At 45.5% G+C, this 115,343-nt stretch carries 93 protein-coding genes (2 of these 93 cut by a window edge); 60 read left to right on the top strand and 33 right to left on the bottom strand.

From position 1 onward, the window contains the following. A protein-coding gene (locus tag L2744_RS02295; protein WP_248990532.1) for a MarR family winged helix-turn-helix transcriptional regulator crosses the window boundary here: on the top strand, positions 1-298 show its 3' portion. Its footprint begins 266 nt before the window's first position; only the last 298 of its 564 coding nucleotides appear in the window; its start codon lies beyond the left edge, outside the window; its stop codon occupies positions 296-298. 126 nt (positions 299-424) lie between these two features. Next, positions 425-1,438, top strand: coding sequence for a succinylglutamate desuccinylase/aspartoacylase family protein (locus L2744_RS02300; RefSeq protein ID WP_248990533.1), 1,014 nt, complete (start codon positions 425-427; stop codon positions 1,436-1,438). 19 nt (positions 1,439-1,457) lie between these two features. Here the strand turns inward: L2744_RS02300 and L2744_RS02305 are convergent, their stop codons facing one another. Beyond that, on the bottom strand, positions 1,458-3,485 hold the full coding sequence (locus L2744_RS02305) for a methyl-accepting chemotaxis protein (protein WP_248990534.1): 2,028 nt from the start codon (positions 3,483-3,485) through the stop codon (positions 1,458-1,460). Between the two features lie 201 nt (positions 3,486-3,686). On the opposite strand from L2744_RS02305, the gene L2744_RS02310 reads away from it, so the two are divergent. After that, positions 3,687-4,313 (top strand): fumarylacetoacetate hydrolase family protein, encoded by a 627-nt coding sequence (locus L2744_RS02310; RefSeq protein ID WP_248990535.1) that lies wholly within the window; start codon positions 3,687-3,689, stop codon positions 4,311-4,313. A gap of 110 nt (positions 4,314-4,423) precedes the next feature. Here L2744_RS02310 and L2744_RS02315 read toward each other — a convergent pair whose 3' ends face one another. Continuing rightward, positions 4,424-4,666, bottom strand: coding sequence for a hypothetical protein (locus L2744_RS02315; protein WP_248990536.1), 243 nt, complete (start codon positions 4,664-4,666; stop codon positions 4,424-4,426). A 385-nt stretch (positions 4,667-5,051) separates the two neighbouring features. Between L2744_RS02315 and L2744_RS02320 the strand changes: the two genes are divergently transcribed. The 5 genes from L2744_RS02320 to L2744_RS02340 all read left to right on the top strand — a co-directional run bounded on the left by L2744_RS02320 (position 5,052) and on the right by L2744_RS02340 (position 9,394). Continuing rightward, the gene (locus L2744_RS02320) at positions 5,052-5,333 is read left to right on the top strand and encodes a DUF134 domain-containing protein (RefSeq protein ID WP_006085187.1); all 282 of its coding nucleotides are present in this window, start codon (positions 5,052-5,054) and stop codon (positions 5,331-5,333) included. 45 nt (positions 5,334-5,378) lie between these two features. Then, positions 5,379-5,810 carry a transcriptional repressor gene (locus L2744_RS02325; RefSeq protein ID WP_248990537.1) on the top strand — a complete coding sequence of 144 codons (432 nt, stop codon included), beginning with the start codon at positions 5,379-5,381 and terminating at the stop codon, positions 5,808-5,810. Positions 5,811-5,846: 36 nt separating this feature from the next. After that, a complete protein-coding gene (locus L2744_RS02330) occupies positions 5,847-7,556 on the top strand; it encodes an FAD-dependent oxidoreductase (RefSeq protein ID WP_248990538.1) in 1,710 nt (569 codons plus the stop codon). Between the two features lie 61 nt (positions 7,557-7,617). Further along, positions 7,618-8,043: a PaaI family thioesterase gene (locus tag L2744_RS02335; protein ID WP_248990539.1), complete on the top strand. Its 426-nt coding sequence runs from the start codon at positions 7,618-7,620 to the stop codon at positions 8,041-8,043. A gap of 562 nt (positions 8,044-8,605) precedes the next feature. Beyond that, positions 8,606-9,394 (top strand): hypothetical protein, encoded by a 789-nt coding sequence (locus L2744_RS02340; protein WP_248990540.1) that lies wholly within the window; start codon positions 8,606-8,608, stop codon positions 9,392-9,394. Positions 9,395-9,555: 161 nt separating this feature from the next. On the opposite strand, the gene L2744_RS02345 is transcribed toward L2744_RS02340, so the two are convergent. Both L2744_RS02345 and L2744_RS02350 read right to left on the bottom strand, forming a co-directional pair. Further along, a complete protein-coding gene (locus tag L2744_RS02345) occupies positions 9,556-10,101 on the bottom strand; it encodes a BON domain-containing protein (protein WP_248990541.1) in 546 nt (181 codons plus the stop codon). A gap of 213 nt (positions 10,102-10,314) precedes the next feature. Beyond that, the gene (locus L2744_RS02350) at positions 10,315-10,764 is read right to left on the bottom strand and encodes a hypothetical protein (RefSeq protein ID WP_248990542.1); all 450 of its coding nucleotides are present in this window, start codon (positions 10,762-10,764) and stop codon (positions 10,315-10,317) included. A 235-nt stretch (positions 10,765-10,999) separates the two neighbouring features. Here L2744_RS02350 and L2744_RS02355 point away from each other — a divergent pair, with 235 nt between their 5' ends. Continuing rightward, positions 11,000-12,373, top strand: a complete 1,374-nt coding sequence (locus tag L2744_RS02355; protein WP_248990543.1) for a sigma-54 interaction domain-containing protein — start codon at positions 11,000-11,002, stop codon at positions 12,371-12,373. 358 nt (positions 12,374-12,731) lie between these two features. Here L2744_RS02355 and L2744_RS02360 read toward each other — a convergent pair whose 3' ends face one another. From L2744_RS02360 to L2744_RS02395, 8 genes are all read right to left on the bottom strand, one after another. Further along, a complete protein-coding gene (locus tag L2744_RS02360; RefSeq protein ID WP_248990544.1) occupies positions 12,732-14,411 on the bottom strand; it encodes a diacylglycerol kinase family protein in 1,680 nt (559 codons plus the stop codon). A gap of 110 nt (positions 14,412-14,521) precedes the next feature. Beyond that, a complete protein-coding gene (locus tag L2744_RS02365) occupies positions 14,522-14,716 on the bottom strand; it encodes a hypothetical protein (protein ID WP_248990545.1) in 195 nt (64 codons plus the stop codon). A 22-nt stretch (positions 14,717-14,738) separates the two neighbouring features. Next, entirely contained in the window at positions 14,739-14,915 is a 177-nt protein-coding gene (locus tag L2744_RS02370; protein ID WP_248990546.1) for a DUF1328 domain-containing protein, read from the bottom strand. 314 nt (positions 14,916-15,229) lie between these two features. Next, positions 15,230-16,876 (bottom strand): eicosapentaenoate synthase subunit PfaD, encoded by a 1,647-nt coding sequence (gene pfaD, locus L2744_RS02375; RefSeq protein ID WP_248990547.1) that lies wholly within the window; start codon positions 16,874-16,876, stop codon positions 15,230-15,232. Positions 16,877-16,993: 117 nt separating this feature from the next. Next, complete coding sequence (locus tag L2744_RS02380; RefSeq protein WP_248990647.1) at positions 16,994-22,879, bottom strand: hotdog fold thioesterase; 5,886 nt, start codon at positions 22,877-22,879, stop codon at positions 16,994-16,996. Positions 22,880-22,920: 41 nt separating this feature from the next. Continuing rightward, the gene (locus L2744_RS02385) at positions 22,921-25,221 is read right to left on the bottom strand and encodes a PfaB family protein (RefSeq protein WP_248990548.1); all 2,301 of its coding nucleotides are present in this window, start codon (positions 25,219-25,221) and stop codon (positions 22,921-22,923) included. Then, complete coding sequence (locus tag L2744_RS02390; RefSeq protein ID WP_248990549.1) at positions 25,218-33,446, bottom strand: type I polyketide synthase; 8,229 nt, start codon at positions 33,444-33,446, stop codon at positions 25,218-25,220. Before L2744_RS02390 ends, L2744_RS02385 begins: the two co-directional genes overlap by 4 nt. Further along, positions 33,443-34,312 (bottom strand): transcriptional regulator, encoded by an 870-nt coding sequence (locus L2744_RS02395; RefSeq protein ID WP_248990550.1) that lies wholly within the window; start codon positions 34,310-34,312, stop codon positions 33,443-33,445. The genes L2744_RS02390 and L2744_RS02395 overlap by 4 nt, the downstream gene beginning before the upstream one ends. A 543-nt stretch (positions 34,313-34,855) precedes the next feature. Between L2744_RS02395 and L2744_RS02400 the strand changes: the two genes are divergently transcribed. Next, complete coding sequence (locus L2744_RS02400) at positions 34,856-35,785, top strand: 4'-phosphopantetheinyl transferase family protein (protein WP_283103862.1); 930 nt, start codon at positions 34,856-34,858, stop codon at positions 35,783-35,785. A 93-nt stretch (positions 35,786-35,878) separates the two neighbouring features. Here L2744_RS02400 and queF read toward each other — a convergent pair whose 3' ends face one another. Next, on the bottom strand, positions 35,879-36,736 hold the full coding sequence (gene queF / locus L2744_RS02405) for an NADPH-dependent 7-cyano-7-deazaguanine reductase QueF (RefSeq protein ID WP_248990551.1): 858 nt from the start codon (positions 36,734-36,736) through the stop codon (positions 35,879-35,881). A 59-nt stretch (positions 36,737-36,795) separates the two neighbouring features. Between queF and syd the strand changes: the two genes are divergently transcribed. Then, positions 36,796-37,446 carry a SecY-interacting protein gene (syd, locus tag L2744_RS02410; RefSeq protein ID WP_248990552.1) on the top strand — a complete coding sequence of 217 codons (651 nt, stop codon included), beginning with the start codon at positions 36,796-36,798 and terminating at the stop codon, positions 37,444-37,446. Positions 37,447-37,520: 74 nt separating this feature from the next. On the opposite strand, the gene L2744_RS02415 is transcribed toward syd, so the two are convergent. Further along, the gene (locus L2744_RS02415) at positions 37,521-38,294 is read right to left on the bottom strand and encodes a Zn-ribbon-containing protein (protein WP_248990553.1); all 774 of its coding nucleotides are present in this window, start codon (positions 38,292-38,294) and stop codon (positions 37,521-37,523) included. Further along, the gene (locus L2744_RS02420) at positions 38,294-38,677 is read right to left on the bottom strand and encodes a hypothetical protein (protein ID WP_248990554.1); all 384 of its coding nucleotides are present in this window, start codon (positions 38,675-38,677) and stop codon (positions 38,294-38,296) included. The genes L2744_RS02415 and L2744_RS02420 overlap by 1 nt, the downstream gene beginning before the upstream one ends. Before the next feature lie 145 nt (positions 38,678-38,822). Between L2744_RS02420 and L2744_RS02425 the strand changes: the two genes are divergently transcribed. Then, positions 38,823-39,218, top strand: a complete 396-nt coding sequence (locus tag L2744_RS02425) for a DUF3192 domain-containing protein (RefSeq protein WP_248990555.1) — start codon at positions 38,823-38,825, stop codon at positions 39,216-39,218. A gap of 30 nt (positions 39,219-39,248) precedes the next feature. On the opposite strand, the gene L2744_RS02430 is transcribed toward L2744_RS02425, so the two are convergent. Next, positions 39,249-39,482 (bottom strand): DUF2789 domain-containing protein, encoded by a 234-nt coding sequence (locus L2744_RS02430; RefSeq protein WP_248990556.1) that lies wholly within the window; start codon positions 39,480-39,482, stop codon positions 39,249-39,251. Positions 39,483-39,631: 149 nt separating this feature from the next. On the opposite strand from L2744_RS02430, the gene L2744_RS02435 reads away from it, so the two are divergent. Together L2744_RS02435 and L2744_RS02440 are read left to right on the top strand one after the other, a co-directional pair. Further along, positions 39,632-40,270, top strand: coding sequence for a GNAT family N-acetyltransferase (locus tag L2744_RS02435; protein WP_248990557.1), 639 nt, complete (start codon positions 39,632-39,634; stop codon positions 40,268-40,270). Beyond that, positions 40,263-40,574, top strand: a complete 312-nt coding sequence (locus L2744_RS02440; RefSeq protein WP_248990558.1) for an Mpo1-like protein — start codon at positions 40,263-40,265, stop codon at positions 40,572-40,574. The genes L2744_RS02435 and L2744_RS02440 overlap by 8 nt, the downstream gene beginning before the upstream one ends. Positions 40,575-42,080: 1,506 nt before the next feature. Here the strand turns inward: L2744_RS02440 and L2744_RS02445 are convergent. Both L2744_RS02445 and L2744_RS02450 read right to left on the bottom strand, forming a co-directional pair. After that, positions 42,081-42,467 carry a DUF3301 domain-containing protein gene (locus L2744_RS02445; protein ID WP_248990559.1) on the bottom strand — a complete coding sequence of 129 codons (387 nt, stop codon included), beginning with the start codon at positions 42,465-42,467 and terminating at the stop codon, positions 42,081-42,083. After that, entirely contained in the window at positions 42,464-43,477 is a 1,014-nt protein-coding gene (locus tag L2744_RS02450) for a DUF3549 family protein (protein ID WP_248990560.1), read from the bottom strand. The genes L2744_RS02445 and L2744_RS02450 overlap by 4 nt, the downstream gene beginning before the upstream one ends. A 149-nt stretch (positions 43,478-43,626) precedes the next feature. Between L2744_RS02450 and L2744_RS02455 the strand changes: the two genes are divergently transcribed. After that, positions 43,627-43,947, top strand: a complete 321-nt coding sequence (locus tag L2744_RS02455) for a YqcC family protein (RefSeq protein WP_248990561.1) — start codon at positions 43,627-43,629, stop codon at positions 43,945-43,947. Further along, positions 43,934-44,776: a tRNA pseudouridine(65) synthase TruC gene (gene truC, locus L2744_RS02460; protein ID WP_248990562.1), complete on the top strand. Its 843-nt coding sequence runs from the start codon at positions 43,934-43,936 to the stop codon at positions 44,774-44,776. The genes L2744_RS02455 and truC overlap by 14 nt, the downstream gene beginning before the upstream one ends. A 95-nt stretch (positions 44,777-44,871) precedes the next feature. On the opposite strand, the gene L2744_RS02465 is transcribed toward truC, so the two are convergent. Next, entirely contained in the window at positions 44,872-45,066 is a 195-nt protein-coding gene (locus L2744_RS02465; protein ID WP_248990563.1) for a hypothetical protein, read from the bottom strand. A gap of 124 nt (positions 45,067-45,190) precedes the next feature. Here L2744_RS02465 and L2744_RS02470 point away from each other — a divergent pair, with 124 nt between their 5' ends. From L2744_RS02470 to L2744_RS02485, 4 genes are all read left to right on the top strand, one after another. After that, complete coding sequence (locus tag L2744_RS02470; RefSeq protein ID WP_248990564.1) at positions 45,191-45,655, top strand: flavodoxin; 465 nt, start codon at positions 45,191-45,193, stop codon at positions 45,653-45,655. Then, positions 45,607-47,088, top strand: a complete 1,482-nt coding sequence (locus L2744_RS02475; RefSeq protein WP_248990565.1) for a PTS transporter subunit EIIC — start codon at positions 45,607-45,609, stop codon at positions 47,086-47,088. Before L2744_RS02470 ends, L2744_RS02475 begins: the two co-directional genes overlap by 49 nt. Before the next feature lie 122 nt (positions 47,089-47,210). After that, a complete protein-coding gene (gene purU, locus L2744_RS02480) occupies positions 47,211-48,152 on the top strand; it encodes a formyltetrahydrofolate deformylase (RefSeq protein ID WP_283103869.1) in 942 nt (313 codons plus the stop codon). Between the two features lie 181 nt (positions 48,153-48,333). Continuing rightward, positions 48,334-50,265, top strand: a complete 1,932-nt coding sequence (locus L2744_RS02485; RefSeq protein ID WP_248990566.1) for an HD domain-containing phosphohydrolase — start codon at positions 48,334-48,336, stop codon at positions 50,263-50,265. Positions 50,266-50,335: 70 nt separating this feature from the next. Here L2744_RS02485 and dapD read toward each other — a convergent pair whose 3' ends face one another. The 3 genes from dapD to map all read right to left on the bottom strand — a co-directional run bounded on the left by dapD (position 50,336) and on the right by map (position 54,640). After that, positions 50,336-51,160: a 2,3,4,5-tetrahydropyridine-2,6-dicarboxylate N-succinyltransferase gene (gene dapD, locus L2744_RS02490; RefSeq protein WP_248990567.1), complete on the bottom strand. Its 825-nt coding sequence runs from the start codon at positions 51,158-51,160 to the stop codon at positions 50,336-50,338. Positions 51,161-51,185: 25 nt separating this feature from the next. Beyond that, on the bottom strand, positions 51,186-53,768 hold the full coding sequence (gene glnD / locus L2744_RS02495; RefSeq protein WP_248990568.1) for a bifunctional uridylyltransferase/uridylyl-removing protein GlnD: 2,583 nt from the start codon (positions 53,766-53,768) through the stop codon (positions 51,186-51,188). A gap of 71 nt (positions 53,769-53,839) precedes the next feature. Further along, a complete protein-coding gene (gene map, locus L2744_RS02500; protein WP_248990569.1) occupies positions 53,840-54,640 on the bottom strand; it encodes a type I methionyl aminopeptidase in 801 nt (266 codons plus the stop codon). Between the two features lie 307 nt (positions 54,641-54,947). Here map and rpsB point away from each other — a divergent pair, with 307 nt between their 5' ends. From rpsB to tilS, 17 genes are all read left to right on the top strand, one after another. Then, positions 54,948-55,676: a 30S ribosomal protein S2 gene (gene rpsB / locus L2744_RS02505; protein WP_037458301.1), complete on the top strand. Its 729-nt coding sequence runs from the start codon at positions 54,948-54,950 to the stop codon at positions 55,674-55,676. Positions 55,677-55,796: 120 nt separating this feature from the next. Next, the gene (tsf, locus tag L2744_RS02510; RefSeq protein ID WP_248990570.1) at positions 55,797-56,648 is read left to right on the top strand and encodes a translation elongation factor Ts; all 852 of its coding nucleotides are present in this window, start codon (positions 55,797-55,799) and stop codon (positions 56,646-56,648) included. A gap of 68 nt (positions 56,649-56,716) precedes the next feature. After that, positions 56,717-57,454 carry a UMP kinase gene (gene pyrH / locus L2744_RS02515; RefSeq protein ID WP_248990571.1) on the top strand — a complete coding sequence of 246 codons (738 nt, stop codon included), beginning with the start codon at positions 56,717-56,719 and terminating at the stop codon, positions 57,452-57,454. 21 nt (positions 57,455-57,475) lie between these two features. Further along, on the top strand, positions 57,476-58,033 hold the full coding sequence (gene frr / locus L2744_RS02520) for a ribosome recycling factor (RefSeq protein WP_012088724.1): 558 nt from the start codon (positions 57,476-57,478) through the stop codon (positions 58,031-58,033). Between the two features lie 82 nt (positions 58,034-58,115). Further along, a complete protein-coding gene (uppS, locus tag L2744_RS02525) occupies positions 58,116-58,943 on the top strand; it encodes an undecaprenyl pyrophosphate synthase (RefSeq protein WP_248990572.1) in 828 nt (275 codons plus the stop codon). Positions 58,944-58,963: 20 nt separating this feature from the next. Further along, positions 58,964-59,821, top strand: a complete 858-nt coding sequence (locus tag L2744_RS02530) for a phosphatidate cytidylyltransferase (protein WP_248990573.1) — start codon at positions 58,964-58,966, stop codon at positions 59,819-59,821. 4 nt (positions 59,822-59,825) lie between these two features. Beyond that, on the top strand, positions 59,826-61,016 hold the full coding sequence (gene ispC / locus L2744_RS02535) for a 1-deoxy-D-xylulose-5-phosphate reductoisomerase (RefSeq protein WP_248990574.1): 1,191 nt from the start codon (positions 59,826-59,828) through the stop codon (positions 61,014-61,016). A gap of 42 nt (positions 61,017-61,058) precedes the next feature. After that, positions 61,059-62,429 carry a sigma E protease regulator RseP gene (rseP, locus tag L2744_RS02540; protein WP_248990575.1) on the top strand — a complete coding sequence of 457 codons (1,371 nt, stop codon included), beginning with the start codon at positions 61,059-61,061 and terminating at the stop codon, positions 62,427-62,429. A gap of 31 nt (positions 62,430-62,460) precedes the next feature. Then, positions 62,461-64,941, top strand: a complete 2,481-nt coding sequence (gene bamA, locus L2744_RS02545) for an outer membrane protein assembly factor BamA (protein ID WP_248990576.1) — start codon at positions 62,461-62,463, stop codon at positions 64,939-64,941. Positions 64,942-65,005: 64 nt separating this feature from the next. After that, a complete protein-coding gene (locus tag L2744_RS02550; protein WP_248990650.1) occupies positions 65,006-65,503 on the top strand; it encodes an OmpH/Skp family outer membrane protein in 498 nt (165 codons plus the stop codon). Between the two features lie 3 nt (positions 65,504-65,506). After that, positions 65,507-66,532 (top strand): UDP-3-O-(3-hydroxymyristoyl)glucosamine N-acyltransferase, encoded by a 1,026-nt coding sequence (lpxD, locus tag L2744_RS02555; protein ID WP_248990577.1) that lies wholly within the window; start codon positions 65,507-65,509, stop codon positions 66,530-66,532. Positions 66,533-66,561: 29 nt separating this feature from the next. Further along, positions 66,562-67,026 (top strand): 3-hydroxyacyl-ACP dehydratase FabZ, encoded by a 465-nt coding sequence (gene fabZ / locus L2744_RS02560; protein WP_248990578.1) that lies wholly within the window; start codon positions 66,562-66,564, stop codon positions 67,024-67,026. Beyond that, a complete protein-coding gene (lpxA, locus tag L2744_RS02565; RefSeq protein WP_248990579.1) occupies positions 67,023-67,793 on the top strand; it encodes an acyl-ACP--UDP-N-acetylglucosamine O-acyltransferase in 771 nt (256 codons plus the stop codon). Before fabZ ends, lpxA begins: the two co-directional genes overlap by 4 nt. A gap of 122 nt (positions 67,794-67,915) precedes the next feature. Next, positions 67,916-69,070 (top strand): lipid-A-disaccharide synthase, encoded by a 1,155-nt coding sequence (gene lpxB / locus L2744_RS02570; RefSeq protein WP_248990580.1) that lies wholly within the window; start codon positions 67,916-67,918, stop codon positions 69,068-69,070. 2 nt (positions 69,071-69,072) lie between these two features. Beyond that, positions 69,073-69,702: a ribonuclease HII gene (gene rnhB / locus L2744_RS02575; protein ID WP_248990581.1), complete on the top strand. Its 630-nt coding sequence runs from the start codon at positions 69,073-69,075 to the stop codon at positions 69,700-69,702. A 117-nt stretch (positions 69,703-69,819) separates the two neighbouring features. Then, entirely contained in the window at positions 69,820-73,293 is a 3,474-nt protein-coding gene (dnaE, locus tag L2744_RS02580; RefSeq protein WP_248990582.1) for a DNA polymerase III subunit alpha, read from the top strand. Between the two features lie 67 nt (positions 73,294-73,360). Then, the gene (gene tilS / locus L2744_RS02585; protein WP_248990583.1) at positions 73,361-74,758 is read left to right on the top strand and encodes a tRNA lysidine(34) synthetase TilS; all 1,398 of its coding nucleotides are present in this window, start codon (positions 73,361-73,363) and stop codon (positions 74,756-74,758) included. A gap of 65 nt (positions 74,759-74,823) precedes the next feature. On the opposite strand, the gene dgcS is transcribed toward tilS, so the two are convergent. Further along, complete coding sequence (dgcS, locus tag L2744_RS02590) at positions 74,824-75,699, bottom strand: diguanylate cyclase DgcS (protein WP_248990651.1); 876 nt, start codon at positions 75,697-75,699, stop codon at positions 74,824-74,826. Positions 75,700-75,869: 170 nt separating this feature from the next. Between dgcS and L2744_RS02595 the strand changes: the two genes are divergently transcribed. After that, positions 75,870-77,816, top strand: a complete 1,947-nt coding sequence (locus tag L2744_RS02595; RefSeq protein ID WP_248990584.1) for a monovalent cation:proton antiporter family protein — start codon at positions 75,870-75,872, stop codon at positions 77,814-77,816. A 114-nt stretch (positions 77,817-77,930) separates the two neighbouring features. On the opposite strand, the gene cspE is transcribed toward L2744_RS02595, so the two are convergent. Next, positions 77,931-78,140: a transcription antiterminator/RNA stability regulator CspE gene (gene cspE / locus L2744_RS02600; RefSeq protein WP_011790010.1), complete on the bottom strand. Its 210-nt coding sequence runs from the start codon at positions 78,138-78,140 to the stop codon at positions 77,931-77,933. Between the two features lie 555 nt (positions 78,141-78,695). On the opposite strand from cspE, the gene L2744_RS02605 reads away from it, so the two are divergent. The 8 genes from L2744_RS02605 to L2744_RS02640 all read left to right on the top strand — a co-directional run bounded on the left by L2744_RS02605 (position 78,696) and on the right by L2744_RS02640 (position 89,383). Next, positions 78,696-80,519, top strand: coding sequence for a DUF885 domain-containing protein (locus L2744_RS02605; RefSeq protein WP_248990585.1), 1,824 nt, complete (start codon positions 78,696-78,698; stop codon positions 80,517-80,519). A 228-nt stretch (positions 80,520-80,747) separates the two neighbouring features. Beyond that, complete coding sequence (locus L2744_RS02610; protein ID WP_248990586.1) at positions 80,748-83,990, top strand: DEAD/DEAH box helicase; 3,243 nt, start codon at positions 80,748-80,750, stop codon at positions 83,988-83,990. Between the two features lie 29 nt (positions 83,991-84,019). Further along, positions 84,020-84,775: a phosphatase gene (locus L2744_RS02615; protein WP_248990587.1), complete on the top strand. Its 756-nt coding sequence runs from the start codon at positions 84,020-84,022 to the stop codon at positions 84,773-84,775. Positions 84,776-84,820: 45 nt separating this feature from the next. Further along, positions 84,821-85,834 (top strand): dTDP-4-dehydrorhamnose reductase, encoded by a 1,014-nt coding sequence (gene rfbD / locus L2744_RS02620; protein ID WP_248990588.1) that lies wholly within the window; start codon positions 84,821-84,823, stop codon positions 85,832-85,834. Between the two features lie 215 nt (positions 85,835-86,049). Beyond that, on the top strand, positions 86,050-86,856 hold the full coding sequence (gene cysQ, locus L2744_RS02625; protein WP_248990652.1) for a 3'(2'),5'-bisphosphate nucleotidase CysQ: 807 nt from the start codon (positions 86,050-86,052) through the stop codon (positions 86,854-86,856). Positions 86,857-86,929: 73 nt separating this feature from the next. Beyond that, complete coding sequence (gene mak, locus L2744_RS02630; protein WP_248990589.1) at positions 86,930-87,847, top strand: fructokinase; 918 nt, start codon at positions 86,930-86,932, stop codon at positions 87,845-87,847. 159 nt (positions 87,848-88,006) lie between these two features. Further along, positions 88,007-88,705, top strand: coding sequence for a YdcF family protein (locus L2744_RS02635; RefSeq protein ID WP_248990653.1), 699 nt, complete (start codon positions 88,007-88,009; stop codon positions 88,703-88,705). A 3-nt stretch (positions 88,706-88,708) separates the two neighbouring features. Then, positions 88,709-89,383: a DUF2982 domain-containing protein gene (locus L2744_RS02640; RefSeq protein WP_248990590.1), complete on the top strand. Its 675-nt coding sequence runs from the start codon at positions 88,709-88,711 to the stop codon at positions 89,381-89,383. 143 nt (positions 89,384-89,526) lie between these two features. On the opposite strand, the gene L2744_RS02645 is transcribed toward L2744_RS02640, so the two are convergent. Then, a complete protein-coding gene (locus L2744_RS02645) occupies positions 89,527-89,703 on the bottom strand; it encodes a hypothetical protein (RefSeq protein WP_248990591.1) in 177 nt (58 codons plus the stop codon). A 116-nt stretch (positions 89,704-89,819) separates the two neighbouring features. Between L2744_RS02645 and L2744_RS02650 the strand changes: the two genes are divergently transcribed. Then, positions 89,820-90,824, top strand: coding sequence for a hypothetical protein (locus L2744_RS02650; RefSeq protein ID WP_248990592.1), 1,005 nt, complete (start codon positions 89,820-89,822; stop codon positions 90,822-90,824). Positions 90,825-91,580: 756 nt separating this feature from the next. Here the strand turns inward: L2744_RS02650 and L2744_RS02655 are convergent. From L2744_RS02655 to galU, 6 genes are all read right to left on the bottom strand, one after another. Further along, positions 91,581-93,878 carry an OmcA/MtrC family decaheme c-type cytochrome gene (locus L2744_RS02655; protein ID WP_248990593.1) on the bottom strand — a complete coding sequence of 766 codons (2,298 nt, stop codon included), beginning with the start codon at positions 93,876-93,878 and terminating at the stop codon, positions 91,581-91,583. A gap of 417 nt (positions 93,879-94,295) precedes the next feature. Continuing rightward, entirely contained in the window at positions 94,296-95,270 is a 975-nt protein-coding gene (locus tag L2744_RS02660; protein WP_248990594.1) for a LysR family transcriptional regulator, read from the bottom strand. A gap of 306 nt (positions 95,271-95,576) precedes the next feature. Then, positions 95,577-95,990: a bactofilin family protein gene (locus L2744_RS02665; RefSeq protein WP_248990595.1), complete on the bottom strand. Its 414-nt coding sequence runs from the start codon at positions 95,988-95,990 to the stop codon at positions 95,577-95,579. Between the two features lie 86 nt (positions 95,991-96,076). Next, complete coding sequence (gene napF / locus L2744_RS02670; protein ID WP_248990596.1) at positions 96,077-96,556, bottom strand: ferredoxin-type protein NapF; 480 nt, start codon at positions 96,554-96,556, stop codon at positions 96,077-96,079. A 94-nt stretch (positions 96,557-96,650) separates the two neighbouring features. Further along, complete coding sequence (gene galE, locus L2744_RS02675; RefSeq protein ID WP_248990597.1) at positions 96,651-97,664, bottom strand: UDP-glucose 4-epimerase GalE; 1,014 nt, start codon at positions 97,662-97,664, stop codon at positions 96,651-96,653. Further along, entirely contained in the window at positions 97,664-98,572 is a 909-nt protein-coding gene (galU, locus tag L2744_RS02680) for a UTP--glucose-1-phosphate uridylyltransferase GalU (RefSeq protein WP_248990598.1), read from the bottom strand. Before galU ends, galE begins: the two co-directional genes overlap by 1 nt. Before the next feature lie 313 nt (positions 98,573-98,885). Here galU and phhA point away from each other — a divergent pair, with 313 nt between their 5' ends. The 7 genes from phhA (at position 98,886) to ompW (ending at position 105,657) form a co-directional block, all read left to right on the top strand. Then, positions 98,886-99,686 carry a phenylalanine 4-monooxygenase gene (gene phhA / locus L2744_RS02685; RefSeq protein ID WP_248990599.1) on the top strand — a complete coding sequence of 267 codons (801 nt, stop codon included), beginning with the start codon at positions 98,886-98,888 and terminating at the stop codon, positions 99,684-99,686. A gap of 107 nt (positions 99,687-99,793) precedes the next feature. Then, positions 99,794-100,132: a 4a-hydroxytetrahydrobiopterin dehydratase gene (locus L2744_RS02690; protein WP_248990600.1), complete on the top strand. Its 339-nt coding sequence runs from the start codon at positions 99,794-99,796 to the stop codon at positions 100,130-100,132. A gap of 259 nt (positions 100,133-100,391) precedes the next feature. Continuing rightward, positions 100,392-101,930 (top strand): transcriptional regulator TyrR, encoded by a 1,539-nt coding sequence (tyrR, locus tag L2744_RS02695; RefSeq protein ID WP_248990601.1) that lies wholly within the window; start codon positions 100,392-100,394, stop codon positions 101,928-101,930. Between the two features lie 351 nt (positions 101,931-102,281). Next, entirely contained in the window at positions 102,282-103,268 is a 987-nt protein-coding gene (locus L2744_RS02700; RefSeq protein WP_248990602.1) for a fumarylacetoacetate hydrolase family protein, read from the top strand. 86 nt (positions 103,269-103,354) lie between these two features. Then, complete coding sequence (maiA, locus tag L2744_RS02705) at positions 103,355-104,005, top strand: maleylacetoacetate isomerase (RefSeq protein WP_248990603.1); 651 nt, start codon at positions 103,355-103,357, stop codon at positions 104,003-104,005. A gap of 2 nt (positions 104,006-104,007) precedes the next feature. After that, on the top strand, positions 104,008-104,640 hold the full coding sequence (locus tag L2744_RS02710; RefSeq protein WP_248990604.1) for a nucleotidyltransferase family protein: 633 nt from the start codon (positions 104,008-104,010) through the stop codon (positions 104,638-104,640). A 369-nt stretch (positions 104,641-105,009) separates the two neighbouring features. After that, complete coding sequence (gene ompW / locus L2744_RS02715) at positions 105,010-105,657, top strand: outer membrane protein OmpW (protein WP_248990605.1); 648 nt, start codon at positions 105,010-105,012, stop codon at positions 105,655-105,657. A gap of 84 nt (positions 105,658-105,741) precedes the next feature. Here ompW and L2744_RS02720 read toward each other — a convergent pair whose 3' ends face one another. Next, entirely contained in the window at positions 105,742-106,485 is a 744-nt protein-coding gene (locus tag L2744_RS02720) for an SDR family NAD(P)-dependent oxidoreductase (protein ID WP_248990606.1), read from the bottom strand. 117 nt (positions 106,486-106,602) lie between these two features. On the opposite strand from L2744_RS02720, the gene L2744_RS02725 reads away from it, so the two are divergent. Both L2744_RS02725 and metA read left to right on the top strand, forming a co-directional pair. Beyond that, a complete protein-coding gene (locus L2744_RS02725; RefSeq protein WP_248990607.1) occupies positions 106,603-107,037 on the top strand; it encodes a YbaY family lipoprotein in 435 nt (144 codons plus the stop codon). A 66-nt stretch (positions 107,038-107,103) separates the two neighbouring features. Next, positions 107,104-108,045 carry a homoserine O-acetyltransferase MetA gene (metA, locus tag L2744_RS02730; RefSeq protein ID WP_248990608.1) on the top strand — a complete coding sequence of 314 codons (942 nt, stop codon included), beginning with the start codon at positions 107,104-107,106 and terminating at the stop codon, positions 108,043-108,045. A 105-nt stretch (positions 108,046-108,150) separates the two neighbouring features. On the opposite strand, the gene L2744_RS02735 is transcribed toward metA, so the two are convergent. Further along, complete coding sequence (locus L2744_RS02735) at positions 108,151-109,797, bottom strand: methyl-accepting chemotaxis protein (RefSeq protein ID WP_248990609.1); 1,647 nt, start codon at positions 109,795-109,797, stop codon at positions 108,151-108,153. Between the two features lie 755 nt (positions 109,798-110,552). Between L2744_RS02735 and L2744_RS02740 the strand changes: the two genes are divergently transcribed. From L2744_RS02740 to L2744_RS02755, 4 genes are all read left to right on the top strand, one after another. Next, positions 110,553-111,743: a thiolase family protein gene (locus tag L2744_RS02740; RefSeq protein WP_248990610.1), complete on the top strand. Its 1,191-nt coding sequence runs from the start codon at positions 110,553-110,555 to the stop codon at positions 111,741-111,743. Between the two features lie 116 nt (positions 111,744-111,859). Further along, positions 111,860-113,359 carry a CoA-acylating methylmalonate-semialdehyde dehydrogenase gene (locus L2744_RS02745; RefSeq protein ID WP_248990611.1) on the top strand — a complete coding sequence of 500 codons (1,500 nt, stop codon included), beginning with the start codon at positions 111,860-111,862 and terminating at the stop codon, positions 113,357-113,359. Between the two features lie 88 nt (positions 113,360-113,447). Further along, entirely contained in the window at positions 113,448-114,605 is a 1,158-nt protein-coding gene (locus L2744_RS02750) for an acyl-CoA dehydrogenase family protein (RefSeq protein ID WP_248990612.1), read from the top strand. Positions 114,606-114,664: 59 nt separating this feature from the next. Next, on the top strand, positions 114,665-115,343 hold the 5' portion of the coding sequence (locus L2744_RS02755) for an enoyl-CoA hydratase (protein ID WP_248990613.1). The gene runs 95 nt beyond the window's last position; 679 of the gene's 774 nt are visible here — the first part of the coding sequence; it begins with the start codon at positions 114,665-114,667; its stop codon lies off the right edge, out of view.

Here is a 115,343-nt window from a genome sequence, read left to right on the forward strand (position 1 = left end):
TGAGCCGTTTATGCTTTCGCCCTCACAGCTTTATCAGAGCATGATGCTAAGCTCTGGCGCTATGACTAGCCGTTTAGACAGACTCGAAAATAAGGGGCTGATCGAACGCTCGCACAGTAAGGAAGATCGCCGTGCCGTCCATGTGTCATTAACTACTGAGGGTAAGGCACTCATCGATAAGGCATTACCGCAGCATATTCACTGTCAGAGTGCGCTGTTAGCGGGCGTGAGTGCCGAAGATAGACCCATGTTACTGCAGATTTTAAAATCTTGGCTGAACCAATTTGAGCCACAATAATTCGTTTAAAATCTCACTTTAATTTTTAAAGTAAGGCGGTACGCAATAGCCGAGCACTACTGGCAAAGATGTGGCAAACATAAGTTAACCGCACGGGACAACATTCGATAGTACAAGGGAGTTGCCATGGTAAAAAGACGTGAAGCATTTGAATTAGCAGGAAACCGAGTCACCGCGGGGACTCAACTGGGGATCAAGCTGCCCGCCGCTAAGTTGTATACCGATACGCAACTCGATATTCATGTGGAAGTATTTCACGGGACGAAACCCGGCCCGATTTTACTGGTTTGCGCCGCCATTCATGGGGATGAACTTAATGGTATCGAAATTTGTAGGCGTTTATTAGCCAGAGTCAATCCGAAGAATCTGACGGGGACTTTAATTGTTGTACCGATAGTGAATGTGTTTGGTTTTATTCAGCAATCCCGTTATCTGCCCGATCGCCGGGATTTAAACCGTTGCTTCCCAGGCTCCAGCAAAGGCGCGCTCGCGAGTCGGTTAGCCAACTTGTTTGCCACTCAGTTATTAGTTCATGCAACCCACGTAATTGATTTACACACAGGGGCAATCCACAGGGATAATTTGCCGCAAATTCGCTGTGATACCAGTGATGAGACTATGCTCTCGATGGCGAACGCCTTTGGTGCGCCACTGATCATGCATTCTAAAGCGCGCAGTGTTTCCATGCGAGGTTATGCTAATCAACAGGGCATTCCTTGCATTTTATATGAGGCGGGTGAGGCGTTACGTTTTAGCGAATTGTCGATAAAATCCGGCCTCAAAGGGGTGCTCAATGTGATGCGCAGTTTAGGCATGTTAAAAGGGCGGGTGAGTAACAAGGGATCGAGTGTCAGTGCAATCCGTAGTTACTGGGTACGCAGCGAATCCGATGGGCTAGTGAATATGAAGCTTAAACTCGGCCAGCGGGTCACTAAGGGCTATATCATTGCCCATATCGTCAGTCCCCACGGCGGCGACAGTGTAGCGATCCGCGCGCCAACCGACGGTATTATCATAGGGATCAGCAATATCCCCGTCACTAACGAAGGCGAGGGCATGTTCCATATCGCCCAGTTCGAAGGTGACGAGATTGAAATCGCTAACGAACAGCTCGATGAGTTTTTGATGGAATATGCCTAGAATCTAGATCCCATCATCTCTACAATTTAAAGCGTTCTACTGAACCAGTGAGCGAATGGGCAAGCAGTGTCACCTCTTTGCTGCGTTTAGCCATATCCATAGCTTCATTGGCATTTTCCTCTGCCGACTGGGCAGCTTCGTTCATACTTAACTCAATTTGCTGACTGTAATCGAGTTGCTCATGGGCCGCTTGGATGATTTGCTGACTCATGTGGTTAATCGAATGCAAGGAGGCTTCAATCTGGCCGATTGCATCATGTAGTGACTGACTTTGTTCAACACATTCATTCGCTTGGTGCTGGCCTGTAGTAATCGCCATAACTGCAGCGGTAGTTTCCTGTTGCAATGCCGTTATCATAGTTTGAATTTCAGCGGTTGAGGCCTGAGTTCGTGATGCCAATGAGCGTACTTCATCGGCGACCACAGCAAAACCTCGGCCGTGTTCTCCCGCCCTCGCGGCTTCTATTGCAGCATTTAATGCCAGTAAATTGGTTTGTTCTGCGATACTGCTGATGGTCGTTAGAATGCCGCCAATATTGTCACTATGGATACTTAAACGTGACATCACTTCTACCGAACGGCTTAAACGTGCACTCAGTTCGGTGATTTTTGTGCGGTTATCCTCGGCGATTTGCTGCACTTGATTACCATATTGTGAGGCCTGCGTGATTTGTTTGGCTGACTCACTGGCCTGCTCAGTGACGAGATTTGAACTGGTAAACATCTGTTCTGCTAGCGCTTTTGTGCTATCGACACGACTAATTTGAGCCGTTGCTGCATTTGCGATACGTTGTCCTTGCTCATTTGTCCGTGTGGCAGAGGTATCCAGAGAATGGGCATTATAGCTAATGTTAGTTAATAGCTTTGCGAGATCATCACATAAGGTATTCATATTATCGATAAGGGTACCAAATTCATCGTTATCGCGTTTTTGGATCCGTTTGGATAAATCCCCTTGGGCGATATTTGCTAAGGTGCTATTCACGACTGTCAGAGGATTAAGCATGGCCCTAGAGGTAAAAAAAGAAATAAAACTCACCATGATAATAAATACAAGAGAGAGCACAATCGCTAAGGTTTGGCCTTGTCGAATATCATCGCTGGCAATCGATTGTAAGCTGGTAAAACGGCTGTCGGCTAAGGTGATTAATTTATCTAAGGCAAGATTATTCGCATTAAAATCCCCGTCTGCATTTTGGTAATGTTGTTCGGCTTGTATTTGCGCCTCAACCACAGCTTTGTGTGCTTGATAGAGTTCAGCGGGCGCTGCGAGCAAGGTGCTAATAATCGCGAGTTGTTGTTCAAAGGTTGGTAGCAGATCTAGGGTATCTATACCCATAGTTTGTTGTTTTAAAAAGGTGAAATTGGTATTGAGATTACCTAGCAGTAAACCTACGTCCTGCTGGTGGGAATCAATAGTGTTTACCGTTTTAGCGTGTGTGAGTTCTCCCATCGTATTGCTTAAGGTGTAGAGCATATCGTCGATACGTGTACCCGTGCCAATAATTTCTTCGAGTAAGGATGGATTGTCCGGCAGGGCAATTGTCTCAAGATCGATCATGGCATTACTGGCTTGAGTTTTTGCCTTATCTAGACCGCTAAACAGTTGTTGATAATGCAGTTTTGCCTGTTCACTGGCGAGTTTAGCGTTAAACATGGCCTGACTTTGCTGTAAATAAGATTGGTATTTTGTCTGTGCTTCTTTCAATGGTGTTTGCATTTGGGGTTGATCCATGACCCTTTGCACTAATTCATTTTCAATATTTTGATATTTTCCCTGTAAGGCGGTAAAAGCTTGTTGGCTTTGGGTTAAAGCAGAGCTGTCCTGTTGGCTATAGGCTAACGTCGCAAGTCGTGACATTTTTAGTAACACTAACTGCAAACTATTACTCTGCTTTTGTACCGGAACGGCTAAGGTTTCGATATTTTGATAAGCGGTTTGCACTTGGGAGAGTGAATAATAAAAAAAGCCACTCCCGGCAATAAGTAGGGCACCTATAGCGCTAAAACTTAAGATAATTTTTTGCTTAATGCTGAGTGTTAACATAGGGCTGATTGTCTCTTGCTAGTGTTATTTTTAGGTGTGTTTTATTTAGCATCATGGATTATCAATTATTAGGATGCTGTTTTCATTGATATATTAAGCTAAGTGTAGCAGAGTTCTGCAGGAGTAAAGTTGCTCACTTTTTTCTGAGTCTAGTCGTGTTTGGGTTTTATTCTGAGTTTAATGGTCGTGAAAAGGATTGAAATGAAAACGGTAATGTTAGGTGAAGAGGCCATAGCGCCAACAAAAATCCTCTGTATTGGGCGTAATTATGTGGATCATATCCATGAGTTAGGCAACGAAATACCCGAGGATATGGTGGTATTTTTAAAGCCCAACTCGGCCATTTCGACCGTGCTCCATTCCGAGCATCAAGGGGAAACGCTGCATTATGAAACTGAGCTGTGTTTCATGTTTCAACAGGGACGTTTTACGCACGTCGCCGTAGGTTTAGACCTTACCAAGCGAGATCTTCAAAGTAAGTTAAAAGCCAAGGGATTGCCTTGGGAGCGGGCAAAAGCCTTCGATGGTGGCGCATTATTCAGCCCGTTCGTGGCGATTGATGATGCTGAGGCACCGCTGCATTTTAGCTTGAGTATCAACGATAAGTTGGTTCAAGAGGGCAATATTGATTTAATGATCTACAAACCCCAGACCATATTGTCCGAGCTACAGGCATTTATCAGTCTTGATGAGGGCGATATTGTGATGACAGGTACACCCAAGGGCGTGGGGAGCATTACTGCTAATAGCGTATTCAACGTCACGCTGAGCCGTGGCGTGCAAGCGAGTGCTGAACCCTTGCTCGAATATCAATGGCTGAGTGTTTAGCACCTGATAATATTATGTTGCATGAAGCCGAGTGACTCGCATATTTGAGTCATTCGCCACAACTCAAGGTGCTTAACAGCGCTTATCTCTGTGCGATTAATGTTGGATAATTAGAGTCCCGCGATGGCTTCCATATCGAGTTCGATATCTGTGCAGCCTTTAGCGCAGTAGATCCCCGCGGCTTGTTCTGCTTTTGCCTGCTCAGGCAATATCACCTTAAGCGTCTGTTTACAGCTAGGACATTGCACTGGCTTACCCTTAAATACCCGTTTAATCAGATTCTTCTGCTCATTGAACGAGGTTGCTGTGGTTTGATTCAACACGGCAAAGGGGCTAGTAGAAGCAGTTGTCATCGGCTGGAGAATCCTTAAGGACTAGGTGAATAAAGTGGCTTAAATAAGGGCAACTAGCGACGCTGCCATTGGCATTTGCCTTGTGATGTGGGGATTATAGCCTGAGTTCAGATATTATTGAAAAGCTCAAATGCAATCGCCGACATGGTACTTTAATGGCTTAGCTAGCTTTCATGGCTTAGTCAGCTTTTATAGCTTTGTCAGTGCAGTTAATTCCCACTGGTTCAATGACCCCTATGGCACTGACCTCATGCCTGTGAGCTTATGTCACTGGATGTAAATAATAACATCGTTATTTCAAGGTTCAGTTTATCTCTCAGTGTTAGAGGTTGCATGTGAGAACTAAACCGAATATAAATAGCATATGCCATAAACGAGGTATAACATGGTCAGACCAAAAATCCCCAGAACTATTTGTGGCCAAAGAGCCAATATCTGTTTTAAGCCAAATGGCATTCCGATGACACAGTTAGAGCAGGTCCCGCTGGCCGAAGACGAAATTGAGGCTATGCGCTTAGTTGATTTACTCGGAATGCAGCAACAAGAAGCGGCTAAGTCAATGGGAGTATCTCGTCAAACCCTGGCGAATTTAGTTAAAGGGGCTAGGTATAAGGTGGTTGATAGTTTAATCAACGGTAAAGCGTTGATGACAAACAATATCAACTGAGTTTTGAACACGGGTAACGCGTATTGGCGTGTTTAGGTAAGTGTAATGCAAGCAGTATTGAAAGACTCTGGCCTCAAAGTCACCACTCAAAGATGCAAGTTGCTTGAGTTTTTAATTCAAGTCGATGAGCAACATTTAACGGTAGAAAATATCTATCAGGGGTTAAATGCACAGGGCAAGAGCATTGGCCTCAATACTGTGTACCGAATTATGGCGCATTTTGAGCAAGCAGGCTTAGTGGTAAGGCGGCAATTTGAGTCCGAAAATGCGGTCTATGAGCTCAGCGGTAAACCGCGTCATGATCATCTAATTTGCTTAACCTGCGGCAAGTTAATTGAGTTTGCCGATCCCTTGATTGACCTACGTTTATGGCTAGCAGCTGAGCGTTACGGTATGAGCGTCGATCATCATAGCCTTAATATTTATGGTCACTGTTTTGATTGTAAGAAAAAGCTCGAGAGCAAATCAGGACGATAATCGCAACTTTACCCGTTAATTTTATTGGAGAACAGCATGACTAAAATAGTGATTGTAGGCGGTGTCGCTGGTGGCGCATCAGCAGCGGCAAGAGCAAGACGTGTATCAGAAACCGCTGAAATTATCATGTTAGAACGGGGCGAGTTTATTTCGTTTGCTAACTGTGGCTTGCCTTATCATATCAGCGGTGAGATTGAGTCTAGGGAAGCCTTGCTGTTGCAAACACCTGAAAGCTTTAAATCACGTTTTAATATTGAAGTTCGCGTGTTTAATGACGTGATTGCGATTAATCGACAAACCAAGCAGTTAAGCATACGTAACCTTATCACGAATGAAATCTATCAAGAGTCCTATGATAAGTTGTTGCTAAGTCCTGGTGCCTCGCCAATTAAACCGCCTATTCGCGGCATTAATAGCCATTTTGTGCATAGCCTGCGAAATATTCCCGATATGGATAAGGTGTTAGCGAACCTTCTGCTACACAAACCAAAGCATGCCACTATCGTCGGAGGTGGATTTATTGGTTTAGAGATGGCAGAAGCACTGCGTCATCGAGGATTAGAGGTGAGTTTATTGGAGCTTGCTGACCAAGTGATGGGGCCTGTTGATATTGAAATGGCAAATATACTGCATCGAAAGTTAGTCGATAATGGTGTGAATTTACGCTTAAAAACAGGCTTAACCGCAGTCAATGAGCGTCCTATTCAGCTTGCTGAAGCGGATATCACCGATGACTACGATACGCCAGTGGCCTCCGATTTCCATCTACAATTAGATTTGAGTGATAACAGCACCTTAGCTACAGATTTAGTGATCCTTGCCATAGGTGTTAAGCCTGAGACAAGCTTGGCATCGGAATGCGGCTTAGCATTAGGTAAGCTTGGTGGCATTCGCGTTGACGCCAGTATGTGCACTTCAGATCCTGACATCTATGCCGTGGGCGATGCGATTGAAACCGCAGATTTTGTCACAGGGGATCCCATCCTTATACCACTTGCAGGACCCGCCAATCGTCAAGGGCGATTAGCCGCAGATAATATGCTTGGCGGCAATAAGCAATATCGTGCCACCCAAGGCACTGCAATCTGTAAATTGTTTGATATGGCGATAGCTTCAACTGGGTTAAATGAGAAGAGTTTGCTAAGGCAAGCTATCCCGTTTGAAAAGATCTATGTGCACACAGCAAGTCATGCCAGTTATTACCCTGGAGCTCATCCTATTACCCTAAAGCTATTGTTCTGTCCTGATAATGGCCGCATTTTAGGGGCTCAGGCAGCAGGGCTTGATGGCGTCGACAAACGCATTGATGTATTAGCCGTGGCGCAGCGCGCGGGTATGACGGTTTATGACTTAGCCGATCTTGAACTCACCTATGCTCCGCCCTTTGGCTCGGCGCGCGATGTGGTCAATCAAGCTGGTATGGTGGCGGCAAACGTATTGCTCGGTGATGAAGCTATTTGTCACTCTCAGGCTCTAGATAACTTAACGGCTGAACAAGTCATTGTCGATGTGCGTAATCCTAGCGAGTTAACGGCTGCTGGTGCTATTGCGGGTGCGATTAATATTCCGTTACCAGAACTTAGAGACCGACTCAATGAACTCCACAAAGACAAAGAACTGCTGGTATTTTGCCAAGTGGGTCTGCGCGGGCATGTCGCTTATCGGATGCTAGTACAACAGGGTTTTAAGGCACGCAACTTAAGTGGTGGATATAAAACCTACCAAATGGTTAATGCACGTTTTTAGTTGAGAACTGCGTTAAAGGTGGATCTTAAAACCATCTACATTCATCAATAAAAGGTGCAGTGTGAACAGTTACCAAGATTGTAAACAAAGCCACAGCCAATGCCTTGTCTGTGGCGATGGGACTCAAAATCCTTTGTCTTTGCAGTGTAAGTTTTTTGCCGACGGTAAAGATCAGGTTGTGGGTTATCACAAAGTCAGTCCTGAACTTCAAGGCTATAACAGCCTGTTACATGGCGGCGTAGCAAGCTCCTTAGTGGATGCAGCTATGACCCATTGTTTGTTTATGCAGGGTATCAAAGCGTTAACGGCCGAAATGACCGTTCGTTTTATTGCGCCGATAAAGGTGGGAGATGCCATTAAAATTGTCGGCCGACTCGTGGGTCAGCGCATGGGAATGTACCAATTAGAAGCCTCGTTGTATGTGGCAGATATTGCGTGTGTTACCGCCAAGGCAAAATTTATTCAACCTAGGAGAGGCGTGATCTAAGCCAGAAGGATCTAAATATTATTCAGTAACGCTTTACTAAAGAGGTGTCGCGCCAAGGATATCGTTTCGATATGCTAGATAATTAGCACTCGCTTGGCAAAATCTGCATGATTATCAGCAGCTTGATATTGTCTCGTATCAAGATAAACCCTATTTCCTAGTACAAGTGCATTTATCCCTAAGCAATTGGTAAACCGAGCCAAACACCAGTGTTCCAGCATTGTGGAAAATGAGAATCTCGTTATGAACTCTATCCATCAGCAGCTTGCTGAGCAATCATGTGATTTATTGTCGGAATAAAAGTAAATGTAAGTTGGCAAATAGCGTTACGTGGGTCAGTGACTAAGCTTCATTTTGTAAACCTTGCCCATGTTCGGTGCTGGAACTGCTGAGTGTTATGGCATTAGTAGCTGAATTTAGCCTGACAAATTTCAAAATAGCGGGATTTTTTACACTTTACCCACTCCGCTTTAACTCTGTATCTGTAATACTGCTCCAACATTGATCTGAAGTTATCGGTGTTAGAAAAGCAGCGCATAAAGAGCACGATTGGGGAGAGAAGATGAGTATGTTTGTAAAGTTAACTATAGCAGCTACTGTCATTGTACTCGGCATACTTGCCGCGGGGATTTACCGTTTTAACATGACAAATGATGATGTGTTTATGGTTGTGGAAGACGGGCGAGTAATGCCGTACGACGATGCAATGACTCTGGAGAATGCTAAAGTACAAGCTAATGCAGTCGTTACTGATGAGACAGACGTTAGCGTGCCCGCCGAGGTAAAACCCGTTGCCAATGCATCTGAAGTGATGCTGAAATTGTTTACACTTAATACCGCTAATCCCTTTGAAGTCACTTTGCCCGAAGGACATAGATCTGTGGTATTAACGCATTTTATTAAAATTAAGCAGACTGAGCTTGCCATTGGCGACTATCAAGACGGTGAAGTCAAAGGCCGAGTCTTGCTCGATTATATGCGAATTACTCCGCTTAATTTTGATCCAGCATTAGGGCCTGATACACAGAGCAATGCCCCAATCCAGCAGAATTTGGATGCGCAAACCATGCCCTTTGTGGCGCCATTTATTGTGACGACTCAAGGTTCAGGGGTATTTTGGTATCTTGGATTATTTAACCTCGATTACGAGCACACCAGTTTGAAACATTTGGGGAGTGTTTTGATTGGAGATAGGATAGAGATCGACAGTGTTGAACCTGTTTATCCCTTTGAACCTCCTTATAAAATTGCAGTTACCTATAGAGATAGGGCGCCTAATGAACCTATGTCACAGAACCCTGAAATCGTTAGAATCTTAGAACTGACCGTCAGTGAAACGAGCATTAACTAGGCTTGTTGACCTTGCAGAGTTATTTTTGCAGCGTGTGAATAGGGTCTGTTGCCAACAATAAAAACAAAACCCGCCTAGGCGGGTTTTGTTTTTGGACCGATAATTCAGTCCTATAGCTTGATGCTAATCGTTTGTGAAAACACTGTTTTAGAGCTGATTTATCAAACCTTTTTAACTATGCTGATTTTATCAACGACCTTTTTGACATCGTCGGTGTTTTCAGCAATTTTCAGCGCGAGTTGACGTTCTGCATCGCTTGCGACTTCCCCTTTGAGAGTCACAACACCATCGGCAACATCGACATTAATTTGAGTGCCAGAAATATCGGTTGAAAATAATAAACGGGTTTTGACAACTGTGGCGACTTTCGAGTCGGTCAAGGTTTTCATCACATCGCTGGTGCCATCATCTTTACTCATTACCGTCAGCTTATTATCGACATCTTTTACGCCATCTAAGCTTTTGATAAGTTCCGTCGCGAGGGCTTTATCAACGCGGCTTTCTACTTGCCCAGTTAAGGTGACATGGCCATCTTTTACGTCGGTTATAATGTCAAAGGAGTTTAGGTTAGTATTGAGTAACAGAGTCGTTTCTGCTTTGCCGTCAATCCAAGCGTCTTTGGCTTCATTTTTCCAATCTTGAGCTGCAGCCACATTTAAGCTGATTGAACTGACAAGTAAGGTCGCTAATACTGTTGTTGTTTTCATGATGATATCCTGAGTTGTTATCTAGACGATAGATATAGCTCGAATCGTGCCAATATGTTTAATGTGTTGATTTTAAATAGAAAGAAAATCTATTTCCCATGATTATTGCCTGTGACTGAGACCATTAATCGGTCTTTATTACCGAACAAATGTAATTATTGCAGATATACCGCGGCCTATATCAAACGTAAAAACCATACAATCTTGTGTCGTTTAAGGTGTATGAAGAGACTGCATGGCATCGCAACTGATTTGTAACCAAGCGGCGCCTTCGGCGAGTTGGCATGTGAGATGTGGATGACGTGCTTGTTTTACTGCATGTTTTACTTGCGCTAGCACTTGTTGCTCGAGCTTGATAAGGGCGCTGATTGCCAGAGAAATAGCCTGTTGCTCTAATAGGGCTTCAACTTCCATATAAGGGTTTAGTAGCTTGTTACTCGTGTTATCTGCACTGGTAGAGCCTTGTTGTGAAGTCAACCTTATTAACATGCGTTTATAGGCAGTGGATTGTCCCCTCAGAATCCGTTGCAGCTTATAGTCATCGACGAGAGAAATTGCATGAGTGTAGAACTCATCTCCCCTCTGGCAGAGTTTAATAATCCCATCGCTAAGCTTGATATCGGCGCTGATATCAGTCTGATGTTGCACAACATTAGACTTCATAATGAATCTCCTCATGTCAGTGTCCGGCATTGTTGGATTAACAATGTAGTTCTTGTTCAGCTACCATGCATATTTCGTTCTCGTTTTTAGTGGTAGATTAAGAGGCTGATTTATAGACCGATATTTTTAGTTAACTCAGTTATTCCACTGCTGTACCGGAAACTATTACCATTGATGTTGTTAAAGTTTCACGGCTGGCATACAGTGGCTCTTTATACACAGGAGTGAACTTAGCATGGCTCGACCAACACTGTTTTATCACCTACAGGATTTAGGTGCCGAGCAAGCACTTATACAACTCGAAGGGGCTTTACATTTTAATAAGCTGCGTAGTGTCGATGACTTACCTTGGCTTGCCCAGCTTGAAGCCAATCACGTTGATGTCGCTGTTATTGAGTTTCCTTGTCTTAGCCACGAGGACTATGTTGATTTAATGGAAAATACAGTCATGTCTGGGATTGAGTTTATCTTTCTCTCCAATGGCCAACCCAATCCCAATCTTGATAAGCTTATGGCGCAATATGCGGGCTATCTGCTTCGTCAGCCATATGATATGCCATTGATAAGTAGCATTTTAGTCGATTTCGCTCAGCACTTAGTTACTAGCCCTCCTAGCCGTTCGCGACCCTTTTTAAGTGAGTTAGATCAGTACGGCCTGCTTGTTGGTTCGTCGGCACCTATGCACAAGTTGTATCGCACAATTCGTCGAGTATCAGTCACCGACAGTAATGTATTAATTATTGGTGAGAGTGGCGTGGGTAAAGAGTTGGTTGCTAACACTATCCACCTCGCAAGCCCTAGGGTGGATGAGCCATTTATTGCGATTAATTGTGGCGCCCTCAGTCCTGAGTTGGTCGATAGTGAGTTATTTGGACATGTTAAAGGAGCATTTACTGGCGCGAATCGAGATCATAAAGGTGTCTTTGAACAGGCTGAAGGCGGGACTTTATTTCTCGATGAAATAACTGAAATGCCTATAGAACATCAAGTGAAGTTACTTAGAGTGCTAGAAAATAATGAGTATCGTCCCGTGGGCGGAGCCAAAGTGCTCCAGTCGGATGTACGCATTGTGGCGGCAACTAATCGCGATCCTATCGCGGCAATAGAGGCTGGGCAATTTCGTGAGGATTTGTACTTCCGTTTAGCCCAATTTCCTATTCGAGTACCGCCATTAAGAGTGCGTGGTGAGGATATTATCGGACTCGCCCAGCATTTTCTGGCCTATCGTAATGTGGCCGAAAAGCAGTGCAAAGCTTTCTCTGACGAAAGTTTGCGGATGATTGCGGCGAATCGTTGGACTGGTAATGTGCGCGAATTAAAGCATGCTGTTGAGCGGGCTTATATCCTCGCGGATCAAGACATTTTACCTAGCCATTTGCAGCTAGAACAGGCTACTGATGACGCTAAAATCGCTGAGGAAGAAGTAATTATTCCCCAGGGAATGCGTTTAGATGATTTAGAGAAAATTGCAATTTATCAAGCGCTAGAATCCAGCAACGGTAATAAAACAGATACTGCCGAGCAGTTAGGGATCAGCGTTAAAACCCTCTATAACAAGCTGAGTAAGTATGAGCAGCTAGTCGAGTCAAGTGAGTCAACGGCGAAATAGTGATGGGATTGAGTTAATGAGTGGTAATAAAGGTAAGGGTCAAGCAGTTGGCATCATTGGTTAGTTTAGACTTGTCTGTATATCCCAGTTGTAAACTTTATTTGTCTGTTTTTGCGAGAGAATATGAACATTATTCAAATAAACAGCCTAAGTCATATAGAGTTTATGTTGACGACCAATGGTGGAAACTTTCAAGATATTCTGATTTATAGTTTAGAAGACCTCATTAAGCAGACCCCTTGGTACCCTGGATGGTCGGTGGAGCGCCATGGAGGAATTTATGCGTGTCTGCGTTTGAGGCCGGCTTAGATGTCTTCTATTCGGCGCTATTTAGAATTTGAACATCATGGTGTTAATCTCATGTAATTTCTTCAGCAATTTCTTGATAGGGAACAAATACTTTAAGGGATGCCGGTTGGACTTCAATAGTGAGATCCTCTGGCTCAAATAATTCCCCATCAATGACATATTTACACTTAGGTTGGCTGCTTATCTTGATCTTTTTTGCATGGGCATGGTGGACTCTACTCGCGCTAGGCTGCTGATCTTGTTCATACTTATTTCCTTCTTTCCCCCATCCTGCCATTGCCAGTTCTGCTAAGCTAAGTACCTGTTCCTTAGGTTCATCCCCTGGATCTAACCAAGTAATATCCAACAAACCATCGGTCATATCCGGTTTGCCATCTCCCTGTGCCAGCACACTGGTAAAGGGGGCTGCATTAGCAATCACTAGGCTGTGGGTACTAATCTGTATAGGCTCTGCATCGTCTAAACCTAATGAGATAGTTAAGATATCCCCAGCACTAATCGCCTTCCATAGGCCATCGAGATAGGCGAGTTGACCTAGGGCATTTTTTCGTTCGCGGCTTGCGGATTCAATCATCTGTTGCTCAAATCCAATGCCTACGAGTAACAACACGAGATGTTCATTACAGCGTGCAGTATCTATGGCTTGGGTGTGCCCTTGAATAATATTGTCCAGCGCCTGAGGAATAGGGATAAGTTTACTGCTTAAGCCAAAAAGGGCGTGGCTGAGGGCATTAGTCGTTCCTAACGGAATGATCCCTAAGGTGATATCCGTATCAACAATTTCAGAGGCAACGTCAGTGACTGTGCCATCGCCACCGCAGGCAATAATGATATCCGCGCCTGCTTTACGAGCCTCTTTTGCAAGGGACTTCGCGGTTACGTTTTCAGCGGTCAGTACCAAATTGAGATCGAAATAAGCCTTGAGTTCACTCTGTATTTGTTCGCTATATTCTTGCCATTTACCGCCACCAGAGACAGGGTTGGCAATAATCCAAGCTGTTTGATGGATATTAATTTCTTTTTTCTGATACATCTGATCAAGTGCTCTAAATTGCCATTTATTCAAGCCTGCGGTTTTACGGATTTGCTTAATCTGTTGCAGCATTTCTGAGAAGTTTTGCCGTTTTTCTTTACATGCTAAATAGGCTGCAAGTACAAGAACTGAACGACCACGGCCAAGGGCGCAATGGATAAGAACTTGTTTGCCTGACCTTACTTGGTGGTGTATCCAGTTTACCGCTTGATTAAGCTGAGCGCTGCTGGGGATACTATGGTCTAGTATAGGGATATTTAGATACTCGATATGATCTTCAAACTGTGACCAATCTAAGCCATCAAATTCAGCGGTCACATCAAGAACCGCGGTGATCCTATTGGCTTTAATCTTTTCCAGATCTGCGGAAACGAGCCGGCAGCCGAGGTACAGGTGTTCATTTATCTTTTGCATGGATGGCACTGAATCGTATTTTCTGGCCCAGTAGTTATAGAGTCGGCTGCCCAGCAAAAACGGAATAAAACCCCAGCGAATATACCAAGGGATAGTGCCATCTTGGCGTTTTCTAAAAATGCTAGCGAGATTGAGCCAATACGCCGAACTGACTAAAAATAGCGATAGGCTTGTCCAAGCCCAAACGAAAGTGAGTAGGGGAGAAGTGCCCGTTACTGCAAAATAGGCTAATAATACTGCACCCGCAGTGTAGACATATTTGATGTGGATATTGGCGAGCATAAAAGTTCTCCAGTGCCGTTAAAGTTGAACCAGTAGAACTTGAAATGATTAAGAACAGCATAAAAATTGGGCGGTAATAGAATTATCTATCACCGCCCTAAGCGAAACTGTTAGCAGTTTTTATCTTTAGCTTTAACGCCTTCTTTTACTTCTTCACAGGCATCTTCGATAGCGTTGCCTACATCGGTAACTGCGTCATCGATTTTTTCACCGGCATCTTCGGCGTTATTATCACTACAGGCTGATAAACCTAGGGCGAGTAATAATGCCAGCGATGCACTTGTCATTAGCGTAAATGGTTTCATGTCTATTTCCTTTCCAATAAAATTAAGGTCGTGGTCCTCTACCCCTGAGGGCGTTGACCAACAGTGAGATCACGAGTAACACAATAAATAAGAAGAAAATGATTTTTGCGATGCCCGCGGCGGCTCCTGCAATTCCGGTAAAACCAAAGAGCCCTGCAATAACGGCAACAACCAGAAACATTAATGTCCAACCTAACATACTAACCTCCTTTCCCAGTCTTTATCCTTCATGTGACCCGTTTGTGTCATTTGTAAGGTAACGGCTAGTGGTTATCTACAGGATGCGAGCTTAATGCCAACTTTACAAGTTAATATTAACTTAATGATTTTATAATTAATTTAATCAATATGAGTTGATGCGTCGCAAGCTTTTAAATTCAAACTAAGCAATTTTTACCTAGCTTTCGGTAAGAGTTTCAGCCCCAAGAACACAGCAGCTTTCTAATAATAAAAAAGCCGACACTGCTACCAATGTCGGCTTTTAATGCAAAACTCAGCTCTAAATTTAATCGTTTAAAAACGGTTTAGCGGTTTCCATCTTTGCAGAGTGACAGGAATGCTGGCCCCTTGGGATAACAGCAGGTTAATCCGCGCTTGATACGCCGCGCCCACCATTAAATGTTTGGCTAAATCCACCGCATTACGGGCCTTATAGTCATCTAAATAACTGCCTTTGGCCCACGCATTAAATGCGCCAAGGGCAGGGCCTGCCCAGATTTGGTAATCCATTTCGCGGCCGACTTCACCTGTGTTTGACCAGCGGCTCGATAGACCTAAATACCAGCGGAAAATCAGCGCCATCTTACGTTTGGGGTTATCCAGTGCGCGCTCGATTTGCTTAGGATCGCGCTCGTTAAAGTGGGCGACTGTGCCAGCCCAAATGTCATCGAGTGATGAGCGGAACACTTGATCTTCGAGCTTTTTACGCTCGTCCGCTGGGATGGCATCAATCGAATCGTAACGGGTGTAGATTTCATAAAGCTTATTGGCGCGCATCGGGAACAGGGTGCCGCGCTTAACCACTTGTAATTTCACGCCCATTTCGAACATATCGGCGGCAGGCGCCATAGTCACATCGGCCATTTCTGTGGTGGCGAGTAACTTACGGGTGTGTTCGCTGGCGCCCGCTTCGACGCAGGCTTGGTTGATTGAGCCTGTAACGATAAAGGCCGCGCCCATGTTGAAGGTGGCTAATGCTGCATCGGGTGTGCCAACACCGCCGCCAGCACCCACGCGGATGGGTGTCTTGTATTGATACTTAGCTTGGATTTCATCTTTAAGCGCCAAAATCGTCGGTAATAGGGTGACCAGTGGGCGATTGTCGGTATGGCCGCCAGAGTCGGCTTCGGCTGTGATGTCGTCCGCCATCGGCACAAGCAATGCCATCGCCATTTGGTCTTGGCTGATAAGGCCGTCACTTACTAGTTGCTGGAGTATTTTGGCAGGCGCCGGCTCCATAAACTTAGTCGCGACTTCGGTGCGGCTGATTTTTGCGATGACTTTGTTGCCAATGACTATTTCGCCATGTTCGTCGCGGCTTAAACCCGCCGCTCGGTAATAGACGATTTGCGGCGTTAAACCTAAAAATGCCGAGGCTTCGACCGTGCGCACTTTATGTTTTAAGAACAGCTCAACACTGCCGCGCTCTAATGCGGGCTCGCTGGGGCTGTGGATTAAGTTAAAGGCGTAGGGGCCATTGGGCAGCGCCGCTTGAATGCGGGTAATGGCCGCTTCAACGCGGGATGGAATTAACCCCGCCGCGCCAAATGAGCACAAAATGCCCGCTTGGCCGAGGGCGATAACCAGTTCTTCCGAAGCAATACCGTTGGCCATAGCGCCAGCGTAGTAAGCGTATTTAACCCCGTGTACGCGGCGAAAATTACTGTCGCCTAAACTTTGGGTGCCAAGGGCGGGCGCAAAGGCACAGACGGGGTGTGAGCCTAGTGGTGCCTCGCGGTCGCCCGCGGTCACTTCGGCGGTTTGTGCTATGCCTAAGCCTTTTTCGCTGTGATTCACTAAGTAGCAGGCTTGGCTTAAATCTTTGAGTTTTTTGCCTAATGAGTTGATATCAAAGCACAGCTCGGCATCGTTGACTTGCCACGGCCAAGGGCTGAGTTTTTCATTATTGCTATTGAATTGATCTAGAGTATGGCTAGTCATAGGTGTTCTCATGTTATCAGTACCGCCCTGTGCGATGTGGATAGCCAAGGCGGCGCAACTATTTGTTATTCGTTATTTGTTATTCGAGATTAGCGTCTTTCTAAGAGCGTAAACTCATCAAGCTTCTTCAATACAGATGGCGATATCTTTAACTTCATAAATCCGCAGGCCATCTTTACTTAAGTTGGCATCGCCCATAATGATGCGTCTGCCATTGTCGTCGGTCACGCTAGTAATGTGCACATCCAGCGACATCTGCTTGTTTAATGGGTTAATTTGGCCGCGATACTTCCATTTGATATCCGATAAAATCTGCCCAAATTTAGGATTGTTAAAGCCAGCGCCAAGGTCTTGGTCAATCGCATAGGTTTGCATCAGCTCGATAATGGCTTCAACCCCTAATGAGCCTGGCATCACAGGATCTTGATGGAAATGGAATTGGAAGAACCAATCACTCGGGTCAATGGTGCGCTCGGCGTATAAATAGCCAAGGCCCGCTTTACCGCCGGCTTTCACGATTTCAGCCTTGTCGATAAAGTTAAGTTGACCGCCCGCTAAACGGTAATGTGGCTTACCTTGTGGCGCATTAAAGCTGCGATGTTGTTTATCTAACAGATTGATTTGGCTATCGGCTGCTATGCCATTTTGCACATGCCAAGGCTGAGTTGTCTTGCCGTTGTCTATGCCTAACTGGTTTTTCAGTGCATCGCCCTTGAAGTAACCAAATACCGCTTTACCTTGGTAGAAAGGCTCGCCATCGCAGCTTAATTCAAAACTGAAATTTTGGATGATGTTACTGCCAGCAATCACAGTCGATAACAAACGAGAGTCGTTTACGATTGTCTTGCCGCGTAAATCCACATGGCGCAGCAGCTTACCGTTGCCGTCTAAGTTACGGAAAAACAGCTCTTGGCCGGGGAAGCCCAAGGTAGTGCCCATATAACCTGAGATAAAGCCATTGGGCTGCAATGATATTTCCATCAGCACAGAATAGGGCATCACGGCGTGATGGCTGTTTTTATCGTAATACCAAGCGTTTGCTGGCACTTCGTATTCGGCGATGCAAGATGATGGCTTTTTCAGTTCGCCGCGCTTGCCGTCAATCGCAACCACGCGGGTGGTAAGCTGTAAATCACCGCAAGGCGTGCGCGGTGGAATTAGGCCGCGATAGATGCTGAAATCGGGGCCGAAGCAGTTTTCGATATCGCCAGTGGCAAATTCGAACATGTGGTACGGCGTGAACGGCAGTGTATCGGGCACGCGGTTAGCATACTTTGAACCCGCAGGCGCAATCGGTGCAGGCACATGTTGCAGAGGCACTACGCCTTTATTGGTTGGCGCAGTTAAATCAGGAAACTGCGCCATTAGCGGCGCAGACGAAGCAACATTTTCAGCTGTGCTGGTATCGTTATCCGCGAGGTAGCGGGTGCATTCGGCTTCTTCTTTGATCATCACCCCAAGGTTTTGGAAATCCACGACCACTTTGCCATTGAGCAAAATATCGATATTTGCCTTAGCATACGGGCGCGGGCTCATGCCTATTTCGGTGATTTCCATACGATAGGTGAGCAGGCCAGATTGTGGCAAGACTTGACCGCGACAGCGCACTTTTTGTGATGCATTTTCTAGCGGTTGGAAACGACCGTTTTTGACGCCACCTTCTTCTGTGCTGGCGTGCATCCCAATATGCAGCATAAAGAATTGCAGTAATTGACCACAGCCTTCGGCCATTAACGATCCCGCCATCACTTGGTCGCCCTTGAAATGACACGGGAAATACCAATGATCAGCTTCGAGCTGCTTATGGCCTTGCACTGAGCCTAAGCCCCACGCACCGCCATGCACCTCAAGATTGCTGACCTGTTCAATCATCAGGAATTTTTCGGATGCAAAACATAAAGAGGGCTGCAAACCATATTGGGCTTGATGCGCCGCATGGGCGCCGCCAAAACAGCCACCGATATCGGCGCTGAGCAGTTTATGGATTTGACTGTAATCAAATTGGTTTTGTGCGCAGTTAAGCAGCGGATTAAAGCGCGGCTTATTGGGATTATTGAGCACAAGGTTGCGAGTTTTGATTTCAGCTTCGGTGCGAATAACGCCTTTGCCGTCGGCGAGTTCCTTGTCGGTGAAGAAGCCGGCGCAGCCGCCATCCATTTTAAGGATCAGCTTGTCGCCCACAAAACATTCGTAGGAGAAGAAGAACAACAAGGTATCGCCATTGCGGGCAAAGTGATTGATGGAAATGTCGTAGCGCAGGGTGTCGCCACCGCGCGGTAAGTCGCCAAGGAAGGTCAGGGTGCAATCGAGCAGGCGATAAACGCGCTCGCCTTTATTTTCAAAATCGATACCTAAGTAGCTGATCAGCATTAAGTCGCATTGACCCGATTCAACCGCCACGGCCCAAGGGATTTGGCCATCGACCAAATACGGCGCGTCCACAGGAATGTCGTATTCTGTGGTCATAGTGCAAGGCTGATATTGGTTCATCTGGGCGTTTAATTTCGTTACCCGAGATACCAGCAAATAGTCAGTGGTTGGCAGGCGTACACGGCGCGAATAGCTGTCGATAATGGCGTAATCAGGGCCAAAGACGTTAGCAATATCACCTTCGGCGTACTCGACTAAATCCGCATAATCCCAAATGCAAGGCTTGCTTATCGGTGTTGGCGGCGTGTACTCAGGCACTTTTGCATGATTGGGATAAAGCACTGGATGTGGAAGAACCGCTGTCGCAGATGCCTGAACAATGGCTTGCTGTTGTACTGGCGCAGCTTGGCCATTGACGGCTAACTCGCTGGCAAGCTGGGCTTTCATCAAGGCATCGGCTAGTTTCAAGCCTTCAGCACGGCTTTGTAAAAAGGCTAAATGGGCTTCACGGGCGAGTTGCTGATTGCTTAAAAATGCCGCGTCTTTTAGCTCTGCTTGAGTGGCGTTTTTATTGGTGCTTAGGGCATTAATTGGCATGCTGCTTAATGTCTCTTTTTGTTGAGCCGTGGTTGGGCTGCTTGTTGCAAAGCTATTCGTGTCTTTGCTCGCTATTTGGGCCAAATGTTTGCGTTGGCTGCGCGCTGGCAGTGCTGTCATGGCTTGGGCTTTTTGTTGTATAGCATCAAGGCCTGCGAGCGGCGTATCTAGGATATGCTGATAGATATCGCGGCCACCGAGCGTTACTTGTTTTATTAAGTGTTTTTGCTCAGAAAGCGTTAAATCTTGTTCAAGCCTTTGCTGCAAATTGTATGCTTGCGTGGCACTTTGGCTGAGCAGTAACTGCGAGCATTTACCTTGGCTAAACGTGGCAACGAGCGCGTGCTGCTGAGCTTGAGAAGAATGCTTGTTAAGTTGCGCTTGATTTTTAAGCTGCACTTGGTTTTTAAGCTGCGCCTGATTTTTTAACTGCAGCAGGGCGCTTAAAATACTCGCCATACCCGCAGCGGCAAAGTTGTGGCCAATGGTATCAGCAGCTTGGCTGCGCTGATTCACACTTGGCAGCAGGGTATTGAGTACCAGTTCTGAATCGGCACGTTGCTCAACCGCAATACTGGTTTCAATCAAGCTAATCTGGCTGCTATTCACCTTGGCTTGAGTTAACAAGTCATCACAAATACGCGCTGTGTTGCTGTGACCTTGCGGGTCAAACATAGCGCCAAACACTTGGCCGCTGATATGACCATAACTGTCGCCATAGCTGTTGCTATTACTTTGGGCATCGTTATTGTGAACGGCTGCACTTGATTGTGTTGTTGTGAGCACTAATGCGCCAGCACCTTCACCAACTTTCCAGCCTGTGTCAGTGGCATTAAATGCCACTGGCGATACGGCATTTTTGAGGATCACTTGCTCTAAACTGCCACTTAAATCGACGGCGGCGATCACCACTGCATCTAAGGACTCTTGGGACAAGAGGTTCTCGGCCACATCGATACAGCGGGCGACCGATTGCTCGGCCGCCGAAATGGTAAAGGCTGGGCCGTTAAAGTCCCAAAGTGATGCGATACGTGACGCCATGATGTTGCCAATAAAACTGGTGTATTGGTTCAGTTTGGCGGCATCGAGCACACTGTCCATGGCGATTTTTTCAAGGGCGAGATACTCAGCTTGTGTGAGTGTTATTCCTTGTTTTTTAAGGCTGTCTGCCAGTTGAGTATGTAGATTTACCCGGCCACGGAACTGATGCAATTCCAGTTCTGTTTCCATCGCCACTAATACAGCAACTTTGCCGCCGGGCTTTAGGTTTGCATCGCGGATCGCTTCATCGGCCACTTTGATCAGCAGCAGTTGCTGGGAGATCAGGCGATCGTCTTCATTGGGCGGCACTTTAAAGCGCAGGAAATCAAAATCGAACTGGTCGATATATGCGCCTTGCGGTACAGAAGGCAAGCCAAAGTTAGCTAAAATCTCAGGATGTTTATCTAAGCCTTTCCAGCGTTTAGCGGGCAGCGGGATAAAGGCATCTTGCTTCGCGCTTATCCTGTTATCCAGTGCATTAATGGAGGATAAAGGCCCAAAGTGCGATGCTAAACCAATGATATTTAATGGCGTGTGCTGGTAACTTACAGCGGCAGCGGGTTGTTCATTCTTTTTGTTTGTATTGGCAGCATAGGATTCCAGCAACAAATGCGCGTTACAGCCGCCAAAACCAAACACGGAAACACCCGCGTGGCGGCGGTCATTGCCGGCTTTATCGGGCCAAGCATGCAATTCTGTTGGCAGATTTTTAGCGCTAAACAAGCCCTTAGGCGAAGATATCGGCGCTGATAAGTTAATACTTGGCGGCAGTCGACCCGAGCGCATGGCAAAAATCATCTTCATGATCCCCGGCATGCCCGCGGCTGTGAGTAAATGGCCTAAGTTGGATTTTGCTGAACCGATCAGCGGCACAGCAGAGCCCGCAAGTTTGTCCTCGAAGAAACGTTCCATCGAAGCGAGTTCGACCTTATCGCCGAGTGGCGTGCCTGTGGCATGGCATTCAATTACTTCGATATTGGCGGGCAGTGTGTTTGCCGCACTATAGGCGCGCTCGAAGGCTTGCACTTGGCCCTTGCTGTTGGGGCTTAATACAAACTGGCCTTTACCGTCGTTCGACAAACCAATGCCGCTAACGACCGCATAGATGTTATCGCCATCGCGCTCAGCATCCTCCAAGCGTTTTAAGACTAACACCCCAGCGCCTTCTCCGGCGAATAAGCCTTTGCTGTTGCTATCAAAGGGCGCCGAAATACCATGATCTGGGTAGGCGTGGAAAATTGAGAATCCCATGTTGATAAAGAAGGGATCTGCGCCCGATACCGCGCCCGCAAGCATCATATCGGCCTTGCCAGTTGTTAGGTAATCGCACGCGAGTTTGAGCGCATAAACCGAGCTGGCGCAGGCGGCGTCCAGACTCAACTGGGTGCCACCCAAACCGAGTGCATCGCTGATCAGCTTTGAGGCTGTGTGAGCAACGGCGCCATTGGCGACGTTTAATGCTTGGCTATTGGTATTGAGATCGTTAACTGGGTTGCCAAAATCAGCCAGCTGAAATGCGCTTTGGTTAAGTTTGTTTTGCAGCGCCTTTTCAACGGTTTGATGATACAGAGGCAAAAATAATTCGTTGGAGCGGGCCGTGGGGAACGACAAGGTTCCCATTACGATACCTGTGCGCGCCAGTACGGTATCGTTTGGGGCAATACCTGCGTCTTGAAGGGCTTTACGACTGCAATCGAGTGCCCATAAAAAGCTTTCATCTAAACCGTCAAAGGCGGACTCAGGCAGTTGATAGCCCTTGGCATCAAACTGGAAGTGTTGGATGTAGCCGCCCTTATCACAGTAAAAACGGTCAGATTGCCCCTGAACACCTTGGTAATCGGTGGGATTGGCATTGAGCTTCTCGCGGCTAATTTGGGTGCGAGAGTCTTTTTTATCTAGCAGGTTTTGCCAGAAAGTTTGCGGATTATCGGCGTCAGGATATTGAGTCGCGAGACCGACGATCGCAATTTTTGACGCACTTTTTGACGCAATCATAGGCACGGTAGTTTTATCAATAGTAGGGGAATACTGAGAACTCACAGGGGTTCTCCTTCTGGTAATACTGCTGATGATAAAGGGGCTGCGTTAGCACTTAATGGCTTAATGAGCGGCGCGAGCGACAGCGGCACTCTGTGGCTTATCAGCTGAGCTAAGCACTTGAGTAAGCTGGTAATCGCATCGGCACCCTTGGCATTGCAAGCAATGGCGACGGTTGCCTCGTTCGCCGTGCTTTGGCCTGCATGGGCGTGGCTTATTTTATCTATGAGTGTGCTGGTTTGCCTATCGGCGCCCACTTCGACAAACAGTCTTGCGCCTTGCTCAGTGGCATTTTGAATGAGCGCACTAAAGTCGAGTGGCGAACAAAAGGTATCGGCAATCGCGCGGCCAATGCTGTGGCTATCCACGGTTACTGGCGCAGTTTGCGCTGCGCTGATAAAGCGAATAGGCAGATCTTGCGCCGCCGCTTTCAGCGCCACAGGTTTTAGCGCTTGAGTATAGAAATCTTGTACTTGTCCACGGACTAACATGGCTGGCGCGGTATGCATTGCCGTGACGCGATTGGCGGCAATCCCGCGTTTGCCTAATGTGGCAAGCAGGGCTTTACAGCTTGTTTCGCAGCCAGCAATAACGCAAGTATCACCTTGAATGATGGCTAAGTAAGCGCGAGGGAACTCTGGCAGTAATGCTTTGATTTCATTGCTGTCGGCGCGCACCACAAAGCTGTTCCACACTATGGATTCATTATCCTTAAGCTGCCATGCTCGGCGCACGGCAGTTAGCTCGCCAGAAATGGCATGGTTGAAAATATCGCTATTTTCTGTGGCCTTGATCATAGCATGGGGTGTTTGCCACACATCTAGGCTGGCCCACATGGCGGCTTCGCCCATTGAGTAACCCAGCGCCATTTTTGGCTTAATATTAAAGACTTGGGTTAAAAGCTTAGTGAATAGGTAGCTGGCGCCCACGCCACTAATCGCTTGTTGGCTTAAGCTCATGCTTGCTGCGTTTTTTACATCTGCCGCATAAATCTGCGGTGATTGCAGCATGGCGCTTAAATCACCTTCATGCTCCAGTTGGTGATACAGCGCGGGGAAATACTCATGCAAGTTATTGAACATATTGGCGTAAACCGTGCCAACGCCGGGATATACAAAGGTCAGCCCCGTATCTCCTAGCGGCTTAGCGGTGAAACAGCTACCCGCTGGCGTCTTAAAGTGTTGACCATGATGACGCACTGCATCACTTTCAAGCGCCGTAAGCATAGCTTTGGCTTCAAGTTTGAGGTCGTCAATCGATGCCGCCATCAAGACTAATGCCAGTGTTGCGTTGGCATCATAGCGTTCAAACCAAGGTTTGAGATATTCCGCGTGAAAGCCTACGCTATTTTCCAGAGTGTTAACTAGTTGCAATACTTGCGCGATGAGTGAATCAATATTGTCAGCACTTATCGGCACAAACAGCCGGTTTTCATCAACAAGAGCTTTGGGCGCGATAACTTGTGTGCCTTGGGTCAGCACAATACTTTGGCTTAGATTTCGAGACTCACCCGCTTGATTTGATGTTTTTGCGACAAGATTTAGGCACAACACCCGTGCTTGATGTTGGCTGTTAAACCAATAGCCCGTTTGATGATTTTCCCCTTCTTTACCATGAAGCGGCGCTTGTGTTCGCGCAGCGAGGGCGGTTACGCCTTGGCGCAGCGCAACAAATGCCTCGTTGAGTGTGTTGGCGACTCGCTGATGTTGAACGGCTTGTGCTGGGCTGCGCTTTGCCGCTACTAACGCCGTATTAGCAACAGTCGCCGCATTTGCAACACCTGTTGCCTCATTACCAGCGGCAAAGCCAGCAATAAACGCGTGGGCGTGTAGGCGCAGTTTGGCGGCGCGTAAACCATCGAGCAAATACAGGGACTGGGGCAGATTGCCATCATTGAATATCAGTTCAACGAGCTTGCCTTGCTCAATGGCTGTCACTGTTTGGCCTAATAACGCAGTGAGCGAGCTTTGTTCATGCACTGACGGCTCATGCACTGACGGTTCATGCATTTTCGACTCGAGCACAGTCGGTCCATGCACAGTCGGTTCATGTGCTGTCGATTGGTTGGCATCGGCAGCGCAAATCTGAACTCTTTCACGTTCAGTAAACGTGCCTAATACTTGGGCTGAGTGAGAGTCAAGGTTGACCGTATCGCCAAGCAATACTGCTATACGCAGTGGCTTGGCAAGCTTTTCAGTAATAGCCGTGTCTGCAGTAGCTGTGTCAGTAATAGCCGTGTCAGCTATCGACGTTTCAGTTTGGCCGCTATGTGTAGTTGCTAAAGGGTGGGCTAAGTTCACTCGACTTTTGCCTCCACGCTTTCAATGGCTTTATTCGCAACTTTATTGGCTAAGAATGCACCGTTAAGGTTTTTGCTGATGGTGACTTTGGCGTTGTTCATCTCGCAGCTTAAGCGGCCATCTTGATGATACAGCGTGATATTGGCTTCAAGGGCACGGCCAGAGTGTTTCACCACCTCGAGCACTAAATGACCTTTATCGCCAAAGGCAAACGGCGCATGGGAGATAAACTCACCAATGCTTGATGGCAAACTCGCCGCGCCATATTTGAGTCTCGCCCACACCAGCATCGCCTGTAGCAACAAATCTTCCGCAAAAGCTTGTGAGCCTTTAGGCGTGAAATTGGGCACAAAACTCCCGCAGTCCGCTAACGCAACATGGGGAATACTCACCTTGGCGACTAAGCTCGCATCGTCAAACTTCAACACCGACTCAATACCTTGCAGTCTCGGGCCGTGGAAAAGCGTGCCGTCGCTGTAAAGGCTGCTCGCGGTTGTGATGGCAGAAAGTCCCGCCAAGCTTTGCGCGTCAAAGGCTGTTGCTTTGCTGTTAGTGGCTAAGTAATCGTTAGCCGCGTCATCAACAGCATCATCAACGACTAGGATGGCCTGATATTGCGGACGACCTTCAAAGCTGATTAAGGCACTGAATTGTCCACTCAAGCACTCGTCTGTGTCTTTCGCGGCGTTATCCGTTAACGCCATCGGTGCAAGCTCAAGTTCTAGCGTGATGGGGGCTGCACTTTCTAACACTCCATTTTGTAACACGGCAGTGTCGAAAATAATGCCCTTCAACAGCTTGTAGCTTTGCACTTTGACAGGCTGCTTGAGTAGCTCAAAGGCGGCTTCCCGCATCCACTGAATCGCGCACACAGTCGGTAATACTGGGTTACCGTTAATGCAATGATCTTCAATAAAGATCATTGCCTTAGGGTCCAGTGTGCGCTGCAGTGTTACCGCGCTCAGTTTTACTGAGCTTATATTTACTGCGTTTGGATTTACTGCAATTGGATTCAATGCGTTAGGCAAAGCATGCGGACCCGACGAGTCAGTGGTCAGATCCGCTTTAGGCTTTTTTAGATTGCTACCTTCAGTTTCTTGCACTTCGTTAGGCGTGTCGTCATGGGTTGCGCTGCCTTGCATATCAGTGCCTACCAGCAATTGTGCGCCTGTGTTGCTCAGTAATTGGCGAGCAAATAACTCAGCGCCCGCCTTTAACGGGATCACATAAACCCCGCGGTCCATAAACATCTTTTTCAACGCAGGATTGACCATGCCGCCGTCCCACGGCCCCCAATCGAAGCTCATCACTTTGGCATTTGGCAGTTGCTGCGCCAGTTGCAGTGCGGCTTTGTTGAGTATGTCGTTGGACATGGCGTAATCGCTTTGGCCGGTATTGCCGTAAAAACCCGCCGCCGAAGAGAATAGGGCAATCAGTTTTAATTTATCTAAATCCAGTGCGGCAAGTAGATTGCTTATACCTGTGACCTTAGTGCCATAAACCCGTGCCAACTCATCTAAGGTTTTGTCTTGGATGTGTTTATCGGCGAGTACGCCCGCACCATGTATGATGCCAGCAATAGGCGATAACTCGGTGATCGGCACTATAGTGCTGGCGATCGCATCTGGATTGTTTACATCGAGACTTAAGTACTCGGCGCTCGCGCCTACCGCGGTAAATGCTTCTAGTGCGGCTGCAATTTCTAGGCTGCTTTGAACTGGCCATACTAAGGCATCCACTTGTTTTGGCGTGGGTTTCTCGCCCAAGCTTTGAATGTAGGCAATAGCTGCGGCTTTAAGTTCACTGTTATTTTTACCCTGTGCCCAAGCGGGAATGGCTTGTTGGCTGCTTCTGCCAGCAAGGATAAAGTGCGCCTTGCTGCGTTTTGCGAGACTCAAGGCACATTCAAAGGTCACGCCTTTTGCGCCGCCAGTCACCAGAATTTTATCTGCACTCGTTAAGTTAGCTGCGCTGTGGCGAGTATCAGCCTTGCCAGCAACTAAGGTCACGCGCTCAAGTGCTTGGGCTGCGCCTTGGCTAACACCGACTTCTAATAAGTTATCGGTTGCAAAGAGCTCAGCGATCACCGCATTGGCCAGTTGCTTGGCATCAAGTGCTGGCGCGATATCTAAGGCGCGGCAATGCACGCTTGGCCACTCGTGACTCAAGGTTTTAGTCAGACCTGCCAATGCCGCTTGGTTTAACTCGCTGCGGGCAATTTGGCTGTGGTTAAGATAACCAAAACCACCGTCGATACGACTGACGCTGATAAAGCTGCTGCTAGTATTGGCGGCTGTTGCTGTCAGCAGCGGCTGTAAGTGCTTGGCGAACAAGAACGCTTGCTCGACCGACACTTTGGCGGCATTCGACAGCACTAAACCTTTAGTATCTGCTGAGGTTTTATGTTGTGGTTGCAGATGAATAAAGCCTGCAACCTGACCTAAGCTTTTGATCTCATTAATTACTGCACCAATGCTGACATCGTCAATCGCCGCCAAGGTGAAGCTGGCAATGTGGCTATTGAGCGGTGATGCACTGGCCACAAAGCTTTCAGGCGAGCGCACAACCGCAACCGTTAGACCTTTTGCATGCAATTTTTCGGCAAGTACGCCAGCATTGTGACCATCATCGCTAATGATAATGCAGGCATCCTTAGCAAAAACGCGTGGCAGAGCTTGTTGCGCTGCCTTTTGCGGCTCACGTTGCGCTGATAGTTGCGACTCACGTTGCGTTAATTCAGCCGCCGCTGGCAACTTTTTTAGCACCACCTCACTGTGTGGTGGTAAATCATGTGGTGGCAAATTATGGGGTGGCAAGTCGATAGCAGGTTCAGTAGCGATCGCTCCGCTGACCCCATTTGCCGCTGCATTCTGGTTTTGGCCTAGCTTACTTTGCCCTAAATCTTGAGAAAAGAGCATAACGATTTCACCTAAGGTGCGACACTCGGCCAGATCTTCAGGATTGAGTTCAGGCAAGCCCGGTAGCTCGTCTTGCACTGTGCCTAAAATTTCAACGCGCTTGATGGAATCGATACCTAAATCGGCTTCCATATCCATGCTCAGTTCTAGCATTTCAGTGGGGTAGCCAGTCTTGTCGGCCACTACTGACATCATCGTTTGTTGGACTTTTTCAGCGCTTAAACCGTTAGTGGCAGGTGCGGCTGTTGCCACATGATTTACCACATGAGTTACTACATTTGCTGCTGCAATAGGCGCTGCGATAATTGAACCTGCTGCTGGTAGCTTAGAGTTCATGTAGCCAACGATTTCACCTAGGGTGCGACACTCGGCCAGATCTTCAGGATTCAGCTCAGGTAAATCTGGCAGTTCGTCTTGTACTGTACCTAGGATTTCAACACGCTTAATCGAATCGATACCTAGATCGGCTTCCATATCCATGCTCAGTTCCAGCATTTCAGTGGGGTAGCCTGTCTTGTCGGCCACCACAGCCATCATGGTTTGTTGAACAAGTGCAGCACTTAAGCCGTTATTTGTTGTAGCAGTAACAGTGACTGGCGTTGCCGTTGGAGCGGATACCGAGCCAGCCGCAGGCAGTTTGTCATTTTGTGTAAGCTTACTTTGCCCTATTTTTTTCGAAAAGAGTGCAACGATTTCACCTAAGGTGCGACACTCGGCCAGATCTTCAGGATTCAGCTCAGGTAAACCCGGTAGCTCATCTTGCACTGTGCCTAAGATTTCAACGCGCTTGATGGAATCGATACCTAGATCGGCTTCCATATCCATGCCAAGTTCCAGCATTTCAGTGGGGTAGCCTGTCTTGTCGGCCACCACAGCCATCATAGTCTGTTGAACAAGTGCAGCGCTTAAACCGCTGGCGGCAGGCGCGGCAGTTGTCACATGAGTTGCTACGGTAACTGATCCCGCAGCTGGCAGTTTGCTGTTCATGTAGTTAACGATTTCACCTAAGGTACGACACTCGGCCAAATCTTCTGGGCTGAGCTCAGGTAAACCCGGCAGCTCGTCTTGCACTGTACCTAAGATTTCAACGCGCTTAATGGAATCTATACCTAGATCGGCTTCCATATCCATGCTGAGCTCCAGCATTTCAGTGGGATAGCCCGTCTTGTCGGCCACCACAGCCATCATAGTTTGTTGAACAAGTGCAGCACTTAAGCCGTTATTTGTTGCAACTGTGACTGACGTTGCTATTGGAGCTGAAACCGAGCCCACTGCTGGCAGTTTAGAGTTCATGTAGTCAACGATTTCACCTAAGGTACGACATTCGGCCAGATCTTCTGGGCTGAGCTCAGGTAAGCCCGGCAGTTCGTCTTGCACTGTGCCTAAAATTTCAACGCGCTTAATCGAATCTATACCTAAATCGGCTTCCATATCCATGCCAAGCTCTAGCATTTCAGTGGGATAGCCTGTTTTATCGGCCACCACAGCCATCATGGTTTGTTGCACTAACGCTGCACTTAAGCCGCTCGTTGCTGGTGCCACAGGTGTCATCTCTGGCATAACTAAAGCAGGCATGACTAATGCAGGAGCGGCAGGAGCTGCTGGCGTAACTTGTACAGTCACAGTAGGTGCATAAGCAACGGGAGCCGTTTGCACAACTGGCGTAACAGGTGTGCTAACCGCGGGTCTCGTCGCAACAGCTTGAGCCGCTACTGGTGCGGCATTGTGTGGCATTGTCGTTGCCGCAACAGGTGCTGGAGCAACAGGTGCAGGAGCCGGCGCAGTTGCTCGTGGCTGACTTGCAACCGCTGGGGTAAAGTTAATCGGCGCATTGTTTAACATCGCCAAGGCTGCTTGGCTGCTACTGCTTTGTAGCTGCATAAATTCGGCGTGGCTTTGCAGGGTTTGCGCTTGATGCTGGTGGAACATCTCCATCGAGCGTTGCAGGCTTTCAGGGATTGCAATGCCAAGGCTTGCCATCTTGGCTTGTTCTGTCATCAGTGTCGTGAAGGTATCGCCATATTGCTGCGGGATAGCTAAAAACTGTTGATGTAATTGCGCCGCTTGAGATTGTGCGCTGAAAAATGCCGTTAACGCATCGCCGCTGACGCTTGCTGTACTTGGGCTCAACTGCGCCGTCGCTTGTTGCTGGTGATTGCTTAAGCCTTGCGCAACACTTGGGGATTTTTGTTTCATTTCAACAGTTGCCACTTGATTCGTTTCCACTTCTATTATTTTTTCAACAACTTTTTCGACAACCGTTTCAACGATGCGATCCACATATTGCACTTGGCTAGTCACGCTGCCTGTGGCGAGGGATTTCGCCATCTTAGCTTTGGTTGCAGCACTAATATGGTTAGTGGCTGTGAGTTTGATGTTCATCGCTGATGGCGCTTCACGTTCGGCAATTTCTTGTGACGTGACGGCTTGATAGGGGTCAACCTCAGTTAACGCCACACCGGCTACCGCGAGTTGTACTGCAGCTAAGCGTAATTGGCTGTCACTATCGCCCTTAGGATTCGGGTTCATGCTGACAAGGCAAAGCTCATTTAAGTGTTCACCTAAGGTATTTTCAACTAACTTTTGCAGTATGTTCTTAGGGCCAAACTCAACAAAAACACGGACGCCAGCGTCATACATGGCCTGCAGTTGTTCGCTAAAGCGAACCGATTGCAGCATGTGTTGTTTAAATTCTGCTTTAATCGCTTTGCCATCACTTGGGTGTAATTGACCTGTGCTGTTGGCATAAAGCATCACTTTTGGCGCGCTAAATTTTGCTTTATCAATGGCTTTGGCAAAGGGTTTTTGTGCGTGTCCAACCAATGGGGTATGGAACGCGCCTGAGACAGGCAGGGCAATCGCTTTAAAGCCCTGTTCGCTAATGGCTTTCGCGGCCAGTTGAGTTTGCTCTGTGCTACCTGCGATGACTAATTGCGTCGGCGCGTTGTAGTTGGCAATTTTAACGCCATCAAACTGGGCTAAACAGCGATTGATCGCATCGATATCATTCTTTTGCTTAAGGATGATGGCGAACATGGTTCCTAAATCAACTTGAGTCCCAGTATCGCTCGGCACTTGCGCCATGGCATGTCCACGGGCGAAGGCCAGTTCGACGTAATCTTCATTGGAAATCACGCCTGCCGCGCAAAGGGCAGACAATTCACCAAAGCTGTGACCTGCCACCATATCGGGGGCAAAACCTGCCTGAGTTAATAGCGAATATTGCGCCATTGAAACCGCGCCTATGGCGCTTTGGGCGAACATGGTATTGGTCAGCGCCGCTTCTTGGGCTTTAACTGCATCGGCATCGAATGCCGGAATAGGATAAAGGATGTTCGATAACGGCGTTTGGCCGTGGTGAGCAAATACCTTATCGCTGGCCGTCACTTGTTGGCGCATTTCCGGGAAATGGCAGGCGAGTTCGCGGCCCATGTTCAGGTACTGTGAACCTTGACCAGCAAACAGGGCGGCCACTTTCTTTGATTCATTTTTAGCGACCAAGGCATGGGAGCGGTAGCTGATCCCTGAAGGTAACTGCCACGCCTCGCTTGTATTGGTTTCTAGGTGCCCGCTTTCTAAATGAGAGATGGCTTGATTTAACTGAGCTTGCAGTTGAGCGATATCCTTAGCCACAAAACCTAAACGGGCATCTGTACTTGCCAGCACGCGCAGCGGATATTGCTGAGCGATAGCGTTCAGGCTTGCAGCGCTGCTCTTATTCGCGTTTGCGCTCGTGTTCACGCTTTGGCTCAGCGCAGCTTTTAACTCGCTAAGCAGCGCGTCTTTACTGGCTGCGGCAAACAATAGCGTTTGCGGCACACTGCGCTGACGATATTGCTCATCGCGGCTGTGCTCAGGTTTGTATTCTTCTAATACAAGATGGAAGTTCGTGCCGCCAAAACCAAAGGAGCTTACACCTGCACGGCGCGGCGTTGCATCGGCGCGCTGGAACCATGGGCGAGTTTCGGTATTTAAATAGAATGGCGAGCTTTCGATATTCAGCTTTGGATTAGGCTTGCTAACGTTAATGGTCGCAGGCAATACCTTGTGGTGCAGCGCTAGCGCAGCTTTGATAACCCCGGCTGTACCCGCAGTTGATTTAGTGTGGCCCACTTGGGATTTCACTGAACCTAACGCGATATGTTGATTTGTGTCGTTGCCTTGGGCAAATACCGATTTTAAGCCGTTGAATTCAGCCACATCACCTGCGGCAGTGCCCGTGCCATGGGCTTCAACTAAGCCAATGCTGTGCGGGGCAAAACCTGCATCGTCGTAAGCGCGTTCGAGAGCTTTAGCTTGGCCTTCGGGGCGCGGCGCATAAATACTCTTAAACTTACCGTCCGATGAGGCGCCAACGCCTTTGATGACGGCATAAATCCGGTCGCCATCGCGCTTGGCATCCTCAAGGCGCTTAAGCGCGACCATGCCGATACCTTCGCCGATCATCATGCCTTTTGAATCGATATCAAAGGGTTGAATGGTTTCATTGGTGGTGAAGGCTGGTGTTTTTGAGAAGCTCATGTACATGGATGGCGAGTTGTCGGTACAAACGCCGCCAGTGATCATCATGTCGCTGCGACCTTCGGTCAGCTCAGTCAACGCCATACGCATAGCGGCAAGCGAGCCTGCACAGGCTGCATCGACCACACAGTTCATGCCGCCAAAATCAAAACGGTTGGCGATACGGCCTGCAATCACGTTGCCTAAGGACCCTGGGAAAGAGTTTTCTTCCCAGTGGATATATTGGTCTTGGAACTTTTTGATCAGCATTTCGCTGTCTTCATCGCTCAGGCCACTGCATTTGAATACTTTTTTAAGCACTGGATATTGCAGGCGCGAGTTCAAGCTCTGACTGATTTTTTGACCACCTCCCACGCCTAGGGTAATGCCTATACGATCACGATCGTAATCGGTAGGCAGATTAGCATCGGCGAGCACTTCTTTGGCGACAATCAGCGACAGCAGTTGCGAGGTATCTGTCAGCTCAAGAATATTGGGCGGCAGCCCGAATTCCATTGGATTGAAGTCGACTTCAGGCAAAAAACCACCGCGTTTACAGTAGCTTTTATCGGCTTTGCTTTTGTCCGCATCGTAGTAATCTTCGGCGCGCCAATGGGTATCTGGGATGTCAGTAATGGCATCGATTTTTTCGCTGATCAAATCCCAAAATTTATTTAAATAACGCGAGTTAGCGAAGATGCTGGCCATGCCGACGATGGCAACGGGCATATCTTTTAAACGTTTGTTGAGTCGTTTATCTTTTTTTGACTCAGTCGCAGAATTAGGTACAGAAGGGGTATGGCTCATAAAGAGTCTCCACGGGTCGACCTGGATACGGTGACCTTGTTTTGGGATCCAGCCGCGCTTGTCTTTGGCGTGCCATGGGCACCGGGAAAACGGGCTAAGAAGGTGTGATAGTTGCGAACGAGCAACTTTCGTAAATGAAACGGCCCATGTTTGAGGACATAGGCGATATATCTATTGGTCGCTTGGGTATTGCTGTCTTGATAAATATCGAGGTAAATCCAATCACTTGCCGTGTCTACACCTAATAGCACTGAGCTTGGAGCTTGCTCAGTGAGTTGCGGCGGTATGGTGAGTGACACCACTTGCACCACAGTATTGCCGTCGGTACTCGGTAGGGCGAGGGCTTTGGCCAAGGTTTCTGGATTGACCGTATAGGTTTGGATATCGCTGCCTTGAGTCACAGGCAATTGATTAAAATAGCGTTCGGGTACTTGTGGTGCTTCAAATTCATCGAGCCGCGATATGCCGTAGCGCTTTAAGCAGCGGGCAAGGCCGGAGCGCGACACATTGGGATTAATAAAGGTTTGAGTGGCTTTTAGTAGCCGGTCTAAGGGGAGTTTTAATTGGTATCTTAGGCCGACAACCACATATTCTTCCATCGGTGTGAGCGTGGTATTGAGGTGATGCGGAGTATTGGGACAATCAACAATCGACTCACGTTTACGCCATTTGCGAACTGTGGCTTCGGTGATATTTAGAATTTTGGCAAGCTGACTCACACTCAGATCCGATTGCTGAATAAAGAGTCTCATCTCAGGCGTGGTAGTCGCATTGCTATGCCTCGATTGAGTGTGCTTTTCTTCTCGACTCGCTCGAAGCTTTCCCGTTTTCTCCGGGGGCTTTTCATCAGTTGCGCTAGTGGTCATTAATAATAATTATCATCCGACATAATCTACTGGGACTGTTTACTACCTATCTATAAGATGAGGTCGATGACGTGCTCTCGTAAAATGGCACACTAATCCTAGAATTTATGCTTAGAGGCAATGCAATGGGGATGCAGATTACCTGAGGTTTTGAGTCGATACAATCATGTGGGACTAGAATTTCAGACGAAAGGTACTTTGATGTTACTTTTGTGCACTTGGATGGGTATTAGAGCAATTTATAAGGTTCGACAGACTTTTTATTTGATACAGTGAATACTGCAGTTTTTCTGTATTGTCAGGGTAAAATAGCGCCATAAACTCGGTCTAATCTAAATAAGTGTTCCTAATTATGCGACTAGTTTCCACAGTAAGCCGGCCTCAATAAGTAGATCCTTAGCGCCATGGGGGGATTGATGCGTGCCTGCATTAGGTATTGGCTTAAGTGTTTAGAGTTCGGAACCGCTATTTAGGAATGACTTCAGAACATCACAACTATATATTTCAAGCCACGGCTTTAATGGTATTGCACAGGGGAATTCGATGCATATCGAGCTGTTTTTTATCCCGTTAGTGGATATAAATAATGAGCTACAAACGCGTGCTAAGACCTTGCTAAGTGAGGATGAACTGGCAAAGATTACACGTTATCGAGCACATAAAGCGCAAATAAATGGTTTGCAGGTTAGGGCGGCACTGCGTTTAGTTTTATCAAAAATGGCGACTTTAGATCCAAAAGACTGGTGTTTTGAATATGGCCCTAAGGGAAAACCAAGTTTAACGGCAAAGCAAAAGCAACAAACAGGGCTTGAGTTTAATTTAAGCCATAGCGGCGATTGGTTATTGATTGGTGTCGTTAAGCATCAAGATATAAGCCCCTGTTTATTAGGCGTTGATATTGAGAGGTCGCGTCCTAAAACGGATATCTATCCGATCCTAAATCATTATTTCTCCGACCAAGAAACCGAAGCACTGTTGGCATTGGCGGATGAATCGGCTCAGCGGCAACGTTTTTTCGATCTTTGGGCGTTAAAAGAATCCTATATCAAAGCGACGGGATTAGGTTTAGCTCAGTCACTTAAATCCTTTGCCTTTGAATTAACGGATCTAAATTTGGATAATTTGAGTTCTGATAGTGGGAGCTTAGAGAGTACGAACTTACACAATACCAACTTAGAAGCTCAAGCTAATACCAATCCAATCGGATTTATTGAGCTTAAACGTTTCGGAGTGCAGCAGGGGGCCGCACTTGAAATCCGACCTACGCTACCCGTATATCGTGATATTCGATTACATCAACTTAATACCGCCGATCCTTACTGTTGGCAGATTTATTTTGGCAGGTTGAACCTAGAATATCGTTTCGCACTGAGTTTGGCCTCTGCAGGAGCTAACAACCCACACGCAGGATATTCGGCCCTATCTACGACACTTTCGATGCAAATGCTGAGTGTAGAGACCTTGCTTAATTAAACTTATTCACGGTTAACAAAAAGCCCTATAATTCAGGGCTTTGTTGGTCAGGCTAATAGAGAGTCTTTAGCCTAAATGCTAGGGCGCTAGGTCTTATTGTCTTGCGAGTCTATGGCCTTCACCAGGCTGCTCAAAGTCGCTGCGATAGGGGTTGATATCTAAACCTCCGCGGCGAGTGTAGCGGGCGTAAACCGTTAACTTAGCACAACGACAATACTGTTTTAAATCGACGAAAATCCGCTCGACACATTGCTCGTGAAACTCGTTATGCTGGCGGAAAGAAATCAAATAGCGCAGCAGTTTCTCGCGATCGATTTTAGGCCCTTGATAACGGATCATCACGCTGCCCCAGTCGGGTTGCGAGGTGATTAAGCAGTTGGATTTCAGCAGGTTTGAATTAAGCGTTTCCGCCACCATTTGTTTATCGTCGGTGCTGTTTTCTAAGTAATCGGGATTAAAACTATAATCGCTGACTTCAATATCCAGATCATCAATGCAAGTACCTGGTAACTCGATAATACGTTGAGTACCAAAGCTTTTAGGTTCAATAATTTTTACCGTTACATCACCCTCAGCGCAGTGACTAAGATCATGGACTAAGGTTTTTTGCAACGCATCGATACTGGCAAACTTAGTCTGATTAAAGCTATTTAAATATAATTTGAAGGATTTTGACTCAATCAGGTTTAGGCTTTGATAGCTTAAATGGATCTCGGCTATGGCGACCATAGGTTTACCTTTGGTATTCAGCCAAGACAACTCATAACCCGTCCAGATATCAGCACCGTGGAAGGGCAAGGTTCCAGTGAGATTAATCGCGTTACGGTTGAGTGAGCGAGGAACCCCTTGCAGCAGCGATGCATCATACTCGGCTTGGTAGTCAGTGGCTTTACCTAAAGTTAGGCCAGCAAGCGCTTTTGCATCACTATAGGGATCGTGATTCTGTGTCATCAATACTGTTTCCATGTCAAAATAGGCGCACATTATACCTGAAATTGGATTGTGCTTAAGTGTCTTGTCTGCCCGCGTTAGATAAATTTTTGCAAAACTATCATCAAGCTTACCTAACTACTTTAGGCGAGTTACCGCGATATTACCCGCAAGGTGAGCCTTCTGTATGCATTCAAGGTGAATTTTTTGGCGATTCGGATGATCCAATCGCTTGGCAGCCGGTTAAGCGTGATGACGTTGGTAGTTTTGCAAATGTGGAACATGCGTTAGATCTACCTTTGTGGCCCGATATTCAGCCATTTTACGGCCAGTATTTCTCAGCACCATTACTATTTGACTCAAAATGGGGTACGGGTGAGTTACTGCAAGCGTGGAACGATGACGATTTTAAATGCCTGCAGCAAAACCTGATTGGTCACCTGATGATGAAGAAAAAACTAAAACAGCCGCCGACTTGGTTTATCGGTTTGTTAGATGAGGGAGATAAAATGCTAACCATCAATAACAGTGATGGCAGTGTGTGGATTGAGCTTCCTGGTGAGCTACCCTGGCAGCAATTGTCGCCAAGTTTAGCGGAGTTTATCGAGGCACTCTCTCCACGGATCGCACCGCCCGTTAAACATGAAGAATTACCTATGCCCACATTAGCGCACCCCGGTATTTTCGCCAGCCTTAAGCGTATGTGGCAAAATCTTTTCGGTAAACGTTAGTTGGCGTGAGCTCAACCCTCAATTCTCAACCTAAGCGCAGCTTAGGTTGAGTTCAGCAACGGGATAATATGATGTTATTGATGATCCCAAGACAGATTCGACACTATGCGGCAAGGTTCACAGCGAAAGTGAAACATATCCAATAAAGGTTCATCCAGTTTCCAATTTTGGCTGCCACAACGTGGGCAAGGTCGTGCCATTTCTGAGGCGAGATTTTGACCGCCGACTCGATATAAATAGTAATAGGTCGGTATCTTAGTCAGATATTCGATACGGCCACGTAAATCCCAACCTCTGCGAAATAAATCACTGTCTGGACTCGATAATTCCTCTAGCGCGGCAAATTCTGCCTTTGTGGCCGCCGCCATCTGCAACTCATCACAGGCCTGCCATTCACTTTGCCAACGGATAATGCGTTTATGATCGCCATTGAAAGTTGCTGGGATTTGATACAAGGGAATGGGCAGTAAGTTATCGCCACTATGGAGGGGTGAGCACATGTGCACAAAACTCGTGTACAGCAGTTGCCAGCTCGGAGTTTCGGTATTGCTGACCTCAGAATTAATATCCTGACCAATAAACTTTTCCCGCGGTGCTAACAGCTTAGCCTCGGTTAATTCTGTTAAGGCTTTTTTGACCCAAGGGCTATGATACTTGTGCGCTAAACTGGTTTTCTCCGGCATAAGCAACCGCACTCTAAACTCACCGTCATTAAAGGCGACCGCAAATTCTCGTCCTAATATTTGGCCGTTAGCTCGATAGGCTTCTAAGAGCTGATTAATGGCTTTTTCTGCTGCGGAGAGGGTGGTGTCGGCAAAGCATTCAAAACGCAGTTCAGTGACAAACATTAAGCAATTTTTCCTTGGGATTCTAATAGACTTATCCGCTGTTTAAGCTCAAGCAGTTCATTTTTTAGTTGGGCGATTTCTGCATTTTGCTGCTTGGCATAATGTTCAAAATGGTGTTGTTGGGTAACGAGGCGCTCGGCAAGGATAGTTAGGGTTAAGGTTTCATTTGTATCCGCTGTTGCAGATATTGGGTTTGTAATTTGTAATTCAGCTAAACGCTCACGCTCAGTCTTTGGCATAGCTTTAAATTGCTGTAAACCTTGGATCAATATTGGTAATGGCAGACTGTTACCTAAACGGGTTTTGATTAACGCTAGGCTTGGCACTTTTCCGCTAGCTTCGAGTGCACGTGCAACTGCTAATACTTGGTCAATGTGACTCATAATGAGTGAAATTCCTTAATTTATTGAGTGATGTTAAATCAATTTGCAGATGCTGTTTATATTTTGTTTTACAAAACAGTGAATTACTGTTTGGCATATGTTTTGCTTTTCATCGCATCTCAATAACAATTACACAGGATGTCATATGATGAACACTAAATTAAACCGCGCAATAATTGCTATCACTTTTTTAGGGGCTGCAAGCTTAGGTCTTAGTGGCTGCGTGGTCAATGTTGGTGATGGTGAATCCCATTGGGATAATCGTGAGTCTTGGGAAAAAGTACAGAATAAAAATCGCAATAATTTAACCCAATTAAGCTTAGGTATGACTAAGGATCAAGTGATGATCATTATGGGAAATGCTGATTTTAGCGAAGCCTATATCCAAAATGGGGATACTAATAAAGAAGTATTAGTGCTGTTTTATCGCACCCAACATACCCAGAGTGATGGTAAAACGACTAAGGACGAATGCACACCAATTGTCATAAGTAATAATGCCTTAGTGGGTTGGGGTGAAACGGCATACGGCAAAATCTAGAAACCATTTCCCACTAAAGCTCAAACGGAATTAGGGTTTTCTAAGCTGAGTATCTAGCTGTTCAATAAGTTGAGTCCATTTGGCATCGGCTTCTAAGGCTTCGGTAATAAAGTTCTTTTGGGCTTCGGTCCAAAAGGACGCTTCGCTTAAATGCATTTGATGATCAATCTTATGGTTAGCAATAAATTGGGTAATTGCCTCTGGTTGATTATCTAATCCAAGTTGTTCAAACAAATGGCTTAAGTCTACTGGAGTGGTATCCATTTAGTTTTCCTATTTAATATGTGCGTTAGCCTCTAGGGTATGCGTCTGATGGAAAAATGCAATCTATGATTAAAATTTGCACTTTTTAGTTTCCTTGATACATTGATCCATATTCATCGGAGTGTGATCTAAATCAAGGAATTCTACTTATGGACAACAATACCTTGGACGAGTGCCGTGCGGTGTATTTGACTGCAGAAGATTTACGGGTTGCCGCTTCCATCCTCTATAACGCTTACCACGATGATCCTTTCTTCGTTGAATCTTTATATACCTCGGATAAAGTTGACTACGAACAAAAATTGCGTGCAGCCATTCGTGAAGAACTCCACACCTTGTGGCAGCAAAAACAAGCACTGATTGGTCTGTTTGATCAAGAACGTTTAGTTGGTGTGGTTTGTGTAGTGACCCAAGAAGTGCCGCTAGGAGAGGCGCGATATTGGCACTGGCGTTTAAAAATGCTGCTAGGAACGGGTTGGCAATCCACTCAAGCTATTATAAAAAAAGAATCGAGTATTGTTGAACTCTTGCCAAGTAACCGTTGTGGGATCCTACAATTTATTGCCTTAGCGCCAAACGAGCAGCATAAAGGTTTAGGGCATCAACTTGTACAAGCCGTTGTTAGCTGGTGCGATGAGCAGCGTGAACTCGATGGTATTGGCGTGTTTGCAGCACAAGAAAGCCATACCCATTTGTTCACTCAGCACGATTTTGTCTCCTTAGGTGAACTGACTATTGGCAGTATCTCAGGACAATTATTATTTTATGCAGGCCAACAAGATGAATGAGCGCTTCATTCGTTTTGCTGACTTTTATCCCTTTTATCTTTCACAGCATCAGAATCGTACTTGTCGGCAATTACACTTTATAGGCAGTTGTTTGGTATTACTCCTCCTTGGCGCGGCTATTTTTACTCAGAGCTGGTGGCTATTGTGGTTTATTCCTGTGGTTGGCTATGGATTTGCGTGGATTGGGCACTTTATGTTCGAGCGGAATAAACCTGCGACTTTCCAGTATCCATTATATAGCTTGATGGGTGATTGGGTGATGTTTGTACAGATAATTCAAAGTTGGTTTAGACGTTATAACTGAGCGTTAAAGTGTGAAGCTCACACCCTTGTGAGAGATCGCTTACAAAGGCTGTAGGATAAAATGTTTTCTTTTTGATTGTTTTGTAACCACGTTATTATTAATCTATTTTAATTCATAGTGTTAGGTGAGTCGCTTGGATTCGTGGTTGAATTTTTGATCTGTGGGTGTTCTTTGGGCCGGACAAAAAAATAGGTATTAGCGTAAAATTATTTCATGGTCAAGTTGAATGGATTGCATGGATAGCAACACAGGTCAAAGGGATGCAGGAAGCAACGAATTTTGATTTCATGGCTGAAATCTCTGATGGTAGTCAAACTGTCATCAACCAAGGATAGGTTAAGAAAGCAAGGTTGCTTTTCATGGATGAAGTAGGATACCACACTTGTCAGGATGATAAGTTTCAGGATGAATACAGGACACGCTTAAGGATTAAGCATGAACTCGAAACAGGATGTATCGAGTCAAGGATAAGTATAAGGGTGAACAGCTTATACTCAATCAGCAAGAGAAATATGCAGGATGCAACAGGACTAAGCCATAGGATATGGCAGGCTCTGAAGCAGGATATTCGGGTCAAAGGACTGAGTGTTAAAGGTTTGCTTTAAACACAGGGATAAAGAGGGATTCAGGGACGATGCAGGATGCAAGCAAACGCAAGGAAGGTGCAGGGAGCACTCATTAAGCAGGAAGGCTTACAAGGAATAAATGGGGCGCACAGAGTGCGCCCTTTTCTTTTTCGTTTTTTACCTTGGCATCTATGTCGTCCATCATCTGAACTCTTTCATCGGGTAAAAGATTGAAATTGCCTGATTCTATGTGAGATATATCTCACAGATGCGTAAGTTATTTGTAAGCTACTAGGCCAGTAAAACCCAAGAAATCCTTGGTTAATTTATTTATATCAATTGGTTGTGCTAAAGTGCCAATTGTTTTTTTAATATGGGGATTAACATCTTTTTATCTTTCTTAAGAAGATAGAGGTTCGCTAGCGTACAATTGATCCTGTAGATGGAAGCAGGCTATAGGATGACAGGATGTTAGTGGTCAGGATGACTGCAAATACCAAGGGATTTAAGGGATTAGCCATTAATGAGTAGTAGGGATGCTGTCTTTCAGGATGAAAGATAATTTGCACTATGGAAAGTCAGATTATCATGGATAGATAACCTAGTTGCATAGGGACTGCAATGGCACATGGAGTGCAATTGAAAGGATGCTATTTAACCTATTTCATGGATGATGGTGGAACCGCTCAAGAAAGAGCAAGCTTGGCAAAGGGATGGCTAAGAAATAGGAATGTATGTAAATACAGGGAAATATCAAGGATTGAGCAGGGATGATGCAGGATGCTCGAATTCGCAAGGATGGTGCAGGGAGCACAACAATAGCAGGATGGCTTAACAGAGAACCGGAGGGTGTGATCTTAGGATCGCGCCCTTTCTTTTTCTGGTGTGTTGCCAAATAGAGTCCTTTGGGAAAATGACTCTATTTGGCAACAATAGCGTTTTAGTGACATTTACCAGGGTTACACCCGCTTTGACTGCCGCAGCCGCCAAATTTACCTTGGGCTGTGGGAGCCTCATGCCATTCGGGTTCTGGGAATATAGGCCATTCAATTTTTTGAATTTTCTTACCCAACATCCAAATATGACCTCGATATTGATTAATACCGTCGGTGCTAAATTCAAATAAGTATTTTGCTTTCCAACAAATTCCCGTAGTTCCACCTAGGCTTGGGCGTGCCGTTTCCATCGCGATGGCTAAAAGCTGAACCTTCTGCCGACCACATTCTTTCTCGGCAAAAATACGGCTTAATTCTGCCATTTGACGTAGTTGCCAAAAAAATGCGGCAATTACAACAACCGCAATAATTAACAGTAGATCTGACATCATTTGCTTGCTGCCTTAAACAAACCACCTATGGCTTGTGATAGTTGAATACTTCGATTGGGATTTCTTAATTCACCCAGTAATTGATTACGTAAACTAGGGATAGCCACAATATCAGCAAAGATCTGATTAAAAAAGGCTTGGGGCTGTAGTGCAAGGGCTTCTAAGTAAATAGTGCGACTTAACTCTTGCTTTAGCACAGTCCAATTGCGTCCAGCGATACTAATCAGTGTATTTGCATCTAAGTAAGATCCTTGGTGTAAGTATGCCAACGCTTTTTGGCTTAGCTCGCTACTTGATGCTAACGCCCGCAGAAAATACGCTTTATGCTCTGGTTCCGCTGTGGTGAGTTTGTCTAAGATTTTATTGGCAAGCAAAGGGCTAATTTGTACATGTTCTAAGCACTGGCAAAGGGCAATTTGTACTTCAATCGCTGCCGAATCAAAACTTGTGAGAAGTTTCGCTTCATGGTCGAGTTCACTTGCTCGCACACATACGTCGGCAATACCTTGTATACCAATATGTTGCCATTGACTTGGCGCAATTTGGCCCGATAAGTATTGCATGGCAAATTCATATTGAGTTGATGCGTGTTGCCCCAATTGTTTACGAACCAAGGCGTTAAATACGGCTAATTTCTCTTGGCTGGGTTTAAAGCTAAAGGGGCTGTTTGCAAGCCGTTCCTGCTGTTCATTACTGAGAGGCTGAGTTGGATCTTGTCCAAGTGCTGATAACACCATTTCGATAAATTGTGAACGTGGAGCGGGCGAGAGCAAGCCTTGTTCATCTAAGGCGAATTTTAGAAACCAGATAAAGTGTTGCTGACTCGCATCCCAAAACACGATTGCAAATTGAGCATGCCCTTGAATAGGGTAAGGATAGGGAGTGACAAGGGATTCGATTTGATGAAATGCTAGCCTATCGATGTGCTGTACCCTACGGCCGAGATCATACACTTGAAATTGGGTTTTTGCGGTAGTTAAAAACTGGCTTAAAGTTGTAATTTCAGTCATTTGGTTGCCATATTAATCAAAAGAGGCTTAATAAATTGGCGACATTATAGGGGGAAGTGAAGCCGGATGGTATGATTGCCACACTTTAATAGGGCAGGCTAGTGAGTGTATTCTATCATTGTGCCTGATGCCAAATGGATCTCAACTCGATGTTATATAGCCAAACTCAGGCTAAATTGGAACAAATTGCGCTGTGCCTACAGCAGTCGGGGCTATGGACACCAATACCGCCTTCAGATGAGGCGATGGCAAGCACTGCTCCCTTTGCTTGCGATCTTATGCCCTTAGAGCATTGGCTGCAGTTTATTTTTATCCCTCGTATGCGAACATTAATTGATGCTGGGCAGCCACTGCCGACAAGCATTGCTATAGCGCCCATGGCGCAACATGTATGGCAAGAAATCACTAAATTACAGCCGTTAATTGGCCTATTGAATGAATTGGATATGTTGTTAAATGAACCAAGATGATATGTGGCTTGATATGCCAGATGATGAATTAGATCATGCGGTATTGGATAATACCGATGAGCAAGCACCCGATATTCAAATCCTCTTTGAAGATGAACATCTTGTAGCGATCCATAAACCCGCAGGTTTACTCGTGCACCGCAGTTATTTGGCTCGTCGTGAGCGTTTTTTTGCAATGCAGTTAACCCGTGACTTAGTTGGGTGTCATGTATTCCCTGTGCATCGTTTAGATAGGCCAACCTCTGGTGTTTTGCTATTTGCCAAGAGCAGTGAAGTTGCTAATGCGTTGTGTGAGCAATTTGCCGCTCATTCGGTCGAGAAACAGTATCTTGCGCTAGTACGTGGCAATATGCACGAAAGCGGTGTGCTGGATTATGCCCTCAAGGTCGAACTCGATGAGGTCGGGGATAAACATGCCCGCCAAGATAAAGCAGCACAGGATGCCGTTACGGCTTTTGAGCCGCTACTCAATGCTGAAATTCCATATCCATCAGGACGATATCCAACGAGCCGTTTTGCATTAGTGCGACTTACCCCAAAGACCGGACGTAAGCATCAACTGAGAAGGCACATGGCGCATTTACGCCATCCCATATTAGGGGATACAACCCACGGTGACGGTAAACAAAATACCTTTTTCCGCGAGCATTTCGGCATTAATCGTTTATGGCTTATCGCGAAAAAGCTCACTTTCACGCATCCAATAACTGAAACTCGGATCAGCATTGAAACAGAGCTTGAACCACAATGGGAAACCGTGTTCACCGGTCTTGGCTGGAATGATGCTGTTTTGAGCAATGATGATGCATTTTTGATCGCTAGCAATTAGCTCGGATTTTGTTTGTTACAATCATCGCTTTTTTTGAATAGCTTGCGGTCAACCCAGTGAGCTTATTAAGGCTAGATGTCGATATTTAATAAAACTTAGTCGAGTTTTGATGGCATTTTTGCTTTCAATGGACGCAGTTTTTGCATCATATTCGTTAAAGTTGAAAAACCTGGTGTTGGCGCGAGGGGAGATTGAAGCTCTTGCTGGGCGGCGTGGAAGTAATTTTTACGTCGAGTATTGGTGGTTTTGTGATGTTGTTTGAGGTGTTTTTGTCTAGTGGTCTGTCGCATCAGTTGCCTTCCTCATGCCCAATAACTTGATTTCTTAAATTTTTTTACGTCGTTACTTGCTCTAAAGCCTGAGAATAAAGTAAGTTCAGCTTAATAGAGTTTTATACGCGGGGCAGAGTATATCATGAAAAAAGTGAATTTGGTGTTTGGCACAGTGTATGGAAGCGCACAATTTACCGCCGAAACCTTAGAAAAGGAATTAACGGCTTTAGGTTATAAAGCGAAACTATGGCAACCCAATGAGATCGCAAACTTTATTCCACCTCAAGATGAACTATTAGTCGTAGTGACCTCCACCACAGGGCAAGGTGATCTACCTGAAGATATCCAACCTTGGTTTTACCAGTTAAAAAATGCAGCACCCTATTTACCCGAGCTTAAGTACAGTGTGATTGCGCTGGGCGATTCAAGTTACGACACCTTTTGCGGTGCGGGTAAGGCTGTAGATGAACTGTTAAGTGAACTTGGTGCTAAATCCGTAATGGGGCGTTTAGAAATTGATGCCTGTGAAACCATGGAACCTGAGGTTGAAGCGAAAAAATGGCTGGAACGCTGGAATCAAGTCGTCAAATCCGAGCTCGCCGCTTAGGTCAGTTTGTCGCTCAGCAATGGTTTAAATTTGCCCAGCGGCTAAGTCAGGCGCTGCTCATTCCTATTGCCATTTTGCCCGCGGCAGGGATTATGCTTGGCTTAACAGCCAGTCCAATCCCTTTTATACCCGAAGAGCTAACGGTTTTGATGTTGGCTGTGGGTAAGTTGATTTTTTCCATTATGCCGATGTTATTTGCGGTAGCCGTTGCCATTGGTTTTTGCCGTGATCAAGGTATTGCCGCCTTTACTGCGGTATTTGGTTATGGGGTAATGACGGCAACATTATCGGCGCTGGCGGCTCTCTATCATTTACCAACTCAAGCTCTACTGGGAATGGAAACCTTAGATACGGGGATTGCAGGTGGTATGTTACTCGGTGGTATAACCTGCTTAGCGGTGCGATTGAGCCAATATATCCGATTACCTGCCATTTTCTCCTTCTTCGAGGGGCGGCGCAGTGCATCTTTGCTCATCATTCCATTAGCAATGTGTTTAGGTTACGTGCTTGCCCATGTGTGGCCGCCATTAGCTTTATTGATCGAGCGCGTATCCGATTGGGCCGTTTATCAAAAGCCTGCCATTGCTTTTGGTGTCTATGGCACTCTGGAGCGTTTGCTTATCCCCCTTGGATTGCACCATATTTGGAATGCACCATTTTACTTAGAAGTGGGGCAATATCAGACTCAAGGAGCGGAAGTGATCCGCGGAGAGGTAGCGCGTTATTTAGCTGGCGATCCTCAGGCGGGGAATCTTGCGGGGGGATACCTCATTAAAATGTGGGGATTACCTGCGGCTGCACTTGCCATGTGGCGCTGTGCCGATAGATCTGAGCGCAACCGCGTAGCTGGAATTATGCTTTCAGCAGCAACGGCTAGCTGGTTAACAGGGGTCACTGAACCTATCGAATTTGCGTTTCTGTTCGTGGCGCCGATCCTATTCCTTGTCCATGCTCTGTTATCTGGTCTGGCATATTTTATCTGCATAGTGCTTGATATTCACCATAGCATAGTCTTCTCCCATGGATTGGTGGACTTTATGCTCTTGTTCCCTCTTTCACGTAATACCAGTTGGTTTATTTTTCTTGGGCCTTTAACCGCTGTACTATATTACCTATTGTTTAGGCTAAGTATTCTGGCTTTCAACCTTAAAACACCCGGACGATTAGAACGTGAAGATGGGCGTCGGAGTAAGGAAAGTTTAAGAGCGATTATTGCTGCACTGGGCGGGCGAGAAAATATTGTTGAGCTCAATGCCTGTCTAACCAGACTGCGCTTAAGCGTTAACCGCCCTGAGTTAGTGAACAAAGTTCGTTTGAGTCAGTTAGGGGCTAAGGGCGTCATTGTGGTGGGAAAAGGTGTGCAAGTGGTTTATGGCACTAAAGCTGAAACCCTGCGTAAAGTACTACAACGCTATATCGATACCCGCCGATAAACATACTATGTATTTCTAACAGATTGGCGCCTTTGTATTCGCCAAATTTATGGCTTTAATTTTATGATTTATTGAATCAATTGTCTGAAATATAGAATTTATTGTCTAATTTAACAGGTTTTATGCTGTTCGATTTCATTGGCTGTGGCAAACTCCAAAATAGGGATAATTCAGGAGAGCCAATTTTGCAATCAATTACCGGTACCGCTGCGGCCAAAACTTCAAAAGTGTTAGAACGAAAAATCTTAATGACAGATTGCGCCGATGCCCAAGGCTTAATCGCTAAGATCACAGGTGTTTGCTTTAACCATAAGCTCAATATCATAAAAAACAGTGAGTTTGTGGATAATGCGCAGGGGCGCTTTTTTATGCGCACTGAGCTAGAAGGCGTATTCCATAGCGAGCAATTATTGCAGGATTTACGGGATGTGCTGCCAGCGCAAAATCATATGACCTTGGTCAGCGCGGGTAAAAAGCGCATTGTGGTGTTAGTCACTAAAGAGGCGCACTGTTTAGGCGATCTGTTGATGAAAGCCTATTATGGCGGTTTAAGCGTTGATATTGCGGCGGTAGTAGGAAATCACGATGCACTGCGTGAATTGGCTGAAAAATTTAACATTCCCTTCCATCTCGTGAGTCATGTTGACCTCGATAGAACTCAGCATGAGCAAGCTCTGCTTGCCGCGGTGGCGCAATATGAACCAGATTATTTAGTACTCGCTAAGTATATGCGAGTACTCACACCCGATTTTGTTGCGCAATATCCCAACCGCATTATCAATATACACCATTCCTTTTTACCTGCTTTTATTGGTGCAGCGCCCTATCGACAGGCATGGGAGCGAGGCGTGAAGATTATCGGTGCGACCGCACATTTTGTGAATAATTGCCTTGATGAAGGCCCTATCATTAAACAAGATGTTATTCCTGTTGATCACAGTTATAGCGCGCTAGAAATGGCCCGAGCGGGTCGCGATGTGGAGAAGAGTGTGCTGAGCAAGGCGCTACAGTTAGTGCTCAATGAACAAGTTGTTGTGTATGGTAATAAAACCATCGTATTTTAAGGAATGGATTGTCGCAGCAGGCAGGAGAGTATCTGGTTTGAGCGGGTACTCTCGTTCCAAGTTTACTCACATCAATATAAATATTTTTTATCAAATTGTTTATTAAGGTTTTTATTGGAATATTTTGACAAGTATCCGTAAAGTGTTTATTCCAAGCGTTAATCATGGATGGGAGTGATAGATGTCAACTAGTCGAAGTCTTATCGTTGGGATGAAGGATTTACCTGACAATTTGAATTTATCATGGGCGCAACTCGATGAGCAATTTCGAGTACAACGAATGAGCAAAGCCTTTTACATCCGTTGTAAACGGTCTGCTGCGCAAATCATCAATCAGCCTATCTCTGAGCTTTTTAGCGCCTTCAATGCCGAACTTTGTGCCGATATTACACGGCGACAAAGGCAAATAATCGGTTTCCAACTACAAGATGATCAAGGTATGCGATTACATTTTTCGCTGCATTTGGTGCCAAATGTAGGCTGGAATTTGATTTTATCCGACATCAATTTTGAAGATCCACAGATGAAAGAATTGCACTCGGATTACCGACGCGCGATTCAAGCAAGTGACGCATGGTTGCAACATATTGAAGATGTAATTAAATCTCCCCAAGAAGATGTATTTAGAGTCGCAGTATCTAAAGCCATGTCCTTAACGGGTAGTCAGTATGGATTTATTTTGTTGCATAATGAGAAGTCAAGTTCGTTGACACTGGCTGCGCGTTCTGAATATCCCATCCCTAAGATTAATGAAGCGGATTTTGCAAAAGAGAGTGCGCAAGTCGCAGAGCTAGAGTGTCGTTTATGGCTTGAATGTGCGAGAAACTACAAACCCATTATCCACAACGATAGGGATAATCTTCCACATCGCGGAGATTTTGCCTTTGATCGGTTGCTGCTTACTGGGCGTTATATCGCAGTACCGATTTTATTTCGCACCCGAATGGTCGGGTTAGTCTGTGTTATAGGCAGGGATGAACCTTATACGCGCAATGATGCAAGATCCTTGCTCACCTTTGCCAGTATTCTTTGGCATACCATAGAGTTACCTCGGTCATTACGCGCTGTTTCCCGTCAATCAAAAATTATTAAAGCGCAAAAAGAGCAGTTATCCCAATCCTTAACTCAGTTGATCAGCGCGATTTCAGAGGCGCTAGAACTGAAGGATGCCTATACCGCAGGGCATCAAAAGTCGGTTGCACAATTAAGTTATTTGATTGGAGAAAAGCTTGGTTTAGAACCGCAGCGTCTAGAAGGGCTTAAAATTGGCGCATTAGTGCATGATATTGGCAAACTTGCTATCCCATCACAGATATTGACTAAGCCTTCCCGACTGTCTAAAGAGGAATACGCGTTAATTCAGACCCATCCGCAGCATGGCGCCGAAATAGTCGAGGAGGTGGAATTTCCTTGGCCGATTAAAGAAATGATCCTGCAGCACCATGAGCGGCTGGATGGTTCGGGTTATCCTGCGGGGTTAACTGACAAAGAGATATTATACGAAGCAAAAATAATTGCAGTGGCAGATGTTGCAGATTCTATTCTATCCCACAGACCCTATAGACCTTCTATGGGATTAAAAAGAATGACCGATGTTTTAAGAGCTGGTAAAGGAACATTGTTTGATCCTGAAATTGTCGAAACCTGCCTTACTATTCTTATTAATCAAGAGATTAGTATCAGTGATCACCTTGGTAGTGTATTACTTGAGCCTATTATTGAAATCACTCTTGACCATGAACTAGAGGATATACAGCGCTTGCTTACTCAGTCGAGTTCGAAAGTTGCAGTCGTTTTTGATGAAGTCCGTAACATCGCAGGAGTGATTACGCTGAACCTACTCGATCACTGGCTTAGCCCTCGATTGGGTACGGTTGCTGAACGTGAATCTGATCGTGCTATTTTGCATAAAAAAGCCCATCAAATTATGATGCGCAATGTACCAATCATTAATGAAGTTGCCACATTAGAAGATGCACGAATTCAATTAAATCAATCTAATAGTGAATTTATTGTCGTAGTCAATAAAGTGAAGCGACCGCTCGGGGTTATAGGCTGGCGAGAGATTGCTATGGTACGAAATGCGAATAGTGAGTTTGAACGCTTAATATAAAAGCTGATATTTTGCATGAAAAAAAGATGCCCTAAGGCATCTTTTTTGTCGCGAGCGGTTGAGTATAATGCTAATCCACTATGCGCAGTAACTCGTTAATACCCACTTTACCGCGGGTTTTTGCATCTACTTTTTTAACGATAATGGCAGCATACAGGCTGTATTTGCCACACGCAGAGGGGAGGTTGCCCGATACCACTACCGAACCCGCTGGCACACGGCCATAATGGATTTCGCCAGTTTCGCGATCATAGATGCGTGTGCTTTGGCCGATATATACACCCATTGAAATCACTGAACCTTCTTCAACCACAACGCCTTCAACAATCTCAGAACGTGCGCCGATAAAGCAGTTGTCTTCAATAATGGTTGGCCCAGCTTGCAATGGCTCAAGTACACCACCAATGCCTACTCCACCGGATAAATGCACGTTTTTACCGATTTGTGCGCATGAACCCACTGTGGCCCAAGTATCAACCATAGTGCCTTCATCGACATAGGCACCTAAGTTCACATAGGATGGCATCAACACGGTATTTTTACCGATGAATGACCCTTTACGTACTGTGGCAGAAGGCACCACACGAATGGCTTCCGCTTTGAAGCGTGCTTCATCATATTCGGCAAATTTTAACGGCACTTTGTCGAAGTATTTGGTTTCAGCGCCGTCGATAACCGCGTTATCGAAAATACGGAAGGACAGTAATACCGCCTTTTTCAGCCATTGGTGTACATGCCATTGGCCGTCGATTTTCTCGGCGACACGGACTTCACCTTTGTCGAGCATATTGATGACATGTTGCACATCGCTACGCACACTGGCGTCGACTGTACTTGGTGTGATGTCGGCGCGCGCTTCAAAAGCCGCCTCAATACGTTGGCGTAAAGCCTCCATTTACTTCTCCCACTGGTTTAGTTAATTAAACTGATTCGGTATTGCTTGCACTTAGCGCACTGATTAACGCTTCCCTCAGGGCATTCTCTTGGGTTTCGTTAAGCTGTAACCCATCATTGGTCTGCAACATAAAAAAATCTTCTGCCCGTTCACCAATAGTGGTGATTTTGGCAGCGAGTAAAGTGGTGTTGCAGCGGTAAAATATATCACCCACTTTAGCCAATAACCCCGGAGTATCGAGGGCGATAAGCTCCATCATACTTGTACCATGACGACTGCTTTTGAGAAAACTCACTTGTGTCGGAACATTAAAAGGTTTCATCTTGCGCGACAGTTTTCTAAAACGCGGTAGTTTGGGGTTATCACTCGTAAGCGCTTTTTCGAGTGCTTTACGAATACTCTGAATACGAGATAACTGACTGACAGGCTCACCGTCTTGCTCCAAGATCACAAAGGTATCGAGGGCATAGTTATCTTTTGAGGTCATGATGTTGGCATCATGGACGTTGATATTTTTATTGTCGAGCACCGCCATCACAGTCGCGAACAATTTGGGTCTATCTTGGCAATAGACAAATAGCTCTGTGCCACCACGAGTCGTGTGTTTAGACACTAAGACTAGCGGTTCATCCAGCTGTTTGTGTTTTAAGATGGCTTCGGCGTGCCAAGCGACCTGATTTGGCTGGTGGCGTAAAAAGTAATCCGCCTTAAAACGTTGCCAGAGTGTATCGAGATCCTTTTCTTTCAGTCCGCGGCGCAATAATTCTTTTTTGGCCTTGGCTTGGTACTCACGTACTCGGGCGCGAATATCCACTGGTTTTTCTTTACCGCGGGCAAGCACTCTTTGGGTCGAAAAGTATAAGTCGCGTAGCAGTGAGCCTTTCCAGTTGTTCCAGGTTTTTTCGTTGGTGGCGCAGATATCGGCGACAGTTAAACAATACAAATAGCTCAAATGCACGGCATCGCGGACTTTATTGGCAAAATCGGCGACCACGTCGGGATCGGAAATATCGCGGCGCTGGGCGGTGACTGACATCACCAGATGATTCTCGACCAACCACGCAACTAAGCGACCATCGTGATCGTTTAACCCGTGGAGCTTACAAAAGGCGAGGGCATCGGCGCCGCCAAGTTTACTGTGATCGCCACCGCGGCCCTTAGCGATATCGTGGAAGATAGCGCCTAAAACTAACAAGCCCTTTTTCGGCAGTTGGTTGATCAGAATCGAGCCTAGTGGGAACTCTTCCTTCTGTTCGGGTTGTGAGAATCGTTCAATATTAAGCAGTAACCTGTGGGTATGTTCATCGACGGTATAAGCGTGGAATAGGTCAAATTGCATCTGACCCTCAATATTACGCCATGCGGGTAAATAGGCCGATAACACGCCGTGTTTATGCATTAAAGATAAGGCAACGATGCCGCGAGGATGGCGCAGAATTTCCATAAACGCTTGGCGGCAGAGCGGATTTTCTTGCAATGCTTGGGATTGTGCGCGTCTTGCGCGCCGAAGAGAACGCAACGTTGGTGCGTAAATGCCTTTGATGTTGGAGTTTTTAGCCACCAATAAAAACAGCCGAACAATTTCTTCACCGCTATCGAACAGATCATCACTTAGCGCTTCGATAAAGGTGCCGCGGCGTTGATAGTGTTTATCTATTGATTGAATTTCTAAGGCTTTTGTGTGGCCAAGTGTTGCTCGCTTAAACAGTTGCAACAACATTTCGTTCAGCTCCATCACTCGGCGAACCGTGCGATAGTAACGTTTCATCATTTGCTCAACGGCAAGCTGGGTGGCATCTTCATACCCCATAAGTTCGGCGACTTGGCGCTGCACATCAAAGAGTAAGCGATTTTCATCGCGCCCGACTACCATGTGTAGGGCAAAGCGCAGTTGCCACAGAAAATGCTGACATTCGAGCAGTTCTTCTAATTCGCTGGGCTCTAAAAAGTCATATTGGACTAACTCTTCTAGGCGAGCGGCACCAAAGTGACGCATTGCCACCCAAGTAATGGTTTGAATATCCCTAAGACCGCCGGGACAACTTTTAATATTGGGTTCTAAGTCGAAGGCACTGGCTCTGGCATGGCGCGCATTTTGCTCATCGCGTTTGGCGATAAAAAAATCGCTCGATGTCCAAAAGTCACTCTGGCGGATGGCGTCATATAAACGATCAAATAATGACTCAGGTCCAGACAGCAACCGTGCTTCTAACAGATTAGTTGCGATAGTAATATCGTTGCGGCCAAGCTTTAGCGTGTCATCTAACGTACGGACACTGTGGCCTATTTCGAGGTTGATATCCCACAAAAAGGCAATAAATTGGCTGAGTGCGGCTTCGGCTGCGGGGGACAGTAGATCGTCAAACAGAAATAATAGGTCAACATCCGAGTGGGGATGCAATTCACCACGGCCGTATCCCCCCACCGCGATGAGGGCGATGCCATAGGCATCGAGATCATGTTGATCCCAAGCCTGTTTGACGAGGGAGTCGACAAATTGGCAGCGCTGCATCACTAGCTGTTCAATCGGTGTTTTGGCTTTGAATCGTGTTAATAACGTTTGATTCTGTTCGATTAATGCTTGTTTTGCGAGCTGCACTGTATTCATCGAGTCCCTTGTTTGGATTATTTTAGTGATTGTTTATCCGCTTAATCCCGTGGGTGACCGAATTAATCCATCTAGTGGTTAATAAAGCGCGGAAAATCTTCTTCGTCACGTAGCGTCAGTACTTCAACACCCGTTTGTGTCACTAATAAAGTGTGTTCCCACTGGGCGGAGTTTTTACCATCGGAGGTGGTGACCGTCCAATTATCATTACGGTCTAGCACTGTGGTGTGTCGACCCGCGTTGATCATCGGCTCAATAGTAAAGCACATGCCTGGACGCAATATTGTGTTATCACCGTTACGGTAATGCATCACTTGGGGTTCTTCATGGAAACCAGCTCCAATACCGTGACCACAATAATCTTGCACGATGGAATATTTCTCAAGCCCTGTTTTGCTGGCTTTGATGAATTTTTCGATGGTATTGCCGATTTCACCTAGTTTTAAACCTGGACGAACCTTACGAATCGCTAAATACAGGCTTTCTTGGGCGATGCGGCACAGGCGTTTGTCTTTTGGGCTGACTTCGCCGATTAAAAACATTTTTGAGGTATCGCCGTGATAGCCATCTTTAATCACTGTGATATCGATATTGAGAATATCGCCATCTTTCAGTGGTGGGTTGTCGTTTGGAATACCGTGGCAAATCACATGGTTTACAGAAGTACAGATGGATTTTGGAAAACCATGGTAATTCAGTGGGGCAGAAATCGCACCTTGCTCTTCGGTATATTTTGCGCAGATATCGTTCAGTTCATTAGTGGTCACACCCGCTTTAACATAGGGGGCGATCATGTCTAAAACCTGTGCGGCAAGCTTTCCAGCCGCGCGCATTTTCTCGATTTCTTCAGCGGTCTTAATGACTATACTCATTGCGTTTTCTCTTGTGTCTTCGATGTCTATTGGCTACGCAACCCTATGCAAAAATTTGTGCTTTAGGGCTATTTATGGTATAAAGCGCGCCGTTATGTTTAAGTCTTGATGAATTGTCCAAGCCAGATTTTGGTCTGCTTTGATGGTGGCAAGACTAAAGATGGCGGCCATTATACATGGCAATTTGTCTAAATACTAAATCACACACGTGTCGACACATTCTTCGGGGTGCCCTCAGCTGTTAACTGCGGGGTCGAAGACATGGGATGCGTGGAGGTCTAACCCCCTAAATTTTAAGGTAATAGAAATGACTACAGTTTCAATGCGCGATATGCTTCAGGCCGGTGTCCACTTTGGTCACCAAACCCGTTACTGGAACCCAAAAATGAAGCCATTCATTTTCGGTGCTCGCAACGGTGTTCACATCATCAACCTTGAGCATACTGTGCCAATGTTCAATGAAGCGCTGGCTTTCATCAGCAACGTCGCTTCAAAGAAAGGTAAAGTATTATTCGTTGGTACTAAACGTGCTGCTGGCGAAGCGATCAAAGAAGCTGCTTTGTCTTGTGATCAGTACTATGTTGATCACCGCTGGTTAGGCGGTATGTTGACTAACTGGAAAACCGTTCGTCAGTCAATCAAACGTCTGAAAGAACTGGAAAGCCAATCAGTAGACGGCACTTTCGACAAGCTGACCAAGAAAGAAGCGCTGATGCGTACTCGTGAGCTTGAAAAGCTGGAAAAATCTTTAGGTGGTATTAAGAACATGGGCGGCCTGCCAGACGTATTATTCGTCATCGGTGCTGACCACGAGCATATCGCTATTAAAGAAGCTAACAACCTGGGTATCCCTGTTGTTGCAGTTGTTGATACTAACTCTGCGCCAGATGGTGTTAACTACATCGTTCCTGGTAACGACGACGCGATGCGTGCTATTCGCCTGTACACTACTTCTGTAGCTGCTGCTGCTAAAGCTGGCCGTGGTCAAGATCTGGCTGTTCAAGCTGAGCAAGACGGTTTCGTAGAAGCCGAATAATAATAAGGCGGGATGATTATCATCACCCTTATTAACCAAGATTTTTGATTGGTTAACAGGGGCCATTAGGCCCCTGTTTTATATCTGCAAATTAGTCGATTTTTTATAGAGGATTTAACAATGGCAATTACTGCTGCCCAAGTTAAAGAACTGCGCGACCGTACTGGCGCAGGCATGATGGATTGTAAAAACGCACTGACAGAAGCTAACGGCGACATGGAGTTAGCAATTGACAACATGCGTAAAAGTGGCGCTGCCAAAGCTGCTAAAAAAGCAGGTAACATCGCTGCTGACGGTACAATTCTTATCAAGAACGGCGAAGGTTTCGCTGCGCTGTTAGAAGTTAACTGTCAAACTGACTTCGTTGCTAAAGATGCTAACTTCCTAGGTTTTGCTAACGCTGTTTTAGACGTTGCTGCAGCGTCTAAAGTGACTTTAGAAGACTTAAAAGCACAGTTCGAAGAAGCACGCGTTGCATTAGTGACTAAAATCGGTGAAAACATCAACATTCGTCGTGTTGAGTACATCGATGGCGCAAACTTAGCGTCTTACCGTCACGGTGAGCGTATCGGTGTTGTTGTAGCAGGTGTTGCTGACGAAGAAACGCTAAAGCACATCGCAATGCACGTTGCCGCTTCTAAACCAGAATTCGTTAACCCAGAAGATGTTCCTGCTGACGTAGTCGCAAGAGAGCAAGCTCTGCAAATCGAAATTTCAATGAACGAAGGCAAGTCTGCTGAGATCGCTGAGAAGATGGTTCTAGGTCGTATGAAGAAGTTCACTGGTGAGATTTCTCTGACTGGTCAAGCTTACATCATGGAACCTAAGAAAACTGTTGGTGAAGTTCTGAAAGAGAAAGGCGCTACAGTCACTAACTTCATTCGTTTAGAAGTGGGTGAAGGTATTGAGAAGAAAGAAGAAGATTTCGCAGCTGAAGTTGCTGCTCAAATCGCTGCTTCTAAAAAGGCTTAATCGCCAACGCTAAATACCCCCAAGACCGCGGCAATAGCTGCGGTCTTGTTATGACCAGGATAAAAATTATGAGCACCAATCCAAAACCTACGTTTAGACGCATTCTTCTAAAATTAAGTGGCGAAGCACTGATGGGCGACGAAGGCTTCGGCATCGACCCTAAAGTATTAGATCGCATGGCTCAAGAAGTGAAAGAGCTGGTAGAGTTAGGTATTCAGGTGGGTGTGGTCATTGGTGGTGGTAATCTGTTTCGCGGTGAGGGCCTGGCAAAAGCGGGTATGAACCGTGTGGTGGGCGATCACATGGGTATGCTGGCAACGGTGATGAACGGCTTAGCTATGCGTGACGCCTTGCACCGTGCCTATGTTAATGCTCGTCTGATGTCGGCTATTCCCTTAAAAGGGGTGTGTGACGACTACAATTGGGCTGAAGCGATAAGCTTATTAAAATCTGGTCGAGTGGTGATTTTTGCTGCAGGAACAGGTAATCCTTTCTGCACGACCGATTCTGCGGCCTGTTTACGCGGCATTGAAATCGAAGCTGAAGTCGTGTTAAAAGGCACTAAAGTCGACGGTGTTTACTCCGAAGATCCAATGAAGAACCCAGATGCTGTTAAGTATGATGAAGTAACTTATGCAGAAATTCTGGAAAAAGAATTAAAAGTAATGGACTTAGCCGCCTTTACTATGGCGCGTGATCATGACATGCCTATTCTTGTGTTCAATATGAACAAACCTGGCGCCCTACGTCGTGTGATTATGGGTGAAGAAGAAGGTACGCTGATCAGAGCGAAAAAAGTTATTTAATGACCAAGAAGGACATTTAACGTGATTGAGAACATTAAGAAAGATGCGCAAGAGCGTATGGGAAAATGCGTTGACGCGACTAAAAATCAAATGGCAAAAGTGCGTACTGGTCGTGCCCACCCAAGCCTGCTGGATTCTATTCAAGTCTCTTACTACGGCACTATGACGCCACTGAACCAAGTGGCGAACGTTGGCGTTGAAGATTCACGCACTCTGTCTGTAACTGTATTCGATCGTAGTGCAATTCAAGCGGTTGAAAAGGCGATTATGAGTTCAGATTTAGGCCTGAACCCTATGTCTGCTGGTGCAACATTGCGTATTCCATTGCCTGCGTTGACTGAAGAACGTCGTAAAGACTTCATCAAAGTGGTACGTAACGAAGCTGAAAACGGTCGTATCGCGATCCGTAACGTGCGCCGTGATGCGATTTCTGAAGTGAAAAAACTAGAGAAAGCTAAAGCCTGTACTGAAGATGATGTACGCCGTAGCGAAGAGGAAGTTCAAAAGTTCACTGATGCTCATATTAAAAAGGTCGACGAGATTTTAGCGGCCAAAGAAATTGAGTTGATGGAAGTCTAATCTCAGGCTCGATAAGCTAGAGTTGATGCGCCGTGTAGGGGTATACTACACGGCGTTTGTCTATTTTAAAGGGCTGTATTAGATGTCATCCACAGTGGAACTTGATCCGCACCCTAGGACGAGTGAGAGTGATTTATACACTCAAACGACCTTGCCAGGACAATTACCCGAACTCGTGAAACAGTCGTTACCTAAGCACGTCGCTATTATCATGGATGGCAATGGGCGTTGGGCTCAAACGCAGGGTAAACCACGGGTGATGGGACATAAAGCCGGTGTAAAGGCGGTAAGGCGTGCTGTTAGCACTGCGAGTCAATTAGGTATTCAATCGCTAACCTTATTTGCGTTTTCTAGCGAGAATTGGCGTAGACCCGATAAAGAAGTCAGCTTGCTGATGGAGTTGTTTTTTACTGTGTTGCAGCGTGAAATTAAGCTACTGCATAAGAATCAAGTTAAGCTCAATATTATTGGTGATATCAGCCGTTTTTCTGCGCGGTTACAGAAGCAAATTGCTGCTGCTCAAGAGAAAACATCAGGCAATACTGGCTTGATTCTTAATGTTGCAGCTAACTATGGTGGCCGTTGGGACATACTTCAAGCGGCGCAAAAGTTAGCTCAGAAGGTCGAAACTGGCGAAATGACCAGCAGTCAGTTCACCGAAGAAGCCCTAAGTGAACATTTGTGCATGCAAAATCAGAGTGAAGTTGATTTAATGATCCGCACAGGTGGAGATTGCCGCATCAGTAATTTTGTGTTGTGGCAGGCGGCCTATGCTGAGTTGGTGTTTATTGACACCCTTTGGCCTGATTTTGATGAACAGGCTTTTCATGAAGCGATTGCCATTTTTGCAAGTCGCCAGCGCCGTTTTGGTTTGACTGGAAGTCAGATTGATGAGATGCGCGCATTGTAAAACGTCATGAGGGATTTTTTTTGCTAAAACAACGTATAATAACAGCAATTTGGTTGATTCCATTAGTTTTGGGGGCGATTTTTTGGCTTCCATCAGAGTACTTTGCTTGGGCTTTGGTTGCCGTATTTCTCATTGCTGCTAAAGAGTGGGGAAGGATTATCGATAGTCAATGCGATATCACTCAATGGAGTTTTACTTGTACCGTCGGTATTTTACTGGTCGTCCTTAATTTGATTGTCCCCATCGATGCTGTTTGGCTTCGAGGTCAATTACATCCCATTTATTTAGCTGTGATTTATATTGGGGCTTTATGGTGGTTAGTTTCACTTCTACTTGTTGTTACCTATCCTAAAACGGCAAAGTTATGGCAAAAAAGTCCTATGTTAAAGTCGATGTTTGGGCAGTTAACACTCGTGCCATGCTTTGTTGCGTTAATTGCGCTTAAATCGATTAGCTCACAGGTTTCTGTATACTACGGCCCTTCGCTGGTTCTACTGGTGATGCTCATTGTGTGGGCCGCTGATTCTGGTGCTTACTTTGTCGGTAAAGCGATAGGTAAAACGAAATTAATGCCTGCGGTGAGCCCAGCTAAAACCCTTGAAGGCTTACTCGGTGGTTTAGTGACGACTATGCTAGTGGTTACAGGGATAATGTATTATTCGCCTGAGCAAGAACTTGGCTTAGTTGTCGGGGTGACCTTATTTGTCGCCTTGGTATCAGCCCTGGGCGATTTATCTGAAAGTATGTTTAAACGTGCTGCCAGTATCAAAGATTCAGGTACCATTTTACCAGGACACGGCGGTGTACTCGATCGCATCGACAGTTTGACTGCAGCCTTGCCGGTGTTTACCCTTATCTACATTGCATTCTGGATGTAACGCTATGCAAAATATGGTGATTTTGGGTGCGACAGGCTCGATTGGCGCCAGTACCTTGAGTGTGATTTCGGCTAATCCATCGGCTTATTGTGTCTATGGATTGGTGGCTAATGCGAGTGTTGATAAGATGCTGGCTTTGTGTGTAGCCCATAAACCGAAAGTCGCGCATATGGTGGATGAAGAGGCTGCGAAACAGTTACGCGCCGTTTTACCCGCTGCGCTCAATATCCAAGTCACTACTGGCATGAACGATTTACTCGGTTTAGTGACGGCTGCCGAAGTGGATACTGTAATGGCAGCGATTGTCGGGGCGGCAGGGCTAGTACCAACCCTTGAAGCCGTGAAGGCGGGAAAGCGAGTATTACTGGCCAATAAAGAAGCTTTAGTCATGTCGGGTGAGTTGTTTATTGAGGCGACTAAGCGCTCTGGTGCTGTGCTCTTGCCCGTGGACAGTGAGCATAATGCTATCTTTCAATGTTTACCCCTAGAAGTGCAGGCTAACCTCGGCCGTTGCGATTTAGCTGCGTCGGGTATATCCCATATTTTGTTAACCGGTTCTGGCGGACCTTTCCTGCGGTCGGATCTTGCGACACTTGCGGCCATGACGCCTGCCCAAGCCTGTAAACATCCTAATTGGTCCATGGGACCTAAAATCTCTGTCGACTCCGCCACTATGATGAATAAGGGTTTAGAGTTCATTGAGGCTCGCTGGTTGTTTAATACGCAGCCAGAACAACTTAAAGTGGTTATTCATCCGCAAAGCGTGATCCACTCTATGGTGCAGTACCGTGATGGTTCGGTTATCGCCCAAATGGGTAACCCTGATATGCGTACGCCCATTGCCCATTGTATGGCCTATCCACAAAGAATTAGCTCCGGGGTTGAACCTTTGGATTTTTTCAAAGTCGGACAGTTAAGCTTTTATGAACCTGATTTTGAGCGTTTTCCCTGTTTAGCCCTTGCTATGGCAGCTTGTGCCCATGGTCAAGAGGCGACAACTGTGCTCAATGCCGCTAATGAGATTGCGGTTGAGGCTTTTTTGCAGGGACAAATTGGCTTTACTCAAATTGCTAAAGTGAATGAAACTTGCTTAGCATTCGTCCCGAGTGGGACTATGACCAGCATTGAAGACATTATTGCGTTAGATACACAAAGTCGCATTTATGCGCGGGAAACTTTAGCTAAGATCGCTTAAATATTAGCGTTCTGTTGATAAACGGATAACGTAAGGAGTGGGATGTTAGATTTTTTATGGAACTTAGGTTCTTTTATCGTGGCGTTGGGGTTGTTAATTACCGCCCACGAATACGGTCATTTCTATGTCGCTCGTCGCTGCGGCGTTAAAGTCGAGCGTTTCTCTATTGGTTTTGGCAAGGCAATTTGGCGTCGTATGGGTAAAGATGGCACTGAATATGTGGTCGCCATGATCCCACTAGGTGGTTACGTCAAAATGCTCGATGAGCGTGTCGAAGATGTGCCAGAGGAGCTAAAAGATCAGGCTTTTAACCGGAAAACAGTATGGCAACGTATCGCCATTGTTGCCGCGGGTCCTATAGCCAACTTTATTTTTGCTATTATAGCGTTGTATTTCATGTACTTGATTGGTGTGCCATCACTTAAACCCGTGATCACCTCCACTGTACCCGGTAGTGCCGCTGCACAAATTCAAGTCACAGAACCTATGCAAGTGACCGCCATCTCAGGTCAGAGTGTGCGCAATTGGGAAGAGGTCAATCTTGCGCTTGTTGGGCATATTGGCGATCCCAGTTTGAGTGTTTCCCTTGCGCCATTAAATGGTTTGCAGGGTTTTGAGTCAAATGCTCGAACCTATACGTTAGATACACGCCAATGGCGCTTTGATCCTGAAAAAGAATCACCGATTACCACCTTAGGGCTAGGGATTTATCGTCCAGAAATTGAACCTAAGGTTGCGTTAATCAGTGAAGGAAGTGCTGCGGCAAATAGTGAGTTAAAGGTTGGTGATACGCTAGTTGCTATCAATGGTGAGCCTTATACCGATTGGCAGGCTTTTGTTGACATTATTCAACATTCTGCCAATGTGCCTGTGAGCATAATGGTGCGTCGCGATGGTGAACAGTTTGCAGTTACTGTTACCCCTGCAAGTACAAAGAATGCTGAAGGTAAAGAAATTGGGGTATTAGGCGTCAGCCCTGCACAGGCACAGTGGCCTGAGAATATGCGTTTACAACTTGAATATGGTCCAATCGATTCTTTTGCTATTGCTGCAGATAAAACATGGCAACTTGTTGCAGTCAGCTTTAAGATGATTGGCAAATTATTTACCGGCGATGTGTCGGTGAAAAACCTGAGTGGACCCATTTCGATCGCACAGGGTGCGGGCAGTAGTGCAAACTATGGCTTGGTCTATTTTCTCGGGTTCCTCGCGCTCATCAGCGTCAATTTAGGCATCATTAACTTGCTGCCTTTACCTGTGCTCGATGGGGGACACCTGCTGTATTACTTTATTGAAGTAATAACTGGTAAACCTGTACCTGAAAAGGTGCAGGAAATAGGATTCAGATTTGGGGCAGCAATACTGCTGATGTTGATGAGCATTGCGCTCTTCAATGATTTTGCCCGACTCTGAGCAAGGACAGACTAATAATTAGAAGTGCTCTATGAGATTGAATAAACTTTTTGCCTCGATGTTATTCGTCGGTGCGTCGTTTTCAGGGACTGTGTTGGCGGATACTTTCCAACCCTTTGAAGTGACCGACATCCAAGTTGAAGGTTTGCAGCGAGTCGCACTTGGTGCTGCCTTGTTAAGCTTACCAGTAAAAGTAGGTGACACTGTTGATCAGTTAAGAATTCAACAAGCCATTAAAAGCCTGTATGCATCGACTAACTTTGAAAATGTCTCTGTAAGTCGTGACGGCGGCGTATTAGTGGTGAAAGTCACTGAACGCCCAACCATCAGTGCTGTGACATTTGAAGGCAACAAAGACATTAAAGACGAACAGTTACAGGAAAGTCTGGACGGTTCTGGCGTTAAAGTCGGTGAGTCTCTCGATCGCACTATGCTGACAGGCATTGAAAAAGGTTTGCAGGATTTTTACTACGGCGTGGGTAAATACGGCGCTAAAGTAGAAGCGCAAGTGATCAACTTACCCCGAAACCGAGTTGAACTGAAATTTAAGTTTACCGAGGGTTTAGCGGCCGAAATTCGCCAAATTAACGTGGTGGGTAATACAGAGTTCACTGATGCTGAGTTGATTGGCATGTTGGAACTTAAAGATTATGTGGCTTGGTGGGATTTATTCGGCGAGCGTCGCTATCAAAAGCAAAAGCTGCAGGCCGATCTTGAAACCATCAAAACCTATTATCACAATAAAGGTTATATTCGCTTTGAAGTCACTTCGACTCAAGTGGCTATGACGCCTGATCGTAAAGGTTTATATATCACCATCAACGTTAATGAAGGTGAGAAATATAAGGTAAAAGACATCAATTTGACCGGTGATCTAATGGGCCGTGAAGAATTGATGAGATCCATTTTACCCATCAAATCGGGTGATATGTACAACGGCGGTGATGTGACTTTCACCGAAGAAATGTACAGCAAATACTTAGGTCGCTTCGGTTACGCTTATCCTGAAGTGAAAACTTACCCAGAAATTGATGATAAGACGAAAGAAGTGACGTTAAACATCAATGTTAAACCGGGTAAACGTGTTTACGTTCGCTCAATTAACTTTACGGGTAATACTGTCACCAAAGATGAAGTCATGCGCCGCGAATTGCGACAAATGGAAGGGGCTTGGTTAAATTCGGCACAGGTCGAGCAATCAAAAGCGCGTCTTAATCGTTTGGGCTATTTCGAAACCGTCGATACTGAGACGATTCAGGTTCCTGGTACTGACGATTTAGTCGATGTTGCGGTTAAAGTGAAGGAGCAGCCATCAGGCTCATTCAACGCTGGCGTGGGTTATGGTACCGAATCGGGTCTGAGTCTGCAGTTTGGTGTGCAGCAAAACAACTTCTTAGGTTCGGGAAATCAAGCTGGCATTAGTATGAGTACGAATACATACTCTAAAAATGTTAACTTATCCTATACAGACCCCTATTGGACGAAAGACGGTGTGAGCTTAGGTGGAAGTATTTATTGGAGTGAGTTTGATGCAAACGAAGCCAACTTAGAACGCTATAAGAACAGCTCTTACGGTATTGCGTTAAACTCAGGCTTCCCGATCAACGAATACAACCGTATCAATGGTGGCATCGGCTATCGTCATAACACGATTTCTGAAATTTCAGCCTATGAACAAGCCCTGCGTTTCTACAATATTTACCGCAATGATGATCCCAATGCTGACTTAAGTTTCGATAACTTCGAACTGAGCTTAGGCTGGTCGCGCAGTACCTTAAACCGTGGCACCTTCCCAACAGATGGTTCGTCACAACGTTTAAACGGTAAAATGACGGTTCCAGGATCAGACCTGCAATACTTTAAAACCGATTTTGACACTAATTATTACTTCCCCATCACCAGCAGCCATAAATTTGTGCTCTTGGCCCGCGGCCGCTTAGGTTATGGTAATGGTTATGGTGAGTATAATGATAATGATCAAATCCTACCTTTCTGGGAAAACTATTACTCAGGCGGTAGCACTTCATTACGTGGCTTTAAGTCAAACACGGTTGGTCCACGTTCATTCTATTTGTACCGTGGTAGTGAACCTTGTGCGCCAGATCCATCGGGTGATGGTTGTAGTTTACCGGGCGATCCTAACAGTATCCAAGTGACTTCAGGTCGATCTATCGGTGGTAATGCAATCGCGACGGCAAGCATGGAGTTTATTGTTCCAACGCCATTCTTAGATGAAGCTTACTCTAATTCTGTGCGTACGAGTTTCTTCCTCGATGCGGGTAACGTATGGGATACGGAGTTTGATTTTGATTATTATCAAACACTTCCAGCTGAGGAATTTGCTAAGTTGCAGGACTATAGCGATCCATCGCGTATCCGTGCCTCTTGGGGCTTAAGCCTACAATGGTTATCACCGATGGGACCTATGGTATTTAGCTTAGCGTGGCCACTTAAAGAATATGAAGGCGATCAAACGGAGATCTTCTCTTTCAATATTGGCAAAACTTTTTAAAAGGCATACACTCGGCAGGTTTTGCTGAAGATAACAAGGCTACAAGGAGTCTACTTTGAATAAGATGGTAAATCGCGCCCTAATGACATTAGTTTTATTAGGTGCGCCTTTAATGGCACATGCTGAGAAAATTGCTGTTGTGGATATGGGTGCAGTGTTTGAACAGTTACCGCAACGCGAGCAGATCTCTCAATCTCTTAAAGCAGAGTTTGGTGATCGCATGGCTGATGTACAGAAAATGCAAGAAGAAATGCGTTCTCTAATGGAGAAGCAGCAACGTGATGGCGCGTTAATGAACGATGCGCAAAAAACTGAGCTGGTTCGTAAAATGGAATCGCTAAAATCTGAGTATCAGTTAAAAGGCAAAGCATTGGATGAAGATTTACGTCGTCGCCAAGGTGAAGAGCAAAATAAACTGTTAGTTAAAGTGCAAAAAGCCATTAATACTATCGCCGAAAAAGAGCAATACGATTTGGTGCTACAACGCGGTGCTGTCATTTATGTTAAGCCCAACGCTGACATCAGTGGCAAAGTGGTTGAAGCCTTGAGTAAAGGCAAGTAATCAATGAAGAGTGTGACTTTAAAAGAGCTAGGTTTGCTGTTAGACGGTGTAATTCAGGGTGACGATACGTTAGAGGTTAATAGTGTCGCGACCCTAGAAAATGCTAAATCAGGCCAACTCTCTTTTTTAGCCAACAGTAAATACCGCTCTCAGCTTGAGGCGACTCGAGCGAGTGCGGTGTTATTGTCCGCTAAAGATGCGCAGGAGTATCAAGGTACTGCGTTAATTGTAAAAGATCCTTACGTGGCTTTTGCCCGTGTAGCCCAGTTTTTAGATACTACGCCTAATGCGGCAGTAGGTATTCATCCTTCAGCGCAAATTGACCTGTCAGCTCATTTGGGAGAAGGCGTTTCTATTGGTGCCAATGCGGTGATCGGCGCTAATGTTATCCTCGGTGAAAATGTGCAGGTTGGCGCAGGAACTGTGATTGGCCAAGATGTGATTATTGGTTCTAACACTCGTCTTTGGGCGAATGTGACTATCTACCATGATGTGCACTTAGGTCAAAATTGTATTATCCATTCGGGTGCAGTACTAGGTTCAGATGGTTTTGGTTACGCCAATGAGCGTGGTCAATGGGTTAAGATCCCACAAACCGGTGGAGTGCGTATCGGCGATCGGGTTGAGATTGGTGCCAGTACAACGGTAGATCGCGGTGCTTTAGGTCACACGGAGATCCACAGCGGTGTGATCATCGATAACCAAGTGCAAGTTGCCCATAACGATGTCATAGGTGAGAATACTGCGATTGCGGGGAGTACGACTATTGCTGGCAGTGTCACTATCGGTAAGTATTGTATTATCGGTGGTAATTGCGCCATAGCGGGTCATTTATCGATTACCGACGGTGTACATATTTCGGGCTCGACCAATATTATTGGTAACATGCGTGAACCGGGTCTGTATTCCTCAGCGACTGTTGCGATGGAAAATAGGGTTTGGCGTAAAAACAGCGTTCGCTTCCGTCAATTGGATGAGTTGTTCCTGCGTGTTAAAACGCTGGAAAAGAATTTAAAAACCCCAGATTAATTGCCGAGGCAATTTGAGGAACTAGGTTCGTGTCTAATCAAATGAACACTATGGATATTACAGAGATACTCAAGTATCTGCCCCATAGATATCCATTCCTATTAATTGATCGCGTGTTGGACTACACCCCAGGTGAAAGTCTACATGCGATTAAAAACGTGTCTATTAATGAGCCTTTTTTTCAGGGACATTTCCCTATACAGCCAGTAATGCCTGGCGTGCTTATTCTAGAAGCGATGGCCCAAGCGACGGGCCTGCTTGCATTTAAAACAATGAGTAATGATGTACCTCCTCCTGGGGTGCTTTATTATTTTGCTGGTATCGATAATGCACGTTTTAGACGTGTAGTTGTGCCAGGAGATCAAATACATTTTGAAGTCAAAATGATCAAAGAGCGCCGCGGGATTGGCGTCTTCTACGGTGAGGCCAGAGTGGATGGTGAAGTGGCTTGTTCCGCTGAAATCATGTGTGCCCGCAGAGAGATTAGCCAGTGATAGATACATTAGCGTTTGTACACCCCGAAGCTAAAATTGGTAAGAACGTCACTATAGGCCCTTGGAGCTATATTGGCGCCGGTGTTGAAATCGGTGACGATTGTTGGTTAAGTTCCCATGTTGTGGTGAAAGGCCCTACTATCATTGGTAAAGGCAACCGCATTTTCCAATTTGCCTCAGTGGGTGAAGAGTGCCAAGATAAAAAATACGCTGGTGAGCCGACACGTCTAATCATCGGTGATAACAACGTTATCCGTGAACACGTGACGATTCACCGCGGTACAGTGCAAGATAACAGCGAAACCCGTATTGGTTCGAATAACCTGTTTATGAACTACGTGCATATCGCCCATGATTGTGTCGTGGGGAATAATGTGATTTTAGCAAATAATGCTTCTATTGCGGGTCATGTGCATGTGGGGGACTGGGCAATTTTAGGCGGCATGACGGGCGTTCATCAATTTGTCCATATTGGTGCCCATGCGTTTACTGCCGGTTGCTCTTTATTATTGCAAGATGTGCCACCGTTTGTGATGGCTGCGGGACAACCCGCGATTCCTCGTGGTTTAAATAGCGAAGGTATGAAGCGTCGTGGGTTTTCTAAAGAAAGCCAGTTAGCGGTGCGCCGTGCCTATAAAACCTTATATCGCAGCAGCTTAACAGTTGATGAAGCGGTTGAGGCTTTAGCTGAAGAGGCACAAAATGATGCACAGGTGAAGTTACTCGTTGAATTTGTTAAATCTTCGAGTCGCGGCATTATTCGTTAAGAGTTGTTATGACTCTCACGCTATGCCATTCATAGGCACTGCTCGTTAAATTCTGCTCTTGAAAGTGCCATGGCAGACGTTTTTCGTTGCGGTGCCATAAACTTGTTAGACATGATTGGTTTATGAGCAAAAAATCTCAATTAGTGTTTGCAATGGTCGCCGGAGAACTCTCCGGCGATATTTTAGGTGCAGGTTTAATGGCTGCGCTGCAAAAATCACATCCCGATGCGCGCTTTGTCGGTATCGGTGGCCCTCGTATGGAGGCACTCGGTTTCGAATCTCTATTCGCAATGGAAGAATTAGCGGTAATGGGGATCGTCGAAGTATTATCCCGCTTGCCTCGACTATTAAAAGTACGCGCTTCTTTGATTAAAGACATCACAGCCCTAAAGCCTGATTGTTTTATTGGCATTGATGCTCCAGATTTTAATATTGGCTTGGAGCTAAAACTCAAAGCACGCGGCATTAAAACTGTTCATTATGTCAGCCCATCTGTGTGGGCATGGCGGCCTAAACGTATTTTTAAAATCGCTAAGGCAACCCATATGGTGTTGTCCTTATTGCCGTTCGAGAAAGCCTTCTACGATAAACATCAAGTGCCTTGTACCTTTGTGGGCCACACCTTAGCCGATGATATTCCGTTACTGAGCGATAAAGCCCATGCCAGAGCGTTGCTGGAATTAGATCCCCATGCCGAATATCTGGCTATTCTTCCGGGTTCCCGTGGTGGCGAGTTAAAGCAATTAGCCGAACCTTTTGTGAAAGCGGCTTTACTGATTAAAGAAAACTTTCCCGATATTCGCTTTGTCACGCCGTTGGTCAATCAGCAGCGCCGTGATCAATTTGAGCAAGCGTTAAAAGATCATGCACCGGATTTAGAGATCCACATGGTTGAAGGTCAATCACGGGAAGTGATGGCCGCCGCCGATGGTATTTTATTAGCGTCCGGTACAGCAACCTTAGAGGCCATGTTGGTTAAACGTCCTATGGTCGTAGCTTACCGAGTGAGTCCGCTGACCTACCGCATCGCTAAGAGCATGATGCAAGTTAATCGTTTCTCTTTACCTAATTTACTCGCGGGAAAAGATCTGGTGCCCGAGCTTATACAAGATGATTGTACGCCAGAGAAAATTGCTGCCGCCGTGACGGTCGAACTGAACCGTGATTTTACGCCACTTAATGCCGAGTTTGAACGACTCCACAATATGCTCCGTTGTGATGCTAGCCAAAAGGCCGCAGAGGCTGTGATGGCGCTTGTGAATATCAAGGAGACCTAATCATGGCTGTTTTTAAAGTGCTAACGCAGACCGATATTATGGCTTTTTCCACAGGACTCATTGCGGGAGTTGATGAAGTGGGCCGTGGGCCCCTTGTTGGTGATGTCGTTACCGCAGCAGTGATCCTCGATCCAAATCAGCCCATCAGTGGACTAAATGATTCCAAAAAACTCAGTGAAAAGCGCCGTGAAGCCCTATTTGATGAGATTTGTGAAAAAGCGCTATGTTTTCACGTTGGCCGTGCAAGTCCGGTCGAAATAGATGAACTTAATATTTTACACGCGACTATGCTTGCAATGCAGCGTGCGGTAGTCGGTCTCAGGATTGCTCCAGAGCTAGTGCTAGTCGATGGTAATCGCAGCCCTGCTTTTACCCATAATGGCCAGTCAATAGTCAGTCATAGCATTATTAAAGGCGATGGTTTAATTGCTAGTATTAGTGCGGCTTCGATTATTGCCAAAGTGACGCGGGACCGTGAGATGGACGCACTCGATGCCGTCTACCCTCAATACGGTTTTGCTAACCACAAGGGGTATCCCACCAAGGCGCATTTTGAGGCGATTGCAGAGCATGGTGTGTTCGACCAATATCGTAAAAGTTTTAAACCCGTCAAGGCATTACTGGAGGGTTAATGCGTATTTTTACGCCATAGCCCCAGTTATCCAGCAAAGTCACTAGCCCTAGGTGCGTGACTTTGCTAGTCTGCTTTTTAGTTATTGTTAACCTGCTATTCAAAGATAATCCTAATTATGTCCGATCCTCGTTTTGTGCATCTTCGTGTCCACAGTGACTTTTCTATGTCTGACGGCGTAGCCAAAGTTAAGCCTATTCTTGCCCAAGTTGAGGCGTTAGGTATGGCTGCGGTAGCCTTGACGGATCAAAACAACTTCTGTGGATTAGTGAAGTTTTACAGTGGTTGCCATAGTGCGGGGATCAAACCTATTATCGGCGCCGATTTTTGGATGCAAGTGCCTGGGTTTGATGGTGAATTATGTGCGTTAACCATCATCGCGATGAACAATGTGGGTTATCAAAATCTAACCCAAATTATTAGCCAAGCCTATTTGCGGGGGCAAGTGGCGGGCCGGGTCGTGATAGATCAAGAGTGGTTACTGACCTATAACGAAGGCATTTTACTGCTCTCTGGCGCAAAGGAAGGAGATGTGGGTAAGGCGCTACTCAAGGGGAACAATACCCAAGTAGAATCCCTGTGTGAGTTTTATCAAACCCACTTTACTGATCGTTATTTCCTTGAGCTTATTCGTACTGGTCGTCCCGATGAAGAGCGTTATTTACATATGGCCGTGGCCTTAGCGCAGGAGAAGGGGATCCCTGTGGTGGCTACCAATCAGGTGGTATTTTTAAAACCTGAGGATTTTGACGCCCATGAGATTCGGGTGGCTATCCACGATGGTTTTACCCTTGCCGATCCACGTCGCCCCAAAAAGTATAGCGAGCAGCAATATTTACGTAGTGAAGAGGAAATGTGCGAGCTATTTGCTGACATTCCCGCAGCACTCTCTAATACGGTTGAAATCGCCAAACGCTGCAATGTGACAATCCGTTTATACGAATATTTTTTACCTAACTTCCCGACGGGCGATATGTCCATCGAAGACTTTTTGGTGGATTGCTCAAAGAAAGGACTCGAAGAGCGTCTCGAGTTTTTATTTCCCGATCCTAATGTGCGTGCCGAACGTCGCGGCGAGTACGATGAACGCCTCGATATCGAATTGCAAGTGATTAACCAAATGGGATTTCCCGGTTACTTCTTGATCGTGATGGAGTTTATTCAATGGGGTAAAGATAATGGTATCCCTGTTGGCCCCGGTCGAGGTTCAGGCGCAGGTTCACTTGTTGCCTATGCTCTTAAAATTACCGACTTAGATCCGCTCCAATTCGATCTGCTGTTCGAACGCTTTTTGAACCCTGAACGGGTTTCGATGCCCGATTTTGACGTCGACTTCTGTATGGATAGACGAGACGAGGTGATCGATCACGTGGCTGAGTTATACGGCCGTGAGGCGGTATCGCAGATCATTACCTTTGGTACTATGGCGGCAAAAGCGGTTATCCGCGATGTAGGCCGCGTACTTGGTCACCCCTATGGTTTTGTTGACCGTATTTCAAAGCTTATTCCCCCTGAACCTGGGATGACACTGGCAAAAGCCTTTGAGGTTGAGCCTGCACTGCAAGAATCCTATGATGCCGATGAGGATGTTAAAGATCTTATCGACATGTGTCGTAAGCTTGAAGGCGTGACCCGTAACGCAGGTAAACATGCGGGGGGCGTGGTGATTGCACCCACAAAAATCACCGATTTTTCACCACTATACTGCGATGCCGAGGGCAAGAACCCCGTCACTCAATTCGATAAGAACGACGTTGAAACCGCAGGGTTGGTGAAGTTCGACTTCTTGGGACTACGCACACTTACCATCGTTGATTGGGCGCTGGAGATGATCAACAAGGTTGAGGTTAAAAATGGCCGACCTCCAGTGCGTATCGAGGCTATTCCATTAAATGATCAGCCCTCATTTCGCCTGCTACAACGCTATGAAACAACAGCCGTTTTCCAGCTTGAATCCCGCGGTATGAAGGATTTGATTAAGCGACTGCAGCCCGATTGTTTCGAAGATATGATCGCGCTCGTGGCTCTGTTCCGTCCTGGTCCCTTGCAATCAGGCATGGTGGACAACTTTATCGAGCGTAAGCATGGCCGTGAGGAAGTTTCTTACCCAGATTCCCAATATCAGCATGAATCCTTAAGGGAATTACTCTCGCCCACCTATGGCATTATCCTGTATCAAGAGCAGGTAATGCAGATTGCACAGGTTCTTTCAGGTTATACCCTAGGCGGCGCCGATATGCTTCGCCGTGCTATGGGTAAGAAAAAGCCCGAAGAGATGGCCAAGCAGCGTAGCATCTTTAAAGAGGGGGCGATTAAAAACGGCGTCGACGGTGAACTGTCGATGAAAATCTTCGACTTAGTGGAAAAGTTCGCCGGTTACGGTTTTAACAAATCCCACTCCGCCGCCTATGCCTTGGTTTCCTATCAAACTTTGTGGCTAAAAACCCATTATCCTTCGCAGTTTATGGCGGCGGTAATGTCCGCTGATATGGATAACACCGACAAAATAGTAACACTGGTTGATGAGTGCGATCGCATGGGGCTAACCCTGATCCCGCCGGATGTGAACAAAGGGCTATTTAAATTTACCGTAGATGATGATCTACGCATTGTCTATGGCATTGGTGCGATTAAAGGTGTGGGCGAGGGGCCTGTTGAGTCGATTTTAGAGGCGCGTAAGGATGGTCCTTTTGTGGATCTATTTGATTTTTGTGCCCGTATCGATTTGAAAAAACTCAATAAACGCGTTATTGAAAAACTGATTTGTGCTGGCGCCTTAGATTCTTTGGGCCCACATCGCGCTTCTATGATGGCAACGTTACCCGAAGCGATACGCGCCGCCGATCAACATGCGAAAGCGCAGGCTATTGGTCAGCACGATATGTTTGGTCTACTCAATAGCGAGCCGGAAGATAGCAAGCAACAGTTTGTGGAATGTACACCATGGCCGGATAAAATTTGGCTTGAAGGGGAACGTGAAACCTTAGGCTTATACTTAACGGGCCATCCTATTAATCAGTACCTTAAAGAGCTTAAGTACTATACATCAGGGCGCTTAAAGGATGTGCATCCTACCGATCGTGGTAAAACCGTTAAAGCTGCAGGTTTAGTTGTTGCGACTAGGGTCATGCTCACGAAACGCGGCTCAAAAATGGGCTTATTGACGCTCGATGATAAGAGTGCGCGTCTCGAAGTTATGCTGTTTACCGAAGCCTTTGAGAAGTTTAATCATTTACTCGAAAAAGATAGGATCCTTATCTGTGAAGGTGAGGTGAGTTTCGATGATTTTGCTGGCGGTAATCGTATGACGGCACGCAATATTATTGATATTGGTGAGGCGCGTAGTCATTTTGCTAAGGCGCTTGAAGTGGATCTTGATGCGACGCAGTTAACCCCTGCGGTTTTAGACAGTATTGAACAAGCGCTGAGTCCGTGGCGAAATGGTGCTGTGCCAGTCCTGATTAATTACAGCCAAACTCACGCTAAAGGGCAATTTAGGCTCGCTGAGAATTGGCGCGTCAATCCCGCCGATGAATTGGTCTTTGCCCTTGAAAGTTTACTCGGGCCAAACAAAGTTCGGATTGTTTTTTAGTTTGGTCAAGTGGAGGGCTAATACCTAAGCTTTTAAGAGTCAAAGTATTTTTATCTAAGGATATGTGATGTCAACGCCAGATCTCTGTACCCATGTCAGTGCTTTTTTAGACTCGCTTAAGGTGAAAGCGGGCAGAAAGTTAGTGCTGGCTTACAGTGGCGGTGTTGATTCAGAGGTACTTGCCTATTGCCTTAGTGAGTATGCCAAACACCATCGGGAGCTTCAGTACCAACTGATTTATGTGCACCATGGTCTGAGCCAAAATGCCGATGCTTGGGCGCAGCATTGCACTGAGCGAGGGCAACACTATGGTTTGCCCACGACGGTTGAGCATGTTCAAGTGAAGCAGGGTCCAAGGCTCAGTATCGAAGCTGAAGCTCGCAGAATGCGTTATCAGGCAATTGAGCAGCATGTAGGTTCAGATGATCTGCTGCTTACCGCGCACCATGAGGACGATCAACTCGAGACCATTCTACTCGCGCTGAAACGTGGTCAAGGCCCAAAAGGATTAGCGGCAATGGGACAGATGCAGCCTTTAACGCAGGGCATTCAAGTACGACCTTTATTGGATGTGAGTCGTGAGCAAATTGAAGTTTACGCGAGAGTTAAAGGATTAGTGCATATCGAAGATGAAAGTAATCAAGATGATAAGTACGATCGCAACTTTTTACGTCTAGAAATTATTCCCCGTTTAAAGGCCCGCTGGTCAAGTATTGCTACTACGGCGAGTCGCAGTGCTTTCCTTTGTGCTGAGCAACAAACTATTATCGATACAGAGGTGAGTGAGCGCTTACCTAAGTGGCTCACTCAAGCAAAATTTACCCAACAGACTGTATTTAATCTCGATGGATTTGCCGCACTTACACCAAGCTGGCAGGCACTATTGCTGCGTGGATTTATCGAGTCACAGGGATTTGCATTACCTTCCTTTGTGCAGCTTAATCAAATTATTAACCAGTTACTTAATGCCAAAGATGATGCAAAAGTGCATATTCGTGTGGGCGATTGTGAGCTGCGCCGTTTTGCCAATCAACTCTATCTTGACCCTTATAGTGATCATATAAAATCATCGACTAAATATGCTAAGACTGGTATTTCCATCCCCGATAAGAGTTTAAAAATGCTTATAAATGGGGATATTGACACCTTAGTTATCCCAGCTCCCCAGGGTAAAAATATTCAATTAGGATTAAGTCAGCAAGGGCCAAGGCTCGAGCTTCCGCAAGCCGATACAGTGGTGAGTGTGCGCTATCAATTGTCAGGGCAGTTTCGTTGTCATCCCCACTGTCGCAGTAAAGGACGTGAGCTTAAAAAGCTCTGGCAGGAATATGCCGTGCCTCCATGGTTGCGAGGGCAGGTGGGATTTGTATTCTATGGTGAGCAGATGGTGATGGCACTCGATCTTTGGATTGAAAAGGCATTTTGTGTAGAGGATGAAGCCGTTGGTTTGCTGCAGCGTCAATAAGGTAAATAATGGTTATTTAGCATCCCTGCATCTGCTTCCTACCTATTTGATTAGGACAGTTGTTTTTAGCCTAGCTTGTAACAATTACGACCTGAGGCCTTAGCTTGGTATAAGGCTTTATCTGCTAATTCATACAGTTGTTCAGCCTCTAAGGTGTCGTTAGATTCTGCTGCACCTAAACTACAACTCACCCCAAACTGATAAAAACTACTATGCTGATTTGTCCCTGTGACTATACGTTCGCATAATAAACTTGCCGCATGAACAGTCCCTTGAACAATAACCACAAACTCATCACCACCAATGCGAAATGCTTGATCCGTATTACGGATCGTACTGCGAATAATGTCACCAAATTCCTTAAGAATATAGTCACCACATTTATGGCCAAACTTATCGTTGAGCTGCTTGAAGTTGTCTAAATCCAACACAATCAGGGAGACAACACCTTGCTTACGATGGGCCCTAGCAATAGCATTTTTAACACTTTGGGTATAGTAATGACGATTGCCTAAGCCTGTCAGCGAGTCAAACATCGCCTGCATAGACATTTCTTGGTATTGCATCGCATTCGATAGCGGTTGTTGCAATAACGGCTCTAGCTCTTGTAATACTAGCGACTGTGAAGGCGTTAGTGGGGTTACTAATTGATATTGAATGGTGAGTGAAACACCATTACAAATCAATTGATGCTTTAAACTGATTCCGTAACGCTTACCCCAAGTTAATTTATGCTCATTGCTGAGTAGACGTATCCCTTGGATAGGCAAGTTTTGTTCAAGCACTTTGCCATAGCAGGCAAAGACTGTCCTTGGGTCTAAACTGGCATGTAGCTGTTGCAGCACTTGAACTAAGTCCAATGGTTGTGTATTTGGACTGTATACATCTGATTGGTAGCGGTATTCGTCAGGGTATAACGTTGTTGCTAAACCAAAGTCCATCATTATTACTCCAGCAAACTGAATTGCGGTACGTCATTTTTATTATTCTAAGCAAATATTATGCCGTAATTATTTTGAATAAAATTTGTCTTTGTATGTCATTCAGTTAAGCTTAAATCTCGTGTTCATACTTTTGATGTGCCAGCAATTTGACAGGAGTTATTGATCCCATGGAACACGATTTCTTGATCCAAGTGTTATTGATGCTGCTGATCGCCATTGTTGCCATTGCCGTGCTTAGGCGTATTGGTCTACCCGCAATTTTAGCCTATTTACTGACAGGCGTAGTAAGTGGCCCCAGTGGATTTCACTGGTTTACTCAACATCAAATGCAGTCCGTTGCTGAGCTTGGTGTCGTTCTTTTAATGTTTACTCTGGGACTTGAGTTTTCAGTTCCTCGACTGTGGGCTATGCGCCGAACCGTGTTTGGGCTTGGCAGTGCACAGATGACGATTACTACCTTGTTAGCTATGGTTGTCGCGTTAGGCTGTGGATTAAATTGGATTGAAGCCTTAGTTGTTGGTGCTGCCATTGCGCTATCTTCGACAGCAATCGTGCTTAAATTACTTAATGAGCAAGGATGGCTTAGGCGTCGACATGGTGAACTGTCCGTTAGTGTGTTGTTATTTCAAGATTTAGCCGTTGTTCCGCTACTTATTCTTTTGCCATTGCTTGCCAATAATGATGAACCTTTGATGTTGGTAGGTATCGCTTTTGCGTTGTTCAAAGGAATATTGGCGTTCTTTTTGTTGATGGCCTTTGGCAAGTGGGCGTTGCCTAGACTCTTTGATGAAGTGGCGCGTTCGCGTTCGAACGAACTTTTTGTACTATCAACCCTCGTTGTTGCCTTAATGACAGGCGCTTTCACCCAATGGCTGGGGTTATCTATGGCTCTGGGGGCTTTTATGGCAGGCATGCTATTAGGTGAGAGCCAATATCGACGTCAACTCGAAGCCGATATTCGTCCATTTAGGGATCTGTTAATGGGGCTGTTTTTTATCTCTATCGGTATGATGCTCGATTTTGAGCTAGTGCTGCGCTTCTGGTGGCAGATTTTATCCATTTTATTGGCAGTTGTTTTCGGTAAGGTTCTGATTATCCATGGACTGCTGAGAATAATCGGTGAGCCCTTTCGTATCGCACTCAGTACCGCCCTAAGCTTGGCTCAAGTAGGCGAATTTAGCTTTGTAGTTTTAGCGCTTGCGGTAAATTATCAACTTTTAGGTAATGAAATTAGTACCATACTTGTGATGGTCGCTGTGCTTTCTATGAGCATTGCACCTTGGTTAGTCCGTCATAGTGTGGATATCGCCAAATGGTTATTAGGTATCCACCAGTCCAAATATATTGATGATGTGGTCCCCATCGTGGTTGATGATCATGATTTAGTGGTTATTTTTGGCTATGGGCGTGTAGGGCAGACCATAGCACGATTTTTAAAGACGGAAGCCGTGCCTTATATTGTGTTGGATCTCGATCCGACCCGCGTATCGGAGGCTCGCCGTGCAGGTGAGCCCGTATATTTTGGTGATGTGTGTAAACGGACAATTTTAAAGCAGTTGGGGATAAAGCACGCCAAAATGATTGTAATTACCTTTTGTGAGTCCCGCAGTTTAGAAGAAGTATTGCCCCTGTGTAAGCAGCTTGCTCCGGACGCTAAAATATTGGTGAGAACCAGGGATGATAGTGAGCTACTTCAATTGCAAAAAGCGGGTGCCAATCAAGTGATCCCCGAATCTTTAGAAGGAAGCTTAATGTTAGTCTCTCAAGTGCTACACCAATGCGGAGTTCCTTTGGCGCGGATATTGAAACGGTTGGAGTCTGAACGGCGCAATCATTATCAATTCTTGCACGGCTTTTTTACCGGGACAGAGACCGACTTCACCTTAGAATCGCTGCATGCAGTGGCATTACCCCATGGTGCAAGTGCGGTGGGGAGAACCGTAGCTGATATTGACTGGTCTTTGCTTAGGGTTGAGCTAAGGGCAATTCGCCGTGGTGGTGCAGAGGTCGAACATCCTCAAGTTGATTGGGTATTCCGTCCGGGTGATATTCTGTTGATTGTTGGTAAACCAAGAAGACTTGAGAAAGCGGAGGCTAAATTGTTACATGGATAAATTAACGTGTTGGCATACTTATAAAAAATACCAATAAAAATGCCGACTTAATGTCGGCATTTTTGTCTGCAATTTGTTATCTGATTAATCTATCCCTTACGAGATAGGAATTAATTACAGAACAACAACGTTCGCAGCTTGAGGACCTTTTTGGCCTTGTTCGATATCAAAAGAAACCTTTTGACCTTCACCAAGGGTTTTAAAGCCTTCTGAAACGATTGCGCGGAAATGAACGAATGCGTCAGCGCCACCATTGTCAGGAGAAATAAAACCAAAACCTTTTTCTTCGTTAAACCATTTAACTACACCAGTAGTTTTAGACATGAATGTCTCCAAAATTTTCAAACAAAATAATTCGCAATTATGCGGGAACTTAGCCGGAAATAGAATTATTTACATTGATGATAAGTTATGAGTGGAAAGCTTCATGACAGTAAACAAGTTACAGGGTGCAGCGAAGGTTTTCAAATACATAATATTGCTTATAAATAGGTCTGAATCACAGGCCGGAGTGCAGATTAGCACACTCAGCCCTTTTGTATAGTTTTATTTTCAGTTTATGCCATATTCCTGTGCGTACTTTTAAAGGTTGTTGGAAGCGAAATTGAATTAAACTTAATTTATTCATATAAATACGTTAAATGTCAATGGGTTTTGATTTGAATAAAATAATTTATACATTTGGATACTGATCCGATTTTTTAAGGCATAAATTAAAAATGTACTAGGTATATTGGCTTCGGCTTGTAGCAACTATTCGTTTGCAATGATTCGTTACGTTATTAAATTGTTGCTTAATTATGTCGGTGTTATTCTGGTCCAGCCTATAAGACTCTCGGTTTTCCACACTTTAATTTAATGATAAATGGAGCGTTAAGATTGAAAACAGTATTGAAACGAATCGGACTCGGTAGCTTAATTTTAGTATTACTGTTAGTGGGATTGGCTGCGCATGAATGGTATGCCAAGAAGCCCTTTTTCTTTCGCGCTTTTTTAGATCGTAGTGTTGTAAAAATGGCCTTTGAAAGCCCTGAAACTTTAACATCACTAGGTTTTTTAGAGTCCTTTGGGGTGACGGGCCATAATGCGCTATTAGATGATGATAGCCCCGCGGCAATGGACAACGTCTTTACCGATGTGCGTGGCCTGAGGGATACGCTGCTCAGTTATCAAGATGCTGATTTAGATGATAATCAGCGTATTTCTAAGGATATTGCCCTGTATCTTGCTGATTTTGCGTTAGCTTCAGAGCCATATCGTTACCATAACTATCCATTGAATCAGTTATTTGGTGTGCAGAATGGCTACCCTAGTTTTATGCAGGCGCAGCATCAAGTCAATTCGGTGGGAGATGGTGAAAATTATTTATCTCGTTTACAACAGGTAAAAACCAAATTTAGCCAAACACTCGAAGGCTTAAAAATCCGTGAAAACAAAGGTATTGTTCCACCTAAGTTTGTGATTGAGCGGGTGTTGACTGAAATGAATGCCTTTGTCCGTGCACCCATACCAGACAATATTCTTTATAGCTCCTTTAAAACCAAATTGGCCGAAACGGATATTGCTGCGGGTGAGCAAGAGCGTTTACTCGCTGCGGCCGAAACAAATATTAAAGAATTTGTATATCCTGCCTATCAGTTATTTATTGATTACTTTACTGAATTACAAACCAAAGCGGGTACCAACGATGGTTATTGGGCATTGCCAGATGGCGATGTAGCTTACAAACAACTACTGAAGTTTTTTACCACGACCAATTACAGCGCCGACGAAATTCATGCCAAAGGGTTAGCAGAGGTGAGCCGTATTCAGAGTGAAATTATGACCATACTGGCCGATGAAGGTTACGATGTGGATCAAGGATTCTCGGTCGCTATCGAGGCGCTTGCCGCTGATCCAAAATTTTATTATGAAGATAGCGATGCAGGACGTGCGCAAATTTTAGTGGATTATCAAGGTATTCTTGATGAGATCAACGCGGGATTAGATGGTGCGTTCCGTATTCGTCCTGAGGCGGGAATGGAAGTTGTACGTATTCCTGAATTTAAAGAGAAAACTGCACCGGGAGCTTACTATCAGCAACCTGCGATTGATGGTAGCCGCCCGGGGCGTTTCTACGCCAATCTCTATGATATTAAGGCAACACCAAAATATGGTATGCGTACACTGGCTTATCACGAAGGTATCCCAGGGCATCACTTCCAAATTGCGGTGGCAATGGAGTTAGAAGGTGTACCACTTATCCGTAAAATGGCACCTTTTACGGCCTATATCGAAGGCTGGGCTTTATATACCGAGCGTTTGGCTTGGGAGCTGGGCTTCCAGAAGGATCCCTTCGATAATGTTGGTCGTTTGCAGGCTGAGCTATTTAGGGCCGTGCGTTTAGTGGTGGATACAGGTATTCACCACAGCCGCTGGACACGTGGGCAAGCAATTGACTATATGAAGAAAAATACGGGTATGTCCGATCGTGATGTTACCGCTGAAATTGAGCGTTATATTGTAATGCCGGGTCAAGCGACTGCTTACAAAGTCGGGATGATGAAAATACTTGAGTTAAGGGAAAAGGCCAAGTTGGCTCTAGGTGATAAATTCGATTTACGAGATTTTCATGATGTAGTGCTTAAAAATGGTGCTGTGCCTTTAGATATTCTGGATAAGCTGGTGAATCGATACATTGCGGATACACAAAGTAAAAATTAGAGTGTAACTTTTTGTTATTTAAGGTTTTTACATGTGGGGTTATTTCAGGGTATACCTGCAAAGTGGTTTTTTGTACCACTTGCAGGTATGTTGTGCTTCGCCAAAAGCGAGTGTGATTCTGGCTTTCGCTAATCGCTTTCAATACAATCCCAATAACTCATTGATAAATGCTAGCGGGCAATAGAGCACTATTGTCTTGCTGGTATTTTTAGTTTCAAGGTTTTGCTGATGAATCGTTTGTCCCCCCAAGATCCTATCCAACTGACTCAAGCCGCAATTGAGTCATTATTCACGCCACCGACCTTAATGCGTGCCCGTGATTATGTGATGAAAGGGCGGGTGTTGAACGTAAAAGCAAACGCTGATTTTCGCCATATTGAAGGCCTCGTTAGTGGTACAGAACGAACTCCCTATCGGCAAGACATTCGCCTTGTTAGCGTTAACCATCGACTGATTATGAATGGTTTTTGCTCCTGCCCCGCAACGGGGCATTGCAAACATATTGCCGCCGTACTTTATAGTTTACTCAGTGATAAAACGGTAGAAGATCAACGTATCACTCAATGGTTACATTTACTTGATGAAGCCGATGAACCTAGCCTTTATGACGTTGATATGCTCTATGAAGATCGCGTGCTCTATGTGCTTTCTAAGGATGATAATGGCGTATTTATTGAACTTCGCCGTGGCAAATTAGCTAAGAAAGGGGGCTTTAACAAAGGCTCAAAAATTGCTCTGTCCGATGTGCAGTATTATATGCCGGCTTGGATCAGTTCCGATGATGCACTTATTCTTAACTTAATTATGTCAACCCGTCGCCACGGCGCTTCACGTCTATATTTAAAGGCACAGTTAGGGGCGGTTGCGTTAGAGAGAATGCTAGCGACCGAACGTTGTTTCTGGGAAGAAAGCCGTATTCCCCTGACCCAAGGGGAGGCGATAAGCCCCACTTTTGTCTGGAATGATATTGATAGCGAGCATAAACAAATGCAGCTGGTGCTGTCCAACAAGGACAACTGGGAGTTGATCCCCACTGAGCCGCCTGCTTATATTGAGTTGGATTACTTCAAAGTGGGTTCTGTAAAAACAGACATTAGCATTGATAAGTTAATGTTGTTAAATCATATGCCCCCCGTACCTAGTGCGCAGATAGAAGTCGTTAGCCATAAACTTATAAAACATTTTTCAGTCAAAACAGTGCCTACGCCTCTTACTATTGATTTTGTAGAGCTTCAGGTGCCCTTGCAGATCAGGTTGACGTTAACTTCACAGACATTACCAGAGTTTGCTATGGCGCAGCCATTCGTATTGTTGGAGTTCGTTTATGAAGATGTGGTACTGGGTGGTCGGTATATTGATGAACCGCTATCTTTAGTCACTCAGGGAGGAAAAACATACCAAGTCATGCGGCAGTTAGTGTTGGAAAAGGATGCGATTAATAGTTTGATGGCCTTAGAGTTCGTTGAGCTTGAACCCTCTTTTCTCCCTAACCGCGATAGCCTAACCAGTATTTGGAGTTTAGGTCCATTACCTGAAGCCATTAAAAAGTGGTTACGGTTTATTGATCGATGTATACCAGCCTTAGAAGACTTGGGTTACCAAGTATGTTATGCCGATAATTTTAGCTTAAACGTTATCGACACACCCTTAGCAATTGAACTCGATGATTCTCAGGAAGGGTGGTTTTCCCTATCACTCAATGCGGATATCGACGGCCAAATTATCCCTATGTTGCCCCTCATTGCCACTTGGCTTAAACAGCATGGAGAGCCAGCGGATAATGCTGAACTCTTGCTGCCAAGCCCAAATGGTGATTGGCTAAAAGTCAAAGCCAGTGTGATTAAACCATTAGTGAGCATTATTTTAGAGCTATTTGATAGCCACAAAGGCCACAGTGTTGCTTTGCCAAAGTATCGCGCCCATTTGCTTAATGATTTTGCCGATAGTGAAATACGTTTATTAAATGGTGAACGGGTGAGAAATCTGGCGGCAAAACTGGATCAATTTCAGGGTGTTGTTGAGGTGGACTTACCTCAGCAATTACAAGCTGAATTACGACATTATCAACATCAAGGTTTAAACTGGCTTTGTTTTTTAAAGGAATATCAGCTCGGTGGTATATTGGCTGACGATATGGGGTTAGGTAAAACCATCCAAACCTTAGCCTTTTTGTTAAAACAGCGGGAGTTAATTTCTGTCAATACTGAACCGGATACCAACCTAGCCCACTCACCCAGCTTGATTATTTGCCCCACCAGTTTAGTGGGTAACTGGGCCAAAGAGGCCGCTAAATTTGCCCCTTCGTTAAAGCTGGTGGTGATCCATGGTGCGGCCCGTAAACCCTTGCTCGAACGCCTAAGTGAATTTGATGTCGTTGTGACTACTTATCCGTTAATCGTGCGGGATAGCGAATATTATCAGCAATATGTATTTGAACATATCGTCCTTGACGAAGCGCAGCAGATTAAGAATGCCCAAGCAAAAGTGACACAAATTATCAAAGAGTTACGCTCTCCTTTTCGGTTATGTTTAACAGGTACACCACTGGAAAATCACTTAGGGGAGCTTAAATCACTGATGGATTTTTGTTTGCCTGGCCTGCTTGGGACTCACGCCTTTTTTAACAAATCCTTTAGACACAGTATTGAACGTTATGGCGATACGGATAAAGCCAAGACATTGAGTAAACGTATTGCTCCCTTTGTACTGCGCAGAACAAAAGATGAAGTTGTCAGCGAGTTACCGCCTAAAATAGAAATAGCTCAAACCTTAGAGTTAGAAAAAGATCAGCGTAATCTCTATGAAAGCATTCGTTTAGTGATGGAGAAAAAGCTGCGAGATCTATTTGCAAACCAAGGTGTTGGCAGTAGCCATATTGAGTTTTTAGATGCGCTGTTAAAGCTGCGTCAGGCTTGCTGCGATCCGAGGCTGGTGAAGTTAGAGCAAGCGCAGAAAGTGAAGAATAATGCTAAGTTGGACTGGCTTAAACAAAACTTGCCAGAGATGGTACAAGAAGGCCGTAAGATATTGATATTCAGCCAGTTCACTAGCATGTTGACCTTGATTGAAGCAGAACTGCAATCGTTAAATATCGATTACAGTAAGCTCACAGGGCAAACACGTTGGCGTCAAGCACAGATTGATAGATTTCAAGAGGGTAATACGCCCGTTTTCTTAATCAGTTTAAAGGCTGGGGGGACAGGGCTAAATCTCACGGCTGCCGATACCGTTATTCATTACGATCCTTGGTGGAACCCTGCAGTGGAAAAACAAGCCACTGATAGGGCTCATCGTATTGGTCAAGATAAGCCGGTATTTGTGTATAAGTTAATTGCAGAAGGAACTGTTGAGGAAAAAATCCAAGAAATGCAGCAGCATAAGCAAAATTTGGCGGACAGTATTCTCGAAGGTAAAGGCAAGGGAACATGGCAGGGCAGTGCCGATGAACTGTTAGCGCTATTTTCTTCTTAATTGATTGAATTATTTGACTGAGGTGAACTATGCAGTACCAAGTCGACACTCATACTCATACAGTGGCGTCTAGCCATGCCTATAGCACGATTCATGACTATTTAGCCGTGGCTAAGCAGAAGGGGATCCGCCTGTTTGCGACGACAGATCATGGTCCAGCTATGGCCGATGCACCGCATTTTTGGCACTTTGTGAATTTAAGAGTGTTGCCGCGTATGGTTGATGGCGTTGGGATCCTTCGCGGTATCGAAGCAAATATTAAAAATATCGATGGCGAGATTGATTTTTTTGGGGATTATTTAAAGCAGCTAGATATAGTGCTTGCGGGTTTTCACGAGCCTGTCTATCCACCATCGGATAAAGCGACCCACACCGAGGCCATGATCAATACGATTAAGAGTGGCAAGGTGGACATTATTACCCACCCCGGAAATCCGGCATATCCAATTGATATTGAAGCCGTTGCTCGTGCTGCAGCCGAATACGGTGTCGCCCTTGAAATCAATAACTCCTCCTTTGAAGTGTCCCGTAAGGGCAGTGAAGCTAATTGCACCGCGATTGCTAAGGCGGCAAAGGAATTTGGCACCATTCTCGTTATGGGCTCAGACTCCCATGTGGCTTTTAGCTTAGGGGGATTCGAGCGGGCACTTGCTATTATTGATGCGGCTGGGTATCCACAATCTCATTTGCTTAACCGCAGTCCATCAGCATTATTAGGTTTTTTAGCACAGCGTGGTCATCACACTGTCACCGATTTAATGGCGCTGTTTAATGATGCGGTTTGATGTAAATGCCATGGCAAATAAACAGCAATTGGCGAGCGAGTGATTGTGTTAAAAATAAAGGGCACAGTACTTATTACGGGGGCAAATAGCCAATTAGCAAAGGCGTTACAAAGAACGGCCAAAGTGGCGCTAGATGGTTTGGACACCGGCATGGTTAAACTCGTGCCCCTAAGCCACCCGCAATTGGATATTACCGACGCCTATAGCATTGAAACTGCACTGATACATTATCGCCCTCAGTGGGTGATTAACTGTGCTGCCTATAATGCAGTTGATAACGCAGAGCAAAATCCAGCACAAGCGCATAGGGTTAATGCTATAGGGCCTGAGTTGCTCGCTAAACACTGCCTATTAACAGATACCCGATTAGTGCATATCTCGAGTGACTACGTATTTGGTGGCGCGGTAAACCATCATCCGATTATTTCCCTAAAGCCACATATGCAGACTCCTTACCAAGAAACCGATAAGTCCGCGCCATTATCGATTTACGGCCAGAGTAAACTGGCAGGGGAGGATGCAGTATTGGATGCGTTGGGCAAGCGCGCAATGGTTATTCGCACCGCTTGGCTTTATGGTCAAGATGGACATAATTTCGTGAATACTATGCTCAAATTGATGCAAACTCAGTCGGATCTGAAGGTGATTGATGATCAATTTGGCTCTCCTACCTGGAGCGACGCATTAGCGCGGGTCATTTGGCAATTGATCGCAAAACAGGGCGCGGGGTTGTTCCATTACACGGGACAAGGTGAGTGCAGTTGGTATGAGTTCGCCTGTGAAATTCAGCGCCAAGCATTTGAATTAAAATATTTAACTAAAATGATCCCTATAGCTGCGGTTAATGCCTTAACCTATTCAATACAAGCGGAATGTCAGCTTGCGCGGCGGCCAAGCTATAGCGTGTTAAACTCGGATAAATTACGTACTTTTCTTATGCCGATATCCGGCTGCCACACCATACCGATAGAATGGCAGGATTGGCGGTGTCAGCTCAATACTATGTTACGTCAGTGTCATTCAGGACTCGATCAAACCGAGCAACATCCGAGCCTGTGAATACGAATGCAGCTCCTTCATGGACTCTTTTCAGCGACAATGGCTTAGCTTAGACTCTGGAAGTCTAAGTATTTTGATTTGAGATTTAGCCACATAATAGCTTTGTCTATACCAGTCTTAGTCGATTTAGCTCGATGTATGATGAATTTGTTCTTAATTTTCAATTGATGCCAGTGGCATAATGCCAAGATATTTAATGAATGAAGGACATTGCAGTGATAGATAAGACGACAGTTGCACTGACACTAACAAAGCAAGATTTGCTTGAGGTTGTAAATATCGCCAAGGCCGCGGGTGACGCGATTATGGCTATTTATGGACAGGATGATTTTGTCGTAAGTCACAAGGGCGATAATAGCCCTATCACTATGGCAGATGTCGCAGCGCACCATATTATCGTGCAAGCGCTTGCTAAGCGATTTGTCGGGATCCCCGTGATGTCAGAGGAAGCCGCAGATATTCCATGGGATGAGCGACGTCAATGGCAAAGCTATTGGCTTATTGACCCTTTAGATGGCACCAAAGAGTTTATTAAGCGAAATGGCGAGTTTACCGTTAACATTGCGCTTATTCATCAAGGGATTGCAATTGCTGGTGTTGTATACGCACCCGTGTTTAATACCTATTATTATGGGGCTAAGCACTTAGGGGCATGGCGACAAAAAACGGGCTTAGAGAGCCCCCTCTTAGGTGTTACTCGTCAGCGTGATGTTCCTATTATTGTTGGTAGCCGCTCGCACTTAAGCCCAGATCTCACCAAGTATTTACTGCAGTTGGGTGAGCATAAGATGTTAAGTGTGGGAAGTTCACTCAAGTTTTGTATGTTGGCAGAAGGTGAGGCCGATCTGTACCCTCGATTGGGCCCTACGAGTGAATGGGATACGGCTGCGGCTCAGGCAGTACTTGAAAGTGCTGGTGGTAAAGTTGTTCGTTATGGCTCAGACGAGCCATTAACTTATAATCAAAAACCAGAAATATTAAATCCCTACTTTATTGCTACAGCACCAGGCTGGGTGAAATAACCATAACAGTGAATCGAGTAGCATTTATTTATGACTCGATAACACGGCAGAATACACACTGGAGTAACTATTTATGATACGCATGGGCGTCGATTTAGGTGGAACAAAAATAGAATTAGTGGCTATTAGCGAAGAAGGAAATGAGCTTTTTCGTAAACGAGTCACGACGCCACGTGACTATCAAGGCACCCTTAGGGCCATTACTGACTTAGTTAATGAAGCTGAGGCAATTCTTGGTGAAAAAGGGACTGTTGGGGTAGGGATCCCCGGTACAGTTTCTCCCTATTCAGGTTTAGTTAAAAATGCCAATTCGACGTGGATTAATGGTCATCCTCTCGATGTGAACTTAGGTGAGTTACTGGGGCGTGAAGTCCGGGTGGCTAACGATGCGAATTGCTTTGCGGTATCGGAAGCCACAGATGGTGCTGCAGCGGGTAAGTCTGTGGTTTTTGGCGTGATTATTGGTACTGGCTGTGGTGCGGGAGTGGCAATAAAGGGTAAGGTTCATGCTGGTGGAAATGGGATTGGTGGTGAATGGGGCCATAATCCTTTGCCTTGGATGACCAAGGATGAATTTAATACGACCCGTTGTTTTTGTGGTAATCCCGATTGTATTGAAACCTTTATCTCTGGAACAGGTTTTGTCCGCGATTACAATGCGGCCTTAGCTGCGGCAGGTCATTCACGCGAGTTGGCTAAATCGGGCGCCGATATTATGGTATTGGTCGATAAAGGTGATGGGATTGCGACAGCGGCGTTTGACCGTTATATGGATAGACTCGCACGCTCACTTGCCCATGTCATTAATATGCTTGACCCTGACGCTATAGTGCTAGGGGGGGGGATGTCGAATGTTGAAGCGATTTATCCTCGATTACCAGCGCTATTAACCCGTTATGTGGTAGGGCGAGAATGCCGTACGCCAGTGTTACAGAACCTTTATGGTTGCTCGTCTGGGGTGCGCGGCGCCGCTTGGTTGTGGGAAAAATAAGTATTATCCATTGAGCTAAAGTGACAACTTATACCATATCGACCAGCTAAATGCTGGGCGATGCGTTTAGCACTATTTTGATGCTATGATTGCGCTCCTTCTAGTTATTTGGCATGGATATTCATGTTTTGGGTTAAGAAAGTGGTTTCTCAGGGAATAATGCCTATTCCCTTTATCCTTTTGTTATTACTTGTGTCTTTATTCGTTTGGCGCCGCCGCGCCATGGCGAAATACTTAGTAGCGAGTGCTTTTCTCCTCTTACTTTTTTTAAGCAGCCAGCTTAGCGTGAGCACACTTGTTCAACCGTTAGAATCAAGCTATCCGATTAATTCCACTCCTATTAGCGGCCAATGTTTTGTGATGGTGTTAGGTTCTTCCCATTCGGATATTCAAGCAGCAACGGCAGTGCAGTCCTTATCCGCGGTTGCGCTAGCCAGATTATCTGAGGGTATTCGTCAGCTTGCGCTGGGTCAGGATTGTATCCTGATTGTCAGTGGTTGGGGGGGAGAGCTTACCCAAATTTCCCACGCAGAAATGATGGCAAAGGCTGCAGTGGAGCTAGGTGTCGATAAAAGTAAAGTTATCCAATTCCCGCTAGCGAGAGATACCGTAGAAGAAGCACAATATCTCAAGTGGGAACTTGGGGAGTCATCTTTCCGTTTGGTCACATCAGCATCCCATATGCCAAGGGCTATGGCTATTTTCACTGGAAAAGGTTTAGCGGCCAGTGCTGCCCCTACGGATTTTAGGGCACGGGACGATTTTTGGTGGCGACTGACTGCTGACAATTTAGTGTCTTCCCAGCGGGCTATCCACGAGTATATTGGCCGTTTATGGCTTTGGATAAAACAGGAATAAAGCATGGCGTTAGAGTCTGATGTGATATCGGTGCGACCTTTATCTAAGCGAAATGGGTTGACACTCACTTGGGTTGGGGCGAGTTCTCTCATCCTAGGTTTTGGATTGTTTATCATTTTTCCAGAATTTTTTGCGATAGGCCTAGTCTTTTTTAGTTTAGGTGCCATTGCGCTCATCTTAGGATTAGCTAAGGTGTATGAACCTGAAACGACCATCAGCTTAGATGAACAAGGCCTGATCTATTTTCATCGTCGAGGAAAAGTGTTCATCGCATGGGACAACATTCAGCGGGTTGATATTCCTCGGGTTACTCAAGGTATCAATACGATTGAATTATCTTATTTAGGGATTAAATTAAAGCACTTAAATCCAATTCTCGATAACATTTCCCTACGGCTAGCGACGGGATTATTGACTGAGCAACGCCCATTGCTGGTCACTGCGGCCTCTCAACAGGAAGATCTTGCCACCCTAGAGACTTATATGGGTACCGAATTTAGTCCTTTAGTGATTGAAGGTGATAGGTATCGTGGTGTTTTGGCTATGTTTGGTCACCGCTGCGTCATGCTCGATACCCATTTAGGCTATCACCTTTATATTCCCCACGACAGTTTAGACCGAGAGCCACAGGACTTTATCAAACTATTGAGACAACGTATTGCACAGGGGATGTCATAGTTAGGTCTGAGGGCTCTACTAAAACTAGAAGGTCACTGGTGCAACAATGCCAATCCTAACTAAGTCCTTAATTCACAAATCCGCCCTAAACAGCTTTTGTACCAAGGCAAGACAGTTAAGTTATGCGCATTACGTATTAATTGTCATTGCTTCCCCAGTGACACGCCGTCTATTTCTTTCAAAAGAAGTATCCCTATAGGCTCGACGGCGGCATCCATGCCGCCAACGGTCACTGGTGCAACAATGCCAATCCTCACTAACCCTATCGCTGTTCGTTTAGCTAAAAAGCAATTGCCCCAAAACGATTTTAAATCTTTCATGTTTAGGCCGAGTAACTCGTCCCTGTTGACCAAACTTTAGTAATGATACAAAGTGCCTACAACATCGGTGGAGATTAATGTTAAGAGGCAGGAAATAGGTGCGACAATCGCAGATCATGGAAGATAAAGTTATATCAGCAGTGAGGGATTTTGCTAACTCGATAAATTCGGGAGGTAAAGTCAGCGTTGACATGACAGCACTTATTGATGTGACGTCTCAGTTATCTCTCACCAGTTTTGACCATTGGGAGAGCTTAATTCGGTCAGAATTTTCCTTAGCGGTAAGGGAGTCAACTCCACCTAAGTGGAAAATTTGGTCTAAACCTACCGAATTGTTAACTTGGCTAGATCTAATAAGTTGGGATGGCTACAAGCGTGAAAAGACGTTGCGTACACTGTCTGGTGCAGCGCCGAACATTTTCTTCTTTTCACTTATCGTTAGAAGGCTCAATGATTGGGTACCTCAAGTTCGAGAAGCAGCAAGGGAAAAGCTATTAGATATTGCAAAAGCGACAAACCCTAAAGTTGTTGTTGAAGCTCTTTGTATCGCACTTTCCAATTGGAATTCTTGGGGGAGGATTGAGGAACTAGACAAAAAGGTTCTTTTGCAGATCATATGCGAAGACCAGATAGCAGATTTACTTAGGTCTAAGTTAATGTTATCGACATCGGGGCCTATGCCATCTCTCTTTTCTCAGCTTGGACGTACACCGATTCTGGATGGAAAGATTAAAGAAATTGCTACCCTCTCCATCCAGCCCTCCGTTCGAGCCAAGGCTTTACGAAGCTTATTCGAAGGCCGAATAGTATGGATAGAAGGTCGTAAGTGGGAATGGACTGACATCCGATATTGCAAGGGAAGAATAAAGCCAATCATTTCAGAGCGAAAAGTAAATGTTCAAACTCCATTGATTGACTTGTTAAAAATGTCTGCTGATGACAGATCGGCTATCGTTCGGCGAGTTTCTGCAGAATTTCTAATTCGGGAGTTAGAAAATCTTGGAGTTGTTGCAAGGGAATTCGCTAACAAGTTTGCATCGGATAGGTCTGAAGCAGTAGCCGAACGTGGTCTTTTTGCATTGAAAAAACTGGAGGAAGTGGAGCATGTCAATGCGCCTTAAACAACACGACCTAGGATTGCAGGATTCGTAACTTGTTGTTCGCAGTTTAGTCGGGTGTTACCCATATAAATTTTAATCCGAAACTGACGAGTTAGAGCAAAGGTTCTATCACGCTTTTGTCCCAAAACGAGTCACATATCTGCTTTAAAACAAACAGGCTACACCGATGCTAAACAGGTGAGCCAGGGTGATTTGCGAGACGACCGTCCGCCCCATGGACGGGGCGGTCGAGCATCCACGGATGGACTTGCTGCGAGTCGACGAGCAAATGCTATGGCACGCCTATAAGTCGGTGCCTGCATACATTAAGTTCCCAACAGCTTAAGTTATAAGTCACTCAGTCGTACTATATTTTGCACTTTTTCCAACGCACTTTTTGTCCCCAAAAGCGTTACGTATGCCTTTTAAATCTATCGGTTACGCTAATGCCAAAAAGGTGAACCATAGTGATTTTGCGAGATGACCGTCCACCCCATGGACGCTTTTTGGCATTAATGCCATCGCGGCATTTGTGAACCCTTTCACATCAGGCGGGGCGGCCCTGCATTTGAACAACATCCATATTTAACTGCCAGTTCGCAGTCCATGGCTCTCATTCATAAACCGAGTCATTAGATTGAAGCCTATTTGCCGATTTAGTACGCTTTTTTTCTCTGATTATTACGCGATAAAAAGGTAAATAAAAAAGGGGACCTTAACGGTCCCCAATAAGTTGCAGAGGTACTACTTAGGGTAGTGCAGGGCTACCCTCAGGTACTAGTGTGCACCCTCTGCGTGTACCTTATCTATGCCATAGGTCTTACCTTCAGCATGGCAGGTCGCACAAGATTCAATCGGTAGGTTAGCATCTGTCACCGCATCCGCTTCGACAATCGCACCATTACTTCTAAAGTGCGCTACAGCCGCAGCATTTGAGTGGGCATGACAACTACGGCATGATTCAGCCACAGGTGAAATATAGTAATCACCTACTTTGACTGAACGTTTCGCAGAGGCTAAGCCACCGTCATTTGCAAACAGTTTAGTATCGTCTTTATGACATGCTGTACATGCAGTTTCTGGTGATGGATAACCGACTAGTTCACCTTCAGCATCACGGAAGATCCCTGCGATAGCATCAAAGTTACCACTGTGGAAACGGTGTGAAACAGTGAATAAGTCTTTGTTTTTGAAAGTCACATTTGGAACTATGACTTTGCTACCATCCTCACCTTTATAGACAACTGTTGGATGATATGTTGAACCTGTTGTATCGTTATGGCAGTGCATACATTGATCAAAGGTGTAAGTTCCGTGTCGAGTGCCTTTGATATAATCCAAGGTACCATGACAAGCATTACATTTGGCTTCTTCTACGGTAATACGTGCGGGATCTGTCATACGAGCTTTAGCGATAGCACTGCTATCTAAGCTGTAAAACTTAACTGGCGAAGTGTTACCTATTGGACTTGTTGGACCAAATTCAAGTCCAGTCGCATTACAGCTATCCACTTTACCCGCTTTAATACACACGTTAGCTTCAGAACCTACATAGATAGTACCGACAGCTTGTGCATCGGGAATATCCTTAACGAAGGTTAAGACACCACCAGATAATGTACCATGTTCCAGTTTCAGACTGATTGCGGTCGGTTTAACATCGGACCAAGCGTAAACGGTACCATCGGTAGCAACATTGCCGAGTAATAAGCCGTTAGCAACGAACATACCTGTTGGATTCGTTGTTGCGTTATAGGCTCTTAAATCGGTTCCGTTAGGAATAGGAGCACCATTCATAGTTACATTGGCTGTCAATGTTAATGTTTGCATTCCTAGAGTTGCTGATGGCGCTGTGGTTGCACTAGTAAAGTCAACTTTAAACAGCTCCGCATACTCTGCACGTTTACCCACACTGTGCACTGTTTCGGGTGCTAAACTGCCTGTACCGTGACAAGCTGTACATTGAGTATCATCGGTTTGAGCTAAACCAAATTCTGAGTGGTTTTCGCCAGTCGTAAAGTTCACATTGATATGGCAACCCACACAGGCCTGCGCATAAATGTTTGTGTTATAGCTTGGGGCACCATCATGGCAGGATTTACATTCTTTTAGATCCGATGGGAAGCCAATTTCACCAAAGTATTCTTTTGCTTCGCCGCTCAGGCTATCACTGATGTGATGGCCAGCATGAAGCCTGTGGATCATTGGACCAAAATCAAACACCCAGCCTTCGGCCAATTGTGCCTCACTCGGTACGAGATCTGGGTTATGGCAAGCTACGCAGTTTTCAACATTTTGGTAGTTGTGGTGGGCTTCAATTTTAGCGATATAGCCATTCACTTCACCGTGACAATTGATACAGGCTGCACTGCTTACCGTATCTTTGGTTGATACGGCTAATTCATCGGTGGCAGGAATAAAGTCAACGGGTACAGACAATACTTTGTCAGATAAAGCGACACCTGCGCTATTTACTATGTTGTAAGCTCGCAGGATAACTCTGTGCAATGCATTAGGATTATCGTTTGGATTGATGATAGGTGCTGCGTCAGCATAGGTCCAACTTGCAGTATAACTACCTGGATTGCTTACATCTTCAGTTAAAGTACAAGCGTTTTTGGTGCCGTTAAGACCCGTTAAAGTACAAGTTAATGAGGTACCAGCTTGATTTGCTGTAGCATTATTTTGCCATTCAACTGGCGCTCCAGTGCCTGAAGTGTTTTCATTGGCGGTTAACGAGTAAATGGCAATTTTGTCGAGTCCCATAAAGGGAACATCTTTACCCGCATTTTTACCTGTTAATGAAAATTTAACACTGAATCCTTCACTGCTCGTTACCTTGATGTCTTGTGGACTTACAGTAAATTTTAGATCGGTAATTGAGTCTGCAGTTTTAACAAAACTCCCCGCAGGTGCTCCGGGTGTGCCTGGTGTTCCGGGGGTGCCTGGTGTTCCAGGAGTACCTGGTGTGCCAGGGTCTCCATCTTTACCATCATCACCGTCCCCGCAGGCGGTTAAACATAGAGCACTGGTGAGTGCCAGTACTAGTAGAGATTTATTGTAGTTTTTCATCATCGCGTCCCTTTTCTTTCTATAAGACTGCGTGTGCAGTGCCTCTAATATAAGGTGAACCATGTACTTATAAAGTGGTATTTGCGAGTTTGTATCTGATATGTGAAGGATGATTTAACACCTTAAAATGGTAATTTCAAAAGGTGAATCTTGGTATTTGTTAAAGTGAAATTTGCATGGAAATTTGTGATGCATATAACAATTGTTTGCGTTAAATTTTAATAAGTTAACTGGATTAATTTTCGTTTAAGTGTTCACGTGGATGATGTTCAACTTTTTTATTTTTAGCATGGTTGTGGGTTGTAAGTTTTTATAAAAAGTAGCTTAAGAAATTGAGGTACATAGGGCAGGGGACAGAGTGAGCTAACAAGGTTAACATTATGCCAACCTTGCGACTTAGATAAGCGGTTTAAGCTGTCTTTATAGGGTTGGGATCAGTGTAGTGAGTAGCGAGCTTACAACAATATCACACTGTGTTTGGCTGTAGCGTCTGCGGGTCCTTGGTTTTTCGACCAAATAATATTGTGGTGGCAACATAGAATCGTGTAGGCGGTGTAGTTCAGTTAGCGATAATGGCACTAGCTTTAGCCCGGGCATATGCTTCACTGTATGCATATCGATACTTGAGCAAAATGCTACGCTCTGTATCGTTAATAAATGGGCGTACCATTCTTCCCTATCAATCACTCTATCAATCGAAGGTAATAGTATACCTTGACGTTGGCAGAAGAATTCTAGTGGGTCGACTTTGCTATTAAAGCCTTTAAGATCTAAGCATAAAAATGGATGACGACAGATTTGTTCTAGGGTAATGCTTAATTCAGTTTGCCAGATAGGGTGATGTTTTGAAGCAACCACATAGAGTCCCGAGATACAACCCAATCTGGTATAGGTCAATTCTTTATTATCGGCATGTTCTAAACTAATGCCAAAATCTAATTCTCCCGCGTGAATTAATTCTGCACTGTTTTCCTGCCATTTATGTAATCGTATTCTACCTAATCGGGCGATCACATCGGCTGAACTGAGTTGTGGTGCTAGAAAGCTCAGTAATTCATTACTGGCAGCAACATGTAGCGGTAAATCTGCGGTGTTATGGGTATTTTGTATTTGAAGCGCTGATTGCTCAAGGTTGTAAACTGAGTCTGTAAATTGACAAATTGCGGCGTAGAGACTTTCGGCTAAAGGAGTCGGTTTTAGTCCTTGTTGGCGTCGATAGAATAGCTCATCGTTAAAGGTCAGACGTAATGCATTGAGGCAACGGCTAATCTTGGGAGCTGAAACATCCAGTGCTTTCGCCGCACTGTTGGCGTGTCCCGTATCAAAAATTGTCTTAAAGACGAGTAAGGTGAACACGTCGAGTTCGCATATCTGTTTAAGTAACGGGTTGCTCATTTATATTGCCCTGTATGACTCTTAATGTGCGCTTGTTTTATTCTTCAGCTTTGCGCACCTGACCTTTGATAAATTAAGTCTTTTACTCCTATCAATTCGCAATTAACTTCTGTGAAATCCTCTATTAATAGCGCTTTTTTAGGCGTTAACGTTAGCATTAGCTGTACGGATTAACTGTGATCTTCATTTGCAATATAACAAATATGTAACCATTGTAAATTAATGCTAAAACAGGTAGGGCAATACAGGTGAGGGGTTGTCTTGTGTCAGTCAGAGAGGAATAGGCAAGTTACTGATGTCTGTGGGTTAATTTTGATGGCAAATGAGTGTTTGTTGCGCAGAAGGAAGTGTATGCGTGTGGATTGTCGATGTATCTTCTTTAATCCTTAATCCGATAAATTGCCCACCCTTCATAATTTGCATAGAGGTACTGGCGACTTCTCCATCAACTACACCATGGCGCTGAATGACTAAGCGTTCACAGATCAAACGTCCTTTAAAGTATCCATTCACAATAAATTCTTGGCATTTAATTTCCCCTTGGACATTGCCGCCTTGTTCTATCGTGATATTGGCATTTGAAAGTATTTGGCCGCAAATTTCACCACCAATGAGCACATCACCGGAAAATTCGATATTGCCAGTGAGTTTAGTGCCTTTAGCGATAAAACTTAGTACGGGCTTAGACTTAGGTGTAAAAAAGGACTTTTTTCCAAACATAATAGGTTATCCAATTTAATAAGCGCGAGATATTAGCGTAAATCAACGCATAAACACAGGACAGTTTTCAGGCATTTTGTCTGTATTCACTCTGATTTGATCGCAATGGCTTGACTAGGACAGGGGGCAACACAGGCTCCACAGCCTGTACATTGCTCAAGATTGATTGTAGGGCTGGGGGCCTTACCCACACTGAGGGTGAAATTAATCGCTCGGGGTTCACAGGCATCCTTACAGCTTTGGCACCATATCCCTTGATAAGTTAAACAATTCTCTTGGATCTGGGCCTTGATATGCCATGCAGTTTGGGTTAAATCAAAGATATCTTCAGGGCAATGTTTAGCGCAAAGTGTGCAGAAAGTGCATTCACTGTTATTAAAAGATATTTCAGGAAATCCGCCATCCCCTTTAACAATAATCTGAGTTTCACAGGCATTAATACAGGCTGAGCAGCGGGTACATACATTGGTAAACTCGATATCCTCACGCACCCAAGGCGGTCTTATGGCAAGACTTTTTCGGCGACTAAAAAGGTTGCGACGACTGTTATTAATACTTTGAGTCATGTTGTTCTTCTGTATGTCGAGCATTTACAGCGAAATGATAGCTAAGGTGATAATGAAAAATGGCCTATGAATTCACCACAAGTCATTAATATTATTAGCCTTTATAGCCATTAGGATTCGTTGACTGCCAATGCCAACTGCTATTAGCCATATCTTCTAAGGTATAAGTTGCATGCCAGCCTAGGCTTTCCTTCGCGTGGGTGGGATCGGCGTAACAAGCGGCAATATCACCTGGGCGACGCGGCGCAATTTGATAGGCGATGGTTTTACCGCAGGCTTTTTCAAACGCTTTGACCATATCTAATACACTATAACCCTGACCTGTACCTAAGTTATAGGTCACAAGTCCCGGTTTTGTAGCGAGTTTCTCAAGGGCTTTTAAATGGCCGCAGGCTAAATCTACCACATGGATATAGTCGCGCACCCCTGTACCATCATGGGTGGGATAATCATTACCAAACACACTTAAGGCTGTGCGTTTACCTACTGCAACTTGAGCAATAAAAGGCATCAAATTGTTAGGAATATCATTGGGGTCCTCACCTATTAAACCGCTGGAATGGGCGCCTACGGGATTAAAGTAGCGAAGACGGGCAATATTCCAACTCGGATCGCTATGGTGAAGATCCGCCAGTATATACTCAACCATTAGCTTAGATTGGCCATAAGGATTGGTCGCTCCGGTTGGAAAATCTTCGGTAATTGGTAGACTTGCAGGATCACCATAGACAGTCGCCGATGAACTAAAAACAAGATTTTTAACCTTAAACTCCGCCATCACTTGGCACAGAACTAAGGTACCAGTGACATTATTCTCATAATATTTGAGGGGTTTAGCCACGGATTCACCCACAGCTTTTAACCCCGCAAAATGGATAACAGAATCGATAGCATGATCGCTAAAGACTTTTTGTAACAATGCTTTATTAAGAATATCGCCCTGATAGAAAGTGACCGATTTACCTGTGATTTGCTCAACACGGTTTAATGCTTCGATGCTCGAATTAGACAAGTTGTCTAAGACGATCACCTCACTACCTGCATTGAGTAATTCCACCACAGTGTGGGTGCCAATATAACCCGCACCACCGGTCACTAAAATCGTCATTATTTAATTCCTTTTACAACAGTTTTTAAGTATTGGGCAAAATCATAACCGATTTCACTATGACGTAGGGCGTATTCAACATTGGCGCGCATATAGCCTTGTTTGTTACCGCAATCGTGGCTCTTACCTTCCATATAGTAAGCGTTCACGGTTTCTTGCTTCATCAACATGGCAATCGCATCGGTTAATTGGATTTCATCGCCCGCACCTGCAGGGGTTTTAGCAAGTAAAGGCCAAATGCTGGCAGGTAACACATAACGACCTACAACGGCTAAGTTAGATGGCGCTTCATCTACAGCAGGTTTTTCAACCAGTTCGACGAGTGGCTGTGATTCGCCAGGTTGCAGATCATGGCCATTAACATCGGCGATACCATATTGATTGACTAAGTGTTCTGGCACACCTTCAACCATAATCTGACCGACTTGGGTCTCATCAAACAGTGCAACCATAGCGGCTAAGTTGTCTTTGCGCAGGTTGCAACTTGCGTCGTCGATGATCACGTCCGGCAGCAATACGGCAAAGGGAGCGTCACCCACAACGGACTTAGCACACAAAATGGCATGGCCTAATCCCTTTGCTTGGGATTGACGTACACTGATCACTGTAACGTCTTTGGGACAAATAGACTGAACAGCCTCTAGCAGTTGACGTTTTACACGGCGTTCTAGCTGGGCTTCTAATTCAAAACTGGTATCGAAATGGTTTTCGATAGAATTTTTACTGGCATGGGTAACCAGTACAATTTCTTTGATACCCGCGGCGATGGCTTCGCTGACCACATATTGGATCAACGGTTTATCAACAACGGGTAGCATTTCCTTTGGAATTGCTTTGGTCGCTGGAAGCATACGAGTGCCTAAGCCTGCGACAGGAATAACGGCCTTACGAATTTGATGTTGTTTCATTGCGAACCTTTTAGGTCAAGGAGATGCGGTTAATGGCCAATATTGTAAATGACCTACAAAGAAAAGCTATTTACAAACACTGAATTTTGTTGGTATTTCGCGATTTTATCAGTCGATCGTCGTAGAGCATGTATCTCAGTGTTAAATTTTGTCGTCGATAAATTCCTGCTTAATGGGGATTTATAATGTTTTTGTAATATTTGCTTTACGTTTACGTCACAGTATTGGCCGAACAATAATTGTGAAGCAGTTAACAAAAAACAAGGGTTAGATCACTATTGACACTATCAGCGTCAGCCATGAAGTGAATGATATGACTAAAGGAACCACCTACATCGCCCATAGAGCCGATGACACAGGGTATATAGATTACCCACAAGAAGAGCATGATATTTGGAGTCAGCTTTACGCTCGCCAAGCGGTTAATCTCCCCGGCCGTGCCTGTCAGGAGTATCTTAACGGACTCGATGCGTTAGCGATGCCAAAGGATCGTATTCCGCAACTCGCTGAAATTGACTCTGTATTGCAGGCGACAACAGGTTGGAAAACCGCGGCAGTACCCGCATTGATTTCATTCGGACGTTTTTTTGAACTCTTAGCCAATAAAGAGTTTCCAGTGGCGACCTTTATTCGCAGTAAGGAAGAATTCGATTACCTGCAAGAGCCTGATATTTTTCATGAAATTTTTGGTCATTGCCCCTTGTTGACCAATCCATCATTCGCCCACTTTTCCCATATGTATGGTCTGTTAGGTTTAAATGCTAGCAAAGAGGAGAGGGTGTTTTTAGCGCGTTTGTACTGGTTTACTGTTGAGTTTGGTTTGCTTAAACCTCAAAACGGCGAACTCTGTATCTACGGTGGCGGAATACTGAGTTCACCCGGTGAAACCCTATATGCGATGGAGAGTGAAGTGCCCGAACGTAAGCCCTTCGATCTGCTAGATGTGCTGCGTACACCTTACCGAATCGATATTATGCAACCGATTTACTATGTGATAGAAAGCATTGATATGTTGGATGAAATTGCCAAGATGGACATCATGGGTTATGTCACTAAGGCACGTCAATTAGGTTTATTTCCCCCTAAATATCCTCCAAAAGCCAAGGCGAGTTAGTCTCGATTTGGCGGATGATTTGATTTAGTAATTTGATTCAGTAAGTTGATAAGTAATGAGTAAAGTGCAACTGAGAGTCCCTATTGATGTTGCCAAGAGGAGTAAGTATGACAGCGTTATCTGATATGAAATGTGAAGCTTGCCAAGCCGATGCACCGAAAGTGACCGATGAGGAATTAGCCGAACTTGTGCGTATGATCCCAGACTGGAGCGTGCAAGTCCGCGACGGCATTATGCAACTTGAGCGAGTGTACAAGTTTAAAAACTTTAAACTGGCAATGGCGTTTACCAATAAACTTGCCGATCTCGCCGAAGAAGAATTTCACCATCCTGGTATTTTAACCGAGTGGGGTAAAGTCACTGTGACTTGGTGGTCACACTCTATCAAGGGCTTACATAAGAATGACTTTATCATGGCTGCCAAGACAGACCAGTTATTAGATTAAACTCTTATTCAAACAAATCAGCGGCTTAATTTAATTTCGACGCTGATTTTATCTTCTTTTTACAAATGTGCTGTAAACTTGACTTGCCACTTTCTATTTTACCTTCTAACGTATACACGCCCAGCTATAAATCCTATCGTTTACGTTTGCGTAAAGCTAAACTGCTTGCCAAGCAACTATCGCTTTTACTAACGTGTATGGATAATAGCTCTGCACGGTTTATCCCAAAATTCAAATCAAAAAGGGAATATCAGTCATTATGCGCTTGGAAGTCAGTTGTCAAGATCGCGTGGGTTTAGCGAAAGATATTTTAGTCGTGTTAGAACGTTATGGTATTAATTTAATTGCCATAGATGCCAGTAACCAAGGCTTCTTATACCTACAGTTTGCTGAAATCAGTTTTGAAACCTTGAGTGCGTTGATGCCACAAATCCGTAAAGTGGAAAGTGTCCACGATGTGCGCACTGTTTCGTTTATGCCGTCGGAACAAGAGCATTACGCTTTAAAAACCCTCCTTAAGACCTTACCTGACTCCGTTTTTTCCATCGACGTGAAAGCACGTATTCGTATTGTAAATGAGTCAGCGTTATTGAATATCGGTATGGGTGAGCATGAAGTGCTCGATGAGTCGTTAAACCATTGGGTACAAGGTTTTAACTTCAGCCGTTGGCTGAGTGAAAGCCAAGTATTGGCCCAAGCGGCGCGGGTGCAAATTGGTCCGAATGAGTATCTTGCGGAAATGCTGCCAATTTATCTGCCCGATGACGATGATAAAACCATTCTCGTTGGTGCTGTGGTATCGCTGAAATCCCCCGCACGCGTGGGTAAACAATTTAATGCACTGCAAAATCAAACGACTGGCTTCGAAAATGTGTTAGCCAGCAGTGACAAAATGAAAGAAGTGCTCAAACAAGCACGCCGCATGGCCCAGCTCGACGCGCCTTTATTGATCACGGGCGAAACCGGTACAGGCAAAGAACTGATGGCTAGAGCCAGCCACGATGCCAGTATGCGCCGTGAAAAACCGTTTATTGCCATTAACTGCGCCGCTTTACCCGATAGCGCAGCCGAAGAAGAGCTATTCGGTTATGTTAGTCAGGGCAAAGTGATTAAGCGCGGTTTTTTTGAAGAAGCCAAGGGCGGTACCGTTTTTCTCGATGAAGTGGCGGAAATGTCTAAGGCCGCCCAAGTCAAGCTGTTACGGCTATTGCAAGATGGCACGTTTAGACGTATTGGCGGCGATGAAGAAGTGCGTGCCGATGTGCGGATCATTTGCTCGACCCAGAAAAACCTTGCTGAACTTTGCCAAACGGGAGAATTTAGAGAGGATTTGTACTATCGCATCCATGTGCTTAGCTACCACATTCCATCGTTACGCGAGCGTAAGATCGATATTATTCCGCTAACTGAAATGTTCCTTGAGCATTACAGCCAACAGTTATCTAGCCCTGTTCGCCGTATTTCAGCGCAATGCCGTGAACATTTACTCACGTACGCATGGCCGGGTAACGTACGTCAATTGAAAAATGCTGTGTTTAGAGCGGTTTCAATGTGGGATGGTTCGGCTGAACTGACTGTCGAGCAGCTAAAACTACCATCCTACGCCGAAGGTTTTGGTTACTTTGATAACGAATTTGAAGGCAATCTCGATGATGCGATGAAGCAATTTGAGGCGAGCCTATTACGGCGTTTATACCCAGCTTATCCAAGCACTCGTCAGTTAGCGAAAAAGCTGGGCGTATCCCATACCGCCATTGCCAATAAACTGCGAGAGTACAAGATAGCTAAGCGTCGTTAGGTCGAGTCTCGTTCGCTTTATGCGATAGATGTAACAGTATCGTTCCACTTAGTTGCCGACTTTTCAGGCATATCGCTTACCGAGATATTGATAAGCGGTCACTCGGTTATAAATGTAATGATTAGTTTACAAGCTGTGAAATAATTGACCTAAATGTGATTTTGCTCACGCTATAGGAATCTTGGCTCGCATCGGGTATTTCTACGCCCAGTAAAGATGTAAGGGCCAATTTGAGGATGCATATACCGTTAGCGCTCAACACTATTTATAAACCTAATTTAAGTTGGATAACGCTGTGCATTGACTAGCACAAAAGATGATCCGCCTAGCCGTAAAAGCACAGGAGCAAATATGAAACTTGCAAGTTATAACAATGGTCGCCGCGATGGTCAGTTGATGTTAGTGAGTCGCGATTTAACTAAAACGGTTGCCGTCCCCGCGATTGCCCACACTATGCAGCAACTTCTGGATGGTTGGGCATTGCTAAAGCCACAATTGCAAGAGTTATACGACGCGCTCAATGAAGGCATGTTAGATAACGTCCAAACATTCGATGAAGCTAAGTGCTTGTCGCCATTACCGCGTGCCTACCAATGGGCCGATGGCAGCGCCTATGTGAATCACGTTGAGTTAGTGCGTAAAGCCCGTGGTGCAGAAATGCCAGAAACCTTTTGGACAGATCCGCTGTTTTACCAAGGTGGCTCAGACAGTTTTATTGCCCCTAAAGCTGATATTCCCCTAGCGAATGAAGACTGGGGTATCGATTTTGAATCTGAAATCGCGATCATTACCGATGATGTGCCTATGGGCGTGAGCAGCGACAATGCGGCTAAGCATATTAAATTGTTGATGTTAGTGAACGATGTGTCACTGCGTAACTTAATCCCTGGTGAGCTGGCGAAAGGGTTTGGTTTCTTCCAATCTAAGCCATCGAGCAGTTTTTCTCCTGTGGCGGTGACACCAGATGAGCTGGGCACGCGTTGGGAGGACGCCAAAGTGCATTTACCCTTGATCACTTACTTAAATGGTGAGTTATTTGGTCGCCCCAATGCGGGTGTCGATATGACTTTTAATTTCAGCCAATTAATCGCCCATGTTGCAAAAACTCGTCCATTAGGTGCTGGTGCTATTATTGGTTCAGGCACTATTTCAAACTATGATCGCAGTGCAGGTTCAAGCTGTTTGGCCGAAAAACGCATGCTGGAAGTGATCGCCGATGGCAAAGCGACAACCCCGTTTATGCGTTTTGGTGACACTGTGCGCATTGAAATGCTCGATGATAACGGTGCTTCGATTTTTGGTTCAATCGATCAAAAAGTGATTGAATATAAAGCATAATAATTTCCCTTCACGGGACCTATAGTTGATATCAACGGAGCTTAATGGCTCCGTTTTTATAAGGACTTTTATAAGGATATAGTCAGATGAAACTTTATGGTTATTGGCGTTCCAGTGCCGCCTATCGTGTTCGTATCGCCCTAAACCTTAAGGGCATTAGCGTTGAACAATTGTCGGTACACTTAGTGCGTGATGGTGGTGAGCAACATGCCGCGGCCTATAGCGCCCTCAATCCCCTGGAATTAGTCCCCACTTTAGTGGTGGGTGATGAAGAGGATAGCGATGCACTGTCTCAATCCTTAGCGATTATTGAGTATCTTGATGAGTTATATCCCAAAACAGCGCTATTGCCAGCCTCGGCACTCGAGCGTGCCCATGTGCGCGCTATGGCGCTGACCATTGCCTGCGAAATCCATCCATTAAACAACTTGCGGGTATTGCAGTATTTAACGCAAACCTTAGGAGTAGATGAAGCCGCTAAAAATACTTGGTATCACCATTGGGTAGCGAGTGGCTTTGAGGCCTTAGAAACCCTGTTAGCTAGGCACAGTGGTCGTTACTGTTTTGGTAATGCCGTCACATTAGCCGACTTGTGTTTAGTACCGCAGGTGTATAACGCTCAGCGTTTTAATGTGGATTTAACGCCTTACCCCAATATCATGCGCGTGTGGGCCGAGTGTAATCAACTTGCCGCTTTTGCAGATGCAGCACCCGAGTGTCAAGCGGATGCACTATAAGGATGGACAGAGTCCCTAAACAAGACGATAAAACCGTGCAGTTTGAACTTGAATTACAGACTCGCTTACTTGAATGGATAATCCAAGATAGTGAGCGGGTTAGGGCGCTTCAACTGGTTCAACGCTGCGCAGAGGTGTATTCAATACCACAATGGTGTCTCGCGGCGGGTTTTGTACGCAATCTCGTGTGGGATCGTTTGCATGGACGTGAGTCAAGTACACTCAATGATATTGACTTGATCTATTTTTGTCCCTTAGATACCCGCCCTGAGCGTGACAGGGAGATTGAAGCTTATTTATATAAACAGGCTGCCGATTTACCTTGGTCGGTAAAAAATCAGGCTCGTATGCAGCTTAAAAATCAAGATCCTTTCTATGTCTCCTGCTCTGATGCTATGACCTATTGGCCAGAGTTAGAAACTGCAGTCGGGGTGTGCTATCAAAAACATGCTGTTAATGCATGGAATGATAAAACACTAAATAGCGCTTTAGTATTGATTGCGCCTTTTGGGTTGCATTCTTTATTTGAACTTAAACTGACAGCTAATCCCCGTAGGGCACTACCGATATTCAATCAAAGAGTCGCTGATAAAGCTTGGCTTATCCACTATCCTTTACTTAAATTGATTCGTTAAACATCCTCTATTTTCTCGCTTTCATACCCCATCAAACTTTAACTTTTTAGCTTTCCGGTAAGCAATGTTGTTCATTTGGCCTAAAAATTAATGTAACAGGAATGTTGACGTTTGTTTTATCAATTAACCCTTAATGGGTGAATAAGTGATTGCTAATAAGTGTCGTAGCTCACAAAAAATAAAGAGGCATTGTCGATAAATGTTTATATTTCGTGATGCAGATCCCAAGGGTTGTACCTATAAGTAGGTATTGGTTACTTGAGTTGATTTGGATCAATAAAATGGGCGCGTTTCTCTGGCAGTGTAAGCCTTAATTGTTAAGGATGTAATACAAAACAAAAACCTATGTTGTACATATGGAGAATGATGATGAATAAAAATACTGTTTCTGCCGTTATTGCTGCCACCCTTTTAGCTGCTGGTTTTTCTGCTTCAGTATCTGCTCACCAAGCGGGTGATATTATTATTCGTGCGGGTGTCGTAGTTGTTGCACCAAACGAGTCAAGTGACAATGTTTTAAATTTGGGTGAGTTCTCAGTCGATAACGACACTCAATTAGGCTTAAACTTTGGTTATATGCTGACTGATAACTTTGGTATTGAACTATTAGCAGCAACTCCCTTTAGCCATAAAGTTTCACTACCAGCCACTGGTGAAATTGCCGAAACCAAACAATTACCACCAACCTTAGTGGCTCAATACTACTTTGGTAATTCTGAATCGGTTGTTCGCCCATATATTGGTGTCGGTATTAATTACACTAACTTCTATGACAGTGACTTTAATTCCCATGGTGAATCATTAGGTTTAAGTGATTTAAGTATGAGTAATTCATGGGGATTAGCTGCGCAGGTAGGTTTGGACTATCAAGTCAGCAAAAACTGGCTAGTTAACGCATCTATATGGTATGCAAAAATTAGCACAGACGTTAAATTCACCGCAGGAACTGAACGATACGAATTCGACACTGATATTGATCCATGGGTTTATATGGTCAGCGTAGGTTACACTTTCTAATAAATTAGCAATAAGTAAAAAGGAGCCAAAGGCTCCTTTTTCGTTTTATCGTGATTAACGTTTTACATTGTAAAAAAGCCGAAGTTAATTCTTCGGCTTTTTGGCCTTCCAGTGGCGAGTGTTATAGATAAACTCGGGCAATAGCTTGGTTAACCAAGCCACAAGACGCCAACGTTTCGTTACATAGACGCGTCGTTTCCCTTGTTGCATCGCCTTGATGATTTGCGCAGCGACCTGTGGCAAAGGCGCAAGCCACATGGCACTTTGCTGCATTGCCGCCTTGTCGAGTAAACCGAGTTGGATATCGGTTATGGTAATAGGTAACTTTAGGCGCTGGGCGTGCATACTTAAACCTTCAAGGTAGTTTTGCCCAAATGCTTTTGAGGCATGATAGGCCACACTCGGTCCGCCGCGCAGGCCCGCAATAGAGTTAATTGCCGCAAGTTGTCCATAACCTTGCTCACGAAATAGTCTAAAGGCTGTATTGCAGATCGCGGCAAAACCGCGCACATTCACGTCGATAATATCTTGTTCAGGTAGCCAAGGCAGCTCGGGATCGTAGCTGTTGAGGCCTGTATTCACTAAGACTAAGTGCGCGCCTCCTAGGCTTTGCCAAACACTTTCAAGTTGACTAATAATGGCTTGTGGCTGTTCTATCTGCAGCGCAAATACTTGTACTTTTGTGGGCAGGGATGAGGCAAACTCACGCAGTGATTCAGGATCTTGAGCAAATAAGGCTAATTCAACCTGTTGTTCTGCCAATTGCTTTGCAAGTTCACGGCTCAAAAGTGAGCTCGCGCCAACAATGATTGCAGTTGCTTGGGTCATAGAGTTATCGACAACGAAATGGTGGCTTATGATAGGAAGATATGTTCATCAAGACAAGATTTATAGCATGGACATGTGGACATCTAGAAGTCTTTATGTATGATTAGGAGAAACGTAATGAGTCAATGGCTAAAGTTAAGTGCACTGAGATTGATGGCGCAGAGATTAACTGCAATAACATTAATCGCGGTAACGGGTTTATTGGCGGGTTGTGCAGCACCCAATGCGATTGTCGAAATCAAGGGTGAGGCTATTTACCGTGAGCGTATTGCACTGCCCCCAGAAGCAAAATTAATCGTCCAATTACTCGATGTATCCAAAATGGATGTTCCAGCCATAGTGATTGCTGAACGGGTTAAACAAGGTGCAGGTACTCCGACACCTTTTCGTTTTGTTATTGGACGAGATCAGTTTGAGCAAGGACATACCTATGCGATAGGTGCACGGATAATGCTCGAAGATAAGTTACTGTTTATTAATACTCAAGCCTATCATGTCGATCTCAATTCAACTGAGCCAATGACTATAATGCTTGAGAAAATCGGCGAGTGATTTGCTGCAAATATAGATAGCAGACGCGCCGAATCCGTTGGTATTTACGAACAGAAGAGGCGCGGTATGCCGGTAAAAATTCCAGATCATTTACCCGCGGCAGGGGTTTTAGAATCAGAAAATATTTTCGTTATGTCCGAAACTCGGGCGGCGAATCAGGATATCAGACCGATGAAGGTGCTGATTTTAAACCTGATGCCGAACAAAATCGAGACAGAAACCCAGCTATTACGTTTACTCGGCAACACGCCCTTGCAGGTCGATGTGGATTTGCTGCGCATTCACGATAAAGAATCTAAACACACTTCAATAGATCACATGAATACCTTCTACCGAGACTTTGAGGATGTGCGCCACAAAAATTACGATGGCCTTATCATTACTGGTGCCCCGCTGGGGCAAATTGATTTTGAAGAGGTGGTCTATTGGGATCATATCCGTGAAATTATCGACTGGTCCCAAGAGCATGTCACCTCAGTGCTGTTTTTATGTTGGGCGGCCCATGCGGGTTTATATCATCTCTATGGTTTAAATCGAAAAATATTACAACAGAAGCGTTCTGGCGTATTTGTGCATCGCCGCACTTGCCAGCATTTTCCGTTGTTACGCGGTTTTGATGATGAGTTTTTTGCACCCCATTCCCGCTTTGCCGAGATGGATGTACAAGAAATTAGACAGCATCCACAACTGCAAGTGTTAGCCGAATCCGCTGAAGCCGGTGCCTATTTGGTCTTAAGTCGCAATAACCGCAACTTGTTTGTGATGGGGCATCCTGAATATCAAAAATCGACCTTAAATGATGAATATCATAGAGATTTAGCACAAGGCTTAAATCCGGATGTGCCACAAAACTATTATCGAAATAATGACCCTGAAGCCGAAGCCATTGCCCGCTGGCACAGCCACGGTAGTTTACTGGTGAGCAATTGGCTCAATTATTACGTTTACCAGTTAACACCTTATGATTTGAGTGATATGACGGCCATGACACCCTGGGAATCGCGTTAAATCACGGGATTAAGTTCTGTCAGGATATCGCGCTTGGTGCTGCTGCAGTGGTCTTATTGATTGAATGCACCAAGCGCTCAGTGGAATAGTGGTTATTTGTAAATCCTATAATTTAAATTGCGTCACCAATTTATCTAGGTGAACCGATAGCTTTTGTAAGTTCGCGCTGGATGCTGTCAACTCGTCGGCAATCTCCGAGGTTTCTGTGGTTAATTGATTGATATCTTCGACATTACGGCTTATTTCGGTCACAACCATAGATTGTTCCTCTGTTGCGGTGGCGACTTGAATGTTCATATCGCTGATTTGGCTAATATGTGAAGTTATCAGTGCTAACGAATCATTAGCATCATCCGCTTGTTTTACCACCATGTCGCTTTGTTCATGACCACGTTTGATCGCTGTAACTGTTTTGGATGATTGCTCTTGCAGCTTATCGATCATGATTTGAATTTCATTCGTTGATGATGCTGAACGGCTGGCAAGGTTTCGCACTTCATCCGCCACGACGGCAAAACCTCGTCCTGTCTCGCCAGCACGGGCTGCTTCAATGGCAGCGTTGAGTGCTAACAAGTTGGTTTGTTCGGAAATACTTCGAATAGTATCTAAAATACTGCCGATCGAATTTGTTTGCGTTGCCAGTGAGGCAATATCAGTGCTGATATGTTGAATTTCGATTGACAAGGTGCTGACACTCTGGCGAGCTTTGGCAACGACACTGGCTCCATTATGCGCTTGATTATCGGCTTCTTTAGCGGCATTAGCAGCTTGGGTTGCGTTATCAGCAATGTTTTCCACTGTGGTGCCCATCTCATGGATTGCAGTCGCGATTTGTGTGGTGCGATCTCGCTCGTTAATACAGTTTTTGAGGGTTGCCTGAGCTTTGCCCGCCACATCATTTGCCGTATGGGCGAGTTGGCGAGAGTTGTCTGCCACAGCTTCAATAACGCTGCGTATCTTCACCACAAACTGGTTAAAGTGCAGTGCAATATCGCTGAGTTCGTCTTGCCCTTTTAGGCCAAGCATATTATGTAAATCAAGTTGATCACTGGCTGAAGAAATATGTTGTTGTAAAAGAGCCACGCGAAGTCGTAGGCGACGTAACATAATGAAGCCTAGAAGAAGGGAAATGCTCAAACCTATTGCCAATACAGCGAACATTTCTATACGTGTAACTTGATAGTTTTGCTGGCTTTCTACGAAGCTGGCGTTACCTTGTTGAAGCAATGTGTCAAGAATTGAATCGGTACTTTTTCTCATTATGCTGTAACTAGCCGCAAATTGGTTGCGATAGATTTCCTGCGATTTTTCCACATCACCATTTTCCATGGCCGAAAGCATAGGAGCTAGCTCATCGTTTTTGACTTTCTCAAAGAGATCGATCAATTTTTGTACTTCGTCACGAGTATTCGGATTTACTTGAGCATCACGCGCAGATTTTAATGCCGCATCCATTTCCGGAATGTCCTCAGTGCGGGTTTCATTTACCCGGGTTAATACCCCCTTTTTATCCTTCATTGTCGGTATTTCTTGCAAGATAATAATATCAATGCCCACTCGCATTCGAGGAATTCGAGAAGCGACTTCAGCCATCGACCTTAGTGGTGTAATGGTATTTTCGGCGAGTTTTTTAGTCTGGGTTTGCATACCAAATAAGCCTTGAATGGCTGTTAAGCAGATTAAGATAAGAGCAATACAGGGTATAGCAATGACCCCGATAAACTGGGTCTTAAGCGTCATCTTATTTAGCATGTCTTCCTTCCTACTTTTATTTAAAGGCTATTTGATTTGGTATATACAGTTAAATAATAGGGCACTATAAAATTGAATTAATTATTTGAATTCATGTTCGGTAGTCTCAAACTTCAATACTTTGTTAATTGAGTTCCAGTGGGGGTGTTCTGGATTTATTTGAACAGAACAGTAAAAGTTTTGAGCTGCAAAATTGAGCATAGTGGTTTTATAGGCCGCAACCAAATCTTGCTGGTTAAGTATAAGCCTTCTGTTCACTTAGGTTGGTTTTGGCGCAAAAAAACTTGGTATTTTCGCGGATGACCTCCAAACCTTATTTTTAGCTGCTTATTGATCTAACAAAAGTGGACGATACCAGTGCGAACAGCTGACTAAATGAGTGTTCCTAATTACCCTGCAGCAACCATGGTAGCCGAACTCAATAAGCTGCTCCTTCGTGCTACGGATGGATTTATGCGTGTCTGCGTTTGAGGTTGGTTTAGGTGCCTACTATTCTGAACCGCTATTTAGCATATATAGCATTTCTCCTTGCTAATCGACTTGCCGGATTAGCTCCACTCGCTGCGCTAGATGCAGCTAATACGAAATGTAGCTGTAAATCCTTACTGACAATTTTCACCCGATAAAATCGACACATTAGACCAAGGAATACTTGCTTTACGTTCGCGTAAACGTCAGAGTGGTTTTATTGTCGATTTTATTAAACGTCCCGAGGCTAGTACTAGGTCTCGTGGTCAATTTAGGTTGGAGCCTGCATGAGTACTGAACCGTTAAATCAAGATATCGTTATCGTTGCCGCTAAACGCACCCCAATGGGCGGGTTTCAAGGCAGTTTGTCATCCGTTGCATCACCGACTTTAGCCGCGACAGCGATTAAAGGTTTGTTAGCCGATACCCAATTGGCGGGTGAACAAGTCGATGAAGTCTTGATGGGCTGCGTATTACCCGCAGGTTTAGGTCAAGCGCCTGCACGTCAGGCCACTTTAGGCGCTGGATTGCCCTTATCCGTTGGTGCGACCACAGTCAATAAAGTCTGTGGCTCAGGCATGAAGACGGTAATGTTAGCCCATGATTTGATTAAAGCGGGCAGTGCAAAAGTGGTGATTGCGGGTGGCATGGAAAGCATGAGCCAAGCGCCGTATCTATTGGATAAAGCCCGCGGCGGCATGCGTATGGGCCACGGCAAAGTGCTCGACCATATGTTTTTAGACGGTCTTGAAGATGCTTATACTGGCGGGGCTATGGGAACTTTCGCCCAGAAAACCGCCGATGAATTTGGTATCACCCGCGAGCAGATGGACGCCTTTGCGCTAAGTTCGCTCGAAAAAGCCAATGCCGCGATTAACTCGGGGGCCTTTAAGGCCGAAATTACGCCTGTCATTGTGAGTGATCGTCGCGGTGATGTGACTATCGATACCGACGAGCAACCCGGTAATGCCCGCCCTGAAAAAATTCCTACGCTGCGCCCAGCTTTTACCAAAGATGGCACTATCACAGCGGCCAACTCTAGCTCTATTTCCGATGGCGCAGCGGCATTGATGCTGACCTCGCGCGGCGAGGCTGAGCGTTTAGGCTTAACAGTATTAGCCACCATTAAAGGCCACACGACCCACGCCCAAGAGCCTTCACTCTTTACCACTGCACCGGTTGGCGCTATGGCGAAATTACTCGCTAATATAGGTTGGTCAACGGATGAAGTCGATTTATTCGAAATCAACGAAGCCTTCGCCATGGTGACTATGCTTGCCGTGTCTGAGCTCGGTTTAGATGTGGCTAAGGTTAACGTCAATGGTGGCGCCTGTGCCTTAGGTCATCCGATTGGCTGCTCGGGTTCACGTTTGCTGGTGACCTTAATTCATGCTTTAAAAGCCCGCGGCCTTAAACGCGGTGTTGCCTCGCTGTGTATCGGCGGCGGTGAAGCGACGGCGATGGCCATCGAGGTCTAATCGCTAACGTTTTAGTTAAATCAACAAGACGGGGCTGGCAAGGGCAATCACTTCCCTTGAGGATAATCATAATATCGCACCGCCAGCCCATCACTCTACAAGGAAAGGATTGCAACATGACCACACAAGTAAAGCATTATATTGACGGCGAGTTTATCCAAGGTACTGGCACATCACAGATTATTGTTACCAATCCCGCGAATAACTCGCCGATTGCCGTGATTAATGCTGCCACCAGCGACGAAGTTCACGCCGCGATTGTCAGCGCCAAAGCGGCCTTTAAAACCTGGAAAGAAGTGCCAGTGTCTGAACGCGCGCGCGTCATGTTGCGTTATCAACATCTGCTAAAAGAACATCACGATGAACTGGCGACCATTCTTGCAAAGGAAACCGGTAAAACCTTTGAAGATGCCAAGGGCGATGTATGGCGCGGTATCGAAGTCGCTGAACATGCTTGTAACGTGGCGTCATTATTGATGGGTGAAACTGTTGAGAACGTCGCGCGTTCAATTGACACTTACAGCTACACTCAACCGCTCGGTGTGTGTGCCGGTATTACGCCATTTAACTTCCCTGCGATGATCCCGTTATGGATGTTCCCACTGGCGATTGCCTGCGGTAACACTTTCATTTTAAAGCCTTCAGAGCAAGATCCTATGACGCCGCAGCGCCTGGTAGAGCTGTTTGTTGAGGCGGGCGCACCTAAGGGCGTATTGCAATTAGTGCATGGCGATAAAACCGCCGTAGATATCCTGCTGGCAGACCCTGCGATTAAAGCCATTTCTTTCGTCGGTTCTGTGGCTGTGGGTCAATATATTTATAAAACGGGTACCGATAACTTAAAACGCGTGCAAGCCTTTGCGGGCGCGAAAAACCACTGCGTTATCATGCCAGATGCAAACAAACAGCAAGTGATCAACAACTTAGTTGGCGCTTCTGTGGGCGCGGCGGGTCAGCGTTGTATGGCGATTTCGGTTGCCGTGTTTGTTGGCGCCGCTAAGGAGTGGATCCCAGAATTAAAAGAAGCCTTAGCCAAAGTCCGCCCAGGTTTATGGGACGATAAAGCAGCGGGTTATGGTCCGGTGATCAGCCCAGCAGCTAAGGCGCGGGTGCTTAAACTTATCGCCCAAGGTAAAGCCGAAGGCGCCGAGTGTTTACTCGATGGCAGCGATTTTACCGTAGAAGGTTATGAATCCGGTAATTGGATTGGCCCAACCATGTTCGATAAAGTCACCACTGAGATGAGCATCTACAAGGAAGAAATCTTTGGCCCAGTGCTGTGTTGCATGGAATCAGACTCCTTAGAAGCCGCCATCGAATTAGTCAATGCCAGCCCTTATGGTAACGGCACGTCTATCTTTACCGCTAGCGGTGCAGCTGCCCGTAAATATCAACATGAAATCGAAGTCGGCCAAGTGGGAATTAACGTGCCTATTCCTGTGCCATTGCCTTTCTTCTCATTTACCGGTTGGAAGGGCAGTTTCTACGGCGATCAACATGCCTACGGTAAGCAAGCGGTGCGTTTCTATACCGAGACCAAGACCATCACTTCCCGCTGGTTCGAGTCCGATATCGCCGTAGCTTCAACGCCAAATATGAGCATTAACCTACGCTAAGCTCGGTGATTAATCGATAAACCACGGCGTCTTTACGGCGCCCAATTTATTCAATAAAAAAGTGACCACAGAGTCATAGGAGAGCCCAATGGATTTTAATTTCAACGATGACCAACGCCAGTTTGCCGATCTTGCGCGCCAGTTCGCCGCGGAAGAATTAACCCCGTTTGCCGCCAAGTGGGATGAAGAACATCATTTCCCCAAAGACGTGATCCAAAAAGCCGGTGAGCTGGGTTTTTGCTCTCTGTATTCGCAAGAATCCGAAGGTGGCATGGGCTTATCGCGCCTCGATGCCTCGATTATTTTTGAAGAACTCGCCAAGGGCTGCACCGCGACCACGGCCATGCTGACCATTCACAATATGGCCACTTGGATGGTGACGACTTGGGGCACTGAAACCCTGCGTCAGACTTGGTCTGAGCCGTTAACCACAGGGCAGATGTTAGCGTCCTATTGCTTGACTGAGCCGGGCGCGGGTTCGGACGCTGCATCTTTGCAAACCAAAGCGGTGCGCGACGGCGATGAATATGTTATTTCAGGCTCGAAAATGTTTATCTCGGGCGCTGGCGCAACTGAGCTTTTAGTCGTGATGTGCCGTACTGGGCAGGCGGGGCCGAAGGGGATTTCGGCCATTGCAATTCCGGCGGATGCCGCTGGCGTTATTTATGGTAAAGCTGAAGATAAAATGGGCTGGAATGCCCAGCCGACTCGCCAAATCACCTTTGAAAACGTGCGTGTGCCAGTGGCGAACTTGCTCGGTGAAGAAGGCCAAGGTTTTGCGTTCGCGATGAAAGGCTTAGACGGCGGTCGAATCAATATCGCCACCTGCTCAGTGGGGACGGCGCAGTCGGCTTTAGAGCGCGCAACTCAATATATGAATGAGCGCCAGCAATTTGGTAAACCTTTAGCGGCTTTCCAAGCGCTGCAATTTAAGCTCGCCGATATGGCGACAGAATTAGTCGCAGCTCGCCAAATGGTGCGCCTTGCGGCCTTTAAACTCGATAGTGGCGATCCTGAAGCCACGGCCTATTGCGCTATGGCGAAACGCTTTGCCACCGATGTGGGTTTTCAAGTCTGCGATGCGGCGCTGCAAATTCATGGTGGATATGGTTATATAAGGGAGTACCCGCTGGAACGTCATTTCCGTGATGTGCGTGTACACCAGATTTTAGAAGGCACTAACGAAATTATGCGCTTAATTATCGCCCGTCGTTTACTCGATGAAAATGCAGGACAAATCCTGTAAGTCTACTCGCAATATGCGTGACTTACAGGTCGGCGATAACTGAAAAGGAGTCTATAAAGATGGAATATTTAGTTGAACGTATCGAAGGCCACACGGCGATTCTGACGATGAATAATCCGCCAGCCAACACTTGGACCGCCGAGAGTTTGCAGGCGCTTAAAGCCAAAGTGCTTGAGCTGAATGCCAATAAAGATATTTACGCCTTAGTGTTAACGGGTCAAGGGCAAAAGTTTTTCTCCGCTGGCGCCGATTTAAAACTGTTTGCCGACGGAGATAAAGGCAACGCGGCAACGATGGCAAAGCATTTTGGTGAAGCCTTTGAAACCTTAAGTCAATTTCGCGGTGTGTCGATTGCCGCGATTAACGGTTATGCCATGGGCGGCGGCTTAGAAGTCGCGCTCGCCTGTGATATTCGTATCGCCGAAATTCAAGCTGTGATGGCATTGCCCGAAGCGACTGTCGGTTTATTACCCTGCGCGGGCGGCACTCAGAATCTTACCGCATTAATCGGTGAAGGTTGGGCTAAGCGGATGATTTTATGCGGTGAGCGCATTGATGCGACTCAAGCATTGAATCTACGTTTAGTGGAAGAAGTGGTCGACACTGGCGAGGCTCTTAATGCGGCAATCGCGTTAGCCGTCAAAGTGGCGAACCAAAGTCCAAGCAGCGTCACAGCATGCAAGACACTCATTCAAGCGGGGCGCACTATGGCGCGTAGCCAAGCGCTGCCGATTGAGC

Source organism: Shewanella profunda (assembly GCF_023283765.1).
Taxonomy (GTDB): Bacteria; Pseudomonadota; Gammaproteobacteria; order Enterobacterales; family Shewanellaceae; genus Shewanella; species Shewanella profunda.

Excerpts from the sequence above, each read along its gene's own strand:
- L2744_RS02450 (WP_248990560.1), bottom strand. The coding sequence starts at position 43,477 with ATGACTGAAATTACAACTTTAAGCCAGTTTTTAACTACCGCAAAAACC.
- L2744_RS02485 (WP_248990566.1), top strand. The coding sequence starts at position 48,334 with ATGTCAACTAGTCGAAGTCTTATCGTTGGGATGAAGGATTTACCTGAC.
- L2744_RS02720 (WP_248990606.1), bottom strand. The coding sequence starts at position 106,485 with ATGACCCAAGCAACTGCAATCATTGTTGGCGCGAGCTCACTTTTGAGC.
- phhA (WP_248990599.1), top strand. The coding sequence starts at position 98,886 with ATGACTAAAGGAACCACCTACATCGCCCATAGAGCCGATGACACAGGG.
- L2744_RS02360 (WP_248990544.1), bottom strand. The coding sequence starts at position 14,411 with ATGCTCGCCAATATCCACATCAAATATGTCTACACTGCGGGTGCAGTA.
- L2744_RS02350 (WP_248990542.1), bottom strand. The coding sequence starts at position 10,764 with ATGAAGTCTAATGTTGTGCAACATCAGACTGATATCAGCGCCGATATC.
- L2744_RS02395 (WP_248990550.1), bottom strand. The coding sequence starts at position 34,312 with ATGACCACTAGCGCAACTGATGAAAAGCCCCCGGAGAAAACGGGAAAG.
- L2744_RS02690 (WP_248990600.1), top strand. The coding sequence starts at position 99,794 with ATGACAGCGTTATCTGATATGAAATGTGAAGCTTGCCAAGCCGATGCA.
- L2744_RS02310 (WP_248990535.1), top strand. The coding sequence starts at position 3,687 with ATGAAAACGGTAATGTTAGGTGAAGAGGCCATAGCGCCAACAAAAATC.
- tsf (WP_248990570.1), top strand. The coding sequence starts at position 55,797 with ATGGCAATTACTGCTGCCCAAGTTAAAGAACTGCGCGACCGTACTGGC.
- L2744_RS02425 (WP_248990555.1), top strand. The coding sequence starts at position 38,823 with ATGATGAACACTAAATTAAACCGCGCAATAATTGCTATCACTTTTTTA.
- L2744_RS02475 (WP_248990565.1), top strand. The coding sequence starts at position 45,607 with ATGGCTGGAACGCTGGAATCAAGTCGTCAAATCCGAGCTCGCCGCTTA.
- metA (WP_248990608.1), top strand. The coding sequence starts at position 107,104 with ATGCCGGTAAAAATTCCAGATCATTTACCCGCGGCAGGGGTTTTAGAA.
- cspE (WP_011790010.1), bottom strand. The coding sequence starts at position 78,140 with ATGTCTAAAACTACTGGTGTAGTTAAATGGTTTAACGAAGAAAAAGGT.
- L2744_RS02700 (WP_248990602.1), top strand. The coding sequence starts at position 102,282 with ATGAAACTTGCAAGTTATAACAATGGTCGCCGCGATGGTCAGTTGATG.
- L2744_RS02640 (WP_248990590.1), top strand. The coding sequence starts at position 88,709 with ATGGCGTTAGAGTCTGATGTGATATCGGTGCGACCTTTATCTAAGCGA.
- galE (WP_248990597.1), bottom strand. The coding sequence starts at position 97,664 with ATGACGATTTTAGTGACCGGTGGTGCGGGTTATATTGGCACCCACACT.
- bamA (WP_248990576.1), top strand. The coding sequence starts at position 62,461 with ATGAGATTGAATAAACTTTTTGCCTCGATGTTATTCGTCGGTGCGTCG.
- L2744_RS02320 (WP_006085187.1), top strand. The coding sequence starts at position 5,052 with ATGGTCAGACCAAAAATCCCCAGAACTATTTGTGGCCAAAGAGCCAAT.
- glnD (WP_248990568.1), bottom strand. The coding sequence starts at position 53,768 with ATGAATACAGTGCAGCTCGCAAAACAAGCATTAATCGAACAGAATCAA.
- ompW (WP_248990605.1), top strand. The coding sequence starts at position 105,010 with ATGAATAAAAATACTGTTTCTGCCGTTATTGCTGCCACCCTTTTAGCT.
- galU (WP_248990598.1), bottom strand. The coding sequence starts at position 98,572 with ATGAAACAACATCAAATTCGTAAGGCCGTTATTCCTGTCGCAGGCTTA.
- queF (WP_248990551.1), bottom strand. The coding sequence starts at position 36,736 with ATGACACAGAATCACGATCCCTATAGTGATGCAAAAGCGCTTGCTGGC.
- uppS (WP_248990572.1), top strand. The coding sequence starts at position 58,116 with ATGTCATCCACAGTGGAACTTGATCCGCACCCTAGGACGAGTGAGAGT.
- purU (WP_283103869.1), top strand. The coding sequence starts at position 47,211 with ATGCTGTTCGATTTCATTGGCTGTGGCAAACTCCAAAATAGGGATAAT.
- rseP (WP_248990575.1), top strand. The coding sequence starts at position 61,059 with ATGTTAGATTTTTTATGGAACTTAGGTTCTTTTATCGTGGCGTTGGGG.
- rpsB (WP_037458301.1), top strand. The coding sequence starts at position 54,948 with ATGACTACAGTTTCAATGCGCGATATGCTTCAGGCCGGTGTCCACTTT.
- L2744_RS02655 (WP_248990593.1), bottom strand. The coding sequence starts at position 93,878 with ATGATGAAAAACTACAATAAATCTCTACTAGTACTGGCACTCACCAGT.
- dgcS (WP_248990651.1), bottom strand. The coding sequence starts at position 75,699 with ATGGACTTTGGTTTAGCAACAACGTTATACCCTGACGAATACCGCTAC.
- L2744_RS02470 (WP_248990564.1), top strand. The coding sequence starts at position 45,191 with ATGAAAAAAGTGAATTTGGTGTTTGGCACAGTGTATGGAAGCGCACAA.
- dapD (WP_248990567.1), bottom strand. The coding sequence starts at position 51,160 with ATGGAGGCTTTACGCCAACGTATTGAGGCGGCTTTTGAAGCGCGCGCC.
- L2744_RS02725 (WP_248990607.1), top strand. The coding sequence starts at position 106,603 with ATGAGTCAATGGCTAAAGTTAAGTGCACTGAGATTGATGGCGCAGAGA.
- L2744_RS02650 (WP_248990592.1), top strand. The coding sequence starts at position 89,820 with ATGGAAGATAAAGTTATATCAGCAGTGAGGGATTTTGCTAACTCGATA.
- L2744_RS02390 (WP_248990549.1), bottom strand. The coding sequence starts at position 33,446 with ATGAGCCATACCCCTTCTGTACCTAATTCTGCGACTGAGTCAAAAAAA.
- L2744_RS02300 (WP_248990533.1), top strand. The coding sequence starts at position 425 with ATGGTAAAAAGACGTGAAGCATTTGAATTAGCAGGAAACCGAGTCACC.
- L2744_RS02345 (WP_248990541.1), bottom strand. The coding sequence starts at position 10,101 with ATGAAAACAACAACAGTATTAGCGACCTTACTTGTCAGTTCAATCAGC.
- L2744_RS02380 (WP_248990647.1), bottom strand. The coding sequence starts at position 22,879 with ATGATTGCGTCAAAAAGTGCGTCAAAAATTGCGATCGTCGGTCTCGCG.
- L2744_RS02370 (WP_248990546.1), bottom strand. The coding sequence starts at position 14,915 with ATGTTAGGTTGGACATTAATGTTTCTGGTTGTTGCCGTTATTGCAGGG.
- L2744_RS02610 (WP_248990586.1), top strand. The coding sequence starts at position 80,748 with ATGAATCGTTTGTCCCCCCAAGATCCTATCCAACTGACTCAAGCCGCA.
- L2744_RS02465 (WP_248990563.1), bottom strand. The coding sequence starts at position 45,066 with ATGCGACAGACCACTAGACAAAAACACCTCAAACAACATCACAAAACC.
- map (WP_248990569.1), bottom strand. The coding sequence starts at position 54,640 with ATGAGTATAGTCATTAAGACCGCTGAAGAAATCGAGAAAATGCGCGCG.
- L2744_RS02305 (WP_248990534.1), bottom strand. The coding sequence starts at position 3,485 with ATGTTAACACTCAGCATTAAGCAAAAAATTATCTTAAGTTTTAGCGCT.
- L2744_RS02735 (WP_248990609.1), bottom strand. The coding sequence starts at position 109,797 with ATGCTAAATAAGATGACGCTTAAGACCCAGTTTATCGGGGTCATTGCT.
- L2744_RS02750 (WP_248990612.1), top strand. The coding sequence starts at position 113,448 with ATGGATTTTAATTTCAACGATGACCAACGCCAGTTTGCCGATCTTGCG.
- napF (WP_248990596.1), bottom strand. The coding sequence starts at position 96,556 with ATGACTCAAAGTATTAATAACAGTCGTCGCAACCTTTTTAGTCGCCGA.
- lpxD (WP_248990577.1), top strand. The coding sequence starts at position 65,507 with ATGAAGAGTGTGACTTTAAAAGAGCTAGGTTTGCTGTTAGACGGTGTA.
- mak (WP_248990589.1), top strand. The coding sequence starts at position 86,930 with ATGATACGCATGGGCGTCGATTTAGGTGGAACAAAAATAGAATTAGTG.
- rnhB (WP_248990581.1), top strand. The coding sequence starts at position 69,073 with ATGGCTGTTTTTAAAGTGCTAACGCAGACCGATATTATGGCTTTTTCC.
- L2744_RS02645 (WP_248990591.1), bottom strand. The coding sequence starts at position 89,703 with ATGAAAGATTTAAAATCGTTTTGGGGCAATTGCTTTTTAGCTAAACGA.
- dnaE (WP_248990582.1), top strand. The coding sequence starts at position 69,820 with ATGTCCGATCCTCGTTTTGTGCATCTTCGTGTCCACAGTGACTTTTCT.
- maiA (WP_248990603.1), top strand. The coding sequence starts at position 103,355 with ATGAAACTTTATGGTTATTGGCGTTCCAGTGCCGCCTATCGTGTTCGT.
- L2744_RS02595 (WP_248990584.1), top strand. The coding sequence starts at position 75,870 with ATGGAACACGATTTCTTGATCCAAGTGTTATTGATGCTGCTGATCGCC.
- L2744_RS02615 (WP_248990587.1), top strand. The coding sequence starts at position 84,020 with ATGCAGTACCAAGTCGACACTCATACTCATACAGTGGCGTCTAGCCAT.
- pfaD (WP_248990547.1), bottom strand. The coding sequence starts at position 16,876 with ATGACTAGCCATACTCTAGATCAATTCAATAGCAATAATGAAAAACTC.
- L2744_RS02665 (WP_248990595.1), bottom strand. The coding sequence starts at position 95,990 with ATGTTTGGAAAAAAGTCCTTTTTTACACCTAAGTCTAAGCCCGTACTA.
- tilS (WP_248990583.1), top strand. The coding sequence starts at position 73,361 with ATGTCAACGCCAGATCTCTGTACCCATGTCAGTGCTTTTTTAGACTCG.
- L2744_RS02315 (WP_248990536.1), bottom strand. The coding sequence starts at position 4,666 with ATGACAACTGCTTCTACTAGCCCCTTTGCCGTGTTGAATCAAACCACA.
- L2744_RS02455 (WP_248990561.1), top strand. The coding sequence starts at position 43,627 with ATGTTATATAGCCAAACTCAGGCTAAATTGGAACAAATTGCGCTGTGC.
- L2744_RS02355 (WP_248990543.1), top strand. The coding sequence starts at position 11,000 with ATGGCTCGACCAACACTGTTTTATCACCTACAGGATTTAGGTGCCGAG.
- L2744_RS02440 (WP_248990558.1), top strand. The coding sequence starts at position 40,263 with ATGAATGAGCGCTTCATTCGTTTTGCTGACTTTTATCCCTTTTATCTT.
- L2744_RS02435 (WP_248990557.1), top strand. The coding sequence starts at position 39,632 with ATGGACAACAATACCTTGGACGAGTGCCGTGCGGTGTATTTGACTGCA.
- L2744_RS02430 (WP_248990556.1), bottom strand. The coding sequence starts at position 39,482 with ATGGATACCACTCCAGTAGACTTAAGCCATTTGTTTGAACAACTTGGA.
- L2744_RS02550 (WP_248990650.1), top strand. The coding sequence starts at position 65,006 with ATGGTAAATCGCGCCCTAATGACATTAGTTTTATTAGGTGCGCCTTTA.
- pyrH (WP_248990571.1), top strand. The coding sequence starts at position 56,717 with ATGAGCACCAATCCAAAACCTACGTTTAGACGCATTCTTCTAAAATTA.
- L2744_RS02420 (WP_248990554.1), bottom strand. The coding sequence starts at position 38,677 with ATGAGTCACATTGACCAAGTATTAGCAGTTGCACGTGCACTCGAAGCT.
- L2744_RS02325 (WP_248990537.1), top strand. The coding sequence starts at position 5,379 with ATGCAAGCAGTATTGAAAGACTCTGGCCTCAAAGTCACCACTCAAAGA.
- L2744_RS02740 (WP_248990610.1), top strand. The coding sequence starts at position 110,553 with ATGAGTACTGAACCGTTAAATCAAGATATCGTTATCGTTGCCGCTAAA.
- L2744_RS02340 (WP_248990540.1), top strand. The coding sequence starts at position 8,606 with ATGAGTATGTTTGTAAAGTTAACTATAGCAGCTACTGTCATTGTACTC.
- L2744_RS02330 (WP_248990538.1), top strand. The coding sequence starts at position 5,847 with ATGACTAAAATAGTGATTGTAGGCGGTGTCGCTGGTGGCGCATCAGCA.
- L2744_RS02365 (WP_248990545.1), bottom strand. The coding sequence starts at position 14,716 with ATGAAACCATTTACGCTAATGACAAGTGCATCGCTGGCATTATTACTC.
- L2744_RS02400 (WP_283103862.1), top strand. The coding sequence starts at position 34,856 with ATGCATATCGAGCTGTTTTTTATCCCGTTAGTGGATATAAATAATGAG.
- lpxB (WP_248990580.1), top strand. The coding sequence starts at position 67,916 with ATGAGCAAAAAATCTCAATTAGTGTTTGCAATGGTCGCCGGAGAACTC.
- L2744_RS02445 (WP_248990559.1), bottom strand. The coding sequence starts at position 42,467 with ATGATGTCAGATCTACTGTTAATTATTGCGGTTGTTGTAATTGCCGCA.
- L2744_RS02415 (WP_248990553.1), bottom strand. The coding sequence starts at position 38,294 with ATGTTTGTCACTGAACTGCGTTTTGAATGCTTTGCCGACACCACCCTC.
- L2744_RS02635 (WP_248990653.1), top strand. The coding sequence starts at position 88,007 with ATGCCTATTCCCTTTATCCTTTTGTTATTACTTGTGTCTTTATTCGTT.
- L2744_RS02660 (WP_248990594.1), bottom strand. The coding sequence starts at position 95,270 with ATGAGCAACCCGTTACTTAAACAGATATGCGAACTCGACGTGTTCACC.
- truC (WP_248990562.1), top strand. The coding sequence starts at position 43,934 with ATGAACCAAGATGATATGTGGCTTGATATGCCAGATGATGAATTAGAT.
- L2744_RS02745 (WP_248990611.1), top strand. The coding sequence starts at position 111,860 with ATGACCACACAAGTAAAGCATTATATTGACGGCGAGTTTATCCAAGGT.
- L2744_RS02710 (WP_248990604.1), top strand. The coding sequence starts at position 104,008 with ATGGACAGAGTCCCTAAACAAGACGATAAAACCGTGCAGTTTGAACTT.
- tyrR (WP_248990601.1), top strand. The coding sequence starts at position 100,392 with ATGCGCTTGGAAGTCAGTTGTCAAGATCGCGTGGGTTTAGCGAAAGAT.
- ispC (WP_248990574.1), top strand. The coding sequence starts at position 59,826 with ATGCAAAATATGGTGATTTTGGGTGCGACAGGCTCGATTGGCGCCAGT.